The sequence below is a fragment of the Streptomyces sp. NPDC044033 genome, from assembly GCF_056434425.1.
The window spans coordinates 192,133-292,367 of record NZ_JBWKFF010000007.1 but is presented as its reverse complement, the minus strand read 5'-3'; the positions used below and the strand labels follow the sequence as shown (position 1 = coordinate 292,367).

94 protein-coding genes and 3 pseudogenes (1 of these 97 running past the window's edge) are annotated in these 100,235 nt (G+C 70.9%); 60 read left to right on the top strand and 37 right to left on the bottom strand.

The features are described from left to right. Positions 1 to 263: 263 nt before the first annotated feature. Complete coding sequence (gene glpX, locus AC07AB_RS15850) at positions 264 to 1,295, bottom strand: class II fructose-bisphosphatase (protein ID WP_478566159.1); 1,032 nt, start codon at positions 1,293 to 1,295, stop codon at positions 264 to 266. A 245-nt stretch (positions 1,296 to 1,540) separates the two neighbouring features. Between glpX and AC07AB_RS15845 the strand changes: the two genes are divergently transcribed. After that, complete coding sequence (locus AC07AB_RS15845; protein WP_478566156.1) at positions 1,541 to 2,110, top strand: DUF4245 domain-containing protein; 570 nt, start codon at positions 1,541 to 1,543, stop codon at positions 2,108 to 2,110. Between the two features lie 134 nt (positions 2,111 to 2,244). Here the strand turns inward: AC07AB_RS15845 and AC07AB_RS15840 are convergent, their stop codons facing one another. The 4 genes from AC07AB_RS15840 to AC07AB_RS15825 all read right to left on the bottom strand — a co-directional run bounded on the left by AC07AB_RS15840 (position 2,245) and on the right by AC07AB_RS15825 (position 6,183). Further along, the gene (locus AC07AB_RS15840) at positions 2,245 to 2,835 is read right to left on the bottom strand and encodes a malonic semialdehyde reductase (protein WP_478566153.1); all 591 of its coding nucleotides are present in this window, start codon (positions 2,833 to 2,835) and stop codon (positions 2,245 to 2,247) included. 292 nt (positions 2,836 to 3,127) lie between these two features. Next, positions 3,128 to 3,418: an exodeoxyribonuclease VII small subunit gene (locus tag AC07AB_RS15835; protein ID WP_478566150.1), complete on the bottom strand. Its 291-nt coding sequence runs from the start codon at positions 3,416 to 3,418 to the stop codon at positions 3,128 to 3,130. A gap of 10 nt (positions 3,419 to 3,428) precedes the next feature. Continuing rightward, positions 3,429 to 4,649: an exodeoxyribonuclease VII large subunit gene (xseA, locus tag AC07AB_RS15830; RefSeq protein WP_478566147.1), complete on the bottom strand. Its 1,221-nt coding sequence runs from the start codon at positions 4,647 to 4,649 to the stop codon at positions 3,429 to 3,431. Positions 4,650 to 4,797: 148 nt separating this feature from the next. Beyond that, positions 4,798 to 6,183, bottom strand: a complete 1,386-nt coding sequence (locus tag AC07AB_RS15825) for an APC family permease (RefSeq protein WP_478566144.1) — start codon at positions 6,181 to 6,183, stop codon at positions 4,798 to 4,800. A 305-nt stretch (positions 6,184 to 6,488) separates the two neighbouring features. Here AC07AB_RS15825 and AC07AB_RS15820 point away from each other — a divergent pair, with 305 nt between their 5' ends. Beyond that, a complete protein-coding gene (locus AC07AB_RS15820) occupies positions 6,489 to 7,478 on the top strand; it encodes a 4-hydroxy-3-methylbut-2-enyl diphosphate reductase (RefSeq protein ID WP_478566141.1) in 990 nt (329 codons plus the stop codon). Positions 7,479 to 7,508: 30 nt separating this feature from the next. Then, complete coding sequence (ppgK, locus tag AC07AB_RS15815) at positions 7,509 to 8,303, top strand: polyphosphate--glucose phosphotransferase (protein ID WP_478566138.1); 795 nt, start codon at positions 7,509 to 7,511, stop codon at positions 8,301 to 8,303. A 61-nt stretch (positions 8,304 to 8,364) separates the two neighbouring features. Here the strand turns inward: ppgK and AC07AB_RS15810 are convergent. Beyond that, positions 8,365 to 8,604, bottom strand: a pseudogene (locus tag AC07AB_RS15810) (DUF6542 domain-containing protein); the annotation flags it as partial. 429 nt (positions 8,605 to 9,033) lie between these two features. Here AC07AB_RS15810 and ychF point away from each other — a divergent pair. Beyond that, the gene (ychF, locus tag AC07AB_RS15805; protein ID WP_478566135.1) at positions 9,034 to 10,122 is read left to right on the top strand and encodes a redox-regulated ATPase YchF; all 1,089 of its coding nucleotides are present in this window, start codon (positions 9,034 to 9,036) and stop codon (positions 10,120 to 10,122) included. A 134-nt stretch (positions 10,123 to 10,256) separates the two neighbouring features. On the opposite strand, the gene AC07AB_RS15800 is transcribed toward ychF, so the two are convergent. Further along, on the bottom strand, positions 10,257 to 10,520 hold the full coding sequence (locus AC07AB_RS15800) for a type II toxin-antitoxin system RelE family toxin (RefSeq protein ID WP_478566133.1): 264 nt from the start codon (positions 10,518 to 10,520) through the stop codon (positions 10,257 to 10,259). Next, positions 10,513 to 10,782 carry a type II toxin-antitoxin system Phd/YefM family antitoxin gene (locus tag AC07AB_RS15795; protein ID WP_478566131.1) on the bottom strand — a complete coding sequence of 90 codons (270 nt, stop codon included), beginning with the start codon at positions 10,780 to 10,782 and terminating at the stop codon, positions 10,513 to 10,515. The genes AC07AB_RS15800 and AC07AB_RS15795 overlap by 8 nt, the downstream gene beginning before the upstream one ends. Positions 10,783 to 11,142: 360 nt before the next feature. Here AC07AB_RS15795 and AC07AB_RS15790 point away from each other — a divergent pair, with 360 nt between their 5' ends. The 4 genes and pseudogenes from AC07AB_RS15790 to AC07AB_RS15775 all read left to right on the top strand — a co-directional run bounded on the left by AC07AB_RS15790 (position 11,143) and on the right by AC07AB_RS15775 (position 12,664). Further along, positions 11,143 to 11,424, top strand: coding sequence for a type II toxin-antitoxin system Phd/YefM family antitoxin (locus AC07AB_RS15790; protein ID WP_478566128.1), 282 nt, complete (start codon positions 11,143 to 11,145; stop codon positions 11,422 to 11,424). Continuing rightward, positions 11,421 to 11,675 (top strand): Txe/YoeB family addiction module toxin, encoded by a 255-nt coding sequence (locus tag AC07AB_RS15785; protein ID WP_478566126.1) that lies wholly within the window; start codon positions 11,421 to 11,423, stop codon positions 11,673 to 11,675. The genes AC07AB_RS15790 and AC07AB_RS15785 overlap by 4 nt, the downstream gene beginning before the upstream one ends. A gap of 219 nt (positions 11,676 to 11,894) precedes the next feature. Beyond that, positions 11,895 to 12,161 (top strand): annotated as a pseudogene (locus AC07AB_RS15780) (ATP-binding protein); the annotation flags it as partial. A gap of 308 nt (positions 12,162 to 12,469) precedes the next feature. Then, the gene (locus tag AC07AB_RS15775; protein ID WP_478566123.1) at positions 12,470 to 12,664 is read left to right on the top strand and encodes a DUF5302 domain-containing protein; all 195 of its coding nucleotides are present in this window, start codon (positions 12,470 to 12,472) and stop codon (positions 12,662 to 12,664) included. Between the two features lie 218 nt (positions 12,665 to 12,882). Here the strand turns inward: AC07AB_RS15775 and AC07AB_RS15770 are convergent, their stop codons facing one another. After that, positions 12,883 to 13,308 carry an RICIN domain-containing protein gene (locus AC07AB_RS15770; RefSeq protein ID WP_478566120.1) on the bottom strand — a complete coding sequence of 142 codons (426 nt, stop codon included), beginning with the start codon at positions 13,306 to 13,308 and terminating at the stop codon, positions 12,883 to 12,885. 471 nt (positions 13,309 to 13,779) lie between these two features. Here AC07AB_RS15770 and AC07AB_RS15765 point away from each other — a divergent pair, with 471 nt between their 5' ends. The 6 genes from AC07AB_RS15765 (at position 13,780) to AC07AB_RS15740 (ending at position 21,015) form a co-directional block, all read left to right on the top strand. After that, the gene (locus AC07AB_RS15765) at positions 13,780 to 14,532 is read left to right on the top strand and encodes a GntR family transcriptional regulator (RefSeq protein ID WP_478566319.1); all 753 of its coding nucleotides are present in this window, start codon (positions 13,780 to 13,782) and stop codon (positions 14,530 to 14,532) included. 420 nt (positions 14,533 to 14,952) lie between these two features. Continuing rightward, positions 14,953 to 16,632 carry an APC family permease gene (locus AC07AB_RS15760; protein ID WP_478566117.1) on the top strand — a complete coding sequence of 560 codons (1,680 nt, stop codon included), beginning with the start codon at positions 14,953 to 14,955 and terminating at the stop codon, positions 16,630 to 16,632. 117 nt (positions 16,633 to 16,749) lie between these two features. Continuing rightward, positions 16,750 to 16,926, top strand: coding sequence for an SPOR domain-containing protein (locus AC07AB_RS15755; protein WP_478566115.1), 177 nt, complete (start codon positions 16,750 to 16,752; stop codon positions 16,924 to 16,926). 44 nt (positions 16,927 to 16,970) lie between these two features. After that, positions 16,971 to 17,366, top strand: coding sequence for a (deoxy)nucleoside triphosphate pyrophosphohydrolase (locus tag AC07AB_RS15750; protein ID WP_478566112.1), 396 nt, complete (start codon positions 16,971 to 16,973; stop codon positions 17,364 to 17,366). 222 nt (positions 17,367 to 17,588) lie between these two features. Next, positions 17,589 to 18,020 carry an ATP-binding protein gene (locus tag AC07AB_RS15745; protein ID WP_478566109.1) on the top strand — a complete coding sequence of 144 codons (432 nt, stop codon included), beginning with the start codon at positions 17,589 to 17,591 and terminating at the stop codon, positions 18,018 to 18,020. Positions 18,021 to 18,153: 133 nt separating this feature from the next. Beyond that, entirely contained in the window at positions 18,154 to 21,015 is a 2,862-nt protein-coding gene (locus AC07AB_RS15740; protein ID WP_478566317.1) for a SpoIIE family protein phosphatase, read from the top strand. 30 nt (positions 21,016 to 21,045) lie between these two features. Here the strand turns inward: AC07AB_RS15740 and AC07AB_RS15735 are convergent, their stop codons facing one another. The 5 genes from AC07AB_RS15735 to AC07AB_RS15715 all read right to left on the bottom strand — a co-directional run bounded on the left by AC07AB_RS15735 (position 21,046) and on the right by AC07AB_RS15715 (position 27,248). Continuing rightward, the gene (locus AC07AB_RS15735) at positions 21,046 to 23,106 is read right to left on the bottom strand and encodes a TPM domain-containing protein (protein WP_478566106.1); all 2,061 of its coding nucleotides are present in this window, start codon (positions 23,104 to 23,106) and stop codon (positions 21,046 to 21,048) included. A gap of 226 nt (positions 23,107 to 23,332) precedes the next feature. Next, positions 23,333 to 24,100 carry a succinate dehydrogenase/fumarate reductase iron-sulfur subunit gene (locus tag AC07AB_RS15730; RefSeq protein WP_478566103.1) on the bottom strand — a complete coding sequence of 256 codons (768 nt, stop codon included), beginning with the start codon at positions 24,098 to 24,100 and terminating at the stop codon, positions 23,333 to 23,335. Next, the gene (locus tag AC07AB_RS15725) at positions 24,097 to 26,055 is read right to left on the bottom strand and encodes a fumarate reductase/succinate dehydrogenase flavoprotein subunit (RefSeq protein WP_478566100.1); all 1,959 of its coding nucleotides are present in this window, start codon (positions 26,053 to 26,055) and stop codon (positions 24,097 to 24,099) included. Before AC07AB_RS15725 ends, AC07AB_RS15730 begins: the two co-directional genes overlap by 4 nt. A gap of 13 nt (positions 26,056 to 26,068) precedes the next feature. Then, the gene (locus tag AC07AB_RS15720) at positions 26,069 to 26,905 is read right to left on the bottom strand and encodes a hypothetical protein (protein WP_478566098.1); all 837 of its coding nucleotides are present in this window, start codon (positions 26,903 to 26,905) and stop codon (positions 26,069 to 26,071) included. A gap of 58 nt (positions 26,906 to 26,963) precedes the next feature. Beyond that, the gene (locus AC07AB_RS15715; RefSeq protein WP_478566095.1) at positions 26,964 to 27,248 is read right to left on the bottom strand and encodes a hypothetical protein; all 285 of its coding nucleotides are present in this window, start codon (positions 27,246 to 27,248) and stop codon (positions 26,964 to 26,966) included. Positions 27,249 to 27,799: 551 nt separating this feature from the next. Here AC07AB_RS15715 and AC07AB_RS15710 point away from each other — a divergent pair. The 8 genes from AC07AB_RS15710 (at position 27,800) to AC07AB_RS15675 (ending at position 39,309) form a co-directional block, all read left to right on the top strand. Beyond that, a complete protein-coding gene (locus AC07AB_RS15710; RefSeq protein ID WP_478566092.1) occupies positions 27,800 to 29,986 on the top strand; it encodes an ABC transporter family substrate-binding protein in 2,187 nt (728 codons plus the stop codon). Positions 29,987 to 30,198: 212 nt separating this feature from the next. Then, a complete protein-coding gene (gene typA, locus AC07AB_RS15705; RefSeq protein WP_478566089.1) occupies positions 30,199 to 32,064 on the top strand; it encodes a translational GTPase TypA in 1,866 nt (621 codons plus the stop codon). Positions 32,065 to 32,517: 453 nt separating this feature from the next. Beyond that, positions 32,518 to 34,149 carry a peptide ABC transporter substrate-binding protein gene (locus AC07AB_RS15700; protein WP_478566086.1) on the top strand — a complete coding sequence of 544 codons (1,632 nt, stop codon included), beginning with the start codon at positions 32,518 to 32,520 and terminating at the stop codon, positions 34,147 to 34,149. Between the two features lie 129 nt (positions 34,150 to 34,278). Continuing rightward, positions 34,279 to 35,205, top strand: a complete 927-nt coding sequence (locus AC07AB_RS15695) for an ABC transporter permease (protein WP_478566084.1) — start codon at positions 34,279 to 34,281, stop codon at positions 35,203 to 35,205. Further along, positions 35,198 to 36,178 carry an ABC transporter permease gene (locus tag AC07AB_RS15690; protein WP_478566081.1) on the top strand — a complete coding sequence of 327 codons (981 nt, stop codon included), beginning with the start codon at positions 35,198 to 35,200 and terminating at the stop codon, positions 36,176 to 36,178. Before AC07AB_RS15695 ends, AC07AB_RS15690 begins: the two co-directional genes overlap by 8 nt. A gap of 11 nt (positions 36,179 to 36,189) precedes the next feature. Beyond that, positions 36,190 to 37,242, top strand: coding sequence for an ABC transporter ATP-binding protein (locus AC07AB_RS15685; protein WP_478566078.1), 1,053 nt, complete (start codon positions 36,190 to 36,192; stop codon positions 37,240 to 37,242). Further along, a complete protein-coding gene (locus AC07AB_RS15680; protein WP_478566075.1) occupies positions 37,235 to 38,386 on the top strand; it encodes an ABC transporter ATP-binding protein in 1,152 nt (383 codons plus the stop codon). The genes AC07AB_RS15685 and AC07AB_RS15680 overlap by 8 nt, the downstream gene beginning before the upstream one ends. Positions 38,387 to 38,688: 302 nt before the next feature. Then, positions 38,689 to 39,309, top strand: coding sequence for an isochorismatase family protein (locus AC07AB_RS15675; RefSeq protein ID WP_478566072.1), 621 nt, complete (start codon positions 38,689 to 38,691; stop codon positions 39,307 to 39,309). On the opposite strand, the gene AC07AB_RS15670 is transcribed toward AC07AB_RS15675, so the two are convergent. Further along, positions 39,284 to 39,730, bottom strand: a complete 447-nt coding sequence (locus AC07AB_RS15670; RefSeq protein ID WP_478566069.1) for an ATP-binding protein — start codon at positions 39,728 to 39,730, stop codon at positions 39,284 to 39,286. The genes AC07AB_RS15675 and AC07AB_RS15670 overlap by 26 nt on opposite strands. 133 nt (positions 39,731 to 39,863) lie before the next feature. On the opposite strand from AC07AB_RS15670, the gene AC07AB_RS15665 reads away from it, so the two are divergent. The 8 genes from AC07AB_RS15665 (at position 39,864) to AC07AB_RS15630 (ending at position 44,878) form a co-directional block, all read left to right on the top strand. Then, complete coding sequence (locus AC07AB_RS15665; RefSeq protein ID WP_478566066.1) at positions 39,864 to 40,754, top strand: helix-turn-helix domain-containing protein; 891 nt, start codon at positions 39,864 to 39,866, stop codon at positions 40,752 to 40,754. Continuing rightward, positions 40,675 to 40,959 (top strand): DUF397 domain-containing protein, encoded by a 285-nt coding sequence (locus tag AC07AB_RS15660; protein ID WP_478566063.1) that lies wholly within the window; start codon positions 40,675 to 40,677, stop codon positions 40,957 to 40,959. The genes AC07AB_RS15665 and AC07AB_RS15660 overlap by 80 nt, the downstream gene beginning before the upstream one ends. 17 nt (positions 40,960 to 40,976) lie before the next feature. After that, the gene (locus tag AC07AB_RS15655) at positions 40,977 to 41,177 is read left to right on the top strand and encodes a DUF397 domain-containing protein (protein ID WP_478566060.1); all 201 of its coding nucleotides are present in this window, start codon (positions 40,977 to 40,979) and stop codon (positions 41,175 to 41,177) included. An 83-nt stretch (positions 41,178 to 41,260) separates the two neighbouring features. Then, entirely contained in the window at positions 41,261 to 41,674 is a 414-nt protein-coding gene (locus tag AC07AB_RS15650; protein ID WP_478566057.1) for a hypothetical protein, read from the top strand. A 5-nt stretch (positions 41,675 to 41,679) separates the two neighbouring features. Beyond that, positions 41,680 to 42,516, top strand: coding sequence for a GNAT family N-acetyltransferase (locus AC07AB_RS15645; RefSeq protein ID WP_478566054.1), 837 nt, complete (start codon positions 41,680 to 41,682; stop codon positions 42,514 to 42,516). 383 nt (positions 42,517 to 42,899) lie between these two features. Continuing rightward, positions 42,900 to 43,247, top strand: coding sequence for a transcriptional regulator (locus tag AC07AB_RS15640; RefSeq protein ID WP_478566051.1), 348 nt, complete (start codon positions 42,900 to 42,902; stop codon positions 43,245 to 43,247). A 104-nt stretch (positions 43,248 to 43,351) separates the two neighbouring features. Continuing rightward, positions 43,352 to 43,990, top strand: coding sequence for a GyrI-like domain-containing protein (locus AC07AB_RS15635; RefSeq protein ID WP_478566048.1), 639 nt, complete (start codon positions 43,352 to 43,354; stop codon positions 43,988 to 43,990). Between the two features lie 123 nt (positions 43,991 to 44,113). After that, complete coding sequence (locus AC07AB_RS15630; protein WP_478566314.1) at positions 44,114 to 44,878, top strand: GNAT family N-acetyltransferase; 765 nt, start codon at positions 44,114 to 44,116, stop codon at positions 44,876 to 44,878. Positions 44,879 to 45,016: 138 nt separating this feature from the next. Here the strand turns inward: AC07AB_RS15630 and AC07AB_RS15625 are convergent, their stop codons facing one another. From AC07AB_RS15625 to AC07AB_RS15615, 3 genes are all read right to left on the bottom strand, one after another. After that, entirely contained in the window at positions 45,017 to 45,742 is a 726-nt protein-coding gene (locus AC07AB_RS15625) for a hypothetical protein (RefSeq protein ID WP_478566045.1), read from the bottom strand. A gap of 396 nt (positions 45,743 to 46,138) precedes the next feature. Then, positions 46,139 to 46,921, bottom strand: coding sequence for an ABC transporter permease (locus AC07AB_RS15620; RefSeq protein ID WP_478566042.1), 783 nt, complete (start codon positions 46,919 to 46,921; stop codon positions 46,139 to 46,141). After that, positions 46,918 to 47,931, bottom strand: a complete 1,014-nt coding sequence (locus AC07AB_RS15615) for an ATP-binding cassette domain-containing protein (RefSeq protein ID WP_478566039.1) — start codon at positions 47,929 to 47,931, stop codon at positions 46,918 to 46,920. The genes AC07AB_RS15620 and AC07AB_RS15615 overlap by 4 nt, the downstream gene beginning before the upstream one ends. 607 nt (positions 47,932 to 48,538) lie before the next feature. Here AC07AB_RS15615 and AC07AB_RS15610 point away from each other — a divergent pair. The 5 genes from AC07AB_RS15610 (at position 48,539) to AC07AB_RS15590 (ending at position 54,261) form a co-directional block, all read left to right on the top strand. Continuing rightward, entirely contained in the window at positions 48,539 to 50,158 is a 1,620-nt protein-coding gene (locus AC07AB_RS15610) for a peptide ABC transporter substrate-binding protein (protein WP_478566036.1), read from the top strand. Positions 50,159 to 50,231: 73 nt separating this feature from the next. Further along, a complete protein-coding gene (locus tag AC07AB_RS15605) occupies positions 50,232 to 51,155 on the top strand; it encodes an ABC transporter permease (RefSeq protein WP_478566033.1) in 924 nt (307 codons plus the stop codon). Next, positions 51,148 to 52,128, top strand: coding sequence for an ABC transporter permease (locus AC07AB_RS15600; RefSeq protein ID WP_478566030.1), 981 nt, complete (start codon positions 51,148 to 51,150; stop codon positions 52,126 to 52,128). Before AC07AB_RS15605 ends, AC07AB_RS15600 begins: the two co-directional genes overlap by 8 nt. An 11-nt stretch (positions 52,129 to 52,139) precedes the next feature. Beyond that, entirely contained in the window at positions 52,140 to 53,144 is a 1,005-nt protein-coding gene (locus AC07AB_RS15595; protein ID WP_478566027.1) for an ABC transporter ATP-binding protein, read from the top strand. Beyond that, on the top strand, positions 53,137 to 54,261 hold the full coding sequence (locus AC07AB_RS15590) for an ABC transporter ATP-binding protein (protein WP_478566024.1): 1,125 nt from the start codon (positions 53,137 to 53,139) through the stop codon (positions 54,259 to 54,261). Before AC07AB_RS15595 ends, AC07AB_RS15590 begins: the two co-directional genes overlap by 8 nt. Before the next feature lie 161 nt (positions 54,262 to 54,422). Here the strand turns inward: AC07AB_RS15590 and AC07AB_RS15585 are convergent, their stop codons facing one another. Beyond that, positions 54,423 to 55,307, bottom strand: coding sequence for an NAD(P)H-binding protein (locus tag AC07AB_RS15585; RefSeq protein ID WP_478566021.1), 885 nt, complete (start codon positions 55,305 to 55,307; stop codon positions 54,423 to 54,425). A 93-nt stretch (positions 55,308 to 55,400) separates the two neighbouring features. On the opposite strand from AC07AB_RS15585, the gene AC07AB_RS15580 reads away from it, so the two are divergent. Continuing rightward, positions 55,401 to 56,141 (top strand): helix-turn-helix transcriptional regulator, encoded by a 741-nt coding sequence (locus AC07AB_RS15580; RefSeq protein WP_478566018.1) that lies wholly within the window; start codon positions 55,401 to 55,403, stop codon positions 56,139 to 56,141. A gap of 231 nt (positions 56,142 to 56,372) precedes the next feature. Here AC07AB_RS15580 and AC07AB_RS15575 read toward each other — a convergent pair whose 3' ends face one another. After that, positions 56,373 to 57,044 (bottom strand): hypothetical protein, encoded by a 672-nt coding sequence (locus AC07AB_RS15575; RefSeq protein WP_478566015.1) that lies wholly within the window; start codon positions 57,042 to 57,044, stop codon positions 56,373 to 56,375. A 551-nt stretch (positions 57,045 to 57,595) separates the two neighbouring features. Here AC07AB_RS15575 and AC07AB_RS15570 point away from each other — a divergent pair. Further along, positions 57,596 to 58,735, top strand: coding sequence for a D-alanyl-D-alanine carboxypeptidase family protein (locus AC07AB_RS15570; protein WP_478566012.1), 1,140 nt, complete (start codon positions 57,596 to 57,598; stop codon positions 58,733 to 58,735). A gap of 431 nt (positions 58,736 to 59,166) precedes the next feature. Here the strand turns inward: AC07AB_RS15570 and AC07AB_RS15565 are convergent, their stop codons facing one another. After that, positions 59,167 to 59,706: a YbhB/YbcL family Raf kinase inhibitor-like protein gene (locus AC07AB_RS15565; protein ID WP_478566009.1), complete on the bottom strand. Its 540-nt coding sequence runs from the start codon at positions 59,704 to 59,706 to the stop codon at positions 59,167 to 59,169. A gap of 160 nt (positions 59,707 to 59,866) precedes the next feature. Between AC07AB_RS15565 and AC07AB_RS15560 the strand changes: the two genes are divergently transcribed. Together AC07AB_RS15560 and AC07AB_RS15555 are read left to right on the top strand one after the other, a co-directional pair. Next, positions 59,867 to 60,571 (top strand): GntR family transcriptional regulator, encoded by a 705-nt coding sequence (locus AC07AB_RS15560; RefSeq protein ID WP_478566006.1) that lies wholly within the window; start codon positions 59,867 to 59,869, stop codon positions 60,569 to 60,571. Positions 60,572 to 60,663: 92 nt separating this feature from the next. Beyond that, entirely contained in the window at positions 60,664 to 61,527 is an 864-nt protein-coding gene (locus AC07AB_RS15555; RefSeq protein ID WP_478566004.1) for an SCO6745 family protein, read from the top strand. Positions 61,528 to 61,668: 141 nt separating this feature from the next. On the opposite strand, the gene AC07AB_RS15550 is transcribed toward AC07AB_RS15555, so the two are convergent. From AC07AB_RS15550 to AC07AB_RS15525, 6 genes are all read right to left on the bottom strand, one after another. After that, the gene (locus tag AC07AB_RS15550) at positions 61,669 to 62,739 is read right to left on the bottom strand and encodes an ABC transporter ATP-binding protein (RefSeq protein ID WP_478566002.1); all 1,071 of its coding nucleotides are present in this window, start codon (positions 62,737 to 62,739) and stop codon (positions 61,669 to 61,671) included. A 9-nt stretch (positions 62,740 to 62,748) separates the two neighbouring features. Then, positions 62,749 to 63,825, bottom strand: coding sequence for an ABC transporter ATP-binding protein (locus AC07AB_RS15545; RefSeq protein WP_478566000.1), 1,077 nt, complete (start codon positions 63,823 to 63,825; stop codon positions 62,749 to 62,751). An 83-nt stretch (positions 63,826 to 63,908) separates the two neighbouring features. After that, positions 63,909 to 64,889 carry an ABC transporter permease gene (locus AC07AB_RS15540; RefSeq protein ID WP_478565997.1) on the bottom strand — a complete coding sequence of 327 codons (981 nt, stop codon included), beginning with the start codon at positions 64,887 to 64,889 and terminating at the stop codon, positions 63,909 to 63,911. A gap of 123 nt (positions 64,890 to 65,012) precedes the next feature. Then, a complete protein-coding gene (locus AC07AB_RS15535) occupies positions 65,013 to 66,809 on the bottom strand; it encodes an ABC transporter substrate-binding protein (RefSeq protein ID WP_478565994.1) in 1,797 nt (598 codons plus the stop codon). A gap of 78 nt (positions 66,810 to 66,887) precedes the next feature. After that, a complete protein-coding gene (locus AC07AB_RS15530) occupies positions 66,888 to 67,922 on the bottom strand; it encodes an ABC transporter permease (protein ID WP_478565991.1) in 1,035 nt (344 codons plus the stop codon). A 428-nt stretch (positions 67,923 to 68,350) separates the two neighbouring features. Continuing rightward, positions 68,351 to 70,465, bottom strand: coding sequence for a S9 family peptidase (locus tag AC07AB_RS15525; RefSeq protein ID WP_478565989.1), 2,115 nt, complete (start codon positions 70,463 to 70,465; stop codon positions 68,351 to 68,353). Between the two features lie 295 nt (positions 70,466 to 70,760). Between AC07AB_RS15525 and AC07AB_RS15520 the strand changes: the two genes are divergently transcribed. The 9 genes from AC07AB_RS15520 (at position 70,761) to AC07AB_RS15480 (ending at position 80,473) form a co-directional block, all read left to right on the top strand. Continuing rightward, positions 70,761 to 70,955, top strand: coding sequence for a hypothetical protein (locus AC07AB_RS15520; protein ID WP_030878306.1), 195 nt, complete (start codon positions 70,761 to 70,763; stop codon positions 70,953 to 70,955). Positions 70,956 to 71,014: 59 nt separating this feature from the next. After that, positions 71,015 to 71,899 carry an N-acetyl-1-D-myo-inositol-2-amino-2-deoxy-alpha-D-glucopyranoside deacetylase gene (gene mshB, locus AC07AB_RS15515; protein WP_478565986.1) on the top strand — a complete coding sequence of 295 codons (885 nt, stop codon included), beginning with the start codon at positions 71,015 to 71,017 and terminating at the stop codon, positions 71,897 to 71,899. Next, a complete protein-coding gene (locus AC07AB_RS15510) occupies positions 71,899 to 72,429 on the top strand; it encodes a DUF6113 family protein (protein ID WP_478565983.1) in 531 nt (176 codons plus the stop codon). Before mshB ends, AC07AB_RS15510 begins: the two co-directional genes overlap by 1 nt. A gap of 188 nt (positions 72,430 to 72,617) precedes the next feature. Next, a complete protein-coding gene (locus tag AC07AB_RS15505) occupies positions 72,618 to 75,119 on the top strand; it encodes a hypothetical protein (RefSeq protein ID WP_478565980.1) in 2,502 nt (833 codons plus the stop codon). Positions 75,120 to 75,287: 168 nt separating this feature from the next. Beyond that, positions 75,288 to 76,244 (top strand): ABC transporter ATP-binding protein, encoded by a 957-nt coding sequence (locus tag AC07AB_RS15500; protein ID WP_478565977.1) that lies wholly within the window; start codon positions 75,288 to 75,290, stop codon positions 76,242 to 76,244. Beyond that, positions 76,241 to 76,981, top strand: a complete 741-nt coding sequence (locus AC07AB_RS15495; RefSeq protein ID WP_478565974.1) for an ABC transporter permease — start codon at positions 76,241 to 76,243, stop codon at positions 76,979 to 76,981. Before AC07AB_RS15500 ends, AC07AB_RS15495 begins: the two co-directional genes overlap by 4 nt. Positions 76,982 to 77,004: 23 nt before the next feature. Beyond that, positions 77,005 to 78,258, top strand: coding sequence for a sensor histidine kinase (locus tag AC07AB_RS15490; RefSeq protein ID WP_478565971.1), 1,254 nt, complete (start codon positions 77,005 to 77,007; stop codon positions 78,256 to 78,258). 113 nt (positions 78,259 to 78,371) lie between these two features. After that, positions 78,372 to 79,010: a response regulator transcription factor gene (locus AC07AB_RS15485; RefSeq protein WP_478565969.1), complete on the top strand. Its 639-nt coding sequence runs from the start codon at positions 78,372 to 78,374 to the stop codon at positions 79,008 to 79,010. 287 nt (positions 79,011 to 79,297) lie between these two features. Next, positions 79,298 to 80,473: a PP2C family protein-serine/threonine phosphatase gene (locus AC07AB_RS15480; RefSeq protein WP_478565966.1), complete on the top strand. Its 1,176-nt coding sequence runs from the start codon at positions 79,298 to 79,300 to the stop codon at positions 80,471 to 80,473. A gap of 127 nt (positions 80,474 to 80,600) precedes the next feature. Here AC07AB_RS15480 and AC07AB_RS15475 read toward each other — a convergent pair whose 3' ends face one another. After that, positions 80,601 to 81,446 (bottom strand): transglutaminase-like and tetratricopeptide repeat-containing protein, encoded by an 846-nt coding sequence (locus AC07AB_RS15475; protein WP_478565964.1) that lies wholly within the window; start codon positions 81,444 to 81,446, stop codon positions 80,601 to 80,603. Positions 81,447 to 81,487: 41 nt separating this feature from the next. Continuing rightward, on the bottom strand, positions 81,488 to 82,489 hold the full coding sequence (locus AC07AB_RS15470; RefSeq protein ID WP_478565961.1) for a GNAT family N-acetyltransferase: 1,002 nt from the start codon (positions 82,487 to 82,489) through the stop codon (positions 81,488 to 81,490). 114 nt (positions 82,490 to 82,603) lie between these two features. Here AC07AB_RS15470 and fdxA point away from each other — a divergent pair, with 114 nt between their 5' ends. Next, entirely contained in the window at positions 82,604 to 82,924 is a 321-nt protein-coding gene (gene fdxA / locus AC07AB_RS15465; RefSeq protein WP_030878332.1) for a ferredoxin, read from the top strand. A gap of 91 nt (positions 82,925 to 83,015) precedes the next feature. Continuing rightward, positions 83,016 to 84,113, top strand: coding sequence for a succinyldiaminopimelate transaminase (dapC, locus tag AC07AB_RS15460; RefSeq protein ID WP_478565958.1), 1,098 nt, complete (start codon positions 83,016 to 83,018; stop codon positions 84,111 to 84,113). Positions 84,114 to 84,351: 238 nt separating this feature from the next. Here dapC and AC07AB_RS15455 read toward each other — a convergent pair whose 3' ends face one another. Together AC07AB_RS15455 and AC07AB_RS15450 are read right to left on the bottom strand one after the other, a co-directional pair. Continuing rightward, positions 84,352 to 84,753, bottom strand: coding sequence for an ATP-binding protein (locus AC07AB_RS15455; protein WP_478565955.1), 402 nt, complete (start codon positions 84,751 to 84,753; stop codon positions 84,352 to 84,354). A 290-nt stretch (positions 84,754 to 85,043) separates the two neighbouring features. After that, a complete protein-coding gene (locus tag AC07AB_RS15450) occupies positions 85,044 to 85,934 on the bottom strand; it encodes a VldE C-terminal domain-containing protein (protein ID WP_478565952.1) in 891 nt (296 codons plus the stop codon). A gap of 124 nt (positions 85,935 to 86,058) precedes the next feature. Here AC07AB_RS15450 and dapE point away from each other — a divergent pair, with 124 nt between their 5' ends. Next, complete coding sequence (dapE, locus tag AC07AB_RS15445) at positions 86,059 to 87,129, top strand: succinyl-diaminopimelate desuccinylase (protein ID WP_478565949.1); 1,071 nt, start codon at positions 86,059 to 86,061, stop codon at positions 87,127 to 87,129. A 69-nt stretch (positions 87,130 to 87,198) separates the two neighbouring features. Then, a complete protein-coding gene (locus tag AC07AB_RS15440) occupies positions 87,199 to 87,948 on the top strand; it encodes an LOG family protein (RefSeq protein WP_478565946.1) in 750 nt (249 codons plus the stop codon). 144 nt (positions 87,949 to 88,092) lie between these two features. Here the strand turns inward: AC07AB_RS15440 and folP are convergent, their stop codons facing one another. Then, a complete protein-coding gene (folP, locus tag AC07AB_RS15435; RefSeq protein WP_478565943.1) occupies positions 88,093 to 88,953 on the bottom strand; it encodes a dihydropteroate synthase in 861 nt (286 codons plus the stop codon). Positions 88,954 to 89,144: 191 nt separating this feature from the next. Between folP and AC07AB_RS15430 the strand changes: the two genes are divergently transcribed. Together AC07AB_RS15430 and AC07AB_RS15425 are read left to right on the top strand one after the other, a co-directional pair. Further along, positions 89,145 to 89,558 (top strand): DivIVA domain-containing protein, encoded by a 414-nt coding sequence (locus AC07AB_RS15430; protein WP_478565940.1) that lies wholly within the window; start codon positions 89,145 to 89,147, stop codon positions 89,556 to 89,558. Next, positions 89,555 to 90,190 carry a DNA-3-methyladenine glycosylase I gene (locus AC07AB_RS15425; RefSeq protein ID WP_478565937.1) on the top strand — a complete coding sequence of 212 codons (636 nt, stop codon included), beginning with the start codon at positions 89,555 to 89,557 and terminating at the stop codon, positions 90,188 to 90,190. Before AC07AB_RS15430 ends, AC07AB_RS15425 begins: the two co-directional genes overlap by 4 nt. 148 nt (positions 90,191 to 90,338) lie before the next feature. On the opposite strand, the gene chcB is transcribed toward AC07AB_RS15425, so the two are convergent. Then, positions 90,339 to 91,139: a 2-cyclohexenylcarbonyl CoA isomerase gene (gene chcB, locus AC07AB_RS15420; protein WP_478565934.1), complete on the bottom strand. Its 801-nt coding sequence runs from the start codon at positions 91,137 to 91,139 to the stop codon at positions 90,339 to 90,341. Between the two features lie 326 nt (positions 91,140 to 91,465). On the opposite strand from chcB, the gene AC07AB_RS15415 reads away from it, so the two are divergent. Continuing rightward, entirely contained in the window at positions 91,466 to 91,633 is a 168-nt protein-coding gene (locus AC07AB_RS15415) for a DUF3117 domain-containing protein (protein ID WP_003966491.1), read from the top strand. A gap of 159 nt (positions 91,634 to 91,792) precedes the next feature. On the opposite strand, the pseudogene AC07AB_RS15410 reads toward AC07AB_RS15415, so the two are convergent. Continuing rightward, positions 91,793 to 92,460 (bottom strand): annotated as a pseudogene (locus AC07AB_RS15410) (O-methyltransferase). A 131-nt stretch (positions 92,461 to 92,591) separates the two neighbouring features. On the opposite strand from AC07AB_RS15410, the gene sigE reads away from it, so the two are divergent. The 5 genes from sigE to AC07AB_RS15385 all read left to right on the top strand — a co-directional run bounded on the left by sigE (position 92,592) and on the right by AC07AB_RS15385 (position 97,495). Further along, positions 92,592 to 93,359, top strand: coding sequence for an RNA polymerase sigma factor SigE (sigE, locus tag AC07AB_RS15405; protein ID WP_478566312.1), 768 nt, complete (start codon positions 92,592 to 92,594; stop codon positions 93,357 to 93,359). After that, positions 93,356 to 94,225, top strand: coding sequence for an anti-sigma factor family protein (locus tag AC07AB_RS15400; protein WP_478565931.1), 870 nt, complete (start codon positions 93,356 to 93,358; stop codon positions 94,223 to 94,225). The genes sigE and AC07AB_RS15400 overlap by 4 nt, the downstream gene beginning before the upstream one ends. A gap of 103 nt (positions 94,226 to 94,328) precedes the next feature. Then, positions 94,329 to 96,077: a S1C family serine protease gene (locus tag AC07AB_RS15395; protein ID WP_478566309.1), complete on the top strand. Its 1,749-nt coding sequence runs from the start codon at positions 94,329 to 94,331 to the stop codon at positions 96,075 to 96,077. Positions 96,078 to 96,227: 150 nt separating this feature from the next. Next, a complete protein-coding gene (locus AC07AB_RS15390; protein ID WP_478565928.1) occupies positions 96,228 to 96,680 on the top strand; it encodes a sec-independent translocase in 453 nt (150 codons plus the stop codon). 116 nt (positions 96,681 to 96,796) lie between these two features. Beyond that, positions 96,797 to 97,495 carry a hypothetical protein gene (locus AC07AB_RS15385; RefSeq protein WP_478565925.1) on the top strand — a complete coding sequence of 233 codons (699 nt, stop codon included), beginning with the start codon at positions 96,797 to 96,799 and terminating at the stop codon, positions 97,493 to 97,495. 141 nt (positions 97,496 to 97,636) lie between these two features. Here the strand turns inward: AC07AB_RS15385 and AC07AB_RS15380 are convergent, their stop codons facing one another. From AC07AB_RS15380 to AC07AB_RS15370, 3 genes are all read right to left on the bottom strand, one after another. Then, on the bottom strand, positions 97,637 to 98,797 hold the full coding sequence (locus AC07AB_RS15380; RefSeq protein WP_478565922.1) for an Mrp/NBP35 family ATP-binding protein: 1,161 nt from the start codon (positions 98,795 to 98,797) through the stop codon (positions 97,637 to 97,639). Between the two features lie 93 nt (positions 98,798 to 98,890). Further along, the gene (locus AC07AB_RS15375) at positions 98,891 to 99,382 is read right to left on the bottom strand and encodes a DUF1003 domain-containing protein (RefSeq protein WP_478565920.1); all 492 of its coding nucleotides are present in this window, start codon (positions 99,380 to 99,382) and stop codon (positions 98,891 to 98,893) included. Continuing rightward, positions 99,372 to 100,235, bottom strand: the 3' portion of a protein-coding gene (locus AC07AB_RS15370) for a magnesium transporter MgtE N-terminal domain-containing protein (protein WP_478565917.1). 432 nt of this gene lie beyond the right edge of the window; the window shows 864 of its 1,296 coding nt (coding positions 433–1,296); the start codon falls outside the window, past its right edge; its stop codon occupies positions 99,372 to 99,374. Before AC07AB_RS15370 ends, AC07AB_RS15375 begins: the two co-directional genes overlap by 11 nt.

Here is a 100,235-nt window from a genome sequence, read left to right as displayed (position 1 = left end):
GGGGTGTGGTCGTCATCGATGGTTGTCTTGCGTGGGAATGGTGTGTGGAGGTGAGGTAGGAGGGCGATTGCTGCCTCACCCTCCCCCCCTTTCCCCCCCCCCGGCCCGTGACGGAGGGGTGGGGGGAGGTGTGCACAGCGGGGCCCGTACGGGGTGTACGGGCCCTGTATGCGTGTACGGGGCCGAGCGGGACCGCGGGGGCCCGTACGAACGCGGTACGGGCGTACAGGGGGGAGCGGGCCGGCGGGGTCAGCGGCGGCGGATCAGCTGGGGCGCTCGAAGTCGACCTGGCTGTACGCGCGCAGCTTCGAGAGCCGGTGCGTGGAGTCGATCTGCCGGATCGTCCCCGACTTGGACCGCATCACCAGCGACTGCGTGGTCGCGGTCTCCGCGCGGTAGCGCACACCGCGCAGCAGATCGCCGTCCGTGATGCCGGTGGCGACGAAGAACACGTTCTCGCCGCTGACCAGGTCCTCCGTCTGGAGCACCCGGTCCAGGTCGTGCCCCGCGTCGATGGCGCGCTGCCGCTCCGCGTCGTCCTTCGGCCACAGCTTGGCCTGGATCGTGCCGCCGAGGCACTTGATGGCACAGGCGGTGATGATGCCCTCGGGCGTGCCGCCGACGCCGAGCAGCAGGTCCACGCCGGTGCCCTCGCGTACGGCCATGATCGCGCCGGCCACGTCGCCGTCCGCGATGAACTTGATACGGGCGCCGGCCTCGCGGATCTCCTTGACGATGCCCTCGTGGCGCGGCCGGTCCAGCACCACGACCGTGACGTCCTCGGGCGAGGACCTCTTCGCCTTCGCGATCCGGCGGATGTTGACGCCGACGGGCGCGTTGATGTCGACGAAGTCGGCGGCTTCGGGGCCGGTGACGAGCTTGTCCATGTAGAAGACCGCGGAGGGGTCGAACATGGTGCCGCGCTCGGCCACGGCCAGCACGGACACGGCGTTGGCCATGCCCTTGGCGGTCAGCGTCGTGCCGTCCACCGGGTCCACGGCCACGTCGCACTCGGGGCCGGTGAGGTCGCCGACGCGCTCGCCGTTGTAGAGCATGGGCGCGTTGTCCTTCTCGCCCTCTCCGATGACGACGACGCCGTTCATGGAGACGGTGCCGATGAGTGCGCGCATGGCCTTGACTGCGGCGCCGTCGGCGCCGTTCTTGTCGCCGCGTCCCACCCAGCGGCCCGACGCCATGGCGCCTGCCTCGGTGACCCGGACGAGCTCCAGCGCGAGGTTGCGGTCTGGGGCCTCGGGGCTGACCTCAAGGGGAGACGGCAAGTGATGTTCGGTCAACGGAGCGCACCTTTCTGTACGGCGACGGCCGTTAAGTGAGGGTGCTCATGACTTTATCGGTTGATTGCCAAAGTGAGCAGAGCGCCCTACGGATGAGCGTCATGGCGGGGGTTCGGCGGGTCCCCTCCCGCGGTCCGGGACCGGGGCGGCGTCCGGGCCGGCCCTGGGCTGGTGCGGGCTGGTGTCCCGGACCGGTGTCCCGGGTCGGTGTCCCGGCCGGAACGGGCATAGGGGACGATGGGCGGGTGGCAGGTAGGAGCGGTAAGACGCAGACGGTGCGGAACATGATTCTGTCGCTGGCGGTGATCATCCCCGTCGCGGTGGTCAGTTACGTGTTCATCCCGCACGACGAGAGCAACGACCCCGTCAAGGCGGTCAGCTACCGGGTGGAACTGGACACGGCGCGGCGCGCGGCGCCGTACGCGGTGGCGGCCCCGGTGGGCCTCCCGGAGGGCTGGCGGGCCACGTCGGTCTCGTACGACGGGGGCGGCAAGGACGGCGCGGCCTGGCACCTGGGCTTCCTCGACCCGAAGAAGCAGTACGTGGCGGTCGAGCAGAGCGACGGCCCGGCGGCGGCGTTCATCGACGGCGTCAGCCGGCAGGCGGCGAAGACCGGGAAGACGGAGCGCATCGACGGCGCGACGTGGGACCGCTACGAGGGCGAGAAGTACGACGCGCTGGCGCGCACGGAGCGCGGCGTGACCACCGTGGTCACGGGCACCGCGCCGCACGGGCAGCTCACGCGGATGGCCGCCGCGCTCAAGGCCGAGAAGACGAAGCCGGACGTGAATCCGGACGCGCACGACTCGGCCTGAACGCGACGGCCACCGGGCTGCCGCTGGGGGGAGCGGCAGATCTGAGGGGGGTGCCGCCCGGTGAAGCGGCCCCCGGGCCCGGTCGGCCGGGCAGGTCGGGGGCGGCTGTCGCCGGGTGACCTCAGACGTCTTCCTCAGACGGTCTTGACGACCTGGTCGTACTCCAGGCGCGGCGACCGCGGGAACCAGGCGTCCTCGCCCGGCTTGCCGATGTTGACGACCATCAGCGGGGTGTGGTCGTCGTCCAGGAACTCCTTCTGGACGCCCGCGAAGTCGAAGCCCGTCATCGGGCCGGCCGCGAGACCGGCGGCGCGGACGCCGAGGATGAAGTAGGCGGCCTGCAGCGAGGCGTTCAGCGCGGCGGCGGACTCGCGGGAGGAGCGCTCCGCGAAGAAGACGTCCTTGGCCTGCGGGAAGTGCGGGAAGAGCGCCGGCAGCTCCTCGTGGAACTCGTTGTCCGCGGCGAGGATCGCCACCAGCGGGGCCTTGCGGGTCTTGGGCTGATTGCCCTCGGCCATGTGCGACACGAGGCGCTCGCGGGCCTCCTCGGAGCGGACCAGTACGACGCGCAGCGGCGACTGGTTGAACGCGGTCGGCGCGTACTTGAACAGGTCGTAGACGGCCTGCATCTGCTCGTCGGTCACCGGCTCGTCGGTGAAGGTGTTGGCGGTACGCGCTTCACGGAAGAGGAGGTCCTGAGCGGCGGCGTCGAGGGCGAGAGTCATGCGGTGAACACCTTCTGTTGCTTGCGCGGTTTCGAGCTGGCACGAACCACTGTACCGGCAATAGATTAAGTTTCAACTAAAAGGGTGCAGGTGTGCTCCGGTTCACATGAGTCAGGACATGACGCTGTACGGGCGGGCAGACGCGACCGGCCGCCGCCCGGCGTGCGGGACCGGCGTGTGAGGCCCGGCGCGTAAGGGCTGCTCAGCCCCTACAAGGAGCGGCTCCTACAAGGCTCAGCCCCGTACGGGCCGCGGCCCCGTGCAAGGCCGCGGCCCGTACGGACGGGTCCGCTCAGCCCTCGGAGGCGGTCGCTTCCCCGTCGCCCGCCGCCGCTCCCGCCGCGGCGCCGTCCTCTTCGCCGCCGTCCTCGCCCTGCGCCAGCGCGGCGTCCAGCCGGGCCCGCGCCCCGTCGAGCCAGCGGCGGCAGACCTTGGCCAGCTCCTCGCCGCGCTCCCACAGGGCCAGCGACTCCTCCAGCGTCGTGCCGCCCGCCTCCAGGCGCCGCACCACATCGATCAACTCGTCCCGTGCCTGCTCGTATCCGAGAGTGGAGTCGTCGGTCTTCTCGCGCGTCGTCGCCATGGGATCCAGCCTAAGCGGGGGGTGTGACAAGGGCCCGTACCGAGAAGTCGCCGTCCGCGACCCGCGCCCGCAGCTCCTCGTCCGGCGCCACGTCCTGCGGGGAGTGCACCACCGAGCCGTCCGCGTGCTGCAACACGGCGTAGCCGCGCCGGAGCGTCGCCGCGGGGGAGAGGGCCACCACCCGCGCCAGGGTGTGCGTCAGCTCGGAGTCGGCGCGGTCCAGGAGATGCGCCAGCGTGCGGCGCCCGCGCTCCAGCACCGCCGAGACCTGCTCGTCGCGCTCGTCGACCATGCGGTGCGGGCGCTGTATCGCGGGCCGCGCGAGCGCCGAGGCCAGACCGCGCTCCTCGCGGTCCAGCAGCCCGCCGACGCTGCGCAACGCGCGCTCGCGCAATTGCTGGATACGGGTCTGCTCCTCGCCCACGTCCGGCACGACCTTCTTCGCCGCGTCGGTGGGGGTGGAGGCGCGCAGGTCGGCGACCAGGTCGAGGAGCGGGGAGTCCGGTTCGTGCCCGATGGCGGACACGACGGGCGTACGGCACGCGGCCACCGCCCGTACCAGCTGCTCGTCGGAGAACGGCAACAGGTCCTCCACGCTGCCGCCGCCGCGCGCCACGACGATGACGTCCACCTCCGGCAGCGCGTCCAGCTCCTTGACCGCGGCCATGACCTGCGGGACGGCGTGCACGCCCTGTACGGGCACGTTGCGGATCTCGAAGCGCACGGCCGGCCAGCGCAGCCGGGCGTTTTCGAGCACGTCCCGCTCGGCGGCGGAGGCGCGCCCGCAGACCAGCCCTATGAGCTGGGGCAGGAACGGCAACGGCCGCTTCCGGTCGGCCGCGAACAGCCCCTCGGCGGCCAGCGACTTCTTCAGCTGCTCCAACCGCGCGAGCAGCTCGCCCACCCCGACCGGCTTGATCTCGGCGGCGCGCAGGGAGAGCTGACCGCGCGGCGCGTACCACTCCGGCTTGGCGAACACGACGACGCGCGCGCCTTCGGAGACGACGTCGGCCACCTTGTCGAAGACGGCGCGATAGCACGTGACGGTCAGGGAGATGTCGTACGACGGGTCGCGCAGGGTCAGGAACACCACCCCGGCCCCCGGCCGCCGCGACAGCTGCGTGATCTGCCCCTCGACCCATACGGCCCCGAGCCGGTCGATCCACCCACCGATCAGCCGGGACACCTCGCCGACGGGGATCGGCGCGTCCGCGGACGTGTTGACAGCCATGTGCCCCAGGCTATCGGCGCCCACTGACAATGGGCGGCTGCCGCTGGGGGCCGGGGCCGGGGCCGGGGGCCGGGGGCGAGGGCCGGGGGCGAGGGCGGCGGCGGAACGACCCGCTCCGTCGTCACCGCTGGCACCGCTCCCACCGTTGTCAGCGGACGCCGGACTCCCGGCCCTGACGGCGCCCCCGGTACTGGAGCGCCAGGATCACCAGCCCGACCGCCAGCCAGACGGCCCCCACGACCTGGGCCGTGGCCGACGCCTCGACGATCACCGCGACCACCACCGCGAGGCCCAGCAGCGGTACGAGCACGTGGCCGACCAGGCTCGGGGCCTCCGCGCGCTTGCGGATCCAGAACCAGCCGATCACGGAGGCGTGCAGCAGGCCGAAGGCGGTCAGCGCCCCGACGTTCACGATCGACGACAGGTGGTCCAGGCCGTCGTCGCGGCGGGCCGCCCACACCGCCGCGACCAGCGTCACGACGGCCGCGCCGAGCAGCGCGCGCCGAGGCACGCCGCTGCCCGCGTCCACCTTCGACATCGCGCCCGGCAGCCGCCGGTCGCGGGCCATGGCGAACAGCAGCCGCCCGGCCGCGGCCTGACCGGCGAGCGCGGCGAAGGCCGCGCCGATCGCCTTGCTGGCCGCGACCAGGTCGTGCAGCCAGCCGCCGACCGCCGAGTCGACCGTGGAGTAGAACGCGTCTCCCTGCTCGCCCGGGTGCGCCGCCAGCTCGGCCGCCGTCATCGGGGCCAGCAGCCCCGCCAGATACGTCTGCACGGCGAAGAGGACGCCCGCCACGATCAGGCAGGTGATCACGGCCTTCGCGACCCGCGCGGAGCCGCCCGCGGCCTCCTCCGCGAACGAGGCGATCGCGTCGAAGCCCAGGTACGACAGGACCGCGACGGAGACGGCCGCGAGGACCGCGGTCATCGAGAAGGACCCCTCACCGGTGAGCGGCACGGCCCAGCCGCGCTGGGAACCGTGCGTACTCAGCGCCCACAGGGCCGCGGCGACGAAGACCACCAGCACCACGATCTCCAGGGCCAGCACCGCCGCGCCGACCACGGCGGCGGCCCGTACGCCCCACAGGTTCAGCAGGGTCGTCACGACCACCGCGACAGCCGTCCACACCCACTGGTGCACGGACGGCACCAGGGCGTGCATGGCGATCCCCGAGAAGAGGTAGGCCACGGCCGGGATCAGCAGGTAGTCGAGCATGGCCATCCAGCCGGCGATGAAGCCGGCGCCCTCGCCGAGCCCCACGCGCGCGTACGTGAAGACCGAGCCGGCCTGCGGTGCGACGCGCACCATCTGCGCGTAGGAGTACGCGGTGAAGGCCATCGCGATCGTCGCGACGATGTAGACAGTGGCGATCGCGCCGTGCGACTTCGCCGCCAGCGTCCCGAAGATGCCGACCGGCGCCATAGGGGCGATGAACAGCAGTCCGTAGACGACGAGGTCCCGGAAGGACAGCGTCCGGCGGAGTGAACCGTCCTCGCCCGCCGGTGCGGTCGAGCCTGTCGGCGTGGTGGTCATGGGGTGCGCCCCCTAGTTGGTCCGGCGTTTCGTGGTGATCGGCGTTGATCGTCCCTTGCTGGTGATGATCGTGCCTCAGCTTCGGCCAAGGGGGCGCGCCGGGCGCTGGGGGCGCGCCGGGCCGCCTGCACCCGGGACGCGCAGGGGCGCCCGTACGAGACGCGGGGACGCGCAGGGGTACCCGTACGAGCCCGCTCCCGTGGGCCCGTATGAGCCCGCTCCCGCGACACGCCCCGAGGGCTCGCCTCCGGGCGTTGTCCACAGGGTGATCGGTGCCATCTGCCAAGGCCCGTACGATGGATGGCATGACTGCTACGACAGCCCGCAAGGTCCTGCTCGCCGCCCCCCGGGGTTACTGCGCGGGCGTGGACCGTGCCGTCATCGCCGTCGAGAAGGCGCTGGAGCAGTACGGCGCGCCGGTGTATGTGCGCAAGGAGATCGTCCACAACAAATACGTCGTGCAGACCCTGGAGAAGAAGGGCGCGATCTTCGTCGACGAGACGGAGGAGGTGCCCGAGGGCTCCATCGTGATCTTCTCCGCGCACGGCGTGGCACCGGTCGTCCACGAGGAGGCCGCGCGCCGCAATCTGGCGACCATCGACGCCACCTGCCCGCTGGTCACCAAGGTCCACAAGGAAGCCGTCCGGTTCGCCGACGACGACTACGACATCCTCCTCATCGGCCACGAGGGCCACGAGGAGGTCGTCGGTACGAGCGGTGAGGCGCCCGAGCGCATCACGCTGGTCGACGGGCCGGAGGACGTGAAGAACGTCCAGGTCCGGGACGAGTCCCGGGTGGTCTGGCTCTCCCAGACCACGCTGTCCGTCGACGAGACCATGGAGACGGTCGACGCACTCAAGGATCGCTTCCCGAAGCTGATCTCGCCGCCCAGCGACGACATCTGCTACGCCACGCAGAACCGCCAGACGGCGGTCAAGCAGATGGGCGCCGACGCCGACCTGGTGATCGTCGTCGGCTCCAAGAACTCCTCGAACTCCGTTCGCCTCGTCGAGGTGGCGCTGGGCGCCGGCGCCCGCGACGCCCACCTGGTCGACTCCGCCGCCGAGATCGACGAGGCATGGCTGGAGGGCGTCTCGACGGTCGGCGTGACCTCGGGCGCGTCCGTGCCGGAGATCCTGGTGCAGGGCGTACTGGACTGGCTCGCGGAGCGCGGATTCGGGGACGTGGAGATCGTGACGGCCGCGGAGGAGAGCATCACCTTCTCGCTGCCCAAGGAGCTCCGCCGCGATCTGCGCGCGGAGGCCGCGTCCCTTTCCGACGGGTCCAAGGGGTGATCACGCCCGTCCGGCCCTAGCCTCGTGTCCATGAAGGTATTCGGTGTGGACATCGGCGGGTCGGGCATCAAAGGGGCCCCGGTGGATCTGGTGCGCGGGGAGCTGGCGGACGACCGCTACAAGGTGCTCACCCCGCACCCCGCCACCCCCGAGGCAGTGATCGACGGCGTCAAGGAGGTCGTCGACCACTTCGGATGGTCGGGCCCGGTCGGCGCGACATTCCCGGGAGTGGTGGTCGGCGGCACGACGCGGTCGGCGGCCAACGTCGACAAGAGCTGGATCGGCCTCGACGCGGCGGGGGCGCTGCGGGAGCGGCTCGGCGCCCCGGTGACGCTCCTGAACGACGCGGACGCGGCGGGCCTCGCGGAGGTGCACTTCGGCGCGGGCCGCGGCCACTACGGCACGGTCATCGTGCTCACCCTGGGTACGGGCATCGGCAGCGCGGTCTTCACCGACGGCAAGCTGGTCGCCAATACCGAGCTGGGCCACCTGGAGCTGCACGGCCGCGACGCGGAGACGCACGCCTCGACCCGGGCCAAGGACGAGGAAGACCTGAGCTGGCACCACTGGGCCCACCGGGTGCAGAAGTACCTGGAGCACGTGGAGATGCTCTTCTCGCCGGAACTGTTCGTGATCGGCGGTGGCGTCAGCCGCAAGTCGGAGAAGTTCCTGCCGCTGATCGAGGGCGTCAAGGCCGAGATCGTGCCTGCTCAGCTGCAGAACAGTGCGGGGATCGTGGGGGCTGCGATGGCTGCTGCTGCCGCTGTTGCCGCGGCTGACGCCGGTTCCGACGGCCCTGCTGCCGGTCCCGCTGCTCGCGGCTGACCAGCGCCGCCCTGCGTACGAACACGATCAGCACGGCCAGCACCGTGCCCGCGTAGAGCCATCCGGCGTGCACGGCGAGCGCGGTGACCATGCTCATGATCCGGCCGCCGGTGCCGCCCGAGGCGTCGCTGATCGTGACGATCCCCACGGCGAACGCGATCGGGACGCCGACCGGTGCGATCACCAGGTCGGCGGGGCGCACCCACAGCGCGCAGGCGGCGGCGGTCAGCATGAAGAACACCCCGAACACGGCCGGTGAGCCGTCCAGCAGCAGGGAGTCCAGGAAGCCGATCAGCAGCATCGCGAGCGCGGCGAGCAGCCCGCTGCCGAGCGCCGTCAGGCGCGGGCCGGGCAGCCGGGCCGGCGCGGCTGCGATCGCGGCGATCAGCGGCGGCGGCCGCCGGGTCCGCGCGCGGTAGACGGTAGCGCTCTCGCCACCGGACTCGTCCGCCCCCGCCGGGCCCGGCACCGCGGGTGCGGCGGGGCGTGGCACGGCGGACGCGCGGCGGTCGCTGCGGCGGGGGGTACGCGTGCTCGGTTGCTCCACTTCACCAACGTAGGGCGAAAAGTGGGAAGAATCCGACGTTGGACACGCCGTTTGAGCCACCTTGGTTATCTGTTCGATCGATAGTCCGCCCGGGGCGGGGTCGCGGCGCGGGCCCGTAGACTGGTTGACCGGTCCCGCGGGGGCCGGTCCCTTTTACACATTCTCGCTACGGGAAGTCGCCAAGTGTCGCTCACGATCGGAATCGTCGGCCTGCCGAATGTCGGCAAGTCGACCCTGTTCAACGCCCTGACCAAGAACGACGTGCTGGCGGCCAACTACCCGTTCGCCACCATCGAGCCGAACGTCGGCGTCGTCGGTGTCCCCGACCCCCGGCTCGCCAAGCTCGCCGAGATCTTCAGCTCCCAGAAGATCCTCCCCGCGACGGTCGACTTCGTCGACATCGCCGGCATCGTGCGGGGCGCCTCGGAGGGCGAGGGCCTGGGCAACAAGTTCCTCGCGAACATCCGCGAGTCGGACGCGATCTGCCAGGTCATCCGCGCCTTCAAGGACGAGAACGTCGTCCACGTGGACGGCAAGGTCTCCCCGAAGGACGACATCGAGACCATCAACACCGAGCTGATCCTCGCGGACCTCCAGTCCGTCGAGAAGGCCGTGCCCCGCCTGACGAAGGAGTCCCGCCTCCAGAAGGAGAAGGTCGCCGTCCTCGCCGCCGTCGAGGCCGCCCGCGAAATCCTGGAAGCCGGCCAGACCCTCTTCTCCGCGGGCATCACCGCCGCCACCGAGCAGGGCAGGCTCCTCCACGAACTGCACCTCCTCACGGTGAAGCCCTTCCTCTACGCCTTCAACGTCGACGAGGACGAGCTGGTCGACGACGCCTTCAAGGACGAACAGCGCGCCCTCGTCGCCCCCGCCGAGGCGATCTTCCTCAACGCGAAGATCGAATCCGAGCTGATCGAACTCGACGACGACGAGGCCCTCGAACTCCTCCAGTCCATGGGCCAGGAAGAACCGGGCCTCGCCACCCTCGGCCGCGTGGGCTTCGCCACCCTGGGCCTCCAGACCTACCTCACAGCAGGCCCCAAGGAAACCCGCGCCTGGACCATCAAGAAGGGCGCCACAGCCCCCGAGGCCGCCGGAGTCATCCACACCGACTTCCAGAAGGGCTTCATCAAGGCCGAGGTCATCTCCTTCGACGACCTGGTCGAAACGGGCTCGGTCGCCGAGGCCCGTGCGAAGGGCAAGGCGCGCATGGAGGGCAAGGACTATGTGATGCAGGACGGGGACGTGGTGGAGTTCCGGTTCAACGTCTGAGCGGATGAAATAACACCACGTCGCTGACGTGGCAAACATGCAGGTCAGGAGGGGGCGGACGCTATCGGGTCAGCCCCCTTCGCCGTCACCGTGCTGGATGGGTGCTGGATATTCTGACGAAGGGTCAGCGGCGGTCAGGTCTCATAGACGGTGGACCGGTGTCCCACATGAACGACCCAGACCACCAGCTCCCCGTTGTCGATCGTGTAGACGACGCGGTAGTCGCCGACGCGCAGACGGCGTCGCTCGGGCTGGGACATGAGGGCGGTGGTGTTGAAGCCGAGGGGGTCGGTCTCCAGCTCGGTCAGCTTAGCCAGGATGCGCAGTGCCATGTCGCGAGGGATCTTCCGAAGCTCGGCCTGCGCCTCGGGGCGGAAGATGGTTCGGTACTCACTCACCGCGCGCCAGCGTCTCCCTCATGATGTCCTCTATCGGGATGCCGGGAGCCGGGTTGGCCATGCGCTCGTCGATGATCCGGTTGATCTCGCGCTCTTCCCATTCCTGGAACTTGCGCAGCACCTCGATGGAGACCACGGCAGCGACTTCCTTGCCCCGGCGCGTGATCACCGTGGGTACGTCGTCGCGGTCCGCGCGCTCCACGACCTCCGCCAAGTGCGCGCGCACGTCGCGGATGGACTCTATGGGCAGTGGCTGCGTCATGCGCTCAAGGGTACCGAGTGTCCCATGAGTACACAATGGCTGGAGTACATGGCGGTCCATCGCTCGCGCTGGATGAACTCGCACCGTGCTGGATCTGTGCTGGATGCGATCTTCAGAAGCCACGTTTTCGCAGGTCGCAGCTCTGTGTTAGACGTTCCGGTTCAACGTCTGAGCGGTTGAAATGACACCACGTTGGCGATCTGACAAGCATGCAGGTCAGATGGGGTCGGCTCCTCCGGGAGTCGACCCCTTGGCGTTCCCCGTGCTGGGAGTCTTGGCCTTCTGTCGACTGCTTGGTCCCGCCGAAGGGCGGTGCGAGTGGTACGTTATTACGTACCACTCGATGGAAAGGGTCAAGTCATGTCGATAACCGCGAGCGAAGCCCGCAAGGGGCTCTTTCCGTTGATCAAGAAGGTCAACGACGACCACGAGGCCATCGAGATCGTCTCCAAGCACGGCAACGCCGTGCTCGTCTCGGCCGAGGACTACGCGGCACTGCGCGAGGGCTCGTACCTGCTGCGCTCGCCTGCGAACGCACGGCGACTACTCAAGGCGTACGAGAACGCCCTGGGCAACGTCAACGTGTCGGAGCGCGTGCTGATCGATCCGGATGCAGTGGATCCTGCTGCGGGTGCCGAGTGAGACTTGTCTTCGAGGATCAGGGTTGGGAGGACTACACGTCCTGGCTCAAGAACGACCGCAAGATGCTCGCCCGGATCAACAAGCTCAACGCAGACATGAAGCGCGATCCCTTCACGGGGATCGGCAAGCCCGAGCCGCTCAAGTACCACTTGCCCGGAGCGTGGTCGAGGCGGATCGACGACGAACATCGCCTCGTCTACTTGGTCACGGACAAGGAAATTGTGATCCTGGCAGCTCGCTACCACTACTGAGCACTGCACGGTCTCAAGCACTACTCGATGTGGGGATCAGCGTTGGTGATCAGGGAAGTAGAGGTGGCGGCGAGTGCGCGGGCGAATTCTGTGACCGCCGTGCTGTCCAGATGCTTGAGACAGGCATGGAGCTGGCCCCCACTTAAGGGCGGAACCTGTATGCGAGCCAGTGCCTCTGTCTGTGCGTAGATGGCTCGATGGTCACAAGAGCGTCCAGGAAGGCTGCCCCTCGCCACCTCTCATCATGCGTGGAGGTCGGCAGACGTGGTGGATTTTGTAGGCCGTCGGCAAGAACTGCCCGGATCCATCAAGTGGCTGGAGCAGTCCCCCTTCGACTGGCACGACCTGGTAGCTCATTATCGGCACCGGGCCGCCCTTACCGACGAACCCGTTCCAGTCGTGGCGGTCTCTCGCAGCGGCGTCGACTCTCCGGGCCTTGATGCCACCCACGGCCCCGATGATTTGCTGACCGCTTGGCCGCTGTGAGTGGCGGATCGCAGGTGCGGCACGGGAGTTGGCGAGGGCGCATCAGGTCGCGGGTGTCGCGGGGAAGCCCCTCGGACCTCGGTCTCTCGCCGGCGCTGGTCCTCCGCGAACGAGCCCCCCGCCCGCCCGCGGCGGGCGCATCCAGGCGGGCGGTGCGGGCATGGGGCAACCCCAGTGATGGAGCCCCTTCGCGCGTGTGCACAACCGGGGCCGGGGGCTCCGCTGGCCTCGGCTCGCGGAAAAATCGGGGGATGAGCGGGGGAAAACGTGCGAGGCTCTGGGGGGAGCATCGAGTTCAGGAGGAGCCCATGGCCGCAGACGGACCTGCTCAGGACAAGCCTGAAGACGACATGAAGCGGAAGTTCCGCGAGGCGCTGGAGCGCAAGCGAGGGTCGCATGGCGAGGGGGCTTCGGGGGGTGCGGGGGCCAGTTCCTCGAAGATTCACGGGGCTCATGGACCCGCCAGCACTCAGCGTTCCTTCCGCCGGAAGAGCGGCGGCTGATTTGCGGAGCGCTCGCCGATAGGCGACCAGCGCGCGTCAAATAACCCCCGTCCCAGGTTTGGGCGGGGGTTTTCAGTGACTTTTCATTGACTTTTCAGCGGTTTTCGTTGGTTGTTCCTTGGTTTTTTGTTTGGCTTTCGGCCGTGTTTTTAGCGGTGTGTAGGCCAGGACGGGTGCGACCGCGTGGAAACGCGGTCGCACCCGCTTTACGCGGCCTGTCAGACCTTCTCGAACATCCACTTCTGGTGCTGTTCCCCGGCCCAGGCGGGGAGAGTCAGCTGCGTGCTCTGCTGCCCGCCGGGGAGGTCGACGACCCCATCCTGATACGGGAAGTGAATGCGGTACAGACCATTGCCCGCAGGCTCGATCGACCAGACCACATAGGTGGGCTGAGCCGCGATCGAGGGCGGGTACTGCCGGGTGATACCCAGGTTCAGGTAGAAGTCGCCCAGCTTGCTCTTGATGATGTACTCGTTGGCCTGGTTGACCGATTCAAGCTCCCACTGCTGGTTCTCCCCCTTGTGGTAGGGGTAGCCAATAATAGGAGTGTTGGGCCGCTTGTCGCTCCCACTCACATCGATGACCCGGTCGTCGTGCGCGGCATTCTTGATGGCGTACGTTCCGGGTTCAATGATCGGTGCCACTTGGCCTCCAGTCAGAGACGGGATGTTGGTCTTTCCGACCCCGCTCACCGTAGGAGGAAAGCAGGTTTCGCGAAACAGGTACTTTCAGCCGAAGGGCGCCGGTCCAAATATTGGCCCTAAAGGTTGAAGCGTCTCCAGTCGGGCGTGGCCAGAAGCGGTTCCGAATTCGGGCCATGAGCCAAAATGTGTTCGGTGTTATTGGGCTTGCCTGTGTTATCGCGTATGCCGTTCTTTGTTTGTCCTTGCGTGTGTGGCGGGGGAGTCTGCCCTGGCCTCGTCGCGCTCCGCGCCGACGGCGGGGCCGCGGCCCCGGTCCACGGCCCGACGGGCCCACCCAGCGGTCACCTCGCCCGCGGATTACGCGTCCCTGAGCTGCAATTCACTACATCTAGTGAATCCTTGGCCTTGAGTTGCGACCCACAACCGACGGTTGCCAAGCTGTTGCGGACTGTCAACCTGTTGGGAGTGGACGTGGCCTTCGGTGACCAGCCCGCATACCTCCGCGTCGCCGGGGATCTTCGGCAGAAGATCGTCGCCGGGGAGTTGCCGCCGCACACCCGCCTCCCCTCGCAGGCCCGTATTCGCGAGGAGTACGGCGTCTCCGACACCGTCGCCCTCGAAGCCCGCAAGGTGCTGATGGCCGAGGGGCTCGTCGAAGGCCGCTCCGGCTCCGGCACGTACGTACGCGAGCAGCCCGTACCCAGCCGCCTCTCCCGGGGCGGATACCGCGCGCTCGTGGACTCCACGCCCTTCCGGCAGGAACAGGCCGACGAGCGCGTCAAGGGCACCTGGGAATCGCGCAGCGGTCAGGAGGCCGCCGACGCTTCCGTCGCGGGGCGGCTGCGCATCGCGCCCGGCGAGCGCGTGATGCGCACCGACTACCTCTTCCGGGCCGTCGGCGAGCCCGCCATGCTCTCCACCTCCTGGGAGCCGCTCGCGCTCACCGGCCGTACGCCCGTGATGCTGCCCGAAGAGGGGCCGCTGGCCGGGCGCGGCGTGGTCGAGCGCATGGCGGCCATCGATCTCGTCGTCGACAACGTCGTGGAAGAGGTCGGCGCGCGGCCGGGGCTCGCCGAGGAGGCGCTCGCCCTGGGCGGCGTCCCAGGGCACTCCGTGATCGTGGTCTCCCGTACGTACTTCGCCGGCGGCTGTCCGGTCGAGACCGCCGATGTGGTGGTCCTGGCCGAGCGCTACCGGGTCGCCTACCACCTGCCGGTCAAGTAGCCGCCGGGACCGGCTTCTTTCGCTCGCAGGTTCGCAGGTTCGCAGATTCGCGGAATCGCAGGATCGCGGGATCGCGGGTTCGTAGGCTTGCGGGTTTTCACAGTCTGTTATCGGCCACGTATTCAGGGTTGAGCGCCGCGCGCCGTCTGCCGTGCGTTCTGCTCTCCAGGCGCACTCACCGCAGGTCAGATGCCCCGTGGCGGTCGCCGCCCCCTGCTAGTAACAGGTCTGCACCAAGCCACGGAAGCGCACCACTAACACCTGGTTTGACCCGATACGGCGACAGCGTTCTTGGTGTTGCAAACCTCACATACGCCCAGGTCAGGGCCCTGTCGCGGATTTTTCCCGGCGTCATCGCTCGTAGGATGGCGCGGTTTGCGTCCTGCCGTGGGGGAGAACCAAGAAAAGGAGATCCGGGGCTTGAGTACCGAGCAGGGTTCCCACTCGAATTACCGCCGCACGCTCGGACCGGTGGCCCTGACGGCCGTCGGTCTCGGGTCGATCATCGGCTCGGGCTGGCTCTTCGGCGCCGAGCGGGCCGCCGCCATCGCCGGTCCCGCCGCGATCCTGGCCTGGGTCATCGGCGCCGCGGTCGCGCTGACCATCGCGTTGACCTATACCGAGCTCGGCTCGATGTTCCCGAAGGCCGGCGGCATGGTCCGGTACGGGCAGTACTCGCACGGCTCGCTGGCCGGGTACCTCGCCGCCTGGGCCAACTGGATCGCGATCGTCTCCGTCATACCCGGGGAGGCGACCGCCTCCGTCCAGTACATGAGCTCCTGGGACTTCTCCTGGGCCGCGGGTCTTTACAACGGCAAGGAGCTGACCGGCAGCGGCGTCGCGCTCGCCAGTGTCCTGCTGGTCTTCTACTTCTTCCTCAACTGGTTCGCGATCACGCTGTTCGCCAAGACGAACAACGCGATCACCGTCTTCAAGGTCGTCGTCCCGATCCTGACCGCGGGCGCGCTGATGATGGCGCACTTCGACACCAGCAACGTCAAGGACCACGGCGGCTTCACGCCGAACGGCTGGAGCGCGGTCTTCACCGCCGTCGCCGTCTCCGGCATCGTCTGGGCGTACAACGGCTTCCAGTCCCCGCTGAATATGGCGGGCGAGGCCCGCAACCCCGGCAAATCGCTGCCCAAGGCCGTCATCGGCTCGATCGTCATCGCGCTCGTGATCTACGTGGCGCTCCAGATCGCCTTCCTGATGGCTGTTCCCGCCGCCGACCTGAGCGACGCGGGCAGCTGGGCACACCTCTCGTACAACTCCCCGCTCGCCGACCTGTCCCTGGCCTGGGGCCTGAACTGGCTGGCGATGCTGCTGTACGCGGACGCCTTCATCTCCCCGTCCGGTACGGGCATGATCTACGCGGCCACCACCTCGCGCATGATCCACGGCGTGCAGGAGAACGGACACCTGCCGGGCATCTTCGGCAAGGTCGACCCCAAGACCGGCGTCCCGCGCCCGGCGCTCGTGCTCAACCTCGTCGTCGCCTTCCTCTTTCTGGCCGTTTTCCGCGGCTGGGGCTCCCTGGCCGAGATCGTGTCGGTCGCGACCGTCATCTCCTACATCACCGGCCCTGTCGCCGTGATGTCGCTGCGCCGTCTCGCGCCGGACCTCAAGCGCCCCGTCAAGCTGCGCATCATGCCCGTCGTCGCGCCCATCGCGATGGTCTTCGGCTCGCTGGTGCTGTATTGGGGGCGCTGGCCGCTCACCGGCAAGGTCATCCTGATCATGGCCGTCGGCCTGCCCGTCTGGGCCTGGTACGAGCTGCGCAAGCCGTGGGCCGAACTGAAGCCGCACCTCAAGGCCGGCGCCTGGGTGGTGGCCTATCTCGTCGTCATGGCCTTCGTCTCGTGGGCCGGCGGCACCGACTTCGGCGGTCAGGGGTATCTGGCCGAGGGCTGGGACATCGTCACCGTCGTCCTGATCGGCCTCGTCTTCTACGTGTGGGGCGTGCGCAGCGCATGGCGCAACCCCTCCCTCGTGGCGGTGGAACAGGAGATGGCCGCGATGGCCGAGGCGGAGGCAGCCGAGGCCGAGCGGGAGGGTCTCGAAGAGGCCGCCTCCCATGGCCGGATGAACGCCTCTTCGTGAATTGCCGTATCCGCTGAGTAAAGGTCGGGCGTAGGCTCGGGCATATGCGGATTGCGGTTTCGACATGAGGGGTCGAGGGGCGTACGCCGGTGTGCGCCGCGACGGAAGGGCGGGGCTATGAGTGATGGCGATCCGGCCCTGCCTTGGCTGGTCGTCCGTCAGGACGGCAACGGCAACAGCTACCGCGTCGGCCGCTACGCCACCAAGTCGGAGGCCGAGCAGGTCGTCGACCGGCTCGGGGTGTACGGGCAGGAGCGGCTCTACATCGTCGAGCGGGTCCGCGCGGCCTCCTAGGGGCCTGCGGCCTTTCCCGGCCTCGGTTTTTGTAGGCTCCGCCCATGACGACGGCGCGTGTGGTGGTAGGCGGAGCGGTGCTCGACGGAGGGCGGCTGCTGGCTGCCCGGCGCAGCGCCCCGCCGGAGCTGGCGGGGCGCTGGGAGCTGCCCGGCGGGAAGGTCGAGCCCGGTGAGACGCCCGAGCAGGCGCTCGTACGCGAACTGCGCGAGGAACTGGGCGTGACCGTCGAGCCGCTGGAGCGCATCCCCGGTGAATGGCCGCTGCGCCCGCCGTACGTGCTCCACGTCTGGACGGCCAAGCTCCTCGCGGGCGAACCGCGTCCGCTCCAGGACCATGACGAACTCCGCTGGCTCGGCCCCGCCGAGGCCCATGACGTCCACTGGCTCGATCAGGACCGCCCCGCCGTCGCGGAGGCGGTCCGTCGTCTCTCGGGGTGACGGCGTCCGTCTCTCGGGGTGACGGTGGCGACACGGGCGACGCACCGTCAGTTGTTCCGGCGTCGGTCCGGCGCGGGCCCCGAGGTGTGCGGATACGCCAATCGTGCCACCTAGTTCGGGCGACTTCCGGCGCAGAAGGTAGCAATCGCCCTATATCGGGTATGTGCTGATTAACTTCCCCGAAGTCGGGCAAACCGGCGGGGCCTGCGAGAGGTCTGGGACGTGGTCGGCGTGAGCGAGAGCGCAGTGCCCCTGGCGTGGACGCCCGGGTTCGCGGAGTGGAGCTTCCCCGCCGAGGCCGGTGCCGTACGCACCGCGCGCACGCTGGTGCGCGACACCCTCGCCGAGTGGGGGCTGGAGGCGGTCAGCGATGTCACGGTCCTGCTGGTCAGCGAGCTGGTCACCAACTCCCTGCGGTACGCCAGCGGGCCCATCGGCGTCCGCATCTACTCCCGTCGCCCCCGCCCGGACGACGCCGTCCTCCTCGTCGAGGTCTCCGACCCGCTGCCCGATCCGCCGCGTGAACGCGTCGCCCGGCCGGAGGACGAAGGCGGACGCGGACTCCAATTGGTGGCATGCGCATCGCGTCGCTGGGGAACCCGGCGAGGAAAGACCGGAAAAACCGTGTGGTTCGAGCTGACCTTGCCTGGTTAGGAGTCCTACGGCGCGGGTTGAGATCGTGCTGTGATCGTGAAGGCCGTGTTCCGTATGGCCGCGGTGCTGGATACTCGGCCTTCTGATGCCGGTGCGAGCACGAGAGGCCGGAGGGGACGGGCACGTGAGCGAAATGCCAGCGGGAACCACGGGTACGCCGCAGGGAACAGACGCCGCGGTGTTGTGGCAGAGCAGCCTTCCGGGCTCGCTCTACGACTACATCCGGGTCGCCTCGTTCTCGCTAGGAGCGGACGGCCGGATCGAGCAGTGGAGCGAGCGGGCGGCCGAGCTGTTCGGTGTGGCCGCGCGGGACGCCGTGGGCAAGGACCCGGGGGAGGTGTTCCTCCTGCGGGAGCCCTGGCCTGCCGCGGAGGGGGGCGGAACTGGGTCGGACGGTGCCGGGCCAGGTGGAGCCGGGTCGGACGGTGCCGGGGCCGGTGGTGCCGGGGCCGGCGGAGCTGCGACGAGCGGGACTGCGGCGGGCAACGGCGGCCGGCCGGTCGCCTCGGACCCGAGCGCCGATGACCGGCGTAACGACGACCGCCGTACCGGCGACCGGCCCACCGGCGACCCGCGCGTCGGCGACGGGCCCACCGGTGACCGGCCCGCCGGCGCCCCGCCCACCGACGAGCGGCCCGGCCGGGACCCCCGCGACCAGCCACCCGCCCGCCTCCCGGAGTTCCTCGGGGAGCGCGGGCTCGACGGGCACGAGCGGATCGCGATCGTCCCGTACCGCGCCGCCGACGGACAGACCGGCCTCGCCGAGATCTTCCTGATGCCCACCGAGAACCAGCGCGGTGAACGCACCGCGCTGTGCATCGTCGTCGACGTACGGGCCCTGCGCGGCATCGAGACCGACCTTGCCGCCTCGCAGGCCGTTTTCGGACAATCTCCCCTCGGGTTCTTCTTCTTCGGCACCGATCTCACCCTGGTGCGGGTCAACGAGTCCTTCGCGCAGGCTTTCGGCCAATCCGCCGAGTGGCACCGCGGCCGCACCCCGCACGACTTCCTGCCCCGCGCCGAGGCCGACCGGCTGACCGCCGCACTGCGCCAAGTCCTCGACACCGGGAAGCCGGTGGCCGACCTCCAGCTCGTCGGGGCGGTGCCCCGCCGTGCGGAGCGGCGCCGCTGGTCCGTATCGCTGTACCGGCTGCACAGCGGCAGCGGGCGGCCCATCGGGGTGGCGGCGCTCGCCAGCGACGTCACCGGACGCCGCCGCGCCGAGCGCGAGGCCGCGGGCGTACGGCGCAACCTCGCGCTCCTCAACGAGGCCGGCGCCCGGATAGGCAACTCGCTCGATCTGGAGACCACCGCCCGCGAACTCCTCGACGTCGCCGTGCCGCAGTTCTGCGACCTGGCCACCGTCGATCTCTACCAAGGGCTGCTCGTCGGCGACGAGGCGCCGCCGGGGCTCGCCGACGGCAGCGCGGAGCTGCGCCGCGTCGCCTTCTCCAGCGCCGTCTCCGGCGCGCCGATCGGGCCCGACGACGGCGAGACGAAGCCCATCCAGGTGGGGGAGGTGCATCGTTTCCCCTTCCACTCACCGTGCGCGGTGGCGCTGCGCACCGCGCACCCCAAGGTGGTGCCCGGCCGGGAGGCCGACGAGAGTCCCGAACTGGGCGCGGTGATCCAGTCGACGCTGGTCGTCCCGATGGTGGCGCGCGACACGGTCGTCGGGCTCGCGCAGTTCGCCCGTACCAAGGGCAGCGAGCCGTTCGGCGAGCGGGACACGGCGCTCGCGGTGGAACTCGCGGCGCGCGCCGCCGTCTGTATGGACAACGCGCGCCTCTACCGCCGCGAGCACGAGCGCGCGCTGATCCTCCAGCGCAGCCTGCTGCCGCCCGGCGACCCCGAGGCCGCCGGGATCGACATCGCCTGCCGCTATCTGCCGGGCAACACCGCCACCGAGGTCGGCGGCGACTGGTTCGACGTCATAGAGCTGCCCGGCCACCGGACGGCCATCGTCGTCGGCGACGTCATGGGGCGCGGCCTGCGCGCCGCCGTCGCCATGGGCGAACTCCGGACGGCCGTACGGACCCTGGCGCTGCTCGACCTGGAGCCCGCCGAAGTGCTTTCCGCGCTCGACGAGGTCGCGCACGGCCTCGGCACACCCGGCGGCAAGCAGTCCTCGTCGCGTTCGGCGCGCGGCAGCGGCAGGGACGCCGACCTCTCCGAGGTGTACCTCGCGACCTGCGTCTACGCCGTGTACGACCCGGTGACGCGGCGGGCGACGTTCGCCAACGCCGGGCATCTGCCGCCCGTGCTCGTCGAACCGGGCGAGCCCGCCCTGCTGCTGGACGTACCGCCCGGCATGCCGCTCGGCGTCGGCGGCGAGCCGTTCGAGGAGACCGAGGTCGACCTGCCGGACGGCGCGCTGCTGGCGCTCTACACCGACGGCCTGGTCGAATCCCGCGACCAGTCGCTCGACGACGGCCTGCGCGCCTTCCGCGAGGCGCTCACGGACCCCTCGCCCGTGCTGGAGGACGTCTGTGACCACGTACTCGGCGCGCTCGACACCCACCACGGCGAGGACGACATCGCGCTGCTCATGGCGCGGGTGCAGGGGCTGCCGGCCGAGTCGGTGGGCGACTGGCACCTGCCGCCGGAGCCGCGCTCGGTCGCCCGCGCCCGTGAGCGGGCGCGCGAGCAGCTGACGGCCTGGGGGCTGGAGAACCTCGTGGACACGGCGGAGCTGCTGGTCAGCGAGTTGGTGACGAACGCCCTGCGGTACGGGGAGGGCGAGATACGGCTCCGGCTGCTGCTCGACCGCACCCTGGTCTGCGAGGTCTGGGACGGCGGACTCGTGCAGCCCCGGCGCCGCCGCGCCCGCGACACCGACGAGGGCGGCCGCGGCCTCCAGCTCGTCGGCCTCCTCAGCGCCGCCTGGGGCAGCCGCCGCACCCCGCACGGCAAGACGGTCTGGTTCGAACTCGCCCTCCCGGACGGCGACTCCGCCGGCGTGGACGCGGTGGAGGCGCTGCTCAGCCTCTACTAGGACAGGGACTATGACAGGAGTCGGACCGCATCATTCCGCCAGCCGCCCCCGCGTGCCCCCGCCGCCGAACGTGGCGGGGAGGAGGCCGCCGAGAATGATGCCGCCCAGCAGCGCCCCGCCGATCGCCCCGGCGGGGTGCGGGGACTGCGGCGCGTACGGGCCGGCGTGCGCGCTCTGGTCGGCGTAGCTCCTGACGTCCCGTTCGGCCAGCTCCCGCGCCTGCCGGGCCAGCGCGTCCGCCAGCCGCGCCTCCGGCAGCAGCCGGGCGTCGGCCGCGTCGTCCGTGGCGTCGGCGGCCTCCTCCGCCCGCGTCAGATGGCGCTCGGCCTCCGCCAGCCGGGTACGGGCCCGGCTGCCGATCGCACCCCGGTGCGTGCACACGAAGTCCCGCGCGGCGGCCACATCGCCGCGCGCCGCGAGCAGGGCGCGCGCGCCCAGCGCCCACGCGTGCCGCCCGCGCGCCCCCTCCTCGTCGAGCAGCTCGTCCAGCCCGGCCCCCGCGTCCTCGACCCGCTGGAGCGCGGCGAGCGGGTCGTACCGGCCTCCCGCCATGTCCCGCGCGGCCTGGGCGAGCGCGTGCTCCGTACGGGCGATACGGGCGCACAGCTCGCTCACCCGCTCGGCGCCGATGGCCCCGGCCCGCAGGCCGCTCCGGTCGGCCAGCAGGGCGCGCGACCGCGCCAGGGCGGCCTCGGTCTCGGGGAGGAGCGCGCGCAGCCGCTTCCCGGCGCGGATCACGCCGTGCGCGTGGCGCAGTACGGCGGCGGTGAGCGTACGGGCCTGGGCGAGGGCGCCCTCGGCGGCGCGGATGGCGGGGACGGCCCTGGCGGGGTCGCCCTCGGCGAGGGACCGGCGGGCCTGCGCCAGACCCGCCGCCGCGAAGGCGAGGCGGTCGCGGGCCTCGGCCGGGTGCTGCGCCACGGGCGCCAGCGCGGGCGCCGTGCAGCCGCGGGCCAGTTCGGCCAGGGCGTCCTCTGCGTTGTCGATGCGCGGCGCCAGCGCCTCGGCGGCCTCCTCGGCCCGGGCGAGCAGCTGGGGCGCGTTCTCCTTGAGCGCGCGGAGCCGGTCGAAGGCGTCGGACTCCGCGTCCAGCCGCCGGTTGGCGTTGGTGCAGCGGGAGAGGATCTCGTCGAGCGCGTACCGCCGGGCGTCGGCGTCCTGGTTCGGCGCGTCGTCGAGCCGCTGCCGGAGCCGGAACGCGCGCGCGACCTCCCCCCGGGCGTAGGCCACGGCCTCCGCGAACGGCAGCGCCGCCCGCCGGCCGAATTGATCGATGGCGAAGTCCAGTTCCTCCTCGCTCGTCCGGATGGCGTCATCCGTCTCCACGAGTATCTGTGCCGCCTCGGCGTCCAGCGCGGTCAGCGGGGTGAGCGGCTGCGCCAAGCGGGCGAACCCGGCCAGGGTGGGGGCCGGGGCGGTGGCGCGGCGGTCCCGGACCCGGCGGCCGCGCCGCGCCAGCAGATAGCCGCCGAGCGCGCACGAGCCCATCACGACGACGGCGGGCAGCCAGACGCCGCGCCCGCCCGGCACGAGCGCGTCCCCGCCCGGATCGTCCGGGCCGGGGGTGAGGGCCGGGGTGCGTACGGGCTCCCCCCTGAGCACCGCCTGGTACCCGGCGGCGGCGCCGAGCGCCGCGTCGGCCCAGGCGTGCGCCCTGAGCGCGGGTTCGATGGCGGCCGTGGCGACCCGGGCGAGCTGGCCGTGGCGGAAGCCGGAGTCGTCGGCGGCCGAGACGGCGTAGCGGCGGTCGTGGGTGGCGATGGCCAGGACCAGGTCGCGGGGGCCGAGGCCGTTGCGGTCGGCGGTGGCGTCGGCCCAGTCGTGGCCCGCGCGACCGGAGAAGTCCCGCACGTAGGTGACGAAGAGCTGCACCCGCGCCTCGCGGCGCAGCCGTTCGAGCGCCGTGGCCACCTCCTCGCGCCGGTCGCCGAGCGCCCCGACGGTGTCGGTGATCCGGCCCGTACGCGCCAGATCCAGCGGTCCGTCGGCGCGCGCGGGCGCCGGGAGGAGCAGGACGCACAGCGCCAGGAGGGCGCACACCGCGGCCCAGCCGGGTGCCCCCGATCCGTACCGCCTCAGAAGCCGCGTCACATTTGGGAGCGTATGACCGTTCCGCCTGCTCCGCGACCGGTCGGGGAGCCAGGGGCGGGGGCCGGGACGGGGCCGCCCGCCGCGCCCGGGCGGGCCGCGCGGAGGCTCGTACCGCTTCATGAGGCTCCCGACTCCACGGCCCGCCGGGGGCCGTGCCCCCATTGGCTCCAAAGAGCCCCCGATAGCGCCAGAAGGGGCCCATGGAGCCCCCTGAGCGAGTCCCGGCTCACTCCCCCCGACGGCGGATCTTGTTCCCCAGCCACACCAACGGGTCGTACTTGCGGTCCGCCGCCCGCTCCTTCAGCGGTATCAGCGCGTTGTCGGTGATCTTTATGTGCTCCGGGCAGACCTCCGTGCAGCACTTCGTGATGTTGCAGTACCCCAGGCCGTGCTCCTCCTGCGCGCTCCGCTTCCGGTCGACGCCCATCTCGTCCGCCGCGTCCAGCGGGTGCATGTCCAGCTCGGCGACGCGCATCAGGAAGCGGGGGCCCGCGAAGGCGGCCTTGTTCTCCTCGTGGTCACGCACCACATGGCACGTGTCCTGGCACAGGAAGCACTCGATGCACTTACGGAACTCCTGCGAGCGGCCCACGTCCTCCTGGCGCATCCGGTACTCGCCCGCCTTCAGATCCGCGGGCGGCACGAACGCCGGGATCTCGCGCGCCTTCGCGTAGTTGAAGGACACGTCCGTCACCAGGTCCCGTACGACCGGGAAAGCGCGCAGCGGCGTCACGGTCACCGTCTCGTCCTGGCCGAAGACCGACATCCGCGTCATGCACAGCAGCCGCGGCCGGCCGTTGATCTCGGCGCTGCACGAACCGCACTTGCCCGCCTTGCAGTTCCACCGGACGGCCAGGTCGGGGGCCTGGGTGGCCTGGAGGCGGTGGATGATGTCGAGGACCACCTCGCCCTCGTTGACGGCGATCTCGAAGTCCTTCAGGCCCCCGCCGTCCGCATCACCCCGCCACACCTTGAAGTGGGCCTGATAGCTCACGGTGTCAGCTCCTCGTCCGTCAGGTACTTCGCCAGTTCGTCCCGCTCGAAGAGGGCGAGCAGATCGGGCCGGATGGGCGGCGACTCGCGCCGCTCCAGAGCGATCTGGCCGAGCGCCGGGTCCGCCGGCGCCGGCTCGGCGCCGTCGGCGCCCGCGTGCCCGGCGGTGAACCGGCACACCAGATTGGCCCGGCGCCACCGCCGGTCCATCTCCGGGTAGTCGTCGCGGGTGTGCCCGCCCCGGCTCTCCGTGCGCTCCAGGGCCGCGCGCGCCACGCACTCGCTGACCAGCAGCATGTTCCGCAGATCGATGGACAGGTGCCAGCCCGGGTTGAACTGCCGGTGCCCCTCGACGCCCGTACGCCGCGCCCGCCCCCGCAGATTGGCGAGCCGGTGCAGCGCCTCCCGCATCTCCGGAGCCTTGCGGATGATGCCCACCAGGTCGTTCATGGCCTGCTGGAGCTCCTGGTGCAGGGTGTACGGGTTCTCGGCCGGGCCCTGCGCGTGCGGGCCGGAGCCGCCCTCGGCGCTGAACGGGCGCAGCGCCTCGGCCGCCGCCGCGTCGATGTCCGGGCCGGCCGGTACGGGCCGGTCGCCGCCGGTCAGCGAGGCCGCGTACTGGGCCGCGTACAGCCCGGCGCGGCGGCCGAAGACCAGCAGGTCGGAGAGGGAGTTGCCGCCGAGCCGGTTGGAGCCGTGCATGCCGCCCGCGACCTCGCCCGCCGCGAAGAGACCGGGCACGCCGGCCGCGGCGGCCGTGTCGGGGTCGACGTCCACGCCGCCCATCACGTAGTGGCAGGTGGGGCCGACCTCCATCGCCTCGGCGGTGATGTCGACGTCCGCCAGCTCCTTGAACTGGTGGTGCATGGACGGCAGCCGGCGCTTGATGACCTCGGCGGGCATACGGGTGGAGACGTCCAGGAAGACACCGCCGTGCGGGGTGCCACGGCCCGCCTTGACCTCGGAGTTGATGGCGCGGGCCACCTCGTCGCGGGGGAGCAGCTCGGGCGGGCGGCGGTTGTGGTCGGGGTCCTCGTACCAGCGGTCGCCCTCTTCCTCCGACTGCGCGTACTTCTCCTTGAACACGTCCGGGACGTACCCGAACATGAACCGGTCGCCCTCGCTGTTGCGCAGCACCCCGCCGTCCCCGCGCACGGACTCGGTGACGAGGATGCCCTTCACGGACGGCGGCCAGACCATGCCGGTCGGGTGGAACTGCACGAACTCCATGTTGATGAGCGGGGCCCCCGCGAGCAGCGCCAGCGCGTGCCCGTCGCCCGTGTACTCCCAGGAGTTGGACGTCACCTTGAAGGACTTGCCGATGCCGCCGGTGGCCAGCACGACCGCCGGCGTCTCGATGACGAAGAAGCGGCCCGACTCGCGTTCGTACCCGAAGACGCCGGCGACCCGGTCGTCCTCCTTGAGCACCCGGGTGACCGTGCACTCCTGGAAGACCTTCAGCCGCGCCTCGTAGTCGCCGAATTCGCGGAAGTCCTCCTGCTGAAGGCCGACGATCTTCTGCTGGAGGGTGCGGATCAGCTCCAGCCCCGTACGGTCCCCTACGTGCGCGAGGCGCGGGTACTCGTGTCCGCCGAAGTTGCGCTGGGATATTCGCCCGTCGGCCGTACGGTCGAAGAGCGCGCCCCAGGTCTCCAGCTCCCACACCCGGTCGGGCGCCTCGCGCGCGTGCAGCTCCGCCATCCGCCACTGGTTGAGGAACTTCCCGCCGCGCATCGTGTCGCGGAAGTGCACCTGCCAGTTGTCGCCCTCGTTGACGTTGCCCATGCTGGCGGCGATGCCGCCCTCGGCCATCACCGTATGGGCCTTGCCGAACAGGGACTTGCAGATCACCGCGGTCCGCATGCCCTGCTCACGCGCCTCGATCGCGGCCCGCAGCCCGGCGCCGCCCGCGCCGACCACGACCACGTCCCAGCTCTGCCGCTCCTCGTGCGTCATCAGATGCGCCCCATCAGAAGAACCTCGGATCGTCGAATACGCCGCTCGCCACCAGGTACACATAGAGGTCGGCCGCCATCACGCTCACCAGCGACGCCCAGGCCAACAACATGTGACGGTCATTCAGCTTGCCTGCCCAGCCCCACAGCCGGTAGCGCACCGGATGCTTGGAGAAGTGCTTGAGCCGGCCGCCGACGATGTGCCGGCAGGAGTGGCAGGAGAGCGTGTACGCCCAGATCAGCGTGATGTTGGCGAGCAGCACCAGCGTGCCCAGCCCCATGTGGCCCCACGCGCCCCGCTCGTCACGGAAGCCGAGGGCGGTGTCATAGGTCAGGATCAGCGCGACGATCACCGCGAAGTAGTAGAAGTAGCGGTGGACGTTCTGGAGGATCAGCGGGAACCGGGACTCGCCGCCGTACTTCTTGTGCGGCTCGGCCACCGCGCAGGCGGGCGGTGACGCCCAGAAGCTGCGGTAGTACGCCTTGCGGTAGTAGTAGCAGGTCAGCCGGAAGCCCAGCGGGAAGATCAGGATCAGCAGGGCGGGGGACAGGCCCCACCACGCGCCGAAGATCTCCCAGTCCGCGCCGCCCTTCATGGGCACGCAGTTCTCCGCGACGCAGGGCGAGTAGAACGGGGACACGTAAGGCGCCGCGTAGTAGTCGTCACCGGCGAAGGCCCGCCAGGTCGAGTAGACGACGAAGACGAGCAGCCCGGCCGCGGTGACGGCGGGCGCCAGCCACCAGCGGTCCGTGCGCAGATGGCGGGCCGGGATCGCGGCGCGCGACGCGTGGTGGACGCCGCGCGCGGGTATATCGCCGGGCGTGACTTCGGGGTCGGTACCAGTGGTCAAGGGGAACTCCGGAAGGAGTGGGGTGGAAGTCGGCGTACGGACTCGGGGCCGCCGCCCGCTACGGAGCCCTGCGGTCGCATGACCCGAGGCCCTCGTCCTCGGCGCCCGCCCACAGTGAGCTGTCGTACGGCGCGTCGGGGATGGGCACCATCACGGGCTTCGGCCGCTCCGGCGGTGCGCTCTCGCGCAGCAGGGCGACGCTCTCGCGCAGGTGGTCGGCGTCGGTGCGTACGCGCCTGATCTCCAGGGCGCCGCTGCCGACCCGCTGCTCCAGCCGGACCACGGACCGTACGAGGTCGTCGAGGCAGCGTTGTACAGCTGTCAACTCATCGTTCAGGGACATGACTTGCTCACACCTCCGCGCTGGCGGGTGGCGACGCTCATGCGACTGCGAGTGTTGCGCGTCACACCCCTCAAGGGGAAGAGAGCGTCCCGATCGCGCCTTCGCACCGGCGCATTCGGGGCGCGGCGCGCGGACCCGCACGGCCGGTCCGCGCCCTGGTGGCACCGCCTTTACGGCCACCGGGGCACCGTCACGGCGCGTCATCGCAAACCATTAGCGCCCCCTGCGCCCCACCACGCGCCCCTCGGCCGCGCCCCTCCACGCCCCCGCGCACCTCTTCTTCGCACCCCTGTGCGCGCCCGTCCTGTTCGTCCAGCCGGGTGGCTTGCCGCCCCGCCCCGACGTGTCGGCGCGCCTTCGACCGGACCGTCGCCTTCAGTGGCTGGCAGTACATGTGATCAGCGGCACATTAAGCCGAATGTGCCGCATACGTCCGGGGCCCCGGGCCCCAGCCGGGGCCGGGGACCCGGCACCGCAGCAGCCAGCCAGTGAACGAACCAACCCGGCCGCGTCGCAGGAGGCCGGGCGGGTGAGCCCCGGAGGTACCAGCCATGCCCCACCACGGCGTCCCGAGAGGCACCGCACCCCGCACCGGATCCGGCCGCCGAGCCCGCGGGCAGCGCCGCGCCGCGCTGCTGACGGCCGGCGCGCTGCTCCCACTGGCCGGCTGCGGCTCGGGCGGGGGCGCCACCGCCGCGCACCCGGCCCCGATGGACGTGGCGCGGACGGCCCGTGTCGACGTCGCCGACCGGGGCACCCTGCGCTGGGCCGTGGACGAGCTGCCCGGCACCTTCAACGCCTTCCAGGCCGACGCCGACGCCGGCACCGAGCGCGTCGCCGGGGCCGTGCTGCCCGCCCTGTTCACCCTCGACCAGAGCGGCCGGCCCCGGCGCAACCCCGACTACTTGCGGAGCGCCGAGACCGTCGAGCGCGAGCCCAAGCAGATCGTCGTCTACAAGCTCAACCCGAAAGCGGTCTGGAGCGACGGCCGCGCCCTCGGCGCCGCCGACTTCGCGGCCCAGTGGAAGGCGCTGCGGGGCAAGGACCACGGGTACTGGACGGCCCGCAACGCCGGCTACGACCGGATCGAGAAGGTCGAGGAGGGCGCCAAGCCGCACGAGGTCAAGGTCACCTTCGCCCGGCCGTACGCCGACTGGGCGGGGCTCTTCACGCCGCTCTACCCGCAGAGCGTGATGGGCGCCCCGGACGCCTTCAACGACGGCGCCCGCAAGGGGCTCAAGGCCGCGGCCGGCCCCTTCGAGATCGCGGGCCGCGACACCGGCGCGGGCACCCTGACCCTCGCCCGCAACCCGAAGTGGTGGGGCGACCGCGCCAAGCTCGACAAGATCGTCCTGCGGGCCGTGCTGCGCGAGCGGCGCGCCGCCGGGCTGACCGCGGACACGATCGACCTCGCGGCCGTCGACCCGGCCACCGCCGCGAGCATCACCGCCGCCCACAAGCCGGCCGGGCGCAACCGCGGGGGCGCCGCCGGGCCGCCCGCCGAGGGGCTGGGCGGGCACGCCGCGGCGGCCGCGATGCGGGCCTGGGCCGAGGCGCACGGCACGCCGGAGGCGCGCGAGAAGGCCGCCGCCGACGCCAGGGCCCAGCGCGCGGCGACCGCCCGCACGACGGCGCTCCGCGCCTACACCATCCGCAAGTCCCTGGAGCCCGCCTACACCCAGCTGGCGCTCAACGGCGCGTCCGGGCCGCTCGCCGACGAGCGGGTCCGGCGGGCCGTCGCCCGCGCGATCGACCGCAAGGGGCTCGCCGCCGCGGCGCTCGGCCCGCTGGGGCTGCCCTCGAAGCCGCTCGGCAGCCATCTGCTGATGGCGGGCCAGCAGGGGTACGAGGACCACAGCGGCGCGATCGGCGGCGAGGACGCGCAGGCGGCGCAGGCCCTGCTCGCCGACGCGGGCTGGCAGTCGCACGGCGGCCCGATCGGGCCGAGGAAGGCCGGCGGCGACGCCAAGACGGACGCGGGCGCCGGCACCGACACCAAGGCCGGCGGAGACAGCGACGGCGGCAAGGACCAGGTCCACGGCCGGTCCGGCCCTGAAGGACTTCACAGTTCAGACGGCCCGGCAGGCCCCAAGGGGCCCGACAGCCCCGGCGGCGCCCATGGCCCCAAGGACCCCAAGGACCCCAAGGACCCCAAGGCCGCCGAGGACGCGGGCGCCGGGCGGAGCAAGGCCATCGCCGCCCCGGTCCGTATGAAGAACGGGCAGAAGCTCACCCTCCGCTTCGTCCTGCCGCGCGGCGCCGCCGCCGAACCGCTGCGCGCCGTCGGCGACCGCATCGCCCGCAGCCTGGACGCGATCGGGGTGCGCACGGAGATCACCAAGGTCTCCGACGACAGCTACTTCAAGGACCACATCGCCTCGGGCGGCTACGACCTGGCCCTGTACTCCTGGCCCGCCACCGCCTACCCGGCGACCGACGCCCGCCCCATCTTCGCCAAGCCGCAGCCCGCCCCCGACGGCTCGCTGCTCGTCGAGCAGAACTACACCAGGGTCGGCACCGACCAGATCGACCAGCTCTTCGACCAGGCCGCCGCGGAGCTGGACGCCGGCGCGTCCCGGGATCTCGTCGAGCGCGCGGACGCCCGTATCTGGGCGGCGGCCGGCTCGATCCCGCTCTACCAGCGCCCCGAGCTGATCGCCGCGAAGTCCGAGATCGCCAACGCCGGGGCCTTCGGCTTCGCCACCCCCCGGTACCAGGACATCGGCTTCCGGAAGTGAGCCACGACGGGTGCACGACGGGTGCACGACGGGTGTGAGAGGCCGTGATGACTGGTATACCCGCAGGCCAGGGCAGGTGCGTACGGGCTGGGGCGGCCGGAGTCACGACGGCCACGTACCATGGGGTGAGGCCGTGGCGTGATCTGCCCGGCAGGCACGCGTACCGGACCGTACGCGCCGCCACCCACGATTCCGGGAGAAGCGCCGCAAGTATGCCCACGCGCCACGACATTCGTAACGTAGCCATCGTCGCCCACGTCGACCACGGCAAGACGACCCTCGTCGATGCCATGCTGAAGCAGGCCGGCGCCTTCGCGGCCCATCAGCACCTCGACGAACGCATGATGGACTCGAACGACCTTGAGCGCGAGAAGGGCATCACCATTCTCGCGAAGAACACCGCCGTGAAGTACCACCCCAAGGGCGGCGGTGATGTGATCACCATCAACATCATCGACACCCCCGGCCACGCCGACTTCGGCGGCGAGGTCGAGCGCGGCCTGTCCATGGTGGACGCGGTCGTGCTCCTGGTGGACGCCTCCGAGGGCCCGCTGCCGCAGACCCGCTTCGTGCTGCGCAAGGCGCTGGACGCCAAGCTGCCGGTCATCCTGTGCATCAACAAGACGGACCGCCCCGACTCCCGGATCGACGAGGTCGTCAACGAGACGTACGACCTCTTCCTCGACCTGGACGCGGACGAGGACCAGATCGAGTTCCCGATCGTCTACGCCTGCGCGCGTGACGGCATCGCCTCGCTGACCAAGCCGGACAACGGCACGGTCCCGGCGGACAGCGACTCCCTGGAGCCGTTCTTCTCCACCATCCTGGGCACCGTCCCGGCCCCGGAGTACGACGCGGGCGCGCCGCTCCAGGCCCACGTCACCAACCTGGACGCCGACAACTTCCTCGGCCGTATCGCGCTCTGCCGCGTCGAGCAGGGCGAGCTGCGCAAGGGCCAGCAGGTCGCGTGGATGAAGCGTGACGGCTCGATCCAGAGCGTCAAGATCACCGAGCTGCTGATGACCGAGGCGCTCACCCGCAAGCCGGCCGAGGTGGCCGGGCCGGGCGACATCTGCGCCGTCGCGGGCATCCCGGACATCATGATCGGCGAGACGCTGGCCGACCCCGAGAACCCCGTCGCGCTGCCGCTCATCACGGTCGACGAGCCGGCGATCTCCATGACCATCGGCACCAACACCTCGCCGCTGGTCGGCAAGGGTGGCAAGGGCCACAAGGTCACCGCCCGCATGGTCAAGGACCGCCTCGACAAGGAGCTCATCGGCAATGTGTCGCTGAACGTCCTGGACACCGAGCGCCCCGACACCTGGGAGGTGCAGGGCCGCGGTGAGCTGGCGCTGGCCATCCTGGTCGAGACCATGCGCCGGGAGGGCTTCGAGTTGACCGTCGGCAAGCCGCAGGTGGTCACCAAGGAGATCAACGGCAAGCTCCACGAGCCGACCGAGCGCATGACCATCGACTGCCCCGAGGAGTACCTCGGCGCGATCACGCAGCTGATGGCCACCCGCAAGGGCCGCATGGAGACCATGACGAACCACGGCTCCGGCTGGGTCCGCATGGAGTTCGTCGTCCCCGCCCGCGGCCTGATCGGCTTCCGCACGGAGTTCCTCACGGACACCCGCGGCACCGGCATCGCGCACTCCATCTTCGAGGGCCACGAGCCGTGGTTCGGCGACCTGCGGACCCGTAACAACGGCTCGCTGGTGGCGGACCGGGCGGGCGTCGTGACGCCGTTCGCGATGATCAACCTCCAGGAGCGCGGCGTGATCTTCGTCGAGCCGACCACCGAGGTCTACGAGGGCATGATCATCGGTGAGAACTCGCGCTCCGACGACATGGACGTGAACATCACCAAGGAGAAGAAGCTCACCAACATGCGCGCCGCGTCCGCGGACACCACCGAGAACGTGGTGCCGCCGCGCAAGCTCTCGCTGGAGCAGTCCCTGGAGTTCTGCCGCGAGGACGAGTGCATCGAGGTGACCCCGGAGACGGTCCGCATCCGCAAGGTCGTCCTGGACCAGAAGGAGCGCGGCCGCGCCGCCTCCCGCGCCAAGCGCTGACGCTTCGCGGCCGGCCGTAGCCGGCTTCGGCCCGTACGTACCGACGGCCCGGCATCCCGCATCGCGCGGGGTGCCGGGCCGTCGGCGTGACACCCGATCATGCGTTCGTCGCGCAAGGGAATTAAGGGCGGGTTGTGTTCGGATAACGGCGATCACTGTCCGAATGGAGTGCTAACAGTCCGTTTCGCGGCTGTCTGTCTGTGATGTGTTTGTCCGGATATCGGGTCTTCGCGCGTAACTGATGTGACCAAAGCGAGACCCTTTAAGTGTGGTTTACAGGCCGCCCGTACTTAATAGTTGGCTCCATTGAGCTCGGGTCAATGGGTCACGCGCTGTGGGGAGCGCCGACTCACGAGCACACTCGGGGCTCTCTTCGCGCGGCTGTCAGGGGTGTCAGCCAATGCTTTGGGAGCCCGTTTCATATCGACAGTGGACTCCTGAGGAGGCAAACCCATGCGCGGTGCAAAGAGCGCAGCCTGGGTCGCAGGTGCGATAGCCGTGGCGCTAACCGCGACGGCTTGCGGCGGCAGCAGCAAGGACAGCAGCGCCGGTGGCGCGGTGGACCCGAACGGCGTCTTCAGCTACCAGGGAGTCGAGCCGCAGCGCCCGTTGCAGCCCGCCAACGCCAACGAGGTCGGCGGCGGCCGCGTATTGGACAACCTCTTCCGGGGTCTCACCGAGTTCGACCCGAAGACCGGCAAGCTGAAGATGGCGGTCGCCGACAAGATCGAGACCAAGGACTCCCAGCACTTCACCGTCACGCTGAAGCCCGGCTGGACCTTCCACAACGGTGAGCCGGTCACCTCCAGCTCGTTCGTCGACGCCTGGAACTGGGGCGCCAACACCAAGAACGCTCAGATCAACAGCTCCTGGTTCGAGAACATCAAGGGCTACGAGGACGTCCACCCGGCCAGCGGCGACGCGAAGACCGACAAGATGTCAGGTCTGCAGGTGAAGGACGACAAGACCTTCACCATCGAGCTGACACAGCCGGTCTCGTACTTCCAGTACAAGCTGGGCTACGTGGCGCTCTCGCCGCTCCCCAAGGCGTTCTTCAAGGACCCGAAGGGCTTCGGCCAGAAGCCGGTCGGCAACGGTCCGTACCAGTTCGTCAGCTGGGACCACAACGTCAAGATCACGACGAAGCGCTACGAGAAGTACAAGGGCGATGACAAGGCCAAGAACGGCGGCGTCATCTTCAAGGTCTACCCGAAGCCCGAGGCCGCCTACCAGGACATCCTGTCCAACAACCTCGACACGCTGGACCAGGTCGACCCGACCGACCTCAGCAAGTACAAGCAGGACCTCGGCGACCGCGCGATCGACCAGCCGATGGCCGGCACCGTCAACATCGGCTTCGCGATGTACGACAAGGACTGGGACGGCGTCGACAAGGCCAAGGTCCGCCAGGGTCTGTCGATGGCCATCGACCGCAAGAGCATCGGCGAGAAGGTCCTCCAGGGCTCCCGCGAGCCCGCGACCGGCTTCGTCGCGCCCGGCACCGTCGGCTACGAGAAGAACGACAGCGACGTCTTCAAGTTCGACGCCGCCAAGGCCAAGCAGTACATCAAGGACGGCGGCGGCGTCCCCGGCAACAAGCTCACCGTGCTGTACAACAGCGACGGCGGGCACCAGGGCTGGGTCGACGCGGTGTGCAACTCCATCACCCAGTCCACGGGCATCGCCTGCGAGGGCCACCCGAAGCCGGACTTCAAGACCGCCCGTGACCTGATCACGGAGAAGAAGCTCAAGGCCGGCGACATGTACCGCACCGGCTGGCAGGCGGACTACCCGCACATCGCCAGCTTCCTCTCGGACGTCTTCCGCACCGGAGCGGCCTCCAACGACTCCGGCTACAGCAGCAAGGAGTTCGACGCCGCGGCGGACAAGGCCGACAAGGCCAAGACGCCCGAGGAGTCGGCGAAGCTGTACGGCGAGGCGGAGAAGATCCTTGAGAAGGACATGCCGCAGATCCCGCTCTGGTACTACAAGTCCAACGCCGGCTACTCGACGCATGTCAAGAACGTGACCTACGACTGGATCGGCCAGCCGGTCTGGACGCAGGTCGAGGTTCTCAAGAAGTAAGTCCGACCGGCCAACCGCGCGGCGATGCGCGAACGCCGCCGTTAGCGGTCAGACAGATCGCGCGGCTGCCGTCGACTCCCTGCCCGACAGGGGGCCGACGGCAGCCGCGCCGATCGCATTGGAGGAACGATGGGGCGTTATATCCTTCGACGCCTGCTCCAGATGATCCCGGTGTTCATCGGCACCACATTGATCATCTTCTTGATGGTGTACGCGCTGCCCGGCGACCCCGTGAAGGCGCTGTTCGGCGACAAGGCCGCGGACCCCGCCACCGTCGCCCAGCTCAAGCACCAATTCGGCTTGGACAAGTCACTGCTGGAGCAGTACTGGACGTACCTGACCAACCTGGTCCAGGGCGACCTCGGGATGAGCTTCAGCCAGCGTGACGTGACGGACATCCTGACGGACGCCATCCCCGTGACCATCCGGCTCGCGCTCGTGGCGTTTGTCATCGAGATCGTGGTCGGCATCGGTCTCGGCATGCTCGCCGGCCTCAAGCGCGGCAAGCTCATCGACCAGCTGGTCCTTGTCGTCACCCTCGTGGTGATCGCCATTCCGGTCTTCGTGCTCGGCTATGTCGCCCAGTCGGTGCTCGGCAACGAACTGCATCTGGTCGATCCGACGGTCAACGACTCGAACGACCTGAGTCAGCTGCTGCTGCCCGGCATCGTGCTCGCGTCGGTCTCCCTCGCGTACGTATCGAGACTGACCCGGACGAGCATCGCGGAGAACATCCGCGCGGACTACATCCGCACCGCCATCGCCAAGGGCATGCCCAAGCGTCGCGTGGTCGGCATCCACCTCATGCGCAACTCGCTCATCCCCGTGGTCACCTTCCTCGGCACCGACTTGGGCGCGCTCATGGGCGGCGCCATCGTGACGGAAGGCATCTTCAACGTCCAGGGAATCGGCAATACGCTCTACAGGGCAGTCCTCCAAGCCGACGGCCCTCTCGTGGTCGGCCTCGTCACGTTCCTGGTCGTCGTCTACCTCGTCGCCAGCCTGCTGGTCGACCTGCTCTACGCCGTTCTGGACCCGAGGATTCGCTATGTCTGACACCAGTGGCATCACGAGCCCGAGCCACGCCTCCTCTGCGGGCGACTACGCCGCACAGGAGGAGGTGGCGCGCCAGAGCGGCAGCGCGCCAGAGCCTTCGGAGCCCAAGAAGGACCAGGCCAAGAGCCTGTGGGCCAACGCCTGGCAGGACCTGCGGCGGCGGCCCGTCTTCATCGTCTCCGGCGTCATCATCGTGCTGCTGATCGTCATCGCCATCGCGCCGTCCCTGTTCACCAGCACGAACCCGAAGCCGGGCGACCTCGCCCACTTCATGCAGAAGCCGAAGTTCGGCCACTTCTTCGAGGCCGACTGGTTCGGCTACGACAGTCAGGGCCGCAGCATCTACGCCCGCGTGATCTACGGCGCCCGCGCCTCGATGACCGTCGGCGTGTTCGCCACGCTCTTCGTGACGATCTTCGGCGGGCTGATCGGCATCATCGCCGGCTACTTCGGCGGCTGGGTCGACGCCCTGCTCTCGCGGCTGACCGACATTTTCTTCGGCATCCCGATCCTGCTCGGCTCGCTCGTCCTGCTTCAGGCGTTCGCCGGCCGTACGGCGTGGACCGTGGCGCTGGCGCTCGGCGCGCTGGGCTGGACGCAGGTCGCGCGCGTGATGCGCGGTTCGGTCATCACGGTCAAGCAGGCGGACTACGTGCAGGCGGCGCGGGCGCTCGGCGCCGGCAGCGGCCGCATCATCTTCAGGCACGTGCTGCCGAACGCCATCGCGCCCGTCATCGTCGTCGCCACCATCGCGCTCGGCATGTACATCTCGGCCGAGGCGACCCTGTCGTACATGGGCATCGGCATCCAGAACGGCATCTCATGGGGCGCCGACATCTCCGTCGCCTCCTCGCAGATCCGCAACTCCCTGCACGTACTCCTCTTCCCGGCGGGCTTCCTGACCGTGACCGTGCTGGCGTTCATCATGCTCGGCGACGCGGTCCGCGACGCCCTCGACCCCAAGCTGCGCTGAGGGAGGCGTACGTGACCACTATCGAAACACCCGCGAACGTCCCCGAGCCCACCGCCGACGACGGCACCCCGCTGCTCGAAGTCCGCGACCTGCATGTGGAGTTCCACACGCGGGACGGCGTCGTCAAGGCGATCAACGGCGTCAACTACTCCGTCTCCGCCGGTGAGACCCTCGCCGTCCTGGGCGAGTCCGGCTCCGGCAAGTCGGTGACCGCTCAGGCGGTCATGGGCATCCTCGACATGCCGCCCGGCAAGATCCCGCAGGGCGAGATCTTCTTCCGCGGCCAGGACATGCTCCGCATGTCCGACGAGGAGCGGCGCAAGATCCGTGGCCGCAAAATGGCGATGATCTTCCAGGACGCGCTCTCCGCACTGAACCCGGTGCTCAGCATCGGCTACCAGCTCGGCGAGATGTTCCGCGTCCACCAGGGCATGTCCCGCAAGGACGCCAAGGCCAAGTCCATCGAGCTGATGGACCGGGTGCGCATTCCCGCCGCCAAGGCGCGCGTGGGTGACTATCCGCACCAGTTCTCCGGCGGTATGCGCCAGCGCATCATGATCGCGATGGCGCTGGCGCTCGAACCGGACCTGATCATCGCGGACGAGCCGACCACGGCCCTCGACGTGACCGTGCAGGCGCAGATCATGGACCTGCTCGCGGAGCTTCAGCGCGAGTACAACATGGGGCTGATCCTGATCACCCACGACCTGGGTGTGGTGGCGGATGTCGCTGACAAGATCGCGGTGATGTACGCGGGCCGGATCGTGGAGACCGCGCCGGTGCACGAGCTGTACAAGCGGCCCGCGCACCCGTACACCCGCGGTCTGCTCGACTCGATCCCGCGCCTGGACCAGAAGGGCCAGGAGCTCTTCGCGATCAAGGGGCTGCCGCCCAACCTGCAGCACATCCCGCCCGGCTGTGCCTTCAACCCGCGCTGCACCATGGCGCAGGACGTCTGCCGCACCGATGTGCCCGTGCTGCACCAGGTGACGGAGCGGGACGGCGCCGAACTGGCCGGCCGCGGCAGCGCGTGCCACTTCTGGAAGGAGACGATCCATGGCTGAGATGAAGAAGAACGACGGGGCCGTGGCCGACTCGACACCGAGCGTCTCCGAGGTGGTCGCGAGCGACGCGAGCACCACCACCGAGGTGGAGGCCGTCCTCGACAAGCGCGTCGAGCGCGGCGAGCCGATCCTCCAGGTGCGGAACCTGGTCAAGCACTTCCCGCTGACCCAGGGCATCCTCTTCCGGCGGCAGGTCGGCGCGGTCAAGGCGGTCGACGGGATCTCCTTCGACCTCTACCAGGGCGAGACGCTGGGCATCGTCGGCGAGTCCGGCTGCGGCAAGTCCACGGTCGCCAAGCTGCTGATGACCCTGGAGAAGGCCACCGCCGGCGAGGTCTTCTACAAGGGCCAGGACATCACCAAGCTGTCCGGACGCGCACTGCACGCGGTGCGGCGCAACATCCAGATGGTCTTCCAGGACCCGTACACCTCGCTCAACCCGCGGATGACGGTCGGCGACATCATCGGGGAGCCGTACGAGATTCATCCGGAGGTCGCTCCGAAGGGCAGCCGCCGCCAGAAGGTGCAGGACCTGCTGGACGTTGTCGGGCTCAACCCCGAGTACATCAACCGGTACCCGCACCAGTTCTCCGGCGGCCAGCGGCAGCGCATCGGCATCGCCCGCGGCCTGGCGCTCAACCCGGAGATCATCATCTGCGACGAGCCCGTCTCGGCGCTGGACGTGTCCGTGCAGGCACAGGTCATCAACCTGATGGAGAAGCTCCAGGACGAGTTCAACCTCTCCTACCTCTTCATCGCGCACGACCTGTCCATCGTCCGGCACATCTCCGACCGGGTGGGCGTGATGTACCTCGGCAAGATGGCCGAGATCGGCAGCGACCTGGAGATCTACGAGCACCCGACGCACCCCTACACGCAGGCGCTGCTCTCCGCCGTCCCGGTGCCGGACCCGGACGCCCGTGAGGGACGCGAACGCATCATCCTGACCGGCGACGTCCCGTCCCCGGCCAACCCGCCGTCCGGCTGCCGCTTCCGCACGCGCTGCTGGAAGGCGGAGGACCGGTGCGCGGAGGAGGAGCCGCTGCTCGCGATCCCGACGAGGTTCGCGACGACGGACTCGCTGGCGTCGCACGAATCCGCGTGCCACTTCGCGGAGGAGAAGGACGTGGTGGGCGCGGCGTAGCGCTCCACGGCTGTCAATGGCCGCTCAACGTGTGTGGGGTTTCCGGGATTTACGGTCCGGGGAGCCCCACACGCGTTTGCGCACCGCCTTATCGGGGCTGCCGGGCCGCTCCCGTGACTCCGCCTTCTCGATCGTCACGTGTAGCGGACCGGCGCAGACCGCGCCGACGGCCGAGTGGGCCGTTCTTGGGCGGCGCCGCTGTGGGCCTGAACAGGCCGACGTCTGTGGTGAGTTGAGCGACGCTGGTGGGTGGGGTGCGGGGCCGCTAAGAAGGTAGTGGGGAGGGTGAATAGGGTGCGGGCATGACGGAGAGCGCGGCTGGTCCGGTGAGTTCGGTGAGCCTGGTGAGCCCGGTGGAGGCGCTGGTAGTGGTGGACGCCCAGGTGGCGTTCATGTCGGGCGAGGAAGCGGTGCCGGCGGCCGCAGAGCTGCTCGTACAGCTGAAGAGCCTCCTCACCAAGGCCCGCGAGATCGGCGCGCTGATCGTCCACCTCCAGAACGACGGAGCTCCGGGCACGGCCGACGAGCCGGGAACGCCGGGCTGGGAACTGCACTTTCCCGTCGGGACCGGCCCGCGCGAGACGGTGATCCGCAAGGCGGTGGACGACGGTTTCGAGGCGACCAGCCTCGGTGGCCTGCTGGCGGGGGAGGGGGTGCGGTCGCTGGCCGTCTGCGGCGTCATGTCGGAGATGTGCGTCCTGGCGACGGCACGCGCGGCCCTGGAACGCGACTACCGGGTGGTCCTGCCGCACGACGCGCACGCCACGTACGACATCCCGGCGGGCCCCGGCAGTGACGGTGTCCCCGCGGCGACGGCTTCGCGGGTGGCGGAGTGGGCACTGGGCGACGAGATCGAGATCGTGGCGAGGGCGTCGTCGGTGCCGTTCGCTGCGCGGTCTACGGTGCCGACGTCCGCAGAATGAACCACACCGCTTTGCCGGGCGACGTGGGGCCGTCCTCGTGGCTCTGCACGCCCCAGGAATCCGCACATGTCTGCACGAGCCCCAGCCCTCGCCCGTGCTCGTCCTCACCAGTGGGCGCATGCCGCTGCGGCAGGCCCGTACCGGTGTCCCAGACGGCGACGTGGAGGTCATGCGGGATCCAGTCGACGCTGACGTAGGCGTCGGTCTTGCTGTAGCGGTACGCGTTGGTCGCGAGCTCGGAGACCAGCAACTCGGCGGTATCGACGACGCAGTGGAGCCGTGCGGCTTTGAGAATGGCCCGAACCGTCGCCCTGACAATGCCGACCGCACGAGGGTCGTGCGGGATGAACAGGCCGTAGGACCAGGGTTCGTGGGGGTTGGGGGGCTCGTGGGGCTTGAGGGGCTCATTGGGCATGCGCATGGCAGCCTCCAGTTGAGTGCAGTCTGTGACTGAAGCCATACTTAAGGTAGCGTGAATGGTGTTACGGCTTCAACCCGCTCGGGAGCGGCGGGAGTTCCGCACGAGGCTGCGGGTGTGTGCATAGGGAGGGCGTATGGGGCTGAGGAGCAATCCCACCTACCGGCAGCGCCGGTTCGGAGCGGAGGTGCGCAAGCTCCGCGAGCTGGCTGGGCTGTCCGTAGCCGAGGCAGCGGGCCGACTGGGGATGAAACCGCCGTATCTCAGCAATGTGGAAGCGGGGCGTACGGGCCTCTCGGAGGAAAGGCTCCGCGTGCTCGCTCAGGCTGCGGATGGTGCGAGCAAGACGTTGGTCGACGCCTTGGTGGAGTTGGGGCAGAAGCCAGGTAAGGGCTGGTGGAGCGATTACCGCAACGTGCTGCGCCCGTCGTACCTGGACTTGGCCGAGATGGAGGCGGGTGCGGTCCGCGTGAGCAGCTACGAGCATATGTTCATACCTGGCCTGCTCCAGACTCGCGAGTACGCCACCGCTGTCCACCGCGACAGTTTCATGCCCAGCAGTCCCGAAGTGAGAGAGTCGGCCGTCAAGTTCCGCCTGGATCGGCAGAGCATCCTCGCCGGCGACGGCACACCGCGACTGCACGCGATCATCCACGAATCCGCACTGCGGGTGCACTATGGAGGACGCGAGGTGATGCGCGATCAACTGCTGCGCCTGATCGAGGCGTCCCGCCTTCCTCATGTGACGATTCAGGTGTTCCCGCTCAATGCGGAGGGTCGAACCGCGTTCAACTGCTCCTTCGCCCTGATCGAGCCCGCAGTCAAGGAGCTTGGTACTTTGCTGGTCGAGCAACTGGATAAGTCCTTGTATGAGGACGATGCCCAGTCGCTCGCTGAGTACGACGACACCTTTGCGAAGCTGAGTGAACTGGCTCTACCGCCTGTTGATGTGGCGAGTGCGCCAGAGGCCCGCCGAGCGAAGGACTCTCTGGGCCTTATTCAGCACATCCTGTACCTCTTGCTCTAGAGGAGCGCATATGCCACAGCTTGATTGGCGCAAGTCCACTTTCAGTACTGGTAATGGGGAGAACTGCGTTGAGGTCGCTGCCGACTCCACTGGGGTGGCACACCTCCGCGAGAGCGACGACCCCGTGCGCGTCATCGCCACTACTCCCGCCGCTTTTCACGCGTTCATACGAGCTGTGCGGGGGGACGCACTCATTGACCGCTGATTTCGGGGGAGGCCCCCATGGCACAGCTCAACTGGCAGAAGTCGAGCTTCAGCGAAGGGCACGCTGACACCTGCGTAGAGGTTGCTGCCGACTCTGCCGGTGCCAGGCACCTTCGCGAGGGCGACGATCCCGTGCGCGTCATCGCCACCACTCCTGCCGCGCTCCGCGCACTGGTACGAGCCGTCAAGACGGGCACCGTCAACCGGGGCGCCATCTGAGAGCCCGCCGGGCACGGGCACAGGCATAGGCACAGGGGCTGCGGCCCGGCCACTTGTCAGTGGTCGCGAGTATGTTCCCTCGTATGACGACGACGAGACCCTCCCAGAAGTGGCGTGACGCTATCGCGGAGGAGGCGCGCGAGCTGGCGGCGGGGGAGCTGGACCCGAAGGACGCAGGGTTGGCCCAGCAGTACCCCGAGTCGTTGATCCGGGCCGTGGACGACGCGTTCCGCGCCTACGAGGCCGAAGTGGAGGGGCTGGGCGAGGCGCCCTCGGATGCCGAGGTGCTGAGGGCCGTCGAGCGCGTTGTGCTGGCGCTCAACGACATCGACGAGTACGACGAGTTCGGCGGGTCCGGTTTCGACACCGTCGACCGCGAGGACCTGTGTGACCACATCTACGACTCGCTCTCCGGACACGGCATAGACGTACCGGCGCTCGCCGCGCGAAACGGCATCGAGGCCCACGAGATCACAGATGAGTGGCGTGAGTGGTGATGGCCGTGGACAGCGATGACCTTCGCGAACCGCTGGACGGGATCGAGCGGTATTACGACGCCGTTCCCCGCTCCGGCGCCCGTGCCGAGGACTTCGGGCCGCTGACGCTGTTCGTACGGGAGGGGCAGGGCTGGCCCTACTACGCGCGCCCGGCCCTGGGGCGTTCTGGGCCGGTGAGCGCCGACGACGTCGGCAGCGTGCGGGCCCGGCAGCGTGAGCTCGGTGTGTCGGAGAGCTTCGAGTGGGTCGCCGAGACCACGCCCGCGCTGCGGGCCGCGGTCGAGCAGACGGGGCTGGTGGTGCATGAGCACCCCCTGATGGTGCTCGATCTGAGCGCCGCGTCGGCCCCCGTCGTGTCCGAGGCCGTCGACGGCGGGCCGGCGCGGGTCGTCGGGCCGGACGATCCGGCTCTGCCGAGCGCACTCGCCGTCCCCTACGTGGCATTTGCCGACCCGGGCACCGCTGTCGGCGCGGCCGGCCCGGACGAGCTGGACGAGTTGGTGCGGAGCCAGGCCGGTGACGGCTCGGTGGAACGCATAGCGGCGCGCATCCGGGCCGGACTGACGTGCGTCGCCGCGGCGGTGGTTGACGGATCGGCGCTCTGCGCCGGTCAGCATCAACCGGTCGGGAAGATCAGCGAGATCGTCGGCGTGGGCACGCTGCCGTCGGCGCGCCGTCGCGGCCTCGGGCTGAAGGTCACCGAGGCGCTGGTGGCCGATGCCGGGTCGCGTGGGGTGGAGACCGTGTTCCTGTCCGCGGGCGATGAGAACGTCGCCCGGATCTACTCGCGGCTCGGTTTCCGCCGCGTGGGCACCGCGATGATCGCTGAGCCCTTCGAGTAGGTCTCGGTTCCTCGCTGGTTACGCGCGTCGCCCCGTGCGACCGTCGCCGTGGTTGACTTCGGCTGCGGGAAGCGCGGAGTGCGATGGCCGATCTCGGCTGGTCAAGGTGGCGTCGGGAGAGCGGGAGCGCGTGATGGAACGGCACATCAGGGGTGGAGGCTCGGACGAGGGTGCTCCGGCGGCTGTCGGGGCCGTCCGGGACCGCGCCCGGCCCCGGCCCGGCGGGCGCCTGATCGGTACGGCCCGAGGGCCGGCGCGATCACCGCGAGCGGCGGCGGCGTTGCCAGGGCCGGCATGACGCGGTCCGCCGACCGGCCCGGCTTCGCCCACCGCGATGTCTGGACCAGGGATGTCCGGACCAGGCAGGAACCGCGAGGACCGGCATGAACGCCGACCTGCCCCGGTCACCGGTACCCGCCCTCGACGAAGCGTTTCACAGCACCACTCGGCTGGCCGTCGCGGCGTTCCTTTCCGCCTGCCCCGAGGCCGAGTTCGGGATGGTCCGCGACCACTGCCGGGTCTCCGATTCCGTCCTGAGCAAGGTCGCGTCGACCCTGGAAGCCGCCGGATACGCCGATATCCGCAAGGGCTACGTCAGCAAACGCCCCCGGACGTGGCTCTCCCTGACCCCCACCGGCCAACTCACCCTGTCCCAACATGTCACCGCGCTACAGAACATCGTCGCGGCGGCCCGAGACGCCAGCGTGAACGACGGGGACCGTACGCGCTGACGCCGACCGGTCGCCGGGTAGGCGGTCATGGCCTTGGGAGTGATGGGGGCAGGGCACACCGAGCACCGCTGGATGATGCGCACCTTCCAGGAAGTGAGGCGCTCGTGGCGCCGTACGACGTCAAGCGGGAGTGGAAAGAGTTCTACGCGCCCAAGAACACGGCGTGGGCGATCGTGAACGTTCCCGAGCAGCGGTTCATCGCCGTCGACGGCACGGGGAACCCCAACACGGCGCCCCTCTACGCTCGTGCGGTCGAGGCGCTCTATGCCGTCGCCTACACCCTCAAATTCGCCGGCAAGCGCTCGGCAGGCGGCGACTTCGTCGTCGCTCCGCTGGAAGGGCTGTGGTGGGCGGAGCGCCCCGAAGCCTTCACCAGCGGGGCCAAGGACACCTGGAACTGGACCCTGCTCATCGGCATGCCCTCCTGGATCACCGAGGAGACGGTCGAGGACGCCAAACAGACCGCGCAGACCAAGAAGAGGCTTCCCGCGATCTCCCGGCTCCGGCACGCCACCCTCCACGAAGGCCCCAGCGCTCAGGTGCTGCACATCGGCTCCTACGACGACGAGGCGCCCGTGCTGCACGAACTCCACCACACCTACCTCGACGCCAACGGGCTCCGGCCGGCGGGCCTGCATCATGAGGTCTACCTCAGCGACCCCCGCAAGACGGCGCCCGAGAAGCTGAGGACCATCCTGCGTCAGCCGGTCGGACCGGCAGCGACGGGGAAGGGGCCGGCCTGAGCCGTCGCCGGCGCGACACCAGTGGCAGGCGGGCCCTAAATCGCGTGCGGCCTACGCGTCGGCATGCTGGGATCGGTGGCTATGAACGCCCTCTTGCCCGGTGAAGACGACCTGCCGGACCAAATGGAACGGAACCTGGCGGAACACGCCTGCCATCTGCATCGGAGCATGACGGGTGCGTCCGTCACGGAGGCTGATGACCTCCTGGTCGCGGACAGCGGCCTGGACGACGACACCTTCAACATCGTTGCCGCGGCCCGCTTCACCGCCGCTGCCGCCCCGGCGCGTATCACCGAGACCGTTCGGACGCTGGCTCGTACCGGTCGCCGTTTCTCCTGGTGGGTCGGGCCGGCCTCAAGACCGGCGGACCTCGCCGCCCGCCTGGCGGCGGCCGGTCTGCCGGAGTCCGAACGCGAGACGGCCATGTGGGCCGAGCTGGACGACACCCTGCCCCTGCCCGCAGCTCAGGGACTGGACATCCGGAGGGTGGCCACGCCCGGACAGCTCGCCGACTACTCCGCGGTGCTCGCCGCGAACTGGGACCCGCCCGCCGACACCGTCCGCGGCTTCTTCGCCCGGGCCGCCCCGCAAGCCCTGGCCACGGACTGCCCGGCCCGCTATCTGGTCGGCTACGCGGAGGGCCGCCCGGTCTGTTCGGCCGAAGTGTTCTTTCACGCGGGGGTGGCCGGGATCTACAACATCTGCACCCTGGCCGCCCACCGCCGACGCGGCTACGGCGGTGCCATCACGCTCGCCGCACTCCATACGGCCCGCGATCGGGGCCACCGCATCGCGGTCCTGCAAGCGTCCCCCGACGGCGAGCCCGTCTACCGCCGTCTGGGCTTCCGATCCTGCGGCCGGTTCATCGAACACGCCGTCACCCCTTGAACCGACCCGGCCCCACGAGCCGACCGCGCACTCTGCACGACGGTGTTGGCGACAGTTTCGGGGATGCTTGAGCGCTGTCGCCGCTGCGGCGGTGGCGCCGCCTCGTGGGTGGTTCCACCGCCTCAGCGGGGCGGGGGTTCACTCGTGGGAGCTGATGATGCCGCCGTTGCTGAGCACGATGTAGACGCCGTTGGCGTCCATGCCGACGTCGTGCTGGTCGGCCGTGTCCAGGGTGTCGACGACGTTGCCGTCGGGGTCGAGGATCTGGGCGCGGTAGTGGAGTTCGCCGACCTTGGTGACCTTGGCGTCCCAGCCGCCCTTGAGGGCGAAGGTGCCCGGTCCGCTCTGGCCGTCGCCCATCCAGGAGTGGACCTTGCCGTCGAGGGTGAGCACGATGAACATGTCGTTGGCGTCGAGCGCGGCGGCTTCGTCGTTCGTCTCCAGTGTGGCCAGGACGTCACCGTGGTTCACGATCTTGGCGCGGAAGTGCTGCTCTCCGATCTTGGAGACCTGGGCCTCGCTGCCGTCCGGCAGGGGCAGGTTGCTGACCGGGGTCGCCGACCCGTCGCTGTCGCCGTCAGGCGCATTGTCCGACTGCCCGTTCGCAGCGCCCGCCTTGGTGCCGGTCTTGGCCCCCACCTTGCCACCGGACTTGGCGTCGGAGCCCTGCGCCCCGGCAGAGGAGCCCGTGTTGCCGGACTCGGCGGCGGCCTTGCCCATTTCCGTGCTGCTGGAGGGCTTCATGGCGGTGTCCTCCGAGCCGGAGCAGGCGGTCAGGCTGAGGCCGGCGGCAGCGGTCAGGACCACGGCGGCGACCCGCAGGGTGCGGAGGCGAGCGGTGCGGGCAGTGGTGGCGGAGCGCATTTCGAGTCCCCCAGGGGCAGTCGGTGACGTTGTTTCCTCGGTACGTCACCAACTCTGACCGGGACCGCTACCGCAAGGGTGCCGCTCCGCTAACGTCCGGCTAACACGGGCGCGAGCAGGGACATGAGCAGGGACGTGAGCAGGGAAAAGACGCCTGGGGAAGCGGTTGCGAGACGGAATCCGCGCCCGGCCCCGAGCCATTCGGTGATCTTGGCTCCGGCACGGTTCGGCCCACGCCGTACAGCTGCGCTGTATGGCGGCCGGCCCGCGCCTTCGGCGGTCAGCCGAGTGGTGCGACGATCTCGCCGCCGTGGTCGCCCGTCTCCGCTTCGTCCAGCATGAGCGCGGCCACGGAAGCTCGGGACATCCTCGGCGGCAGCAGCGGGCGGGCTCCGCTCAGCGCGTCGTGCTGCTGTTGAAGAGCGACCGCGACCAGACGTAGCCGACCAGGGCTATACCCGCGCACCAAGCGAGGGATATCCAGGCGCTGTTGCCGATCTCCGTACCGGAGAGCAGACCGCGCAGCGTCTCGATCATCGGTGTGAAGGGCTGGTACTCGGCGAACCAGCGCAGGCCCGGTGACATCGAGTCGGCCGGTACGAACGCCGAGCCGAGGAACGGCAGGAACTGGATCAGCAGCGGTTTGTTGCTCGCCGACTCGACGGTCTTGGAGATCAGGCCGAGTGCCACGGACAGCCAGGTCACCGAGAAGGCGATGGCCGCCAGGAGTCCGGCCGCGGCCAGCCACTCCAGCGGGGTCGCCCCGGACCGGAAGCCGACGGCGAACGCGACGCCGACCACCGGCACGGCGCTCACCATCGTCTGGACGACGCTGCCGAGGACATGCCCCGTCATGAAGGACGAGCGTGTGATGTTCATGGTGCGGAAGCGGTTGATGATGCCCTCGGTCATGTCGGAGCAGACCGCGATCGAGGTCGACATCGAGCCGGCGGCCACCCCCATGATGATGATGCCGGGCGCCAGATAGTTCAGATACGCGTCCCGGCCGCCGCCCATGCCCGCACCGATCGAGTCCCCGAAGGCGTACACGAACAGCAGCAGCATCAGGATCGGCGTCATGGCGCTACCGAGCCCCACGGACGGATAGCGGATCGCGTGCTTCAGATTCCGCCGCAGCATCGTCATCGAGTCGTGCACGGCATAGGTGAGGGTGCTCATCGCAGGGTCTCCTTCGCGTGGAGCGCGGTGCCGGTGCCGCCGTCGCCGGTCAGGGCGAGGAACACGTCGTCGAGGTCGGGGGTGTGCACGGAGAAGTCGGCGGCGTGGGCACTGGCGGCGTCGAGCCGGTCGAGCAGGGCGCGCAGCGAGTCGAGCCCGCCGTCGCCCGCCACGCGCAGGGCGAACTCCTCGTCGTCGCGGGCCGCGCCCGGGAAGGCGGCGGCCGCGCGCTCGTACTCGTCGGGGCCGGTGAAGCGCAGGCGTACATGGCTGCCGGGGATCCGCGCCTTGAGTTCACCGGCGGTGCCCTCGGCGACGATCCGCCCGCCGTCGAGGACCGCTATCCGGTCCGCCAACTGGTCGGCCTCCTCCAGGTATTGCGTGGTGAGGAAGACGGTGACGCCGCCGGCGACCAGCGAACGCACGGTCTCCCACATGGTGCGGCGGCTGCGCGGGTCCAGTCCGGTCGTCGGCTCGTCGAGGAAGATCACCTGCGGGTCGCCGACCAGCGTCATGGCGAGGTCGAGTCGGCGGCGCATGCCACCGGAGAAGAAGGCGGCGCGCTTGTGCGCGACGTCCGCGATCTCGAACCGCTCCAGCAACTCCTTGGCCCGCTCGCGTCCTTCACGTCTGCCGAGGCGCAACAGGTCGGCCATGAGGATCAGGTTCTCCTCGGCGGTCAGCAGGTCGTCGAGCGCCGCGAACTGCCCGGTGACGCCGATCGCGGCGCGCACGCCGTCCGGATCCGTGGCGACATCGTGGCCCGCGACCTGGGCCTGGCCGCCGTCGGCGGAGATGAGCGTGGACAGGATCTGCACGGTGGTGGTCTTGCCGGCGCCGTTCGGTCCCAGCAGTGCGAACACGGTGCCGGACGGGATCCGCAGATCGATGCCGTCGAGGACGGTCTTGTCGCCGTACGACTTGCGCAGATCGGCGGTGGAGATGGCGGCGGGCGACTGCTGGCCGCCGGCCGGGCTGTGCATGGGCGTGGGCATGACAGTAGAAGGCATGGGGCTCCCCCATTCGAAGGCGTGGTGAGAGGTGAATTGGCCCAGGGCTGCAAGGGGTGGGCCGTACGGGGCCGGGTGCCGCCGCCGACCGCGGCCGACCGAAGCCGACCGCCGACCGCCGACCGACGCCGACCGCGGCCGCCACAGCTCGTACCAGCCACGCGTCGACCGACGGCGTCGACCGACAGGACCTCGCGACTCGCGCCCACCGCAAGTTCGCGGCGGACGTTGCCGGCATGCGCCGCGAGGTCCGTGATGCCATAGTGGCACCATGGTGACGCCACGGCAACCCCGCGAGGGTGGCAGTTGTGGATCGCTATCCAAACGGCGGATCTGACCTGCGGAAACGCGTCGCCGATGAGTTGTGCCAATGCGACGCCGCGCGAAGCGCCGGCCTCCAGGGCGCGCCCGGTGGTGCCACGTGGTGCCACCCACTCCGGATGGGGTCGCCCGAACCCGGCCGCACGCCGCCCCGAGCCCCCGCCTCACGCGTACGGGGGGTTTCCGCGACCAATGGCACACGGACGGCACCCATGAAGATGCAGTGAGTAACCGCATGGGGTGTTATTTGGCCTAAGCGAGTCCTGGGACCCGGAGGAGGCACTTCATGCGCGGAGCCACGCGCGCCAAGTGGGTCGTATGGGTGACGGCCGCCGCCCTGGCCGCGGCGGGCTGCGGGGGCGGCAGAAGCGTGGGAAGCGGTGGCGCCGTACGGGCCTCATGGGGCGATCCGCAGAATCCGCTGGAGCCCGCGAACACCAACGAGGTCCAGGGCGGCAAGGTGCTGGACATGATCTTCCGGGGGCTGAAGAAGTACGACCCGAGGAGCGGCAAGGCCGTCAACGTCATCGCCGACCGGATCAAGACCTCGGATCAGCGGAACTTCACCGTCACCATCAAGGACGGCTGGACCTTCAGCAACGGCGAGAAGGTCACGGCGCACTCCTTCGTGGACGCCTGGAACTACGGGGCGGATCTCGGCAACAAGCAGCGGAACGCCTCCTTCTTCCAGTACATCGACGGGTACGACAAGGTCCACCCGGACTCGGGGAGCGCGAGCGCCAAGACGCTCTCGGGGCTGGCGGTCAAGGACGACAGGACGTTCACGGTCAAGCTCAACCAGAAGTTCTCCACCTGGCCCGACACCCTCGGCTACGCGGCGTTCTCGCCGCTGCCGAAGGCGTTCTTCGAGGACCACGACGGCTGGATCAAGAAGCCCATCGGCAACGGCCCGTACACGGTGCGCTCGTACGACAAGGGCACGGTGATGCGGCTCGCCAAGTGGGAGGAGTACCCGGGGGACGACAAGGCGCGGAACAACGGCGTGGAGCTGCGGGTCTACACCGACAGCAACACCGCTTACACCGATCTCCAGGCCGGCAACCTCGATCTCGCCGACGACATTCCGGCCCAGCAGCTCAGGAACGTCAAGGCCGACCTGGGAGACCGCTATATCAACCAGCCCGCCGGCATCCTCCAGACGCTGTCCTTCCCCATGTACGACAAGGCGTGGTCCAAGAGCGGCATGGCGAAGGTCCGCAAGGGCCTGTCCATGGCCATCAACCGCAAGCAGATCACCGATGAGATCTACCAGAAGACCCGGGTACCGGCCACGGACTGGACCTCGCCGGTGCTCAAGGAGGAGGGCGGCTACAAGGCGGGGCTGTGCGGGGCCGTCTGCTCGTACAACGCCGCCGAGGCCAAGCGGCTGATCACCGAAGGCGGCGGGCTGCCGGGCGGCAAGGTGACCGTCACCTCCAATGTCGACACGGGGTCGCACCGCGTGTGGATGGACGCGGTCTGCAACAGCATCAACAACGTTCTCGACAGCGAGAAGGCGTGCACGGTCGTCCCGATCGGCACGTTCGCGGACTTCCGCAACAAGCTCGGCGGACACCGCATGACCGGCCCGTTCCGCACCGGCTGGCAGATGGACTATCCGCTCATCCAGGACTTCCTCCAGCCCCTCTACTACACCGACGCCTCCTCCAACGACGGGAAGTTCAGCAGCCCCGACTTCGACCGGCTGGTGGACAAGGCGAACGGCGAGAGCGACAAGGCCAAGGCGATCACCGACTTCCAGGACGCGGAGAAGGTGCTCGCCGAGCAGATGCCGGTGATCCCGCTCTGGTACCAGAACGGCAGCGCGGGCTACTCCAAGAGCATCAGCGACGTCGCGCTGAACCAGTTCAGCGTCCCGGTCTACAACGAGATCAAGGTCAACTGACCGCAGGCAGCCAGGGGTTCGGCGGGCCGCACCGCCCGCCGGGCCTCCCCCTCCCACCCCCCCCGGAGCCCCCATGGGACGCTATGTGATCCGGCGGCTGCTTCAGATGATCCCGGTGTTCATCGGCAGCACGTTCCTGATCTTCTTCATGGTGTACGCGCTGGGCGACCCGGTCGCCGCCCTCTTCGGCGACAAGGCGCCCGACCCCGCGACCGCCGCGCAGATCCGCAAGGACCTCTACCTCGACGAACCGCTGTGGAAGCAGTACCTGCACTACATGGGGCAGGTGCTGCAAGGGAACTTCGGCATCGCCTTCAACGGCCAGAAGGTCACCGAGCTGATGTCCAGCGCCTTCCCGGTGACGCTGCGGCTCACCATCATCGCGATCGTCTTCGAGACGGTCATCGGCATCGTGCTCGGCGTCTTCAGCGGGCTGCGGCGCGGGCGCGCGGTGGACACGACCGTACTGCTGCTGACGCTGATCGTGATCTCGGTCCCGACGTTCGTCAGCGGCTACCTCCTCCAGTACCTGTTCGGCGTGAAGTGGGAGACGGCGGCGGCTTCCGTGTCACCCGAGGCGCCGCTGGGCGAACTGCTGCTGCCCGGCCTCGTACTGGCGCTGGTCTCGCTCGCCTACGTGACCCGGCTGACCCGTACGTCGATCGCCGAGAACGCCCGCGCCGACTACGTCCGTACGGCCGTGGCCAAGGGCTTGCCGAGGCGCCGGGTGATCATCCGCCATCTGCTGCGCAACTCGCTGATCCCGGTCGTCACCTTCATCGGCACCGACATCGGCTCGCTCATGGGCGGCGCCATCGTCACCGAGCGGATCTTCAACATCCACGGTGTCGGCTACCAGCTCTACCAGGGCATCCTGCGGCAGAACTCGCCGACGGTGGTCGGCTTCGTGACCATCCTCGTCATCGTCTTCCTGCTGGCGAACCTGTTCGTGGACCTCCTCTACGCCGTGCTCGACCCGAGGATTCGCTATGCCTGACCCGTACGTTCCCAAGGAAGCCGTCTCGCACGGCGACGGCGCCACCGCCGAGCTCGCCATCAGCGAGGCAGCGAGCCTCGAAGGCGGGCCGGGCGGGACGGGCGGCGCGCCCGGCGACCCCTCCCTCAAGGCCCGCAGCCTCTGGTCGGACGCCTGGCACGACCTGCGCCGGAACCCGATCTTCATCATCTCCGCGCTGGTCATCCTCTTCCTGGTCGTCGTCGCGATCTGGCCGTCGCTGATCGCGAGCGGCAGCCCGTACCGGGCGGACCTCTCCAAGGCGCAGCGCGGCGCCTCGCCCGGCCACCCCTTCGGCTACGACACCCAGGGCCGCGACGTCTACACCCGCGTCGTGTACGGGGCACGGGCGTCGATCACCGTCGGCATCTGCGCGACGGCGGGGGCGGCGCTGCTGGGCAGTGTGCTCGGCGGCCTGGCCGGGTTCTTCGGCGGCTGGTGGGACGCGCTGCTGTCGCGGCTCGCCGACGTCTTCTTCGGCATCCCGATCATCCTGGGCGGCCTGGTCTCCCTGTCGGTGGTCACCGGCGGCTCGGTCTGGCCGGTGGTCGGCTTCATCGTGCTGCTGGGCTGGCCGCAGATTTCCCGCATCGCGCGCGGCTCGGTGGTGACGGTCAAGCAGAACGACTTCGTGCAGGCGGCGCGTGCGCTGGGCGCGGGCAACGGACGGCTGCTGCTGCGGCACATCACCCCGAACGCCGTCGCCCCGGTGATCGTCGTCGCGACCATCGCGCTCGGCACGTACATCGCGCTGGAGGCGACCCTGTCGTTCCTCGGCGTCGGGCTCAAGCCGCCGACCGTCTCCTGGGGCATCGACATCTCGGACGCCGCGACCCGTATCCGCAACGCCCCGCACATGCTGCTGTGGCCGGCCGGCGCGCTGTCCATCACGGTGCTCGCCTTCATCATGCTCGGCGACGCGGTCCGCGACGCCCTCGATCCCAAGCTGCGCTGAGGAGACGTCGGATGACGACATTGCTGGACGTGCGCGACCTCCAGGTCGAGTTCCGCACGAGGGACGGCGTGGCCAAGGCGGTCAACGGGGTCTCCTACAGCGTCGACGCGGGCGAGACCCTCGCGGTGCTGGGGGAGTCGGGGTCGGGGAAGTCGGTGACCGCGCAGGCCGTGATGGGGATCCTCGACTCCCCACCGGGGTTCGTGACGGGCGGGGAAGTGCTCTTCCAGGGCGAGGACCTGCTGAAGATGGGGCGCGAGGCGCGCCGCAAGGTGCGGGGCGCGAAGATGGCGATGATCTTCCAGGACGCGCTCTCCGCGCTGAACCCGGTGGCCTCGGTGGGCGCCCAGCTCGGCGAGATGTACGAGGTGCACCAGGGCACGTCCCGCAAGGCCGCGCGGGCGAAGGCCGTCGAGCTGATGGACCGGGTGCGCATTCCCGCCGCCAAGGCGCGCGTGGGCGACTATCCGCACCAGTTCTCCGGCGGTATGCGCCAGCGCATCATGATCGCGATGGCGCTGGCGCTCCAGCCGGATCTGATCATCGCGGACGAGCCGACCACCGCGCTGGACGTGACGGTGCAGGCGCAGGTGATGGATCTGCTCGCGGAGCTTCAGCGCGAGTACAACATGGGTCTGATTCTGATCACCCACGACCTGGGTGTGGTGGCGGATGTCGCTGACAAGATCGCGGTGATGTACGCGGGGCGGATCGTGGAGACCGCGCCGGTGCACGAGCTGTACAAGCGGCCCGCGCACCCGTACACCCGCGGTCTGCTCGACTCGATCCCCCGGCTCGACCAGAAGGGCCAGGAGCTCTACGCGATCAAGGGGCTGCCGCCCAACCTCGTCGCGATTCCCCCCGGCTGCCCCTTCAACCCGCGCTGCCCGCGCGTCCAGGACATCTGCCGTACGGACCGGCCGCCGCTGTTCGAGGTCGCCGAGGAGGACGGCGCGCCGCTGCCCGGCCGCGCCAGCGCCTGCCACTTCTGGAAGGAGGAGCTCGCCGATGCCTGAGCTGACCAAGGAGAGCGAGGCGGCCCCGGCGCGTACCGAACCGATCCTCGAAGTCCGCGACCTCGCCAAGCTCTATCCGCTGACGCGGGGCATCGTGCTGAGGCAGCAGGTCGGGGCGGTACGAGCGGTCGACACGGTCTCCTTCGGGCTGGCCCGCGGCGAGACGCTCGGCATCGTCGGGGAATCGGGCTGCGGCAAGTCGACGGTCGCGAAACTGCTGGTCAACCTGGAGCGGCCGACCAGCGGTCAGATCCTCTACAAGGGCGAGGACATCACCCGGCTCTCCGGGCGCGCGCTGAAGGCGGTCCGGCGCAACATCCAGATGGTCTTCCAGGACCCGTACACCTCGCTCAACCCGCGGATGACGGTCGGCGACATCATCGGAGAGCCGTACGAGATCCACCCCGAGGTGGCCCCGAAGGGCGACCGCCGCCGCAAGGTACGGGAACTGCTGGACGTGGTCGGGCTCAACCCCGAGTACATCAACCGGTATCCGCACCAGTTCTCCGGCGGCCAGCGGCAGCGCATCGGCATCGCCCGCGGCCTGGCGCTGCGCCCCGAGGTGATCGTCGCCGACGAGCCGGTCTCCGCGCTGGACGTGTCCGTACAGGCGCAGGTCATCAATCTCCTGGAGCGGCTCCAGGACGAGTTCGACCTCTCCTACGTTTTCATCGCGCACGACCTGTCCGTGGTGCGGCACATCGCCGACCGGGTGGCGGTGATGTATCTGGGACGGCTGGCGGAGATCGGCACCGAGGACCAGATCTACGAGCACCCGACCCACCCGTACACACAGGCGCTGCTGTCCGCCGTACCGGTGCCGAATCCGGAGGCGCGGACCCGGCGCGAACGGATCCTGCTCTCCGGCGACGTCCCGTCCCCGGCCAACCCGCCGTCCGGCTGCCGCTTCCGCACCAGGTGCTGGAAGGCGGAGGCGCGGTGCGCCGAGGAGGTGCCGGCGCTGGCGGTGCCGGAGGTGTTCCGGGAGCGGGGCGGCCCCGCGGCGCACGAGTCCGCGTGCCACTTCGCGGAGGAGCGGCGGATTGTCGATACGGCGCGGGGCGGGGCTGGTGGGCGGGGGGCGTCGGGAGCGTCGGGGGCGTCGGCCGGGGGGTAGGTTTCGGGCTGTTCGTACGGGTGTGACTTTCCCAAGTCGGCGCGATCGCCCCCCGGGCGTACGGACGTACTCGGCGTGTGGACGTACTCGACGTACGTACTGGGCCGGCGCCTCACGCCTCACGCCTCGCGCCTCTCGCCTCATGCCTCACGCCTCACGCCTCACGACGGCGCGTCGGCGATCCGGGGCCGGAGGCGGTCGTAGGCCCAGGCGCCGAGCGTGGTCGGAGTGGTGGTCCGGACGGTGCGGCGCTGTTCGGGCACGAAGTCCTCGCGGAGGCCGGTCGACATCCCGAGGACGGCCTCGACCAGCCCGTCGGACATCCCGACCTGGTGGAGCTGGGCGCGCATGGCGTCGTCGGTGATCCGCTCGACGCCGATCCGACGGCCGGTGGCGGCGGTGAGGATCTCGGCGACCTGTCGCCAGGTGAGGTCGGCGGGCCCGTGGACGGCTTGTACGCACCGTCCGGACCAGGCGGGGGAGAGCAGCCGGGTGGCGGCCACCTCGGCGATGTCGCGGGGCGACACCCAGGCCATGGGCTGGTCGAGGGGCAGGATCACCTGGAGCGCACCGGCTCGTAGGGCGGCGAGCTGAAGTTCGAGGTTGGTGAAGAAGTAGCCGCAGCGGAGGTGGGTGACGTCGACGCCGGTGTCGTCCAGGGCGGTTTCGGTGTGCGCCAAGCCGTCGATCTCACCGGCACCGTGACGCTTCTCGGCGCCGACGCTGCTCTGGAAGACGACGCGGCCGATCCGGTTGCCGGTGACGGCGCGGACCACGCTGCCGGTGGCGCGGGCGTAGTCGGCGAGGGGATCCTCGCCGTCGGAGGGCGGGTCCACCCAGAACAGCGCGTCGACGCCCTCGGTGGCCGCCGCCACCGCGTCGGCGTCGTACTGGTCGACCCGCACGGCGTCCACCTCGTCCCGGAGACCGGCGGGCAGCCGGCCGGGATCGCGCAGCAGAACGCGCGGCCGGACCCCGGCGCGTACCAGCGTGGCGACGACGTGGCGGCCGACGTTGCCGGTCGGGGTGGTGACAGCGATTCGCATGACTTCCTCGCATCCGGTGCCGTGGCTTCGGGCACTTCAGGCTAGGAGGAGAGGCGGCCTGAAACCGTCCGCCTCTCCGGGAAGGCTGAGCACATGGACCCCGATCCGACGACCAGGACCTTGACCTTGCTGACCCTGCTGCGGCCGGGGGGCGAGTGGACGGCCGCCGACCTGGCCGAACGGCTCGGTACGAGCGTCCGTACCGTACGGCGCGACGTCCAGCGGCTCCGCAGGCTCGGGTACACCGTCGAGGCCCGCCCGGGGCCGGGCAGCGCCTACCGGCTGGACCCCGGGATCAAGATCCCGCCGCTGCTGTTCACCGCCGATGAGGTCACGGCGCTGGTGGCCGGGCTGCACCTGATCCGCGCCTGGCTTCCCCAGGAGACGGTGGCATCGAGCGCCCTGCTCAAGCTCGACCAGGTTCTGCCCCGCCCGCTGCGCCGCCGCGCCGCCGCGACCGACCTCGCGACCGAGGTGTTGCAGCAGCCCGGCGCCGCGGTCGAGGCGGCGACCGTCGGCGTGATCGCCGACGCGGTGGCCGAGGGCGGCAGGGTGCGGTTCCACTACGTCGACCAGCACGACCGGCCGTCGACGCGCCTGGCCGAGCCGTACCGCCACTTCCTGCGCGTCGGTCAGTGGTATCTCGTGGCCTTCGACGTCGACCGGGACGACTGGCGCACTTTCCGTCTCGACCGGATCACCGGCATCTCCGCGGTGGAGGGCACATACCAGCCCCACGAATTCCCCGATGAATCCATCGAGCACTGGTTGACCACCGACTTCGGCCGGACCGCTCCGCGCTCGCGCGGCGCTGGCGGCGGGCGTGCCCGGTGACGGGGCTGGTCGTGTCGACCTCCCCTTCCGCCGGATCTGGTCCGGATCCGCGCCGGGCTTGCGCCGGGTTTGCGCCCCACTTGCGTCGCACCTGGGCCGGGTTTGCGCCCCACCTGCGTTGGATCTGCGTCAGATCCGCAGCGGACCTCAGACCTGCGCCTCATCGCCGCGCGTCCCGCACCGCGCGGTACCCGCGCTCCCGGATGACCGGGAGATCACGCCGCGCCTCGGCTACCGCTGCTGCGGCCGGTGCGTCTGATGACCGCTGTCGAGGTCGAAGTCGCCGACGTACCACTTCCCGTCGACCTTCTCGGCTTCCACCTTGGCCGTGAAGGTCTTCGGGTCCACGCCGTGCGAGCGGGACAGGATGATCGCCCGCAGGGGCTTTCCGTCGACGGTGATCTCGGCCGTCGGGACGACCGCCTTGTCGCCCTTGGGGGTGGGCGCGTTGACCTTCACCGCCGGCTTGCCGGAGGCGTTCTGCGGCGTGAACGCCTTGCTCATGGCCTTCAGGCCGGCGGCCAGCTTCTGCGTCATCGCCGCGTCGCACTTCTGGGGGGTGCCGGCCACCTTCGGGGCCGAGTCGCTGCCCGGCATCACGGAGAGCAGGCACGCCTGCTTCGCGTCCTTCTCGATGACCGCGCTGACCCAGGCGCCGACCGCGGCGGGCACGGTGGGCCGGCCGCCCGCCTGTGCGCTGGAACCGCCGTCCGACGGCGTGCCGGTGCCGTCCGACGCGCCGGCCGAGGCGGAGGGGCTGCCGCTGTGCGAAGCGGAAGAGGAGTGCGAGGCGGAAGGGGACTGCGAGTCGCCCGAGCACGCTGCCAGAAGCGGCGCCGCCGCCAGCAACGTGACGGCGGTGGACCAGCCCATGAGCCTCTTGCCGGACTCTGGTCGTGTCATGACCTTCTGCTCCTTACACGTGTGGCGTCCTGCTCGGCTCGTTGCCCGTCGGGTGGCTACGACGAGGCAGAAAGTCGAACGGCTGAGCGAAGCGCTGCAACCCTGACTGGATCGTAGGCACACGCGGAGCGCTCCGCGAAAGGCGGCGCCGCCTGCTCGCGGGTCGGTCGCCGGGTCCTGCGCGCCCCGCCCTCACGGGCGGGGTCGTCCGTCCCTGCCGAGCGCGGCCGACAGGGCAGAGCCGTCTGTGCGGCCGGGCACACCTGGGCCGTGAACGGACAAAAGGGGCTCAATGCGCAGGAGTTGGCGACCAGTGCCGAATGGAGGGGTGCGGGCGGGGGTTCTGTGCCCCAGGGGAGTCGGCCGGGTACCGCGCGCGAGCGACCTCACAGGGCCCACAGGCCACCTGCACAACATCTCCACGAGGGGTGAACCCCGTTACGCGGCTATGACAAAGCTCGCTTGACAGTCGCTGTCATCACACAAGTAAGTTCAACGTGAACCATGTTTCAACTACATACCGGCGTCCCGCGCCGGGAGAAGGGATGCCCATGGGTTCCCACGCTCGTCCCAACCGGATACACCGCACCGGGGTCCGGGTCGCGATGGTCGCACTCGTCGGCGCCGCCCTGCCGATCAGCGCTGCCGGCCTCGCAGAGGCGGCCACCCCCGGTACCGCGCACTCCGTAGACGAGAAGGGCCAGCAGAGCGGCGAAGCCAACGCCCCGGCCGGCCACGAGCAGGACGCGCAGCGGCAGTCGCACCCTGACCAGACGGCGCAGCACGGCCAGGCGGCGCAGCACGGGCAGCAGCAGTCCGACCACGCCCAGACGGCGCGGCAGGCTGCCAAGGAAAGGGCCGAGAAGGCAGCCAAGGCCGCTGCCGCGCAGGACCCGAAGGACCAGGCCGCTCCCCAGATCAAGGCCGACCACGCCTTCCTGCTGGACGCCCGCGACGGCAGCCAGGAGCGGCCGATGTGGGGCGGGGCCAAGGCCGACGAGAGCGTGCCGATGGCCAGCACCACCAAGATCATGACCGCCCTGATCGTGCTCAAGCACCCGGAGTGGCTCAACCGGCAGATCGAGGTGAAGCAGGAGTACCGGGACTACGTCCAGAAGGTCGGCGCCAGCAGCGCGGATCTCCAGACGGGCGACAAGCTGACCGTCAAGCAGATGCTGCACGCCATGCTGCTCCCGTCCGGCTCGGACGCCGCGCGGGCCCTGGCCGACAACTTCGGCTCCGGGAACACCGAGGACGCGCGGATCGCCGACTTCGTGCGGCAGATGAACGACGAGGCGCAGCAGCTGGGCATGAAGGGCACGCACTTCGACACGTACGACGGCATCTCGCACGGCAACAACCACAGCACCGCCCGCGACCTGGCCAAGCTCGGCCAGCGCGCGATGCTGCAGCCGGTGTTCGCCGACGTCGTGAAGAACAAGCAGTACAAGACCGAGGCCCCGGCCGCCAACGGCCACACCCGGTACTACACCTGGAACAACACCAACGAGCTGCTGGGCAGCTACGACGGCATTCTGGGCATCAAGACCGGCAGCGGCCCGGAGGACGGCTACTGCGTCGTCTTCGCCGCCAAGCGCGACAACCGCACGCTGGTCGGCGCGATCCTCCGCGACGACACGGGTCGTTTCGACGACGCCACCAAGATGCTCGACTGGGGCTTCGCCCACTGAGCAGTCACTGAGCGCGCACCGCACGCGCTCACCCGCGGGCCCCCGCGCCGTCCCCACCCCCACGGTGGACGAGCGGGGGCTTTCCGCGTTCGCGGGCGGCCGGTGCCGACTTACGCGTCGCTACGGACCGCGAACGCGGCGCGGTACCTGACCCAGCGTGTTCCCCCTGAACCCACGGGCCCGACCACCAGAATGGCGGTGCCCACCCCGCGGATTCCCGCTGACCTACCTTCAGTTTTCGCGAACTCGCGGGACTCCAGGGGTGTGACCGAGCTGTTTCCCGCAGCTTCGGACGCCCCTTCGTGCCCGGCCACGGGCCTGGCGCCCGGGGCGACGGCGTAGGTGGGGTGAGCGGCCAGCCCGTTCGCCGTGGTCCTCAGCGCCGCCCCGTAGAGGGCCCGGTCGCGCTCGGCGGGTCCCGTAGCCGTTGGTCAGGCGGGAGTCTCGGCGGTGGCGGTCAGGACCGCGCGGCCGAGGATGTGGCCGGCCATGGTGAAGCCGAGGGCGGCCGGGGTGGCGTCGGCGGGGATGCCGATGGTGTCGGTGTCGAGGGCGTGTACCACGGTGAAGTAGCGGTGCGGGCCGTGTCCGGCCGGCGGGGCGGCGCCGATGAAGCGGGCCGCGCGGGCGTCGTTGGGGATTTGGAAGGCGCCTTCGGGCAGGCCCGAGCCGGTGTCGTCGCCGGCGCCTTCGGGCAGTTCGGTGACGGTGGCGGGGATGTCGGCGACCGCCCAGTGCCAGAACCCGGAGCCGGTGGGGGCGTCGGGGTCGTAGACGGTGACGGCGTAGCTCTTGGTGCCTTCCGGGGCGCCGCTCCAGGACAGCTGCGGGGAGGCGTCCTTCCCGCCGGGTATGCCGGAGAGGCCGGAGTACTGCTCGATCGACCAGGCGGCGCCGTCGGTGACGGTGGTGCTGGTGACGGTGAAGGAGGCCGCCTCGGGGAGGCGGGCGAAGGGGTCGTTGGCGCTCATGGCGTCGTTCCTTTCAGGCCGTGCAGGGCTGTGGGGTGGCGGTGATGCGGCCGGCGGTCCCGTCGTAGCGGGCCGGAGGCGCCGTCATCGTTTCGCTCACTTCCGAGATCGACCATAACATCAATAATCGATTATCTTCTCGATCGTCTATTGTGTAGGCATGACGCAGAAGACCCACACCTCGCCCCCGGCGGGAAAGCAGATGCTCTCCGAGCAGGTCTACGCACACCTGCGGGACGCGATCATGCGCGGGGAGTACGCCCCCGGCGACGCACTCAAGCCGCAGGACCTCGCCAAGGAGCAGGGCGTGAGCCTGGCCGTGGTGCGCGAGGCGCTCGTACGGGTGGCCGGCGAGGGCCTGGCCGACCGGCTGCCCAACCGCGGCTTCGCCGTCCCGGCCTTCTCCGACCGCCGCTGGCAGGAGGTCGCGGAGGCTCGCCGGACCGTCGAACCGGTCGTGCTGCGCATGTCCGTCGAGCGCGGCGACCTCGACTGGGAGTCCCGGGTACGCGCCGCCCACCACCGGCTGGCCCGCACCCCGGCGTACGTACCGGAGGAGGGCGAGTACTACAGCGGCGCGTGGTCCGAAGCCCACCGGGTCTTCCACCGCACCTTGCTGGAGGGCTGCGGCAACCCCGTCCTGCTGGAGACCTTCGACCGGATGTGGACCGCGAGCGAACTGGCCCGCCGCTGGTCGGCGCAGCGCGACCCCGACCGGGACGGCGCCCTGGAACACCGCCGGCTGGAGGAGGCGGCGCTGGCCCGCGACGCCGACGCCGCGGCCGGGGTCCTGACCCAGCACCTCACCCGGACCGCGGCCGCACTGACCGAGTGCTCCCACCACGAACCCGCGGACGAAGCCTGATGAGCCTCGACCGCCTGATGCGCCTCGACCGCCTGACCGCACGACCGCACGACCACACGACCACACCTGATCACCGACACCGGAGCCGCAGCATGACCACCTTCGAGGCGAGCACGGCTCGCCACTGCCACCACGCCGTCAACCCTCTGCACTCATCCGTGTACTTCGCGCCCGAGCCGGCGGACGAACTCGCGGCGCTCGGGCTGGAGCGCGGAGCCATGATCTACCTCGCGAGCCGCGCGGCACCGCTCGGGGCCGTCGGCGCGGGCACCGTCACAGCGACGTTCTACAACTTCCGGCACGAGCACGTGCAGCGGTACATACCCGCCGCGTGGACCGTCGCCACGCCGGAGGAAGTGCTCACGGCACGGCTGCGCGGCGCGGACCGGACGCTGCGGCGGCTGCTCGGGGAGGAGATCCTCACGTCCACGGACATGACCGAGGCCGCCGGACTGGCGCTGCGCGCCGCCGAAGCCTGCCGCCGAGAGGGACGGCCGCTCTACGCCGCCAACGCCGGCCTCCCGATACCCGACGAACCGCACCTGGCCCTGTGGCACGCCGCGACGCTGCTGCGCGAGCACCGGGGTGACGGTCACCTCGCCGCCCTCGCGGTCGCCGGCCTGTCCGGAATCGAGGCGCTGGTCCTGCACAACGCCACCGGCAAGGCGCCGACATCGGCACTGTTCATGCGTACCCGCGGATGGTCCGCGGAGCAGTGGGCCGCCACCCGGGACCAGTTGCGCGAGCGCGGACTGCTGGACGAGGCGGGCGACCTCACGCAGGCGGGCACGGCCCTGCGCGAGGAGGCCGAGGCGCTCACCGACCGCCTCGCCGCCGCCCCGTACGACCACCTCGGCCCGGTGGCCACCGCGCGCCTCATCGAACTGGCCGGCGGCTTCTCCGCGACCCTCAGCGCAGCGGGCGCCTTCCCGGCGGTGCACTTCGGCAAGGGCTGAGGGCCGGGGCCCGGCCCTCCCGCGCCGGGCCCCGAAGGCTGCCGAGGAGGTTTTCGAGGAGAACACCCACCCCCGCCACGCCCTCCTCGCATCGGCCTTCGTCACCGCACGGGGCCGCTGACGGAACTCCGTCCTCTCCCGTCAGCCTTCCCCCGGCCCGCCCCCCTCCTTCGCCCGCAGCGCCGGGTCCAGGACCACGTCCTGGTCGATCTCCATCGTCGGCGCCTCCGGGAAGTGGCACGCCGACAGATGGCCTTCGCGGTTCCCCTCGATACGCACCAGCGGCGGTGCCTCCTGGGCGCATACGTCCTGGGCCTTCCAGCACCGCGTGCGGAAGCGGCAGCCCGACGGCGGCTGTACGGGGGAGGGGACGTCGCCCGCGAGGCGGATGCGCTGGCGGGGGGCCTCTTCTTCGTCGGCCAGGGCCGCCTCCGGGACGGCGGAGAGCAGGGCGCGGGTGTAGGGGTGGCGGGGGCGCTGGTAGATGTCGTCGCGGGCGCCCACCTCGACGATCTTGCCCAGGTACATGACGGCCACGCGCTGCGAGAAGTGCCGGACCACGGCCAGGTCGTGGGCGATGAAGAGGAAGGCGATGCCCAGTTCGCGCTGGAGCTCCTGGAGCAGGTTGACGACCTGGGCCTGGATGGAGACGTCCAGGGCGGAGACCGGCTCGTCGGCGACGATGAGTTTGGGGTCCAGGGCCAGCGCCCGGGCCACCCCGATGCGTTGGCGCTGGCCGCCGGAGAACTCGTGCGGGAAGCGGTTGTAGTGCTCGGGGCTGAGGCCGACGATTTCCAGGAGTTCGCGGACGCGCGCTTCCCGGCCGCCCGCCGGGTCGACTCCGTTGATCTCCATCGGGCCGGAGATGATCGTGCCGACCGTCTGCCGTGGATTGAGCGACGAGTACGGGTCCTGGAAGATCATCTGGATCTCGGAGCGGATCGGGGCCAGCGCCTTGCGGCCCGCGTGGGTGATGTCCTGCCCCTGGTAGCTGATCTTCCCGGCCGTCGGTTCCAGCAGCCGGGTCAGCAGCCGGCCGGTGGTGGACTTGCCGCAGCCGGACTCGCCGACCAGGCCGAAGCTCTCCCCGGCCCGTACGGTCAGGTCGATGCCGTCCACGGCCTGCACCGCACCGACCCGCCGCTTGATCGGGAAGCCGCCCATGATGGGGAAGTGCTTGGTCAGCCCCTCGGCGACGAGGATCTCGTTCATAGTCGCTCCTCAGCCCAGCCGGGGTTTGATCTGCTCGGTGAAGGTGGTCCGCTTCTGCTCCGCGGTCAGGTGGCAGGCCGCGCCCCGGGCGGCCGGCAGTTCCGGGCGTTCCGTACGGCACCGGTCCCCGGGCACGTCGTCCGCGAAGCCGCACCGCGGGTGGAAGGGGCAGCCCGGCGGCGGGGACAGCAGGCTCGGGGGCGCGCCCGGGATCGGTGTGAGCGGCTCCTCCACGTTCGAGGCGAGGCGCGGCATCGAGCCCAGCAGCCCCCAGGTGTACGGGTGCTGGGGCGCCCGTAGGACCTCGCGGACCGTGCCGCGCTCGATGACCCGGCCCGCGTACATCACCAGCAGGTCGTCGGCGGTGTTGGCGACCACGCCCAGGTCGTGGGTGATCAGGATGATCGCCGAACCGGTCTGCTGCTGAAGCTCCTTGAGCAGGTCGAGGATCTGCGCCTGCACGGTGACGTCGAGGGCGGTGGTCGGCTCGTCCGCGATCAGCAGCTCGGGATCGCAGACCAGCGCCATGGCGATCATCGCGCGCTGCCGCATGCCGCCGGAGAACTGGTGGGGGTAATCGTCCACGCGCAGCGCCGGGTTGGGGATGCCGACCTTCTCCAGCATCTCGATCGCGCGCAGCCGCGCGTCCCGGCGGGAGGCGCCGGTGTGCTTGCGGAACGGCTCGGCGATCTGGCGGCCCACCGTGTAGTACGGCGAGAGCGCGGTCAGCGAGTCCTGGAAGATCATCGCCATCTTGTTGCCGCGCAGCCGCTCCAGGGTCCGTTCCCCGGCGCCGGTCAACTCCTCCCCGTCCAGCCGGATCTCGCCCTTGACCTCGGTATTGCGGGGATCGTGCAGCCCGAGGACGGTCAGGTTGGTGACGGACTTGCCGGAGCCGGACTCGCCGACGATGCCCAGCGTGCGGCCCCGGGCGAGGTCGAAGGAGAGGCCGTCGACGGCCTTGACGACGCCGTCCTCGGTGCCGAAGCGCACGTACAGGTCGCGTACGGACAGGAACGCGTCGTCCGGGTCCGGGCCCGCGTCCGGGGCGGGACCGGCGGCGCCGGGCTGGGTCACAGTGGTCACGTCGGTGGTACTCCAGGCTCCTGGGGGCGGCTGGGCGGCTGGGTGACTCGGCGGGTCGGCGGGTCGGCGGAGCAGCGGCTCGGCTAGGCGAGGCGCACGCGCGGATCGATGAAGGCGTAGGCGGCGTCCACGATGATGTTGGCGATGACGATCGCGGTGCAGCCGACGAGCATCACGGCCATCAGCGTCGGCAGGTCCGTCTCGGTCACGGAGGAGACCGCGAGTCTGCCGAGACCGTGCAGGTTGAAGGTGAACTCGGTGATCATGGCGCCGCCGAAGAGCGAGCCGAGGTCGATGCCGAAGATGGTGACGATGGGTGCCAGCGCCCCGCGCCACGCGTAGCGGAAGAAGACGGCGCGGCGGGAGAGCCCCTTGGCCCGCGCCGTCCGTACGTGCTCCTCGTTCAGCTGCTCGATCATCTGGGAGCGCGTCATACGGGTGTAGTTGGCGACGAAGATGATCGACAGCACCAGCCAGGGCAGCAGCATCCCCATGAACCACTTGCCGGGGTTCTCCGTGAACGGGTGGTAGCCGGGCTCGTCCAGGATGCGCAGCCCGCCGCTGACGAAGAGGCCGAGCGCGATGACGCCCACGAAGTAGATCTGCAGCGAGTTGCCGATCAGCGACAGCGAGCTGAAGAGCTTGTCGACGACCGTGCCGCGCCGGGCCGCGGCGATCATGCCGAAGCCGACGCCGACGATCAGGAAGACGAACGCGCCGCCGAGCGCCAGCGAGAGCGTGGTGGGGTAGCGGTCGACGATGGTGCCCCAGACCGGCTGCTGATTGGAGAAGGAGTAGCCGAAGCAGGGGGCCGGGCAGTGGCCGACGGTCAGGTCGCGGCCCGCGAAGATGCCGATCATGTAGTGCCAGTACTGGACGGGTACGGGCTGGTCCAGGCCGAGGTTCTTGTTGATGACGGCCAGCGCGTCCGGCGTGCAGTTCTTGCCGCAGGACATCAGGGCCGGCTCGGCGGGCAGCGCGAAGAACAGGAAGAACGTGATCGCGCTGATCAGCAGGATGATGACGAGCGCGCCGAGCGAGCGGCGGGCTAGGAATCGAAGCATGGCATCGCGGTTCTTCCGGTGCGGGCGCGTTCCGGTAGGGGCGCGCGGCCTTGGCGGACGGGGGCCGGGGGCGTCCGGGCCCGCCGGGGTGGGCGGCGGGCCCGGACGCGCGTGCGGCCGGTGCTACTTCACGAAGACGCTGGTCGGGTCGACCGTGCCGTACACCGGCATGTACTTGATGCCGCCGAGCCCCGAACCCCACAGCGAGAAGAGGCGGTTGTAGAAGGTCGGGACGCCCGGTACGTCCTCCGTGAAGATCTTGTCGGCGAGCTTCGCCCACTGCGGGGCGGCCTGCTTGATGTCCGTGATCGCGTTGATGCGGTCGATCTCGGCGTTGACCCGCGGGTTGTTCAGATGCCCGTAGTTCTGGCTGCCGTCCGCGATCTGCCGTCCGTCGAAGAGCGGCGGCACGACCGTCGAGGAGACCGGCCAGTCAGCGCCCCACGAGGAGCGGTAGATGTCGAACTTGTTGTCCACCTGGGAGGTGGCCGTCCGCCAGGTATTGGCGTCGACCTCCTTCTTCTGGACCTTGAAACCGGCCTTCTGGAGCGCCTGGGTCACCACCACCGCGACCTTCTGCTCCACGTCCGTGTTGCGGTAGGCGTAGACGATCTCCTGGCCGACCTTCCCGGCCTCCTTCAACAGCGCCTTGGCCTTCTCCGCGTCGCCGGCCGGGTGCGTCTTCTTCCCGTACGGGTCGGTGGCCCGGTAGCCGTTCATCGCCGGGGACAGGTAGTTGGTGGCGATGGTGCCGGCGGTCGTGCCGCCGTTCTGCTGGAGGATCTGCGCGTTGGGCATCGCGTAGGCCAGCGCCTTGCGGACCTTGACGTCCTTGAGCCGGGTCATGTTGAAGCTGATGTAGTCGACGTACGGCTGGATCTCCACGAAGCGGCGGGCCTTGGTGCCGGCGTCGTCCAGGACGTTCTGCGTCATGCCCGGGTCGACGCCGTTGGAGAACGACATCGAGTTCTTGTCGCCGCCCTGCTGCGCCAGGGTGCGCCGCGTCTGGTCCTGCGGCTGGTGGCCGAAGCCGATGTCGAAGCGATCGGCGTACTGGTGCCGGATCGGGTCAGTCGCCGGGTCCCAGTTGGGGTTGCGCACCAGCGTCAGCGACTTGCCGACCTTGAAGTCCGCCACCTGGTACGGGCCGGAGGAGAAGGGCGCGTTGTCGTACTTGCGCTGGGTGTCCTTGGCCGCCTTCACCGCCCCGATGTTGGGCATCGCGGTGGCGAACGGGGTGTCCGCGTGCGGCTTGCGGAAGTGCAGGACGACGGTCTTGGCATCCGGGGTGTCCAGCACCGAGGACGGCAGGTGCTTGCCCTTGTACGGGCCGTCCGGCAGCGCCTTGCGGAAGGAGGTCCCGTCGCCCGAGAGCCACTGCGGGATGTACATCGGGCCATCGGTCTCGAAGTCGGCGTAGAGCCGCTCGATGCCCCACCGCACGTCCTTCGACGTGATCGGCGAGCCGTCCTGGAACTTCAGCCCGTCCTTGAGCTTGAACGTCCAGGTCCGGCCGGAGTCGGAGGGGGTGCCGGGGCCGGTGGCGAGGTCGCCGACGACCTTGGCCTTGCCCGAGACGTCCACCTTGTAGGAGGTGAGCGAGCGGTTGTAGAGCATCTGGGCGGTCAGCATGTCGGAGTAGTAGATCTGACCGGGGTCGAGGTGGTTGAAGGCGTCGCGCTGGAGGACGGTGACGGCGCCGCCCTTCTTGGCGCCGGGCACTTCGGGGGCGGGGCCCTTCGAATCGGCCTCGGTGCCGATCGTGAAGTTGGAGGCTTTGTTCTTGTCCCCGGACGGCCCCTGTTCCTTTCCACCGCCACCGCCCCCGCCGCCGCCGCTGCTGCAGGCGGTGAGCACGAGGGCTCCGGTGGCCAGAGCGACGGCGGCGAGCCGGGCTCTGTGCTGGGGAGACGAAGTCATGATTCGTTGCTCCTGCCTAGGGGTGTCGGATGAATATCCGTGGCGTCGATACCGTGACGCCGATATCCGTGGCGTCGCCTAGCGGTTCGTTTTCGGGTCGAATGCGTCCCGGACCGAATCCCCGAGCAGGTTGAAGGCGACCACGAAAACAATCATGGCGATGCCCGGGAAGAAGATGTAGGTGAGGTCGCTCTCGTAGTAATCGGCGCCGGCCTTGAACATGCGGCCCCAGTCGGGGGTCGGCTCGACGATCCCGACGCCGAGGAAGGACAGCCCCGCCTCCACGGTGACCAGCGTCGGCAGCATCAGCGTCGTCTGCACCAGGATCGGCGTCCACAGATTGGGCAGCAGCTCCTTGGTGATGATGCGCCACGGCGCGGCCCCGGTGACCTTCGCGGCCTCCACGAACTCCCGTTCCCGCAGGCTGAGCACCTGGCCGCGGAGCAGCCGGGCCATCCCCATCCAGCCGAGCAGCCACAGCACCAGAATCAGCGTCACCACCCGCAGATAGGTGGGCGTCTCCTTCTCCGGGCTGACGAAGAGGGAGTACACGACGGGGGTGAAGGCGACGAAGGACAATTGGCTGGGGAAGGCGAGCAGCAGATCGATGAAGCGGCCCAGGAAGTAATCGGTCCGGCCGCCGATATAACCGGCGGTGACCCCGATGAGCACGCCCGTGACAACGCAGAGCAGGGTGGCGATCGTGGCGATCAGCAGCGAGGTGCGGATTCCGTAGACGAGCTGGGTGAACACGTCCCGGCCGAGCGTCGGTTCGATGCCGAACCAGAATTCTCCGGATATGCCGCCGTTCGGTTGGATCGGATACCCGAACTCATTGAGCAGACCCGGCTTGTCGAGCCCGTACGTCGTCGTCGGGTCCTTCCCGTACACCTTGGAGATCAGCGGCGCGGCGATGGCCACGAGCAGGAAGAACAGGACGACGAACGCCGATACGACGCCCGTGCGATCGCGTTTGAAGCGCCGCCACATCAACTGGCCCGGCGACCGCCCGACCAGTTTTCCCGAATCCCCGCCGCCCGGGGTGACGTTCAGCGGGTCGAGAGGGGAGGCGCCGCCGGCCCCCGCCGCCGCGGCCTGGGAAGGACTCGTCATCGCGTGAAGCCCCCGCACTGGTCGTCCGCACTGGTCGTCCGCACTGTCAACTCGTGGAGCCGTCGCGGGCGCTGTGTGCGCCGCGAGTTGAGCGGACTTTTGCAATGAAGTCATAGGCCGGTCAAGAGGGCGTCAGCAGCGGATGCGATGTTCCTTCGTATCTTGAGCGAAGGTTGTGCAGATCGAGGTGCGGGCGTGCTTGACAATGGCTTTCGGTACGCGGCGGCGAACTGAATAGCGAGGTGCGCAAGGGGTATTGAGATATTCCGGCGACTGGATGGGCGGGCCCCTGCCCGCGTCCGACCCGTCGCACTGCGCCGACGGGGTGGGACGCGGAACAGGGTGCCTCGCGGGCCGCACGGGCCGCACGGGGCGTACGGGCCGTACGGCGCTCCCGGCGCCGGCCGGGGCGCGCGCCGGCCGAAGGGTCAGCCGATGTTCAGCGACCGCTTGAGGAAATCGACCTGGAGCAGCAGCAGATTCTCCGCGACCTGCTCCTGCGGCGTCATGTGCGTCACGCCCGACAGTGGCAGCACCTCGTGCGGCCGGCCCGCCGCGAGGAGCGCCGAGGACAGCCGCAGGGTGTGCGCGGCCACCACGTTGTCGTCGGCGAGGCCGTGCACGATCATCAGCGGCCGGACCTCCGCCGCCGCGCCCGACAGCCCTTCGTCCGTGACGAGGGAGTTGGCGGCGTACACCTGGGGCTGCTCGTCCGGGTGGCCGAGATAGCGCTCCGTGTAGTGGGTGTCGTACAGCCGCCAGTCGGTGACGGGCGCGCCCGCGACGCCCGCGTGGAAGACGTCCGGGCGGCGCAGCACCGCGAGGGCCGCGAGATAGCCGCCGAACGACCAGCCGCGGATGGAGACCCGGCCCAGGTCCAGCGGGTAGCGGTCGGCGAGCGCCCGTACCGCCGCGACCTGGTCGTCGAGGACCACGTCGGCCATGGTGTCGCGGATGGCCTTCTCACGGGCGGGCGAGTGGCCCGGGACGCCCCGGCCGTCGGCGACGACCACGGCGAACCCCTGGTCGGCGAACCACTGCGAGGTCAGATACGCGTTGTGCGCGGCGACGACGCGCTGGCCGTGCGGACCGCCGTAGGGGTCCATGAGGACGGGGAGCGGGCCGTCGCCGTCGCGGTAGCCGGTGGGCAGCAGGACGGCGCAGGGGATGCGGTCCGGCCCGGCCTCGGTCAGCTCCGGGCGCGCGGTCAGCTCGGGCTGCTCGGCGTACGAGTCCACGGTGGCGACCCGCTTGCCGTCGCGCAGCACCTCGACGGCCGCCCCGCTGCGCTCCAGCGACGCGGTGAGGAAGACGGAGACGGCGCCGGAGCGTACGGCCGAGTGCACGCCCCGGCCCTGCGAGAGGCGCTCCACGCCCAGTTCGTTGACGCGGTAGACGTGCACCTCGCCGGTCTCCGGTGTGGTGGCCTCGGGCCCGGCGGACGCGGCGAGGAGCACGTCGTTGCCGCCCACGTCCAGTACGGACCGCACGTGCAACTGCGGCCCGGTCAGGGCGCGGTCGCCGACGACGAGCACCCGCGCGCCCCCCTCGTCCGCGATCCGCAGGAGATGGCCGTCCGGCGTCCAGGCGGGCACGCCGGGGAAGAGATCCAGCCACACCGGGTCCTCGTCGGCGTGCAGCATGCGGGTGGCGCCGGTCTCGGTGTCCACGGCCAGGTGGAGCTGGGAGCGCTGGTCGCGGGCCTGGACGAGGAGCAGCGGCGGCCCGTCCGCCGACCAGTGGACGCGCGCCAGGTAGGGGTAGCGGTCGCGGTCCCACACGATGTCGGTACGGGTGCCGTCGAGGCGCAGCAGGGCGAGGGCGACCTCGGCGTTCGGGGTGCCGGCGGCCGGGTACGCCTGCTCGGTGGGCTCGCGGTCCGGGTTGGCGGGGTCGGCGATCCACCAGCGGCGCACGGAGGAGTCGTCGACGCGGGCGGCGAGCAGCGCGTCGCTCCCGGGGGACCACCAGAAGCCGCGGTAGCGGTCCATCTCCTCGGCGGCGATGAACTCGGCGAGGCCCCAGACGGCGGGGTCCTCGGGGCCGTCGGGCCCGGCCAGGGCGCGGTCGCCGGTGCCGTCCGCGGCGACGACGCGCAGCGAGCCGTCCGCGGCGTAGGCGATGTGCCGCCCGTCGGGGGAGGGGCGCGGGTCGGCGACCGGCCCGGGCACGGGCAGTTCGCGCGCCGCGCCGGACCGCAGGTCGGTGGCGAAGAGCCGGCCGGAGAGGGCGAACGCCGCCGACTCGGCCGCCGCGTCCGTCGCGTAGCCCACCACGCCCGCCGAACCCTCGCGGGTGCGCTCGCGCCGGGCGCGCTCCTCGGCGGACAGCCGCTCGCCCGCGCCGCCGAGCAGCGTGTGCGGGTCCGCCGCCGGGTACTCGCGGTTCTCGTCGAGGTCGAGGACCCAGAGGACGTTCGCTCGATCGGTGCCTGTCCGGGAGCGCAGGAAGACGACGCGCGAACCGTCGGGGGACACGGTGAAGGCGCGCGGGGCGCCGAGGGTGAAGCGCTGGGTACGGGCGTGCTGCCGCGGAAAGGTCATGGTCCGACCCTACGTTTCGTCCCCTGTCCCTACGGTTTCGGCCGCAGTACGGGGTTCTCTGCACGTGATCTTGTCGTTTGAAACATCAACTGGCCTACGGACGGGGGCATATCCGCCGGGTGCGGATGCCGAGGCCGGGGTGCGTGTGCGCCCCGTTCTGCTCCCGTGCACCGACTCATGCGCGCGTACGGAAAGTTATGATCACTCGCGCATAGTGGGTATGCATTTCCTTGGCTTCCCCATGCCTGCGTTCAAGGCTGTCCATCCGACCGCGCGTCCCTGGAGGTGAACCGCTGTGGCACTCTCGATTTCGGCGGTGGTGCTGCTGGCGATCATCGTCTTCCTGCTGGTCCGGAAGTCCGGGCTGAAGGCAGGTCATGCGGCGGTCTGCATGCTGCTCGGGTTCTACCTGGCCAGCTCGTCCGTCGCCCCGACGCTCCATCAGCTGACGACGAACGTCGCGGGGATGATCGGCAACCTCAAGTTCTGATCGGGCGGTGAGCCGGTTCCCGTCGTCCGGTGGCGCCGCGCGGCTCGTACGCTGTTCCCATGAGTGACCTTCCGGCCCGCCGACTGCTCCTGGTGCACGCCCACCCGGACGACGAGACGATCAACAATGGCGCGACCATGGCCACGTACGCGGCCTCGGGCGCCCATGTCACGCTCGTGACCTGCACCCTCGGCGAGGAGGGCGAGGTGATCCCGCCCGAACTGGCCCACCTCGCCGCCGACCGGGACGACGAGCTCGGCCCGTACCGCGTGGGCGAGCTGGCCGCCGCGATGAAGGCGCTGGGCGTCACCGACCACCGCTTCCTCGGGGGCGCGGGCCGGTTCCGGGACTCCGGGATGATGGGCGCTCCGCAGAACGGGCGCCCGGGCTCCTTCTGGCAGGCGGAACCGGACGAGGCCGCCGGGTACCTCGTTGAGGTGATCCGCGAGGTGCGGCCGCAGGTGCTGATCACCTACGACCCGCAGGGCGGCTACGGCCATCCCGATCACATCCAGGCGCACCGCGTCGCGATGCGCGCCGCCGATCTGGCGGCCGACCCCGCTTTCCGGCCGGACCTCGGCGCGGCCCACACGATCGCGAAAATCTACTGGAACCGCGTACCGCTCTCCGTCATCGAGGAGGGATTCGCCCGGCTGCGCGCCGCCGGGAAGGAGAGCCCCTTCCCCGAGATCGCCTCCACCGAGGACGTGCCCGGCGTCGTCGACGACGCGGACATCACGGCGGCGATCGACGGCTCGGCGCACAGCGCGGCCAAAACCGCCGCGATGCGCGCCCACGCCACCCAGATCGCCGTGGACGGCCCCTTCTTCGCGCTCTCGAACGATCTGGGACAGCCGCTCTTCTCGACGGAGTACTACCAGCTCGTACGAGGCGCGGCCGGCGCGTCCCGCGAGGACGACCTGTTCGCGGGGGTGGCGCTGTGATGGCCGCGAGTGACGGCGCGAAGCGCGCCAAGGCCGCGTCCGGCAAGTCCGGCACGCCCGGCGGAACCGGCAAGTCCGGTGGGCCGGGCGCGTCCGGCCGGCCCGCCGGGGCCTCGGCCGACGCCGCTCGCGCGGTCTTCGGTACGGGCCTGGCCAAGCCGATGACCGCGGGGCGGATCGCCGCGTTCCTCGGCCTGCTCGTGCTCGGCGCGCTGGTCGGGATCGCGGGCGCGCTCGTACAGGCCGGCTGGTTCCCCGGCGGGCTGCTGCTCGCCCTGCTCGGGCTGGCGGCCCTGTGCTACGGCGGGGTGAAGGCGACCGGCAGCCGGGCCGGCGGGGCCGCGCCGGGCGCGGGCTGGCTGATCGTCGTGCTGCTGCTGACCGCGACCCGGCCGGAGGGAGACTTCCTCTTCGGGGCGGGGCTCGGCACCTACGTTTTCCTGCTCGGCGGGATGTTCGCGGCTGTGATGTGTGCCACGCTCCCGAAAGCGGCGCAACCGGACAGATCGACAGCCCGACTTGGTAAGTGACGTGACGTTTTCCGCTTGACGTCCGATTACGGAGGTCGGTCCGCCGAACCCCCTACCCGGCCCCCGCCCTCGACGGCGGCCCGGCGGACGTCAAGTACGCGTGTGCGGTGGCCAGTATGGTGGTGCGCGCCGCCGAGCCGCCCGCACGAGGTCATGACGGGCGGCGGAGCTAACTGGGAGAACCTGCATTGAGCCGTGAATCTGACAGTTCGTCCTCTGGGTCCCAGGGGCGCGGTGGCACCGCGTACCCGTCGGGGACCCCGCCGTACGGAGCCCGCCAGTATCCGTCGCTGCATCCCACGCAGGACGAAGTCGGCGCAGGCGCAGAGGAGCCGACCGTGGCACCCAAGCCGGAGGAGCCGAAGACCGAGACCACGCTGACCACCCGGATTCGGATCAACATCCCGGGCTCGCGGCCCATCCCGCCGGTCGTGATGCGCACGCCGGTCGCTGACGACCCGACCCAGACCGGGGGCGGCAACGCCGCCGGTTCCGGCAAGGACGGCGAGCGTACGGGCAGCACCCCCAGGCACGGAGCGCCGGGCACGCCGGGCGCGCCCGCCTCCGCGGTGCCGCCGGCCACGCCGGGGCCGCGCCCGGAGTCCGACCCGCTGCGGCCCGGAGCCGGAGCGCCTACGGGCGCGCCAGGGGCTCCGGGGCAGGGCTCGGGCCAGAATCCGGGCCAGAATCCGGGGAAGGGCCAGGGCAAGAGCCCGGGGCAGAAGGAGAAGACCAGCGACTGGTTCGCGCCGCGCAAGCCCGCCGCGCCGTCGGGGGCTTCGGGTTCCTCGACGACCGGTGCGACCCCGCGGCCGGCCGCGGCGGCCGAGACCACTCAGGAGTTCCAGGCCCCGGACATGGGCGGCCGCGTCGGCTCCCCGTTCTCTTCCGACGGGCCCCCGGCCCGTACGGACACCCCGGCGGCCGGCTCCCCGCGGGTACAGCCGCCGAGCGGCTTCCCCGGCACGCCGCCCGCCCGCCCGGCGGGCACGGCCCCCGGCTCGGGCCAGCCCTTCGGCTCCGGCCCGGACGCGGGGCGCGGCACCGGCGGATCCGGTACGGGCTTCGGCACCGGCGGCGATTCCGGCGGGCCCGGTACGGGCTTCGGCTCCAACACGGGGACGGGCTCCGGCCCGGCCTACGGCTCGGGTTCGGGCACGGGCCCGGGCCCGGTCTCCGGTTCGGGCGCGGGCTCCGGCGGCCCCGGTGCGGGCTTCGGCGCGGGTGCGGGTGCGGGAGCCGGTCCGGGTACGGGCTCCGGCTTCCCCTTCGGCTCCGGCCCCGACGCCGGCCTCGGCAGTGATTTCGGCTCGCGTCCCGGCGGGGCCGCCGGGAGCGCCGCAGGCGCCGGGGCAGCACCCGGCTCGGGCTCCGGGAGCGGCGCGCCGCCGCGCGCCGACGACACCGCGCGGCTGACGCCGCAGGCCCCCGCCGGGCAGGAGGGGAAGCCCCCGTTCGGCGCGGAGGCACCGGCGCCGGGCGCGGCGAGCGCCTCGACGGACCGTACGTCCAGCGACACCCTCGTCAGCGGCATCCCGGTCGTACCGCCCTCCGAGGCCCGCGCCAAGCCGCTCTTCCCGGCGGCGGCGATGGCCGACGGCCAGGTCTCCGGCGCGCCCGGGCAGGCCGGCGCCGGCGCGGTCGACAGCGGCGCCCCGCGCGTCGCGGTCCCGGCGCCCAAGCCGGGTACGGCCGCGCCCGCCCCGGCCGCCGCGAAGGCCGCGCCGAAGAAGGCGAAGAAGAAGGGCCGCTCCAAGATCGTGCTGCTCGGCGGCGGGCTCGTGGCCCTCGTCGGCATCGCGTACGGCGCGGGACTGCTGCTCGACCACTCGGACGTGCCGGCCGGTACCACCGTCCTCGGCGTCGACATCGGCGGCAGCACGAAGGAAGCAGCGGTCCAGAAGCTCGACAAGGCGTTGGGCAACCGCAAGACCGCGCCCCTGAAGGTGTCGGTCGCCGGCAAGCAGGGCGAGCTGAAGCCGTCCGTGGCGGGCCTGACGGTCGACACCCAGGCCACCGTGCGCGGCGTGGCGGGCCGCGAGTACAACCCGGTCACCGTCATCGGCTCGCTGTTCGGCGGTACCCGGCACGCCGAGCCGCAGATCGTCGCGGACGACGAGAAGATGACCTCCGCCCTCAACACGCTGGCCGGTGGCACGGCCGGGGCGAAGGACGGCACGATCAAGTTCGAGCCCGGCCAGGCCGTGCCCGTGTACGGCAAGGCGCACCAGGGGCTGGACACGAAGAAGGCCATCGCGGCCGTGACGGACGCCTACCGCCAGCGGGCGGCCACCGGTCAGGACAAGGTCACGGCGCTGCCCAGCGCCAACCGGCAGCCGGCGGTCAGCAACGCCGAGGTCGACCGGATGATGAAGGAGTTCGCGAAGCCCGCGATGTCCGGTCTCGTCACCGTCCAGACCGACCCCGCGCACAGCATCCCGTTCAGCCCGGCGCTGTCGCTGCCGAAGATCCTTTCGGTCAAGGTGGTGAACGGGCAGCTGGTCCAGAGCTACAACCTGCCCGTCCTCAAGCAGCTGTACGGGACGACCTTCCAGGGCGTGCAGATCCAGCGCGGCAACGGCGCCAAGACCCCGGTCACCCCGCAGGACGTCGCGGTGGCCCTCGGCAAGGCGCTGCTCGGCAAGACGCCCGGCGAGCGCGTCGGCGTCATCCCGGTCAACGGCACCTGACGAGGCCGTACCAACGGCACCTGACGAAGGCCGTACCGCACGACCGCAGGAGCCCCCGCACCGCCCGGTGCGGGGGCTCGGTCACGGCGCGACCCATGACATCTGTCATCTTCAGCTCACGACCGCTGACACTGCCGCGCGCCGCCCGCGTACGCGAAGGTGGTCCGCATGACCACTTCAGCGATCGAACTCACGGGGGACGAGCGCCGCACCGGCGCTCCCGTGGTCAGCTTCGGCAATGTGAACAAGAGTTACGGCAGCGTGCGCGCCGTCTGCGACCTGGACTTCCAGCTCTTCCCGGGCGAGACGGTGGCGCTGCTCGGCCCCAACGGCGCGGGCAAGTCCTCGGCCCTCGACCTGCTGCTCGGCCTGCGCAACGCGGACTCCGGCACCGTCGAGGTCTTCGGCACCTCGCCGCAGCAGGCCATCGCGCGGGGCAAGGTCGGCGCGATGCTCCAGAGCGGCGGCCTGATGGAGGACGTGAAGGTCCGCGAGATCGTGCGGCTCGCGTGCCACCTGCACCCGCGCGCGTACCCGCCCGAGCAGGTGATGGAGAGCGCGGGCATCACCGAGATCGCCGACCGCATGGTCAACAAGCTCTCGGGCGGCCAGGAGCAGCGGGTGCGGTTCGCGCTCGCGACGGCCGGCCCCAATGACCTGATCGTGCTCGACGAGCCGACCACCGGCATGGATGTGACGGTCCGCCAGGCTTTCTGGGGCGCGATGCGGGAACAGGCGCAGGCGGGCCGTACGGTCCTGTTCGCCACGCACTACCTCGAAGAGGCCGACGCCATCGCGGACCGGGTGATCGTGCTGCACCGGGGCCGGGTCCTCGCGGACGGCTCGGCGGCCGAGATCAAGGCGAAGGCGGGCGCCCGGCGGATCGTCTTCGACCTGGAGGGCCGCATCGACGAGACGGTGCTGCGCGGACTGCCGTGCCTGTCGGCCGTGGAGGTGTCCGGCCGTACGGTCCGCATCCAGTCGCACGACGCCGACGCGACGGTGCACGCGCTCTTCGGGCTCGGGCTGTACCCGCGCAACCTTGAGGTCGCCGGGCTCGGCCTGGAGCAGGCATTCATAGCGATCACCGACGCCGCTACCGCCGAGGAGGGGGACAACCGATGAACACCCTGATCAACCTGGAGATCAAGCGCACCCTGCGCAACAAGAAGTTCATGTTCTTCTCGGTGCTGTACCCCTCGGCGCTCTATCTGCTGATCGCGGGCGGCGCGACCTCGGAGACGGTCGGCGACACCCATCTGTCGCTGCCGCTGCTCTTCATGGTGTCCATGGCGTCCTTCGGCTCGCTGACCGCCGTCCTGATGGGCAACAGCGAGCGGATCGCCAGGGAGCGCGAGAAGGGCTGGGTGCGGCAGCTGCGGCTGACCTCGCTGCCCGGCCGCGGCTACGTGGCCGCGAAGATCGCCTCGGCCGCCGTGGTGACGCTCCCGTCGATCGTCGTCGTCTTCCTGGTGGCCGTCGTGGTCAAGGGCGTGCGGCTGGACGCGGCCTGGCAGTGGGTCGCACTGGTCGTCGCGATCTGGGCGGGCAGCATCGTCTTCGCCGCGCTGGGCGTGGCCGTCGGCTACCTCGCCACGGGCGACGCGGTACGCCCCATCACGATGATCATCTACTTCGGCCTGTCAGTCATGGGCGGCCTGTGGATGCCGACCACGACCTTCCCGCAGTGGCTGCAGAACATCGCCGACTGGATGCCCACCCACGCGTACGCCGGGCTCGGCCAGGCCATCGAGCTGGGCGACGCGCCGCACGCCAAGGACATCGCACTGCTCGCCGTCTATCTCGTGCTCTTCGCCGGCGCCGCCGCTTGGCTGTACCGCAAGGACACCCGCAAGGCCTGACGGCCGACGGAGAGGGCGCGAGGATGACCAGACGGGGAGAGCGGAACGGCTCGCGGGCGAGCGGCAGGCTGTGGCAGTACCTGACGGAGGAGGACGAGGAGATCAGCCGGGGGCTCGCCATAGCCCAGGAGCCCAAGAACCTCCGGCAGTCGTTCGTCAAGCTGCTGTGGATCGGCATCTGGCTGGCCTATATGGCCGCGCCGGTCTCCGATCTGCTCGACGGCCACCACAGCGCGACCGGCACCGTGCTCGGCTGGGCCGGGCTGCTCGCGTTCGTCTCCGGCTATCTCGCCCTCGTCTTCCGCCACACCGTTCCCGCACTGCGCGGGGCCCGCGTCCTCGTGGCCCTGGCCGCCCTGATGGCGCTCGGGATCGTGCTGGCGCTGACCCTCGGCGGGCCGTGGCTGGTCCTCTGCGTCTACGTCTCCGTCGCCTGCGGCGCGGTGCTGCCGATGCGGGGAGCCCGCATCGCGGTCCCGCTCGTCACCGTCGTACTGATCTCCGTGGGGCTGCTGATGGACGGCGACGCCGGCACCATGACGGCGGCCCTGCTGATCCCCTCCTTCCTCGGCGGCTTCGCGATGATGGGGGTGCGCCAGATGGTCCGTACGACCCAGGCGCTGCGCGAGGCCCGCGCCACCGTCGCCCATCTCGCCGCCAACGAGGAGCGCCTGCGGCTCGCCCGCGACCTACACGACCTCCTCGGCCATTCGCTCTCCCTGATCACCCTGAAGAGCGAATTGGCCGGGCGGATGCTCCCGGCCAGCCCCGACAGCGCCGCCCAGCAGGTCGCGGACATCGAACGGGTCAGCCGGCAGGCGCTCGTGGACGTACGGGAGGCGGTGAGCGGTTTCCGCCGGCCCACCCTGGAGGCCGAGGTGGCGGGCGCCCGTACGGCCCTGGCCGCCGCGGGCATCAACGGCGACCTGTCCCGGGCCCCGGCCGACCACCCCGATCTGCCGCTGGACGAGGAGGGCGCGCTGGCCTGGGCGCTGCGCGAGGCCGTCACCAACGTGGTGCGGCACAGCGGCGCGCGGCGCTGCACGGTGACGCTGGAGGAGCACGGCGACGAGCTGCGGCTGACCGTCGCGGACGACGGCCGGGGGCCCGGGGGCGAGTACGGGAACGGGCTGACGGGCCTCTCGGAACGGCTCCAGCTCGCCGACGGCCGCCTGGAGACGGGGCAGGGGGAGCACGGCGGCTTCGTGCTGCGGGCGTTCGTACCGCTGTCCCGCCGCGCCGCCCCCGCCGCTCCGGATGTGGAGGTGGGGCCCTGACCGTACGGGCGGAGAGCCGCCGGTCCGCGGCGGTCCGCGGGGACGGGCCCTGACCGCACGGCCCGACAGCGCTCCGGGAAGGGGAGGCCGCGCCGCTGGCTACGCTTGCGTGCATGACCGACCCCGGGGGCGAGCGGCCCGCCAGACGCATAAGGGTCCTCCTCGCGGAGGACCAGTCGATGGTGCGCGAGGCGCTGGCCGCGCTGCTGGGGCTGGAGGGGGACATCGAGGTCGCCGTGCAGGTGGCGCGCGGCGACGAGGTGCTGGACGCCGCGCGGAAGCACGGGCCCGACGTGGCGCTGCTCGACATCGAGATGCCCGGCATGTCCGGACTCGACGCGGCCGTACTGCTCCGGCGGGAGCTGCCCGGGATCAAGGTGGTGATCCTCACGACCTTCGGGCGGCCCGGCTATCTGCGCCGGGCCATGGAGTCCGGCGCCGAAGCCTTCCTCGTCAAGGACGCGCCCGCGGCGCAGCTCGCCGACGCCCTGCGCCGCGTGCTGCGCGGCGAGCGGGTGATCGATCCCGCGCTGGCCGTCGCGGCGCTCACCGACGGGGCGAACCCGCTCACCGACCGGGAGCAGGACGTGCTGCGGGCCTGCGCCGACGGCTCGACCAACGCGGAACTCGCCGCCGCCCTGCACCTGTCGGCCGGCACCGTCCGCAACTACCTGTCCACGGCCATCCAGAAGACCACCGCCCGCAACCGCGCCGAGGCCGTCCGCATCGCCCGCGACAAGGGCTGGCTCTGAGGGCCGCCCCCTCAGGCGTGCGACGACGGCCGCGGCGCCTCGCCGCGTCACCGGAACGTCCGCGTATATTCCGTATACGGACACTCCTCCGCCTCGCGATGCGCCGCGTCCGACGCCGCGTCCTGATCCACCGGGCAGCCGCCCTGATCCACCGGGCACGCCGGGCCGGCCCTGGCCGCGCCGGGGCCAGTGAGGACTTATGTCCCTACGTGCCGTGGTCGGGGCGCGGGACAATCCATACTGGAGTCGCGCGTGCGAGTCCGGCCGCCCGCTCGTATCCCGCTCGTATGAGGAAGGAATCCGCCGCCGCCATGCCCCGTGAGCATTCGCCCGACGGCGGGCGACTCGTCGCCGCGCTCCTGGTCACCTCGATCGTGGCGCTCGCCGTGGCCGACGCGTGCACCGGCCCCCAACTGCGCGTGATCATGTTCGCCGGCGTCGCCCCGCTCATCGCCGCGCGCCGCTGCTCCTACCGCGGCACCGCCCTCGTCGCCGCGGTCTACACCGCCGCCCAGACGCTGGTGTACCGCGTGGTCGCGCCGGACTGGTCCACCGCCAGCACCCTCGTCGCCTTCTTCGCGGCGCTGCTCATCGGCGTCTGCGCCATGTCGCTCTCGCGGGCCCTGCTGGAACGCGAGGCCGTCTACGACCGCACCCGTATGGTCGCCGACGCCGTGCAGCGCACTCTCCTGCGGGACCTGCCCATCGACGCCGGGTCGCTGTGCGTAGCCGGTTTCTACAACTCCGCCCAGGAGGGCGCCCGGGTCGGCGGCGACATCTACGAGGCCGTCGAGAGCCCGTACGGCCTGCGGATCGTGATCGGCGACGTACAGGGCAAGGGCATGCCCGCGATCGGCGCGGCGCACGCCGTGCTCACCTCCTTCCGCGAGGCCGCGTACCACGAACGGGACCTGGAGGACGTCGCCGAACACCTGGAGGCCGCGCTGGTCCGCCACAACGACGCGTTCTCCCGCACCGGCGCCGACGAGCGCTTCGTCACCGCGCTGCTGCTGGAGATGACGGCGCCGGGCGAGGGCCGGGCGCTGTCCTGCGGCCACATCCCCTACTACCTGATCCGCGGCGACCAGGTGGAGGAGCGGCTGCCGCTCGAAGCCGGGCTGCCGCTGGGGCTGGCCGCGCTCACCGGACGGCCGCGCCGGGCCGTGGACATGGCGCAGCACGCGGACGACTGGCTGGTCCTGTGCACGGACGGGGTGACCGAGGCGCGCGACGCGGCCGGGGAGTTCTACCCGCTCCGCGAGCGGCTGGCCGGCTGGACGCACCTGAGCCCGGCCGACCTCGCCCGCACGCTCCGCGCCGACCTGGACGCGTACACGGGCGGGGAGCTGCGGGACGACGTGGCGGTGCTGGTGGTGCGGCGCGCCGAGGGCGCCCAGCGCCTGGCCGGCGCCCCGCGCGCCGTGGACGTGCCGTTCGTGGCGGAGGAGGCCCAGGCCGCCTGAGCCTGTGCCATCTCCCCGGCCGGGCGTGCGACGCCTGGAACGCACGCGGGCGGCGCTGACGGAAGGCCCTGCGCGCCGATCCGGCCCGGGTTTTGAACCGTGCCCCTGATCGGGTCCCTGATCGGGTTCAGTTCAGCATCGCCCGCGCCGAGCGTGCCTGGCGCCGTACGGACTCCGCGGCGCTCGGCTCCATGGCCGCGATCACCTCCGCGTACTCCTCCATCTCACGGGCGCCGCCGGTGAAGTCCCCGCGCTGTACGAGCAGCTGGGCGTGCTCGTAGCGGAGCCGGGCCGGGTGGCTGGGCAGCAGCAGCGTCAGCTCGACCGCCCACAGCTGGACGTCGCTCCGCTCCGGGCGGGCCGTGGCCCAGGCCCGGATGTTGTTCAGGATGCGCTGCACGATCTCCAGCGGCTCCGCCGGGGAGAGCATGGCGGGGGAGAGCGGCGCGCCGGTCGCGCCCGCCACCAGCAGCCCCGCGTCGTCGTCGGAGAGCGGCCGCCCGCCGTCGAACGGGTCGGCCAGCGCGTGCGGCCCGTACGGATCGCCGAACCCGATGACGAAGTGGCCGGGCAGCGCCACCCCGTACACCGGAGCGCCCGCCCGCCGAGCCACCTCCAGCCACACCACGGACAGCAGGATCGGCAGCCCGCGCCGCCTGCGCAGCACCTCGTGCAGGAGCGAGGACTCCAGCCGGCGGTAGTCGGAAGGGCCGCCCTGGAAGCCATGGTGCTCGCCGAGCAGCTCGGCCAGCGCGCGGGCCCATCTGGCAGGCTCCGGCCGCAGCCGGGCGGAGGCCAGCGCGGGCAGCTGCCCGGCCAGCCGGTCGAGTTCGATCTGTGCGGCGTCGATGCCGGACTCGTCCAGTCCGGTATCGGCCTCGGCGGCGAGCAGCAGGCAGAGCAGCGCGAGGTCGGGACGCTTCTCGCGCGCCGCCTCCGCGAACCGCTGCCGTCGGCCGGTGGTGTCGTACATATGTGCCTCGTACCCACTCGGGGCGGTGGACCCGCACACTCCTAGGCGGGGCCACGCCAGTGGTCGTAGCGGTGGTGGGTGATGAAGCCCAGCCGGTCGTAGAACGCGTGTGCGCCCCCATTCTCCTCCTCGACCTGGAGATACGCCGCCGAGGCGCCCTCGCCCAGCGCCTTGTCCGCGAGCGCCGCCAGCACGGCCGAGGCCAGCCCGAGGCGTCTGCGTTCCGGGTCGACCTCGATGGCGGTGAACCCCGCCCAGCGGCCGTCCACGACGCACCGGCCGATCGCGGCGGGCGCCTCGCCGGCCTCGCCCGGCACCGTCGCGAACCAGACGGACGGGCCGCCGCCCAGCACCGCGGCCGCTTCGGGGCCGTGCCGGGTGAGACGCCCGTACCGCCGCAGCCAGTCCGCGCCGGGGGCCCGTGAGAGGGCCACGGACGAGAGGTCCGCGCCGGTGTCGGCGAGGGGCGCGAGCGCCCCGATCCGTATGAGCGCGGACCCCTCCGAGTGCCAGCCCGCCTCGGCGAGCGCGTCCGCCAGCCGCCGGCCGGCGCCCACCGTGTCCTCGCTGACCTGGATGTACGGGGGCAGCCCCCGCGCCGCGTACCACTCGGTGACCCGGTGCAGCGCGGCGTCCAGCGGCAGTCCGGGATCGCCCAGCGGCAGTACCGAGTTGGCGCGCCGGGTGAAGCCGGCCGCCGCGCGCAGCTGCCAGCCGCCCAGGCGCTCGCTCTCCACCGGCGGCCAGGCGCGGGCGGCTACCCGGTCGAGTTCCTCGGCGTTGGTGGCGGGGGTACGGCGCCGGGCGGGCGTCGGGGGCACGACCTTGCCCGCGACCAGCGTCGCCTCGTCCACAGGGATGGTTTCACCGGTTCTCCGTGTGATCCGCAGCACACCGCCTGCCCAGGATGTGAGAACGCCGACAGTGTCGGTGAATTTCTCCGCCATCCCACTGGTGTCGATGACGCGCCGCACCGATACCCTTTTCCCCACATCAGCAGGGGTGATCCGAACCTCGAACCGTCCGCCCGTGGTGAATTCCACAGCACTCTCCACCCCTCTTGTGCGTCTCTTGCCCGGGAACGGAGATACTAGGTGCGGGCATCGACGACGCCGCGCTCCCGCGCGAGATGAGCCCTACCGAGGAGGAACGACAGCGTGACCTACGTCATCGCGCAGCCTTGTGTCGACGTGAAGGACAAGGCGTGCATCGAGGAGTGCCCCGTCGACTGCATCTACGAGGGCTCCCGGTCCTTGTATATCCACCCGGACGAATGCGTCGACTGTGGCGCCTGTGAACCGGTCTGCCCGGTCGAGGCGATCTTCTACGAGGACGACACTCCTGAGGAGTGGAAGGACTACTACAAGGCGAACGTCGAATTCTTCGACGAGCTCGGCTCGCCCGGTGGTGCCTCGAAGCTCGGCCTGATCGAGCGCGACCACCCCTTCATCGCCGCGCTGGGCCCGCAGAACCAGTAAGCCGGTACGAAGCGCGCCGCCCCGGTCCCGCACGGCATGCCCGCCGCGCGGGACCGAGGCGTTTGAGTACGACGTAAGGAAAGAGAGCACCGTGGGCGCAGTCTCCGCCCGGCTTCCCACCTTCCCGTGGGACCGGCTCGAACCGTACAAGGCGGCGGCCGTCGGCCATGCCGACGGCATCGTCGACCTGTCGGTCGGCACGCCCGTGGACCCCGTCCCCGCGGTGATCCGGCAGGCGCTCACCGACGCGGCCGACAGTCCCGGCTATCCGACGGTGTGGGGCACGGCCGCGCTGCGCTCCGCGCTGACCGGCTGGTGCGCGGAGCGGCTCGGCGCGCGGGACCTGGCGCACACCAACGTGCTGCCGGTGGTGGGTTCGAAGGAACTGGTGGCCTGGCTGCCGACCCAACTGGGGCTCGGCGCGGGCGACAAGGTGGCCTACCCGCGCCTGGCGTACCCGACGTACGAGGTCGGCGCGCGGCTGGCCGGCGCGGAGCCCGTCGTCTACGACGACCCGTGGGAGCTCGACCCCGCGGGCCTCAAGCTCCTCTGGCTGAACTCGCCCTCGAACCCGACCGGTCGGGTGCTCGGCGCCGACGAGCTGCGGCGCACGGTGGCGTGGGCGCGCGAGCACGGGGTGCTGATCTTCAGCGACGAGTGCTACATCGAGCTGGGCTGGGAGGCCGACCCGGTCTCCGTGCTGCACCCGGATGTCTGCGGCGGCTCGTACGAGGGCATCGTGGCCGTCCACTCGCTCTCCAAGCGCTCCAACCTGGCGGGCTACCGCGCGGCCTTCGCGGCCGGCGACGCGGCCGTGCTCGGGGAACTGCTCCAGATCCGCAAGCACGGCGGAATGATGGTCTCCGCGCCTGTGCAGGCGGCCACCGCGGTGGCGCTCGGCGACCGCGCGCACGTGGACGAGCAGCGCGCCCGTTACGCGCGCCGACGGACCGTCCTGCGGGCGGCCTTCGAAGGCGCCGGGTTCCGGATCGAGCACAGCGAGGCGTCGCTGTACCTGTGGGCGACGCGGGACGAACCGTGCTGGGACACGGTCGGCGATCTGTCGAAGCGCGGCATCCTCGTCGCGCCGGGCGACTTCTACGGGACGGCGGGCGAGCGCTTCGTGCGGGTCGCCCTGACGGCTACGGACGAGCGCGTGGACGCGGCGGTGCGACGGTTGGCGGAGTAGCCCGCCCGACGGCCGCCCGGGCGTACGGGCCGGTACGCGCGCGGGGCGCCCTTCAAGGGGCGCGCCGAGTTTCTGGGCGGTACGCGCGCGGGGCGCCGTACGCGCGCGGGGCGCCCTTTCATGCGTACGAGGGGGCCCGGGGACGCGCGTACGAAGGGGCCCGAGGAGTAGACGCTCCTCGGGCCCCTTCGGCTGTGCGGCCATGCGCGCGCGGACGCGCATGGCCGCCCGCGGTCGGTCAGTTGCCCAGCGGCAGGCTCTTGACCGGCAGCGAACTGGTGGGCAGGCCGCCCTCGGTCGCGCCCTTGGCGGTGCTGCCGAGGAGGCCGCCGGCGTCGCCCGCCGCCTTCTGCGCGGCCGGGAGGGCGGTCTTGCCGGCCTTGCCGACGACCTTGCCCGCGGCCGGGACGGCCTTCTTCACGGCCTTGCTGCCGGCGTCGCCCGCCACGTTGGAAGCCTTCTGCGAGGCGCCGTCCACCGCGTTGCCGAGGTTGGCACCGTCGACGCTGGACAGCCCGCCCAGGGCCGGGGCGCTCGGCATGGCCGCCGCGCTCGCGGCACCGGCCGCGCCGATCACGGGAGCTGCCGCTGCGACCAGAAGCGCGGCCCGGGCGATCCGACGCGTGAGGGGGAGAGACATGTTGCTCCTTTTACGGGAGAGATAAGGGCGCTTGCTGTCCGGCGATCGGACGCAGTGACTACCGCGTGAGTCCCCGGAAGGTTGCGGTGCGCCAAGGTAAAGAATGTGCAATGCGTCGCATTATCGGCTCTGCCGAAAACCGGGCAAAAGTGGCGGCCTCGGAATGCCGGAGGAAACGTCACACCCCTTGATTCGCAAGGGAGTTGACTCGATTGAGTACGCGTCACCACGACGGGTTGCACACCTCATTCGGCGGTGCCGCGCATGCCGCCTTCGAGGGACCCGGCGCACTATTGCGCGGTGGTGATTCGTACATCCGTGGCGGACGCGTCGGCGGACTTCTGCCAGCCGTCGCCGGAATGCGCCGACGTCCACTGCCGGCCGCCGAAGGAGACGCTCTCGATCCGCAGCGCCGCCGCGTGCGCCACCGCCCACCGCGCCAACTCCCAGCCGCGCCGCTGCGTCCCGTCCGCCTTGGCGCCGTCCCGCACCGGGACCGTGACCGTATGCGCCGACTTGCCGGACCCGGTGCCCTCGACCGGCCGCAGCGCCATGCCGAAATCGGTCCGCAGCTTGGTCCGTACCGCCGACGCGGAGCCCGCCTTGCCGTCGGAGGGGCTGGTCGTGCAGGTGAAGGACGCGGACGGCCGGCCGATGAGCGCCGAGGCGAGCAGCGCGGCGTCCGCCTCGTGCTTCGCGTACGCCTGCGGGAAGCCGCTGTTCTGCACCCTCTGCGCCGCCACGGTCAGCGGCAGCCGCTCGTACCCCGGCACGTCGACCAGATGGTCGTAGAACTTCCCCGCCGAGTACACCGGGTCGGTGATCCGCTGCGCCGTGCCCCAGCCCTGCGACGGCCGCTGCTGGAAGAGACCGAGCGAATCCCGGTCCCCGTGCTCGATGTTGCGCAGCCCCGATTCCTGCATCGCGGTGGCCAGCGCGATCGTCACCGCCCGCTCCGGCATCCCGCGCGCGGAGCCGACGGCCTCGATGGTGGCCGCGTTCACGGCCTGCTCGGGATCGAGTGAGAAGTCCTTGCCGCCGGAGGCCGCGGTGCAGCGGGGCGCTCCCGGACCCGCCGTCATGAAGTGGGCGATCAGATAGCCGACCAGCGCCAGCAGAACGGCACAAGCAGCGGCAAGACGCAGCAAACGGCCCCGCGGTGCGGGGGAGGTGCGGGACATGGCGCATACGTTACTGGAGAGACATAAGAATCTTCCGTGCTGGATGAGACCTTATATCGGCCTTGAGGCGGTCCTGTGGGGAGGGCCGGACGGGCTGCTCCGGAGCCCCGCTAGAGTCGGCCGCATGGATCACGCCGCACTGGACCTGTCCCTCGACGCCGCAGCCCTCACCGCGCAGCTCGTCGACTTCCCCTCGGTGAGCGGGGACGAGAAAGTGCTCGCCGACGCCGTCGAGCACGCGCTGCGCGCCCTGCCGCACCTGAGCGTCGAGCGCGACGGCGACGCGATCGTGGCCCGTACGAACCTGGGGCGCGCCGAACGGGTCCTGCTCGCCGGCCACATCGACACCGTGCCCATCGCCGACAACGTGCCCTCGCGGCTCGACGCCGACGGCGTGCTGTGGGGCTGCGGCACCTCCGACATGAAGTCCGGCGTCGCCGTGCAGCTGCGCGTCGCCGCCACCCTGCCGACCCCCAACCGCGACGTGACCTACGTCTTCTACGACCACGAGGAGGTCGCCGCGGAGCTCAGCGGGCTGAAGCGGCTCGGCGACCACCACCCCGAGTGGCTGGCGGCCGACTTCGCGGTGCTGCTGGAGCCCACCGACGGCAAGGTCGAGGGCGGCTGCAAGGGCACCCTGCGGGTCCGCGTCGAGACGACCGGCAAGCGCGCCCACTCCGCGCGCGACTGGCTCGGCGACAACGCCATCCACAAGGCCGCGCCGATCCTCGACCGGCTCGCCGCGTACGAGGCGCGCCACGCGGACATCGACGGCCTGCTCTACCGCGAGTGCCTCAACGCCGTGCTGATCGAGGGCGGCAACGCGGGCAACGTCATCCCCGACGCCTGCGCCGTGATCGTCAACTTCCGCTTCGCGCCCGACCGCGACGAGGCCGCGGCCCTCGCGCACGTGCGGGAGGTCTTCGACGGCTTCGACGTCGTCCTGACCGACAGCGCGCCCGGCGCGCTGCCCGGACTCGCGCACCCGGCCGCGGTGGCGTTCGTCGACGCGGTCGGCGCGGAACTCGCGGCCAAGGACGGCTGGACCGACGTCGCGCGCTTCTCCGCGCTCGGCGTGCCCGCCGTGAACTACGGCCCCGGCGACCCGAAACTGGCGCACACGCGCGAGGAACACGTCTCGGCCGCGGCCGTACTGGAGGCGGAGGAACGGCTCCGCGCCTGGCTGACTCGCTGAAGTGTCCCTGCGCGAAACCCCGGTGGGCCTACCCTGAACTGCAAAGATCCGCAGCAGAGGGAGCACAGTATGGGGAACCCCGAAGGAGCGCACGCACAACACGAACAGCGCCGGGGGCCAGTGGTGCGCCGAAAGGACCAGATGCAGCCGGGGACCACCGACCAGCACCTGCTGGACACCCATGGGTCCACGGACTGGGTGCACGAGGACCCGTTCCGGGTCATGCGCATCCAGTCCGAGTTCGTGGAGGGCTTCGGCGCGCTCGCCGAACTCCCGCCCGCCATCAGCGTCTTCGGCTCGGCCCGTACGCCCAAGGGCTCGGTGGAGTACGACGCCGGGGTGCAGATCGGGCGCGGGCTGGCCGAGGCCGGCTTCGCGGTGATCACCGGGGGCGGGCCGGGCGCGATGGAGGCGGCGAACAAGGGGGCCACGGAGGCCGGCGGCGTCTCCGTGGGCCTGGGCATCGAGCTGCCCTTCGAACAGGGGCTCAACCCGTACGTGAATATCGGGGTCGACTTCCGGTATTTCTTCGTCCGGAAAACGATGTTTGTGAAGTACGCCAGCGGCTTCGTCGTGCTGCCCGGCGGACTGGGCACCCTGGACGAACTCTTCGAGGCGCTCACCCTCGTCCAGACGAAGAAGGTCACCCGCTTCCCGATCGTGCTCTTCGGCACGGAGTACTGGCGGGGTCTGGTCGACTGGGTGACGCACACGCTGATCGCCCAGGGCAAGGCGGCCGAGCGGGACCTGGAGCTCTTCCACATCACCGACGACATCGACGAGGCCATCGCCTTGGTCACCAAGGAAGCGGGAGCCTGAACCCGGGCGCGGGCGCGAGGGCGGGCGCGGCGGATTGAGTCCGCCGCGCGGTCGGGAGCGCCCTGCACCCGGGCGCGGGCGCGGGGTCGCGGGTATCCGTCCGCCCGGCGGTCGGCCGCGCGGCCCCGGGCCGTTCCGCCGCGCCTACGCGAGTCCCCGGCGGGCGACCGCCGGGGCCCGGTGGCCCGCGATGGACGCCACCATGTCCAGCACCTGCCGCGTCTCGGCGACCTCGTGCACGCGGTACACCTGGGCGCCGAGCCACGCCGAGACCGCCGTCGTCGCGAGCGTGCCGAGCAGCCGTTCCTTGACCGGCCGGTCGAGCGTCTCGCCGACGAAGTCCTTGTTCGACAGCGATACGAGCACGGGCCAGCCCGCCTCCGCCATCTCCCCGAGCCGCCTGGTGGCCTCCAGCGAGTGCCGGGTGTTCTTCCCGAAGTCGTGCCCCGGGTCGATCATGATCGCGTCGCGCCGCACGCCCAGCTCCACGGCGCGCTCGGCCAGCCCGAGCGTCACCCGCAGGATGTCCGCCATCACGTCGTCGTACGTGATCCGGTGCGGCCGCGTCCGGGGCCCGGCCCCGCCCGCGTGCGTGCACACCAGCCCCGCCCCGTAGCGGGCCGCGACCTCGGCCAGCGCCGGATCCACCCCGCCCCACGCGTCGTTGAGCAGATCCGCGCCCGCCTCGCAGACCGCCTCGCCGACCTCGTGCCGCCAGGTGTCGACGCTGATCACCACGTCCGGATGGAGCTTGCGCACCTCGGCCACGAAACCCACCGTGCGCCGCACCTCCTCCGCGGCGCTCACCTCGTCACCGGGGCCGGCCTTGACCCCGCCGATGTCGATGATGGCAGCGCCCTCCGACACCGCCTGCTCGACGCGGGCCAGCGCCGGCCCGTCGTCGAAGGTGGCGCCCCGGTCGTAGAAGGAATCGGGCGTCCGGTTCACGATCGCCATGATCACGGGTTCGTGTTCCCCGAACTCGCGCCGTCCCAGCCGCAGCATTCCGTAACTCCTTCTCACATGGTCCGGCAGCGACCTTAACCCTCCCGGCCTCGCCCTTCCGGGCCCGGCGGGGCCGTGGTGTCCCGCGTGAGGGACCGTTGTCAGTGCGGCATGGCACGATCGGGACGGACGGATGACGTACGCCGGCCCATGGGTTGCCGGCCGGTGGGTTATGGGCGCACTGCGGGGAGATGGTCGTGTTCTGGTTCTTTCTCATCGCGCTGGTCGTGGTGGTGGGCGCGGTCACGCTCGCCGTCGTGGGCGGTGACGGCGGTGGCGGCGGCGCGCTGACCGAGGCCGAGCCGGACCGGATCGCCGATCCGCTGCCCGAGGACCGGCCGCTGCACCGCGCCGACGTCGAGTCGCTGCGGCTGCCGATCGGCCTCCGCGGCTACCGCATGGCGGAGACCGACGACGCCCTCGACCGGCTGGCGGCCGAGCTGACCGAGCGCGACTCCCGGATCGCCGAGCTGGAGGCCGCCCTCGCGGGCGCGCAGGCCGCCGCGGTCGGCGGCCCGGATCTGCTCAAGGGCGTGCGGCCCGGCCCCGCCGAGCCCGACCGGCCGGACGAACCGGGCGCCCCGGCCCAGGGAGCCACGTCATGAGCGGCGTGGCGCACGGCCCGGACGGACTGCCGCGCTGCCCCTGGGGCATGGAGTCCGAGTCGATGGCCGACTACCGCGCGTACCACGACACGGAGTGGGGCCGCCCGGTGCACGGGGACGACGCGCTGTACGAGCGGATGTGCCTGGAGGCGTTCCAGTCGGGGCTGTCCTGGATCACGATCCTGCGCCGCCGGGAGGGGTTCCGGGCGGCGTTCGCGGACTTCCGGATCGAGAAGGTCGCGGCGTTCACGGACGCGGACGCGGAGCGGCTGCTGGCCGACGCCGGCATCATCCGCAACCGCGCCAAGATCGCGGCCACGATCAACAACGCCAAGGTCGCCGCGGAGCTGCCGGCCGGCGAGCTGGACGCGTTCATCTGGTCGTACGCGCCCGAGCGGACCGGCCGCTCGGCCCCACGCACCTTCGCCGATGTGGAGCCGGTCACACCGGAGTCGACGGCGCTGGCCAAGGACCTCAAGAAGCGCGGCTTCCGCTTCGTCGGCCCCACGACCGCGTACGCCCTCATGCAGGCGTGCGGCCTCGTGAACGACCACTTGGCGGCCTGCCACGTCCGCGAGGCGGTGGACAGGGCCCAGGCCGTCTCCGACGGCTCCGGGCCGGCCGTCCGGTGACCGCTCGGCCCGGAGCGAGCCGTCTCGTGAGGTGCCTTGTGAGCTGCCTCGTGAGGTGCCGAACGGCTCGGTGAGCGCATGCCTTCCGGCCCGGAGACCGTTTCACGAGCCGTCGCGAACGGCCCGGGCCCGGGGCGGGCGCCCGGCGTCAGCGGCCCAGATACTTCGGCTTCTCCTTCTTCACGAAGGCCGCGACCGCGATGCCGTGGTCCTGCGAGGCCCCCGCGCGGGTCTGGAGTTCGTCCTCCTTCTCCAGCGTCTCGGCGAGGCCGTGACCGCCGGCGTAGGCCAGCGACTCCTTGATCGCCGCGTAGGCGGCCGTCGGGCCCTCGGCGAGCCGGCGCGCCACGGCCTCGGCCTCGGCGGCCAACTCGGCGGCGGGGACGACCTTGTTGGCGATCCCCAGCTCGTACGCCTCCTGGGCGGGGACGCCGCGCGGGAAGAGCAGCAGATCGGCGGCGCGGCCGTGGCCGATGAGGCGCGGCAGCGTCCAGGAGACGCCCGAGTCGGCGGTGAGCGCGACCCCGGCGAAGGAGGTGTTGAAGGAGGCGGTGTCCGCCACGACCCGGTAGTCGGCGGCGAGCGCGAAACCCGCTCCCGCCCCCGCCGCGACCCCGTTGACCCCGGCCACGACCGGCTTCGGCATCTCGGCGAGCGCGGTGACGATGGGGTTGTAGTGCTCGCGCACGGTGCTCATCGTGCGGCTCTCGCCGCGCTCACCGTCCTCGTTCAGCAGGCCGATGTGCTCCTTGAGGTCCTGGCCCACGCAGAAGGCGCGGCCGGTGCCGGTCAGCAGGACGGCCCGGACCGCCGGGTCCGCCGCGGCCTGCCGCACGCTCTCGCGGAGCGCGACCTTCGCCTCCGTGTTCAGCGCGTTCATGGCGTCGGGACGGTTCAAGGTGATCTTCGCGAGTCCGTCGGTCACCTCGTAGAGCACGGTGTCGGCCATGGTGGATCCCTTCCGTCGGGGCTCGGTACATGCCGCGGAAGCCGGCGGCGGCGGCGCTCAGCGCTCAGCATGCCGGAGATCTCAGGACGTGGACATGTGACCTGCGTCAAAGAATCAGGCCGCGGTACGCACGCGATGGCGGCGCAGTATCGCAGCTGGATCGCCGAATTGGGTGGTTTTGCGCGAGCGCGTTGTCGAAGGGATGCCGACCGATGTTGGTCATCGGGTCGTTCGATGCGGGATAATGGCTTTGAAGCAATGTGTTCGATGCCGGTGACACCTGGGTTGTCGGCTGCGATGAGCTGGTTTCAGGAAGGGGAACGAGCATGGCGGCCATGAAGCCGCGGACGGGCGACGGCCCGCTCGAGGTGACCAAGGAGGGGCGGGGCATCGTCATGCGCGTTCCGCTCGAAGGCGGCGGTCGGCTTGTCGTCGAGCTGACACCGGACGAGGCGGACGCCCTCGGGGATGCCCTGAAGAAGGTCGTCGGCTGACACATTTAGCCCGCGTTTTTCTGCGCTGCCCTGCCGCTCCGGTGCGAACCGAGCGGCGGGGCAGTGGCATTTCCGCCGCCTTCCGTCGCCCTTCCTGCGCTTCCCTCGTGCCGCTTACCGCAGGCCCCTTGTCGGCGTGGCCGAATTCCCGTGGCCGATTCAGGGGCGCTTGACCGCGCAGAGCAGGCCGTCGCCCACCGGCAGCAGCGACGGCAGCAGGGCCACCGACTCGCGTACGGCCCGCAGCAGTTCCCGCAGCCGCTGCACCTCGGCGGGCTGGGCCGCGGAGTCCACGGTGCGGCCGTCGGCGAACACGCCCTCGAAGCAGACCAGCCCGCCGGGTCGCAGCAGACGCAACGATTCGGCGAGGTAGTCGAGGCACTCCAGCCGGTCACCGTCGCAGAAGACCAGGTCGTAGCCGCCGTCCGCGAGACGGGGCAGGACCTCCAGGGCGCGGCCGGGGATGAACCGGGCCCGATTGCCCGCGAACCCCGCGGCACGGAACGCCTCACGGGCGAACTGCTGCCGCTCCGGCTCGCTGTCCACCGTCGTCAGGACGCCGTCGGGGCGCATGCCGTGCAGCAGATGGATGCCGGACACCCCGGTGCCGGTGCCGATCTCGGCGACGGCCTTGGCGTCCACCGTGGCGGCGAGCAGGCGCAGCGCTGCGCCGGTGCCGGACGACACCGAGTGGAGACCTGCCTCACGAGCCCGGTCACGGGCCCAGCGCAACACCTCGTCCTCGGCGACGAACGCATCCGCGAATGCCCAGCTCGTCTGCCGGTTGCCGGTAATGGCCCTCTCCTCTGTCCCCGTAGTCCACGCAACCGTGACTGTATCCGCTGCCCACGGGAACCCGCAGATGGGACCGGGCGTTGGTAAGGGGTGGGGGAAGCCGATGCCGATGGACCAAATGCAGGTCAAAAATGCTTATCCGGAGCTAACGGGCGAGGTGGATATGGTAGGGGCTCTACTGGACACCGCCAGAGCCGATAGGGGAGGTGCGGCTTCGGCCGGCGACCGCAAGGGAGTGCTGAGGCGCTTCCGGAGGTCTTCCGGCGAGCCGAAATCCGTGACCAACACCGCTGACCGTTCCCGCACCGCAAACTCCGCAACCACCGCGACTTTCGCCACCGATGCGGATGCGCCGGCGTGGACCCCTCCCACGTGGGAGGAGATCGTCAGCACGCACAGCGCACGGGTCTATCGCCTCGCGTATCGCCTCACGGGAAACCAGCACGACGCCGAGGACCTCACTCAGGAGGTCTTCGTCCGCGTCTTCCGCTCGCTGTCCACGTACACCCCGGGCACGTTCGAGGGCTGGCTGCACCGCATCACCACCAACCTGTTCCTCGACATGGTCCGCCGCCGTCAGCGCATTCGCTTCGACGCGCTCGGTGACGACGCGGCGGAGCGGCTCCCCAGCCGCGAGCCCTCCCCTCAGCAGCACTTCAACGACACCCACTTCGACGCCGACGTCCAGCAGGCGCTGGACACGCTCGCGCCGGAGTTCCGCGCGGCCGTCGTGCTGTGCGACATCGAAGGGCTGTCCTACGAGGAGATCGCCGCCACCCTCGGCGTGAAGCTCGGCACCGTGCGCAGCCGCATCCACCGCGGCCGCTCGCACCTGCGCAAGGCTCTTCAGCACCGCTCGCCCGCCGCTCGGGCCGAGCAGCGTGCCGTGGCGACCGTGGCTCCGCTGAGTGGGGAGGTAGGAATCGCGTGACCGGATCAGGCGGTCAGTCCCCCGCCGAGCAACATCTCGGCGACCGCCTCGCGGCCCTGGTCGACGGGGAGTTGGGGCACGATTCTCGGGAGCGGGTGCTCGCGCACCTGGCTACGTGCGGAAAGTGCAAGGCGGAGGCCGACGCGCAGCGCCGGCTCAAGAGTGTGTTCGCCGAGACGGCGGCGCCGCCGCCCTCGGCAGGGTTTCTCGCGCGGCTCCAGAGCCTCCCCGGCGGGGGCCCCGGAGACGACAGGGGCGGGCCGCCGTTCGGCGGCCCGGGAAGAGACGGCGGGCTGGGTACGCTCGGCGAGACGCTGACGCTGCTGCCGGGGATCGCCCCGCAGCCTCGTGAGCGCGGCTTCCGCATCCACGAGGTGGAGCGGTCGGGCCCGCGCGGCCGGCGCTTCGCCTTCGCCGCAGCCGGTGCGGTCTCGCTCGCCGCGTTCGCCCTCGGCGGCGCGCTGCCGCTGGACGCGGCCATCGACTCCCCGAGCGCCCAGTCGGACGCGCCGGGATCCACGTCGTTCGGGATGCTCAATGCCGACGGCACCCGGCGGGAGATCGGACTCGCGGCGGCTTCGCGGGACCGGTCCGCCATGTTCAGCTCACCGGGCGAGCGGTTCGGATCGCCGTTCCCGACGGCGACGACGCACGCGCGGCCCCCGATGGGTCCGTTCGTGGCGCACGAGCCCCCCGGAAGCACGCTTCCGCCGCTCGTACGTCCGGCTCTGTCGGTCGAGCCGCCCGCGCCGGGCCCCTCCGACGTCCCCGTTCCGGTCCAGGCTCCGGCCGCCCCGCAGCCGCCCGACGCGGCCACCCAGCTCCTCACCGCGAACGCCGCCTCCGCGTTCGCTCCCCACCACTGACGGCCCCCTGCGCGAACCCGCGCCGACCTGGTTGAATCTCCAGGTGGGCCATGCGACCGACCGGCAGGCCCGCGCCAGGTCGCAGGTGAACTGTGGGGAGATCATGGACGACGGAATGGCCGAGGCCCCAGGGCCCAAGCCGAAGTGGTGGAGCCGTCCGCACCAGGCCCCCGGCGCTTCGGAGGCGCCGGGGCGTGTTTCCGTACCGGGGGATGGGACGGCCGACGGGCAGGCGCCTGCCGAGAGCCCGGCCGCTGACGAGGTGCCTGCCGACGGCCCGGCCGCTGACGAGGCGACTGCCGCCGCTCCGGCCGCGCCGGATGCCGGCCAGTCGGCCTCGGAACGGCCGGAGCCAGAGCCGGAGACGGGGCTTCCGGCAGAGGTCCCACCGGCCGGCCGGCCCCAGACGGACCTCCCGCCCGCCGCCTTCCCGGCCGCCGGCCCGCCCGCCCCGAGCAGGCCCCTGCACGACCCCGATCCCTACGGGACGCCCCCCTACGGCGGCCCCGGCCCCTGGGCGCCCGCGCCGCCCGTGCAGCGGCCGATGGCGGCCCCCGCCGACGGTCCGTACGGGCCGTACAGCGCACCCAGCACACCCGGCCCCCACCGCCCGCACGGCAGCGGCGCGGCGGCAGGGTACGGCGGCGCGTACGCACCGCCGTCGGCGCCCCCGGTCCCGCCCCCGGCGCAGTGGCAGGTGTACGACCCCTGGGGCGAGCCGCGCCCCGAGCAGCAGGCGGAGAAGCCGTGGGGGCGCGGCCGGCTGACCGCCGCGATCATCGTCGTGGCGTTGGTGGCCGGCGGCATCGGCGGCGGCATCGGCTCGTATCTGGAGCGCAACGGCGGCATCACGGATGTGAGCCTCCCGCAGGCCCCGGCCGAGCGGACCAGCCGCGCCCCGGGCACGACGGCGAGCATCGCCTCCGCCGTGCTGCCCGGGGTCGTGACGATCCATGTGCGCGGCGTCAGCGAGCAGGGCACCGGCACCGGCTTCGTGCTGGACAAGCGGGGGCACATCCTCACCAACAACCACGTCGTGGAGCCGGCCGGTGAGGACGGCGAGATATCGGTGACGTTCAACGGCGGCCGGACCACGAAGGCCACCGTCGTCGGCCGGGACGGCAGCTACGACCTGGCGGTCCTCAAGGTCGCCGGGGTCACCGGGCTGAAACCCCTGAGCCTGGGCAACTCCGACTCGACGCGGGTCGGCGACCCGGTGGTCGCCGTCGGCGCGCCGTACGAGCTGGCGGGCACGGTGACGTCGGGGATCATCAGCGCCAAGGAGCGGCCGATAACGGCCGGCGGCGAGAAGCAGGACGGCAGCGACGTCAGCTATGTCGACGCGCTGCAGACCGACGCGCCGATCAACCCCGGCAACTCCGGCGGCCCCCTGGTGGACGCGGAGGCCCGCGTCATCGGGATCAACAGCGCCATCCGCTCCGTGAGCGACGGCTCCGGCCTCGGCGGCAGCCAGGGCGGCTCCATCGGGCTGGGCTTCGCGATACCGATCAATCAGGCCCGGTGGGTGGCCGAAGAGCTGATCAACACGGGGCATGCCGCCCATCCCGTGATCGGCGTCACCCTGGACATGGCCTACTCCGGAGAGGGCGCGCGGGTGAACACCAAGGGTGTGAAGGGCCCGGCCGTCACCCCGGACGGCCCCGGGGAAAAGGCGGGGCTCAAGCCCGGAGACGTGATCACGAAGGTGGACGGGGTACCGGTGCGCAGCGGCCAGGAGCTGATCGTCAAGATCCGCAGTCACCGCCCGGGGGACGCGCTGGATCTGACGGTCGGGCACGACGGACAGACCCGCACCGCGCGGCTGACGCTCGGCTCCGCCAGTGGCAACTGATCCCGGAGCCCCTGCGGGCCGCTCGAACGGCCCGCAGGGCCCGAGCTTTGGCCTGATGTTGGTCCGGGCGTCTCCCGTACTGCACACGCGGCCAGGTACCGTGATAGGCGGCCTGGCCCGTCGGCCACAGACGTATCAAGGAGCTGCAAGGTGTTCTTCGACATAGGACCCCTAGAGCTGGTCGCGCTCGTCATCCTTGCGGTGCTCATTTTCGGCCCGGACAAGCTGCCGAAGATGATCCAGGACGTCTCGCGGACCATTCGCAAGATCCGGGAGTTCTCGGACAGCGCGAAGGAAGACATCCGCTCCGAGCTGGGGCCGGAGTTCAAGGACTTCGAGTTCGAGGACCTCAACCCGAAGACGTTCGTGCGCAAGCACGTCCTGGACAAGGACGAGCTGGGCATCAAGGAGATCCGCAACGGCTTCGATCTGCGCAAGGAGATGGCGGAGGTCACGGACGCGGTGCACAGCCGCGAGGAGGACGCTCCGCCGGCCGCCTCGCCCTCGGCGCCGGCCGCCCCTTCCAGCGGCCCCGACCTGCTGAAGAAGCGTGAGAAGCCGGCCCCGGACGAGCGTCCGCCCTTCGACCCCGACGCCACCTGATCCCCCGTATGGCCTACGGGACGGGCCAGTATGGCTATCCTCCCTTTGTCCGGGACGACCTCGTCCGAGGAGACGGGCCGTCCGCGACAACGGGGTAATGAGGAGGCGCCGCGCAGATGGAGACGACGAGTCGGGTAGAGGCGCAGGGAGCCGGTACGGCCGAGGCGCCCGACGGTGAGGCCGCGCCGGCGGCGCGGGAAGCGCCGCGAGGAGCGTCCCGCCCCCGGAGGTCCGCCGACGGGTATCTGCTGGCGTCGTTCCCCTGGTACGGCCTGGACGACGCGTACACCGGGAGCCGCTGGCTGATGCAGGTCGGCACCGCCGCGGACGACACGGTCGAGCACGGCTCCATCGGCTACGGCGAGGAGCCGTCGCTCCGCTCGGACCAGACGCCGGACCAGCAGCGCTTCGCGGTCGTGGTGACCATCGCGGACCGCCCGGTACGGCGCAGCGCGGACGGTACGGGCGTGCTGGAGGCCACCTCGGTCTCCTCGGCGGCCTGGCTGGCCGGTTCCGGGCTGCTGGCGTCCACCTGGCCCGCGAAGATGGAGCGGGGGCTGCGCCAGGACTGGCTGGACCAGCAGACGGCGATCGCCTGGGAGCTGGCGGACGACCTGGAGGGGTCGGACTGGTCGCTGCTGTCGCTGTCCGTGGACGGCGTGCCGACCGATTTCCGCTACCGGGAGTCCGAGTACGGCTGGGTGCTGGCCGGGTCGACCGGGGGCGGGGTCCACGTGGGCGCGTACGGGCGCGGCATGAGCGCGTACGGCCTCGGCTTCTCGGTGATCAAGGACATCGCCTCGTACGGGCACTGAGCGCGTACGGACGTACGGAGCCGTCAGACGTACGGGGCCGTGAGGGGTGTGGTGCCGTCAGATGTACGGAGCCCCAAGCGGCCCGCGAAGGCGAACGGTAAGGGGCGGCGTCCATGGGATGCCGCCCCTTACCGCGTCCGCTCAGAACTTGTTGCGCGGAGTGATCCCCAGCGACATCCCCGACAGCCCCCGCTGCCGGCCGCCGAGCTTGCCCGCGATCGTCCGCAGCGCGCTGCCCGCCGGGGAGTCGGGGTCGGTCAGCACCACCGGCTTGCCCTCGTCGCCGCCCTCGCGCAGCCGCACGTCGATGGGGATCGAGCCCAGCACCGGCACCTGCGCACCGGTCGTCTTCGTCAGCCCCTCGGCGACCCGCTGGCCGCCGCCCGTGCCGAAGACGTCCACCATCTCGTCGCAGTGCGGGCAGGGCAGCCCGGCCATGTTCTCGACCACGCCGACGATCTTCTGATGGGTCTGCACGGCGATCGAACCGGCCCGCTCGGCGACCTCGGCGGCGGCCTGCTGCGGCGTCGTCACGACCAGGATCTCGGCGTTCGGCACCAGCTGCGCGACGGAGATCGCGATGTCGCCGGTGCCCGGCGGCAGGTCGAGCAGGAGCACGTCCAGGTCGCCCCAGTAGACGTCCGCGAGGAACTGCTGGAGCGCCCGGTGCAGCATCGGACCGCGCCACACCACGGGGGCGTTGCCCGGGGTGAACATGCCGATCGAGATGACCTTCACGCCATTCGCCGACGGCGGCATGATCATGTTCTCGACCTGGGTGGGACGGCCGTAGGCGCCCAGCATGCGCGGCACCGAGTGCCCGTAGATGTCCGCGTCCACGACGCCGACCTTGAGCCCGTCGGCCGCCATCGCCGCCGCCAGGTTGACCGTCACCGAGGACTTGCCGACGCCGCCCTTGCCGGAGGCCACCGCGTAGACCCGGGTGAGCGAGCCGGGCTGGGCGAAGGGCACCTCGCGCTCGGGGGTGCCGCCGCGCAGCGAGGCCGCCAGCTCCTTGCGCTGCTCGTCGCTCATGACGTCCAGCTCGACGGTGACGCCGCGCACCCCCTCGACGGAGGCGACCGCGTCCCGCACGTTCGAGGTGATCGTCTCGCGCATGGGGCAGCCCGAGACCGTCAGATAGACCGCGACCGCGACCGAGCCGTCCGCCGCGATCTCCACCGATTTGACCATCCCCAGCTCGGTGATGGGCCGGTGGATCTCGGGGTCGTTCACCGTGGCGAGCGCGGCGCGTACCGCGTCCTCGCTCGGCGCGGAGCTTTGGGGCGTGTCGGTAGCCATACCGACGATGGTACGGCGGTACCGGCACTCGGCGGAGCACAGGTGGGTGCCGGTGTGCGGGGTCACAGACGGGCCCCCGCGCGGCCCGGCGCCTCAGCGGTCCGGTCCGGGCTCCCGCAGCCTGCGCTCCTCGATCTCCTTGAGCAGGTCCTGGAGTTCGGAGCGCATCCAGTCCCGGGTCGCGACCTCCCCGAGCCCCATCCGCAGCGCGGCCACCTCCCGGGTCAGATACTCCGTGTCCGCGATGGAGCGCTCGTTCTGTTTGCGGTCCTGCTCCAGATTGACCCGGTCCCGGTCGTCCTGCCGGTTCTGCGCCAGCAGGATCAGCGGGGCCGCGTACGAAGCCTGCAACGACAGCATCAGCGTCAGGAAGATGAACGGATAGCGGTCGAACCGCAGGTGGACCGGGGCCGAGGTGTTCCACACCACCCACAGGATGATGACGACCGTCATCCAGACGATGAAGCGGCCGGTGCCGAGGAAGCGCGCGATCCGCTCCGAGAAGCGGCCGAACGCCTCCGGGTCGTAGGCGGGCAGCAGACTGCGCCGCCGGTCCCTGGGCTGGTCGAGGCGGCTACCGCTCATCGCCGGCCCCCTCCGGCTCGGTCTCCCCGGCGGGTGCGCCGTGCAGCTCCCGCTCCCGCCAGTCGTCGGGCAGCAGATGGTCCAGGACGTCGTCGACGGTCACCGCGCCCAGCAGCGAGCCGCTCTCGTCGACGACGGGGGCGGAGACCATGTTGTACGTCGCCAGATAGCTGGTGACGGCGGTCAGCGGGGTGTCCGGCGGCAGCGGCAGCAGATCGCTGTCCACGATCGAGCTGACGAGCGTGAACGGCGGATCGCGCAGCAGCCGCTGGAAGTGCAGGGTGCCCAGATACTTGCCGGTCGGCGTCTCGTCGGGCGGCCGGCAGACGTACACCTGGGCGGCGAGCGCGGGGGACAGGTCCGGGTTGCGCACCCGGGCCAGGGCGTCGGCGACGGTGGCGTCGGGCTGGAGCACGATCGGCTCGGTGGTCATCAGGCCGCCCGCCGTCCGCTCCTCGTAGGAGAGCAGCCGCCGCACGTCCGCCGCGTCGCCCGGCTGCATCAGCGTCAGCAGCCGCTCCTTCTCGTCCTCCGGCAGCTCGGAGAGCAGATCGGCGGCGTCGTCGGGGTCCATGGCCTCCAGCACGTCGGCCGCGCGCTCCTCCTTGAGCTTGCCGAGGATCTCGACCTGGTCGTCCTCGGGCAGCTCCTCCAGTACGTCCGCGAGCCGGTCGTCGTCCAGGGCCACGGCCACCTCCGAGCGCCGCTTGGCGGAGAGGTGGTGCAGGGCGTTGGCGAGGTCGGCCGGGCGCAGCTGCTCGAAGGTGGCGAGCAGGTTCTCCGCGCCCTGCCCGTGCTCGTCGAGGGAGAAGCCGGTGACGGCCGACCACTCGACGGTCAGCGCCTCCGCCTT

Coding starts and splice junctions, on each gene's coding strand:
- AC07AB_RS15395 (WP_478566309.1), top strand. CDS start 94,329: ATGGACGACGGAATGGCCGAGGCCCCAGGGCCCAAGCCGAAGTGGTGG.
- AC07AB_RS15375 (WP_478565920.1), bottom strand. CDS start 99,382: ATGAGCGGTAGCCGCCTCGACCAGCCCAGGGACCGGCGGCGCAGTCTG.
- AC07AB_RS15550 (WP_478566002.1), bottom strand. CDS start 62,739: ATGAACGAGATCCTCGTCGCCGAGGGGCTGACCAAGCACTTCCCCATC.
- AC07AB_RS15525 (WP_478565989.1), bottom strand. CDS start 70,465: ATGACCTTTCCGCGGCAGCACGCCCGTACCCAGCGCTTCACCCTCGGC.
- ppgK (WP_478566138.1), top strand. CDS start 7,509: ATGAAGGTATTCGGTGTGGACATCGGCGGGTCGGGCATCAAAGGGGCC.
- AC07AB_RS15380 (WP_478565922.1), bottom strand. CDS start 98,797: ATGGCTACCGACACGCCCCAAAGCTCCGCGCCGAGCGAGGACGCGGTA.
- AC07AB_RS15665 (WP_478566066.1), top strand. CDS start 39,864: ATGGGGCTGAGGAGCAATCCCACCTACCGGCAGCGCCGGTTCGGAGCG.
- AC07AB_RS15755 (WP_478566115.1), top strand. CDS start 16,750: ATGAGTGATGGCGATCCGGCCCTGCCTTGGCTGGTCGTCCGTCAGGAC.
- AC07AB_RS15630 (WP_478566314.1), top strand. CDS start 44,114: ATGGAACGGAACCTGGCGGAACACGCCTGCCATCTGCATCGGAGCATG.
- AC07AB_RS15660 (WP_478566063.1), top strand. CDS start 40,675: ATGTGGCGAGTGCGCCAGAGGCCCGCCGAGCGAAGGACTCTCTGGGCC.
- AC07AB_RS15480 (WP_478565966.1), top strand. CDS start 79,298: ATGAGGAAGGAATCCGCCGCCGCCATGCCCCGTGAGCATTCGCCCGAC.
- AC07AB_RS15725 (WP_478566100.1), bottom strand. CDS start 26,055: ATGACGCACGAGGAGCGGCAGAGCTGGGACGTGGTCGTGGTCGGCGCG.
- AC07AB_RS15495 (WP_478565974.1), top strand. CDS start 76,241: ATGAACACCCTGATCAACCTGGAGATCAAGCGCACCCTGCGCAACAAG.
- AC07AB_RS15750 (WP_478566112.1), top strand. CDS start 16,971: ATGACGACGGCGCGTGTGGTGGTAGGCGGAGCGGTGCTCGACGGAGGG.
- AC07AB_RS15650 (WP_478566057.1), top strand. CDS start 41,261: ATGACGACGACGAGACCCTCCCAGAAGTGGCGTGACGCTATCGCGGAG.
- AC07AB_RS15455 (WP_478565955.1), bottom strand. CDS start 84,753: ATGTCTCTCCCCCTCACGCGTCGGATCGCCCGGGCCGCGCTTCTGGTC.
- AC07AB_RS15535 (WP_478565994.1), bottom strand. CDS start 66,809: ATGACTTCGTCTCCCCAGCACAGAGCCCGGCTCGCCGCCGTCGCTCTG.
- AC07AB_RS15490 (WP_478565971.1), top strand. CDS start 77,005: ATGACCAGACGGGGAGAGCGGAACGGCTCGCGGGCGAGCGGCAGGCTG.
- AC07AB_RS15560 (WP_478566006.1), top strand. CDS start 59,867: ATGACGCAGAAGACCCACACCTCGCCCCCGGCGGGAAAGCAGATGCTC.
- AC07AB_RS15710 (WP_478566092.1), top strand. CDS start 27,800: ATGCCCCACCACGGCGTCCCGAGAGGCACCGCACCCCGCACCGGATCC.
- AC07AB_RS15570 (WP_478566012.1), top strand. CDS start 57,596: ATGGGTTCCCACGCTCGTCCCAACCGGATACACCGCACCGGGGTCCGG.
- mshB (WP_478565986.1), top strand. CDS start 71,015: ATGAGTGACCTTCCGGCCCGCCGACTGCTCCTGGTGCACGCCCACCCG.
- AC07AB_RS15700 (WP_478566086.1), top strand. CDS start 32,518: ATGCGCGGTGCAAAGAGCGCAGCCTGGGTCGCAGGTGCGATAGCCGTG.
- AC07AB_RS15715 (WP_478566095.1), bottom strand. CDS start 27,248: ATGTCCCTGAACGATGAGTTGACAGCTGTACAACGCTGCCTCGACGAC.
- AC07AB_RS15795 (WP_478566131.1), bottom strand. CDS start 10,782: ATGACGCAGCCACTGCCCATAGAGTCCATCCGCGACGTGCGCGCGCAC.
- AC07AB_RS15425 (WP_478565937.1), top strand. CDS start 89,555: ATGAGCGGCGTGGCGCACGGCCCGGACGGACTGCCGCGCTGCCCCTGG.
- AC07AB_RS15670 (WP_478566069.1), bottom strand. CDS start 39,730: ATGCGCATGCCCAATGAGCCCCTCAAGCCCCACGAGCCCCCCAACCCC.
- xseA (WP_478566147.1), bottom strand. CDS start 4,649: ATGGCTGTCAACACGTCCGCGGACGCGCCGATCCCCGTCGGCGAGGTG.
- AC07AB_RS15475 (WP_478565964.1), bottom strand. CDS start 81,446: ATGTACGACACCACCGGCCGACGGCAGCGGTTCGCGGAGGCGGCGCGC.
- AC07AB_RS15605 (WP_478566033.1), top strand. CDS start 50,232: ATGGGACGCTATGTGATCCGGCGGCTGCTTCAGATGATCCCGGTGTTC.
- AC07AB_RS15695 (WP_478566084.1), top strand. CDS start 34,279: ATGGGGCGTTATATCCTTCGACGCCTGCTCCAGATGATCCCGGTGTTC.
- AC07AB_RS15625 (WP_478566045.1), bottom strand. CDS start 45,742: ATGCGCTCCGCCACCACTGCCCGCACCGCTCGCCTCCGCACCCTGCGG.
- AC07AB_RS15450 (WP_478565952.1), bottom strand. CDS start 85,934: ATGTCCCGCACCTCCCCCGCACCGCGGGGCCGTTTGCTGCGTCTTGCC.
- AC07AB_RS15530 (WP_478565991.1), bottom strand. CDS start 67,922: ATGACGAGTCCTTCCCAGGCCGCGGCGGCGGGGGCCGGCGGCGCCTCC.
- AC07AB_RS15680 (WP_478566075.1), top strand. CDS start 37,235: ATGGCTGAGATGAAGAAGAACGACGGGGCCGTGGCCGACTCGACACCG.
- AC07AB_RS15575 (WP_478566015.1), bottom strand. CDS start 57,044: ATGACACGACCAGAGTCCGGCAAGAGGCTCATGGGCTGGTCCACCGCC.
- AC07AB_RS15740 (WP_478566317.1), top strand. CDS start 18,154: ATGCCAGCGGGAACCACGGGTACGCCGCAGGGAACAGACGCCGCGGTG.
- AC07AB_RS15820 (WP_478566141.1), top strand. CDS start 6,489: ATGACTGCTACGACAGCCCGCAAGGTCCTGCTCGCCGCCCCCCGGGGT.
- AC07AB_RS15500 (WP_478565977.1), top strand. CDS start 75,288: ATGACCACTTCAGCGATCGAACTCACGGGGGACGAGCGCCGCACCGGC.
- AC07AB_RS15430 (WP_478565940.1), top strand. CDS start 89,145: ATGGTCGTGTTCTGGTTCTTTCTCATCGCGCTGGTCGTGGTGGTGGGC.
- AC07AB_RS15440 (WP_478565946.1), top strand. CDS start 87,199: ATGGGGAACCCCGAAGGAGCGCACGCACAACACGAACAGCGCCGGGGG.
- AC07AB_RS15595 (WP_478566027.1), top strand. CDS start 52,140: ATGACGACATTGCTGGACGTGCGCGACCTCCAGGTCGAGTTCCGCACG.
- AC07AB_RS15640 (WP_478566051.1), top strand. CDS start 42,900: ATGAACGCCGACCTGCCCCGGTCACCGGTACCCGCCCTCGACGAAGCG.
- chcB (WP_478565934.1), bottom strand. CDS start 91,139: ATGGCCGACACCGTGCTCTACGAGGTGACCGACGGACTCGCGAAGATC.
- AC07AB_RS15555 (WP_478566004.1), top strand. CDS start 60,664: ATGACCACCTTCGAGGCGAGCACGGCTCGCCACTGCCACCACGCCGTC.
- AC07AB_RS15485 (WP_478565969.1), top strand. CDS start 78,372: ATGACCGACCCCGGGGGCGAGCGGCCCGCCAGACGCATAAGGGTCCTC.
- AC07AB_RS15840 (WP_478566153.1), bottom strand. CDS start 2,835: ATGACTCTCGCCCTCGACGCCGCCGCTCAGGACCTCCTCTTCCGTGAA.
- AC07AB_RS15600 (WP_478566030.1), top strand. CDS start 51,148: ATGCCTGACCCGTACGTTCCCAAGGAAGCCGTCTCGCACGGCGACGGC.
- AC07AB_RS15615 (WP_478566039.1), bottom strand. CDS start 47,931: ATGCCTTCTACTGTCATGCCCACGCCCATGCACAGCCCGGCCGGCGGC.
- AC07AB_RS15620 (WP_478566042.1), bottom strand. CDS start 46,921: ATGAGCACCCTCACCTATGCCGTGCACGACTCGATGACGATGCTGCGG.
- AC07AB_RS15655 (WP_478566060.1), top strand. CDS start 40,977: ATGGCACAGCTCAACTGGCAGAAGTCGAGCTTCAGCGAAGGGCACGCT.
- AC07AB_RS15415 (WP_003966491.1), top strand. CDS start 91,466: ATGGCGGCCATGAAGCCGCGGACGGGCGACGGCCCGCTCGAGGTGACC.
- AC07AB_RS15385 (WP_478565925.1), top strand. CDS start 96,797: ATGGAGACGACGAGTCGGGTAGAGGCGCAGGGAGCCGGTACGGCCGAG.
- AC07AB_RS15675 (WP_478566072.1), top strand. CDS start 38,689: ATGACGGAGAGCGCGGCTGGTCCGGTGAGTTCGGTGAGCCTGGTGAGC.
- AC07AB_RS15690 (WP_478566081.1), top strand. CDS start 35,198: ATGTCTGACACCAGTGGCATCACGAGCCCGAGCCACGCCTCCTCTGCG.
- AC07AB_RS15825 (WP_478566144.1), bottom strand. CDS start 6,183: ATGACCACCACGCCGACAGGCTCGACCGCACCGGCGGGCGAGGACGGT.
- AC07AB_RS15580 (WP_478566018.1), top strand. CDS start 55,401: ATGGACCCCGATCCGACGACCAGGACCTTGACCTTGCTGACCCTGCTG.
- AC07AB_RS15565 (WP_478566009.1), bottom strand. CDS start 59,706: ATGAGCGCCAACGACCCCTTCGCCCGCCTCCCCGAGGCGGCCTCCTTC.
- folP (WP_478565943.1), bottom strand. CDS start 88,953: ATGCTGCGGCTGGGACGGCGCGAGTTCGGGGAACACGAACCCGTGATC.
- AC07AB_RS15790 (WP_478566128.1), top strand. CDS start 11,143: ATGTCGATAACCGCGAGCGAAGCCCGCAAGGGGCTCTTTCCGTTGATC.
- AC07AB_RS15835 (WP_478566150.1), bottom strand. CDS start 3,418: ATGGCGACGACGCGCGAGAAGACCGACGACTCCACTCTCGGATACGAG.
- typA (WP_478566089.1), top strand. CDS start 30,199: ATGCCCACGCGCCACGACATTCGTAACGTAGCCATCGTCGCCCACGTC.
- AC07AB_RS15590 (WP_478566024.1), top strand. CDS start 53,137: ATGCCTGAGCTGACCAAGGAGAGCGAGGCGGCCCCGGCGCGTACCGAA.
- AC07AB_RS15540 (WP_478565997.1), bottom strand. CDS start 64,889: ATGCTTCGATTCCTAGCCCGCCGCTCGCTCGGCGCGCTCGTCATCATC.
- dapE (WP_478565949.1), top strand. CDS start 86,059: ATGGATCACGCCGCACTGGACCTGTCCCTCGACGCCGCAGCCCTCACC.
- sigE (WP_478566312.1), top strand. CDS start 92,592: ATGGTAGGGGCTCTACTGGACACCGCCAGAGCCGATAGGGGAGGTGCG.
- AC07AB_RS15585 (WP_478566021.1), bottom strand. CDS start 55,307: ATGCGAATCGCTGTCACCACCCCGACCGGCAACGTCGGCCGCCACGTC.
- AC07AB_RS15510 (WP_478565983.1), top strand. CDS start 71,899: ATGGCCGCGAGTGACGGCGCGAAGCGCGCCAAGGCCGCGTCCGGCAAG.
- AC07AB_RS15775 (WP_478566123.1), top strand. CDS start 12,470: ATGGCCGCAGACGGACCTGCTCAGGACAAGCCTGAAGACGACATGAAG.
- AC07AB_RS15610 (WP_478566036.1), top strand. CDS start 48,539: ATGCGCGGAGCCACGCGCGCCAAGTGGGTCGTATGGGTGACGGCCGCC.